Source organism: Fictibacillus nanhaiensis (assembly GCF_023715445.1).
GTDB lineage: Bacteria > Bacillota > Bacilli > Bacillales > Fictibacillaceae > Fictibacillus > Fictibacillus nanhaiensis_D.
Genome location: NZ_JAMBOD010000008.1, coordinates 1 through 115,343 on the forward strand (window position 1 = coordinate 1; position 115,343 = coordinate 115,343).

A 115,343-nucleotide genomic window follows, 5' to 3' on the forward strand; every position below is an offset into this window, starting at 1 on the left:
CATCTGTCCCAAATGTAGAAAATCGAGTTGATGTATCCATATGATATCCCCCTTCTGGAATAAAAGATGACTTGATTATCACATGAAAGAACATCCAGAAAGAAGGTGTCATTTAATTGACGCTTACCGAATTCTCGTGAGATTATCAGAGAAATCCGTGAGATTATGGCTTTCAGTGGCCATAATCGGGTATTCCACCTTTTGCCTATAGCGAAAATATGCGCCAAACTGGGGGCAACCACTTTTATAAAAAGGAAAGGTGAAGGAATTTGAGTAAAATCGAACTAAAGTCACCGATCATTATTAAAAAATTGGAGGTATTATTGAAGAGAAGTTCAACCACTCATCCTAAAAGACTTCAAATCACGGAAAGCCACCGCAGATATAAGGCTGGATTTAACGGAGAGAAATCCTTGAAATTTTTTTACCGCTATTTACCTAAGAAAGGGTTGCACTTTATTCCAGGAATCCGAATTTTGCATGATGATTACTACTTTCAGATGGATCTTCTCCTCGTTACGCCTCATTTTTTACTCATACTTGAGATAAAAAGTCATGCAGGGCACCTTTATTTCGATGATAAGGTGAAACAGATGATTCGGATACTTGAAGGAAAAAGGGAGTGCTTTGAGGACCCCATTGAACAGGTGAAACGGCAAAGCTATCATTTGGCGAAAATTATGGAGCAATATGAATTTCCTGCCATTCCAATAGAAAGGCTGGTCGTTGTAACTAATTCATCTACCTTTGTTGAATTTTCACCTACTTATAAAGAGGCGTTTGAAAGAGTGATCAAGAGCCCCCAGCTGCAGTACAAGTTCGCTGAATATCAGCAAAACTATCAGGATGCGGTACTGCAGAATAAGGAAATGAGGAAGTTCATTAAACTGTTGTTTAAATTACATGACGTATATGATCCGGATGTTTGCGAGCTATTCCAAATAAATAAAAATGAATTGACAAAGGGTGTGTTTTGCCCAAAATGTGATCAACTTTCTATCATGCAATACACAAGAGCAAATTGGTGGTGCGCCAATTGTGAGCATAAAACAAAAACAGCTCATGTGGAAGCACTCATCGATTATGCACTACTGTTTTCGCCAACGATCACAAACCAGGAATGCAAAGACTTCTTATACCTTCCCTCCAGAAGCATCACGACCCACTTGCTTAAAGCACTTAACCTGCCGTATAAAGGATCTACAAAATCCCGCTGCTACAACTTATTGCCGCTATTGGACTCCAAATAAAAAGACAGCCCCGAAACAGGAGCTGCCCTTACAAAATGATTAATCAATTTTCATTTTTAATGAATATGGCGTTAATGTTGCTCTGCCGAAGCCATCGGTTACTTTGATGTAATATTTTCCGCCCTTGATGTTGTAGTTTAAGACTTCTGCATCACCGAGTGCATACGTGTCAGATGTTGCGACAAGCTTACCTTTGCTGTCGTAAAGGCTGATGACACCGTCGATCATTTCATTGCTAAACGTGATCTGGCCAGTGTGCGATTTATCAAAGCTAAACGTATACCAGTCAGTGTCTCCGTTTGCTACACCAGCGTTCAGATATCCTTTACTCTCCCACTCTTTCGTGGAGTTGCGTTTCAGTGCGATCGGCTTGGATGGAACGTTGTTTTTCACAACGGAACCCGCATCTTCGTCCTTCGTGTTGACCGGTTTTACTGTTAGTTCATACTCGTTCAAGTTCGGACTTGGGAAATCCCATATCCATTGGTCAGCGATTACGAAATAGCCTTTTCCTGCTTTCGCCTGGAAGGAACCTTGCTCAGGCTCGTTGTCCCAGCCTTTGTCATACACGCGTGCAGAGCCGTATTCTTCTGGATCGAGGATTCGGTTGCCGTTCGTGTCTTCCAGAACAGCGACTAATCCATCGATCGGCTTCAATAGATCTTTCGAATATTTTTCCTGCATCTGTTTGGAAGGAGCGATCGGCTTATAGTGAACGCCGTAGAGTCCGTTTGTTTTTGCTTTTACATAATACGCGTCATAGTCGGCGTTCATCGCGTAGTTACCGCGAACCGTCTCAGCAGGCATGTCTTTTACAGGTGTGTTTTCGATATCGTTGTTTGGCTCGTGCTTATCTTCCGGATTTTCAACCAAAACTTTTGAAGTAAAGCTGTACTTGTCAAAGCTCGGCTGATAGTTCGGGTGCATCACACGGATAAAATATTCTTCGCCAGACTGAAGACCTGCGACAAATTTATCTTTCGTCTCGATGTCGAAGAATCCCCAAGTAATGTTCGTTGCAACAGGTACAAGCGTTGTATACCCGCCTTCGAACTCCATGATCTTCATAATTTCCATCGCCGGAACGGCTTCTGAAGCACTTAAGTCAAATTCTAAGATGGCACTTTCTTCGACGTTAAGCTTGTAGAAATCTTCGTCGCCGCTGTATTGGAAGTATCCTTCTGCACCTGCTTCAGGATCATACTCAAGAGCAGCTTCACGGATACGCTCAAGCATTGCCTTTTCTTCTTCCATCCAGTCGTCTTCACCATACATTGAATCGTGGTGGTTCTTTTTGTAATCATTACGCTTAGCGACGTACTCTTCAACATCCATGTCGCCTTCCATGTACTCCTCCTCGAGATGTTCACCCATCGGGAAGCCGTCTTCATCTTCAGAGACAGACTTTGCATCGATCGAAAGCGAATAAGGTACATGAGAATAAGGATACTCGCGTTGAGCAGATCCATCTTCCAGCAAGCTCATTGGGAAGAAGAAACCTGGTGTGTGGTTATCTACCTCGACAACATACTCCATGCCAGGCATTGCTTCAAACGTCAGAACTTCGCCTTCACCGGTCGGCTTCTGGTTCACGATATCCATCTCATGCTCCATCGGAGGCATTTCTTCTGCAGGGATATCTTCTGGCATGTCTTCCGGCCATGGCTCGATCATCTTCAAGCTGATGGTAGAGTCGATTCCAGCAACCCCGCCAAGCTCAACTTTTACGATTTGAGGTTCTTCTGTTTTAAATGAATAGAAATCAGAATCTCCGTCATGACCAGTGAACGTCCAGTCTCCTTCCCCTTCAGAAACAAACGGGAATGCTTCGACCGCTACCGGATTTTCACGTGTATTCGTGTCTTCTAGTAAACGATCAAACTTTTCAACAGAAAGTTTGTATGCCGATTTGCCATCCGCATTGTAGTTTCCATTGACGTCACTTACGCCGATTACAAGCGATCCGTCTTCAGGCACTTCATATAAATGTCCTTCCGACTTGCCTTCAAGCGTTTTGTTCACGTCTTTTTGCAGAGGTTTAATCCCTTTACCTGCCAGATAATACGTAAACTTGTAGTCGTAATCCGCTGATCCTCCTAGAACCGTTTGGATATATTCACCCTTCTTCACTGGGAACTGGATGAACTGTTCCTCGTATGCCTTTTTGATCGTGCCTTCTTTTACCAATTTCTTGGATAGGTCGACTTTTTCAGCCGCTTTTAAAAGGCTTGCTTTACTCTTTGGTACATAAACAGAACTCGGAATCTTGGAAACGTCAAAGCTTAAAGCTTTTACCGGATCAACGAGACCGTTCGCATACTTAGTATCGTAGCCTGCTGGTCCAAGATCTTTCGTTGAATGCTCCAGGATGTATTCGATCTGCTTCGGCTTTAGGTTCGGATTTTTGGATAATAAAAGTGACGCCACACCAGCAACGACTGGAGAGGACATGGACGTTCCGCTCAGCTTATAGAAAGTCGATTTCTTCTCATAATCATAAAGCGGTGCGTATACATCTTCACCTGGTGCTACCACATCGACAGATGGTCCGTATGTAGAGTAGCTGGATAATAGATTGTCTTTGTTTGTTGAACCAACAGAGATCACCCCTTCAAAGGCAGCCGGATAGCTGTTCAGGTTCATCCCTTCGTTACCTGCTGCGGCAACAATGGTCACGTCAGCTGCGATCGCCTTCGCTACCGCATCCTGAATAAGTGGCGACGGGAAGATGCTTCCAAGGCTCATGTTGATGACTTTCGCGTTTTTCTCAACGGCATACATGATGGCATCTGCAATTACATAATCGGAAGCTCCCCATCCACGGTCAAATACATCGATTGGCAGGATCTCCACGTTCGGATTAACCCCGTAACCGCCTACTCCGTTCCCTTTTTCTGATGCAATGATACCCGCAACATGCGTACCATGAAAATCAGGAACACCTTGGTTCATTGGGTTAACTGCATTATAGGACGGCAATAGTTTGTTCTTTAGTTCCGGATGCTTTGAATCGATCCCCGTATCGATCACCGCAACACGTACTTTGTTTTTACCTGCTATTGTCTGAGCCTTGTCCACATTTAATAGTGACAAATGGTAGGACTCACTTACTTTTGGATCAGTTGTACCCAGTTTCACAAGATTTGCAGATGGAGATACGATATCAACTTTCCCCAGCTTGCTGTAATTCTTCATGACATCTTCCAACTTCTTGCCGCTGTTGATCTTTACAACATCGTACTTAAGAGATGTCATTCTTCGCTGAAGAGTCGCACCAGCCTTTTTGTGCTCACCCGTTGTCAGCGTTTTGTTGTACTTTACGAGTAATGTCGTTTTGCTAAGCTGATCTTGTTTCTTAGCCAGATTGTACGGATTTTCCTTTACACGATTTCCTGGTTTAAATAGTTCTGAGACCGGAATAGAACTCTTTTTCACGGAGTAGTTATCCGACTCGGCAAAAACAGGCGCAAAGCTTGAGCCTATCATGGTTACTGACAGCCCCAGTGACGCCAGCGTTTTATGCCATTTGTTCATACCTTCAACCCCTCTAATTAGAAATTTTTGGTACCCCTCGTAAACTAGTATAGCAAATAATGAAACTATTTTACAAAATTTTACAAAAATATATTACTATCATTTTAATTCCAAACCTTTATACAAACGTTTAACGATTATCCTAACAAAACGGACTTTTTTACCAATAAAAAGGTATAATTTTCACCCGTTTAACTAGTTATCGGTATTTCGCGGTTAAGACTTAAGTGGTACAACTGAAGAAATCCAGTGTCACAAAGCTATAGGGGTGTATGGTAAAATGCTGGCCATCAAACAGCCTCGAACCCATAATCTCACAGGAATTGCAGTTATTCTCACGAGAATCATACTTAATCTCACGGATTTTCATCATAATCTCACGAGGATTACAATATACTCGCGAGTCTACAATTCTCGACAAAATTTCTACCAACCTATTACACAAAATCCACTCTTAAACCGATATAAAAAGAGGGTACAACTGGAGAAATCCAGTGCCACAAAGCTATAGGGGCTAATGATTGGATGCGTTCATCGATGCCAGCCAGCTGCCATTACCCTAGTAAACTTATTTTCAAGGAGGAAAGGGAATGAAAAAGAAGAAAATTTGGTACAAAAAGCTCACTTTTAGCTTTTTGGCTGCCACGGTTGTCTTGGCCACGCCAACATATTCGGCTGCTGAAGGCATGAAAGATTTTGTTGCCCAGAAGGATAACGGAAAGGGCAAAGGACACAACGATGATGATAACAACGAGGACGAAAGTGAAGAGCCCGAAGAAGATGATGAAGATGATGAGGAAGATGACGGGAACGGAAAAGGTAAAGACAAAGATAAGAATAAAGTAAATAAAGGTGCTGAAATACAGCTGGAACGGATTGGCGAACGTCTAGATGACATCGAAGAACGTATAACAGAAGCAACTGCCAAGCTTGACAGCATTCTAGGTGGACAAACTACTCCTACTGAAGAGGACCCTTCGAATGAAGAAGAACCACCTGCTGAAGGTGAAGAACCTCCTGTTGAAGAAGATCCAGCAACAGAAGAACCGGTAGAGCAAGAAACGCCTGCAACTGAAGAAGTTTCTGCACAAAACACAGAATCCGAATCAGATGAAGAACCAGCAGAAGAATCCGAAGAAGTAGATTCTGATAACGAAGAGCAGTCTGAAGAAGATGCGGACGAGGACGAAGAAGAAGAATTGGATGAAGAAGAAAAATTCGAAAGTGCCAATGGCGTTCGTGGGAAACTCATTTCTTCTATTAATCAATTAAGTGCTGTTGAGAAACAGATCTCCAACTTAGAAAGCAAAGTAAACAATGCAGAAGCGATCACTGCATTAAACGAACGCGTCGCTTCACTAAAAACACAAGCCGAAGAGCAGTTAACTCGCATCGAAACAGCAAAACCGGAAGAGATCAAAAAAGAAAAGAAAACAAAAGTGTATGTCGAGGATGTTGAAGTTGAGTTCGACCAGGAACCAATTATTATTGCGGGCAGAACCGTCGTACCGCTTCGTGCGATCTTTGAAGCACTTGGCGCTGAAATTGAGTGGGACAACAAGACTCAAACTGTAACAGCAACAAAAGACGATGTCACCATCACTTTAAAAATCGGTGCAAAAACGGCTAAGAAAAACGGTACATCCGTGAATTTGGACCAGGCAGCCATCATTAAAAACGGACGTACGATGGTACCTGTTCGCTTTATTGGAGAATCTTTTGATACGGAAGTCGTCTGGGATCAGGAAACACAAGGAATTTACATTATTGAATAAGTAAAAATTCAAAAGTAAGCCCCCTCAGCATTACGCTTAGGGGGTTATTTTAATTAATGGTTATCGTCGTTTTGATATCCGGCATAATCTTTTCAATCTTTACTTCAACTTTTCCATTCGATCGTTGGTTGGCATTCACATAAAAAAGATTATTGATCGGAGACAGATATTGCTCCCATGCAGAACTATAATCATAGAATTGGAATCTATTTTTTGTGTAGTCTCCGTACTCCACTTTCACTTTATCACTATACTTTTTACCGATTGCTTCAACTTCACCATCTACTAGGAATGAAACAGTAACCGTCATTAAACCCTTTTTCAAAATATCAAACTCAGCCGTTGCATCATGTCCGTATAATTTAACAGGGGCATAGGCAATGACTTCTCCATTCCCGAGATCAAAATATTTGTTAACAGATACCAATTTCTCGATATCAGCCTTTGTCATTCCTTTTGTAAAAGGCTTTAGAAAACTTGTTAGTTCACCTGAAAAAATATAAACGGTTTGATAATTGGCAGACCAATCGACAGCAGCCCCCATCGCTTCCCCTACAAAACGAAGCGGAACAAATGTACGCCCATTCTTCAGTTTAGCTGGCACATCAATCGTCTTTTGTACTCCGTTGATCTGAACATTTTTCGAGTTCAACTTTAAATATACCGTTCCACCTGAGTGTTTAACCGTTACAGCCTGAGCTTTGTTATCCCAGATAACCTCTCCGCCCAGCTTTTCAAAAACACCACGCAGCGGAACCAACACACGATTGTTTTCCATATACGGCTGAACATCAAACGTCAACAAGCTGCCGTGAACTTGCACCTTAATTTTACTTGCAGCATCCGCATTGGCCGGCATTAGTCCAATGAACAAAAGAAAAGCTAGAAGAAATGCAGTAAACTTTTTCAATAAAATCCCCCTTTATTAAATATTCATTTTTATATCGACCTTTATTTAATTGTTTAAATAGTCAGAAGTTGTCTACTAATCCACATAAAAAACCGCTTTCCTCTAGGAGAAAAGCGGCCGGTTTTAAATTAATTCGCGATAAATGCATTCCTTGTTACGGGCTCCCACTCAACGGTGGCACCAAAGGATTCTGAAATAAAACGAAGCGGAATCATCGTTCGGTCATTAATGATTTTGGCTGAAACATCAATCTGTAACAGCTTCCCGTTTTTATATACTTTATTCGAATCTACCATTAACTTAATAACGTCATTTCCTTTTTTAATAATGACGGACCTCGTTTTATTGTCCCAACTCACCTCAGCCCCTAAATCGTCGAACACACCACGCACATGAACAAGCGTTCTACCCTTGATAATGACTGGATCCTGTTCAAAAGTTTGATAGATTCCGTTTACAAAAATAGAATTTTTGTAGTTGTTCGTTACATCAGGATAAACCACTTTCCAAAATTCAGCGGTGATCGTCTTATATCCACTTAAGCCGGGGTGGATGTCTTTTGAATTAGGCAGATAAGCTTTTGGGTTAACCGCAATCGAGTCTTTTGTGGGTACATAAACGGTGGCTTCTCTGTTAGCAGCATCCTGGATCGCCGTATTTAACTGATTTAATATAGGAAGAAACTGTTCTTGCTGTTCAGTCGGTAAGTATGGATAGGCATTGTAATACCCCATCACATATACCTTCGCTTCCGGATTTAGAGTGTGGATTTCTTCTAGGATGTATTCTATGTTGGATTCAACTTGTGTTAAAACTTGTGCAAGAACATCGGGGTCAATGGATAACCCTTCGTCTGTTCGCTTCATTTTTCGGAGCAGGTCGTTTGCTCCGGCATCTAAGGTGATTACGTCAGCTTTTGCAATGTTGCCTCTGATTCCAATCGTATCACCGGTGCCTTTTTTCACGTCATTTAAAATATCTTCAAGCACTCTTTGAGAGGTATAGCCTGAAATTGCGTAAAGCTTGGAAAAAGAGTTTAGGAAGCCAATCTTTTTCAGATCTTCTGCCAGCATATCCGTGTACCCTTTACCCAGTCTCATGTAGGGATTTTGGCCGGCTGCTAGGGAGTCACCGAGAGCTAGGTAGGTTACTTGTTTGGTAGTGGACTCTGCGTTTGCTAAGTTTGGAAAGATAAGTGTTATTACTAAGGTTAGACTAAAGAACAAAGAAACAATCTGTGATTTCTTCTTTCCAATATTCATTTGTTCATCCCCTTATTATATGATCGTTTTTGCTTCCATCCTAAATAAGTGTGTATTCCCTTAACTCTATTATAATACCAATAATATACATTCAGTATAGAAATTGGAGCTGTATTACTCTGGGTATGATCAAGTTATTGTCGAACAATGTGATACACAAAAATATTGAAGGGTTTCACGAGATTAAAGTTAATGTCTGTGAAGCCTTGAAAGCCTCATTACTGTTTTCATAATGAAACGGGCTATCTTCTTCAAGCTCCTCATAATTCTTTCTATACCAATACACATAGAGATGTTTATTATAAGCAGCAAAAACCTCATGGAACAGATTGGTTGCTACTAAATCCGGGATCTCTTCCTCACCATTCCATCCATATGTTTTAATTTCTTCTTTTAATTTGCTATCTATAATACTTTTTAAGACCTTACGCAGATCCTTTGGTGACAATTCAGCATTAAAAAAAGAAATACTCTCCTTAATGTGATCTTCTAACCAATCAATTAAATCATCAAAGGTTTCTATGTCAGCTAAATATAGCCCTTAACTCATTATTACTTTCACTCATTTCGTTTTACATATATTTTACCATGAAATACAAGAACTAATATCTTGCATAAAAAGAAGCTTTGCTAAAAACAAAAGAGAGGTACTTGAATTAACAAGCACCTCTCAAAATGGGAGGAATGCGAATGGCATCCCATATTTACAAAAGTCTCAAAGACTGATGTAGAAAATTGATAAAAAGAGCCCAATTGCTCGGACTCTTTTTGGGTGTGAATTAATAATTATTTTGTTACGTTTACTGAAGTAAATAATGCGTGTGCATTACCTTTTGCATCTTTAATATCAAATCCAGTAGTTGGAGCAATAGTGATTGCTTTAGCATATTCAGCTGAAGTCAATGGACGATCAAATGTTAATGTGATAACATTTGCAGTTCCTCCAGCAGCTTCTGTTACTGCAATTGCAGAAGTAGTGAATGTTGTAACATCTACACCATCTACTAATACTTTAAAGTCAGCAACATTTACTAATGGACCTGCACCATCTGTATCTTCAACAACTGTTGCAGCATCAAGACCTTCACTAAATGTAAGTGTGATAGTGTTATTAGCTGTTAAGCTTGCAGATTGAAGAACAGGAGCAACGTTTTCAACTAATGTTTCTTGAGTGTAGTATGCATCCATTGCTGTTCCATCTTCGCTCTTAACTCCAGAAACTGTTACGTTTCTTACACCATCAGTAATTACAGAGTTGTTTGCAAGCTTAATTTTTACTGTTGCAGCATTTGTAGTGTTCTTTGTAAGTACAACGCTCTCAACTGTTGCACCCTCAATACGGTAGTTAGCTGGGTTTGTTGCTGAAGCACCGTCTAATTTAGTATTGAAGTCAATTTCAATTGTGTTGTTATCTACAACAATGATTCCATTTTCTCCTGATTCATTAGCAGTAGTATCTCTATCATCATCCTTCACAATAAGAGGTTTGATGTTAGAAACTGTATCGTCACCTCTAGTGAATGTAATAGCTTTCACATCAGATGCATTTGATCCATCAGTAACAATACCTTGACCAAGATTTACAGAGTACGCCCCTTTTGCAACTCCAGCAAGGCTAACTTTTACTGCTTTAGCGTTACCAGTTACTGGAGTAACTAATACTTCTCCAGCAGCTACGTTTGTAGAATCAGTTTCAGTTACTAAAGATACATTTGAAGTAACATAGTTACTTACATAAGTACCGCTAATTGTTACTGCATCACCAGCAGATACTTCTTCACTGTACTCTAATACTAAATGCTCAACGCCATTAACTTTTTCAACTTTTGAAGATACTAGTGTTGGTTTTACTGTATCAGCTACAAAGTTTACAAGTTTAGAAACTGTAGTTCCAGCATTACCATTCAAATCAGTGAAGCTAGAAACAGTAACATTTTTAGGGCCATCAGTAGTTGGAGCTAGTAACTCAACTGTGTAAGTTGTTCCTGCTTCATCTACTGTTAAGTTAGCATTTTTACCTACTCCATCAAATACTAGTGAAGTTGATCCTAAAGTAATCGCAGGATTAGAAACTAACTTTTCAGAGAATTTAACTTTGAATTTTGAAAGTGATGTAGATGTAATTTCAGTTACTGTTGGTGCTACAGTTTCGTGTTGTGTTTTAGTTAATGTAACACTTACAGGGTTAGGTGTAATCAAGTTACCTGCATAGTCTGTAGCTCCAGTAAATGTCATTGTAGATGATTCATTAACCGCAAGGTCACTTAGGCTTACTAAAGCATAATTGTTTCCGGCAACGAAAGTTACGTCTCCACCTACTGTTAGATCAGTATCACTGAAAGTTACTGAACCAAGTGAATAGATCGGCTCGGAGAACATTACCTTAGCAGTGTTGATATTAAGGTATTCTACACCACTTACAACAGGACGATTAGTGTCAACATTAGTGAATACGCTTGAATAAGCTGTTAAAGCTTTATCTGTTGTATCAGTTACAGCACTTTTAACTGTAATAGTATATTGACCATTGAAGTAAGAGCTTCCAGATGCTGTGATTGTAAGAGTTTTTCCATCTTCACTTAGAGTTGCAAGAGAAGCATCAGCATTTACTGCTGGAGCAGTTCCAAGTTCAGTAATAGAAATAACACCGTTTTCAAGAGTCCCATCTGCATTAACAACAGTTGATTTCTTGATTGCTTTATTAAATTTAACTTGAATTGTTTTAGCGTTAATCGCACTTACAGATGTAACTTCTGGAGTAGCTGGAGCTTCGTATTTGAACTCTGATCCAGGAACTTTTTCACCGTCTACTGCAATGCTAAGTTCTTCTCCTGCAACTAGCTCTGGAGAGATTTCACTAAGTACTAGAGTAGTAGTGTCTTCGCTAGCAGAAGCGTCTGCAGCTTTAACAGTTACTTTCCCTACTTTGTGAGAAGCTTTTCCTTCTACAGTAAGTTCGTATCCAGCTTCAACAAGAGCATCTACATCTTCTTGTGACCAAGCACCATCAACTGTCACTTCAACAGTTTTAGTGTCAACAGCTTTTACAGCTGTAACTTCTGGGAATACAAATCCAGGGTTATCAATGTTATAGATAATTTGCGCCATTTGTGCACGAGTTACGTTAGCATCTGGAGCGAATTTCCCTGCACCTACTCCATTAACAAGACCAAGGCTAGCTAGGATAGAGATTTCTTCTTCAAACATGTGGCCTTTGATGTCAGAGAAAGATTGTTCGCTTCCTTCTGCACCTTCAAATCCATATGCACGAACTACGATTGCAGCTAATTGACCACGAGTAAGGTTAGCTTCTGGAGCGAATTTACCATTACCGATACCGTTCATGATACCGTGCTCAAGAACAGCTGCTACTGCATCGCGGTACCAAGCTTTGTCTGATACATCAGAGAAATCTTCTTTAAGGTTTTTATCTTCAATACCGAAGATGTTTGTGAAAAGTTGAGCTGCTTGAGCACGAGTCATTTTTGATTCAGGCTCGAAACCTTTTCCAGTTCCTTGCATGTAACCTACTTCAGTTACGTAGTTAACTGCTTCTTCGTACCATGATCCTGCTTTTACATCTGTATAACTTGCTGCTGCACCAGCTACTGGAGCTACTACTGAAGCAACTACTGCTGCTGATAGTCCAGTTGCCATAAACTTACGATAAGACTTAGACGCCATAGCGTTTTTTCCTCCCTTAATATGTAACTATTAATATATGATTTAACTAATCTATGAGTCCCAGGGCCCACAGATCAGTAAATACCAAATTATACAAACAATAACAATAAATAGTATATTTGTGGTAAATTGGTCTGTCAACAAAAATATCTAACACTACTAATATATTATTGTTTTACCAACATTACTCACAAGTGGCAGGTTTTACCTTGTTACGACTATTTTACAATATATTTCATTTTTTGCAATCATTTTTTATACAAAAAATTCTAATTAATAGTATTTATTGTAAATTTAGGTCGAACATTGGAAGTTATATCCCCCAGCCATACGTAATATCGACAGCTTTTTAGAAATCTTTAGCAAAAAAGTAAAAATAAATATATTACAATATTTTCTTGTTATTTTACAAAAACTAATAACCTATTTGTCATATCTGTTACATAACTGTAACCTACCAAAGTCCCAAATTGTGATAGACTAACTTTTGTAGAAAAAAATAGAAAATTCACTAAATACTAGTTTAATAAGTCACATTTTAGGGAAAGGTAGGGTTTTATGGTTAAAAAGTTGGGGGCTTGGATCTTATCTCTTTTGACAGTACTCACTCTTCTTCCAGGACAGGTTAACGCAGGAGAACGTGAGGACTTAGTAGCAACAGCAAAAAAGTACATAGGTATTAAGTACGCTTGGGGTGGTACTTCACCATCGACAGGATTTGATTGTTCAGGTTTCACTTCATATGTATTTAAGCAGTACGATGTAACACTTCCACGAATGACCGTAGATCAATTCAATGGTGGAACAGCAGTTAAGAAAGCGGACTTAGAACAAGGTGATCTAGTTTTCTTTACTACATATAAAGCAGGTGCATCACACGCAGGTATATATGTAGGAAGCGGAAATTTCATTCACGCTTCTTCATCTAAAGGAATTACGATCTCTTCTATTAATGACCCTTACTACTGGGGTTCTCGATACTTAGGTGCACGCCGTTATTTATCTGAAGAAAAAGTAGTACAGCTTGCTGTATTGCCTCAAGGACAATATCACGATGTTTCAGCTGGCTATTGGGCTTACACGCCGATTACGAACTTAAGTAAAAAAGGTGTAATGAGCGGATATGAATTCAGCCAGTTCAAACCAGAAAAATCGGTAACACGAGCTGAAGCTGCTAAGATGGTTGCGAATGCACTGGGTCTTAAATCTTCATCTACAACCAGCAAGTTTAAAGATGTATCTACTTCTTTCTGGGGAGTCAATGCGATCAATGCCGTAAAAGAAGCGGGCATTATCACGGGTTACCCAGACGGAACGTTCAAACCGAACCAAGAAATGACACGTGATGAGATCGCTGCATTAATCGGAAAAACGTTCGTACTTACGGATAAAGGAACTGAAAATTCGTTTCCAGATGTAAAAGAAGGATATTGGGCGTATGACTCGATCCAGCGTTTAAGCGAAAACAACATTGCATCAGGCTTTGATGACAATACGTTTAAGCCGCAGAACGATACGTCTCGAGCTGAATTCTCTACTTTCCTTTACAGAGCACTAACTAAGTTAGCCGTAAAATAAGACGATGTAAGATTGGAAAAAGTTTCATATTAATTGTAAATAATTTGTAAATACAAAGAGCTGCTCTCCCTGGTATAGGAGAACAGCTTTTTTAGTTGCTTTCTTTTATCGTTTTGGAGAAGAATGCGGCCATTTCTGCGCGAGTTACGGGTTTGTTTGGCTGGAAGGTGCCGTCATTGTATCCGGTCGCAATAGATGCAGAAGCGAATTTCTGAATAGCTTCGTATGCGTATAGATCTCTCGTTACGTCTGAGAATTTTTTTGTTGTTCTACTTTGCGTGTTTAATGTAAATGCACGATTTAAAAGTGTGACGACTTCTGCACGGGTGATGGTGTTGGTTGGCTTGAAGCTTCCATCAGGATACCCCGTGACTAGGTTATTTTGTGCCATTACCGCTATATACCCCGATGCAAAGTATTTTTCAGTGACATCAGGGAAAGTAGTTAATCGTGGTGTGCCGTCGAGCTTTAATGCTCTGCCGATCATGGTGATGGCTTCCCCACGCGGGATCGGTTTTTCTGGGTAGAATTTCCCGTCCGGGTACCCTCCCGCTATATTTCTAGCATTTACATCGAAAATATATTCGCTAAACCATTTTGATGTCGGCACATCGGAGAACAGTTGATGTGCTCTTACTTTTATTGCGCTTTTTTGAGATTCGTTTCCTGCTTCATCAACAGCTGAGATTTCATAATTATAATAACCTGGTTTAACCGTATCGTTTAGCTGAAAACTATACAACAGGTTCTTAATTTCTTCTCCATTTCTATAGACGTTGTAACCTAGGATCGGAGAATGATCTTGTGAAGCTGTCCAAGTCAGCGTTACTTTACCACCAGATGATAGTTTATAAGAAATATTTCCCGGCTTTGTCGGAGGTGTCGTATCAGGCAGTTCAGGCGCTTGGATCATTCCAAAACCATAGTTGACGTCACGACCTGCTGCTCCAAGATCTTTTGCCCGCTGCTGGATCTTATTGCGAAGTTCGGCGGTTGTTAATAATGGGAACGCTTCTTTATATAGTGCATAGATCGCTGTAACATAAGGTGTTGCCATAGATGTTCCAGTAAGTGTTTCATACGTGTTGTTCATGTATGTGCTGTAAATATCTACACCTGGCGCAACCAGTTCGAGCTCTGGTCCGGATCCGGAGAACTTAGGATGTTTGTTATATTGGTCCACCGCTCCTACCGCAATGACACTTTCATATTTAGCTGGGTAGTATACGGATTGGTCTTCGTTAAATGTATTGTTTGAATGGTTGCCTGAAGCTGCAATGATGTATAAACCTTTTTTGTAGGCTTCATCGACTGCCAGTTTCAGCGCATACGAACTTTCTTTCCCCGTTAGGCTCAAGTTGACGATGTGTAAACCTTGTTGGGTCGCCCACTCGATTCCGTCAATAATCTGAGAGTACTGACCAAGTCCATCTTCGTCCAGCACCTTAATGCTATAGAGTTTAACGTTTGGAGCTAATCCCCTGATACCGACGTTGTTGTTTTGAGCTGCGATGATGCCTGCCACGTGTGTTCCGTGACCGTTGTCATCTGTGTATGAAGGTGTGTCAGGGACAAATGAAACTCCACCTGAAACGGTTAGATCTTCATGAGTGGTGTCAATTCCGGTGTCGAGGACCCCTACTTTTATGTCTTGCCCTGTGAAATAGCTTTCGGTTCCCAGTTCTTCCGGCTTCGGATAGTTTAATTCATAGATTTTTGGGTCTATGCTTTGCTCTTCCATCTCAACAGGCTTGTCGTGTTCAATAAACTTTATGGATGGGTATTGTGCAAGCCGCTCGGCAGCATCTTTTGTCAGGGAAACGGATAAAGCATGGATGCTTTGGAGTCTGGAGTTGATCGTACCTCCAAGCTGGGTGATTAGGTTTTCATCTGGTTGAGAGTTGAAACCTATTATATAAGATTGTTTAGTTGTATTGGTTTCGTTTTGTTGTGATTCAGCTGCAAATGTATGTTGAATAGAGAAAGAAGATGCAAGCAAGGAAGCAGAAATGAAAACGGCTCCTAACTTGGATGTGAAATTGAGCATATGTATCCCCCTACAGAAGTAAATGAAAGAAAAACAGAAATTGTTTGGAGACTGACCCCATGTACTTACTATCGGGCTAATTGAGGAACAAATCAATAGCATTATTTACGATGTTTTGTCGAAGATGAATAAAAAAAGAAAAATCCACCAGGACAGGACTCTCGTGTCCTGTCCTGGTGGACAAAATTAGCTAATTTGTATTTGTATGGGGTCTGTCCCCTACTTATTTTGTAGGTACTGGAAGTAGTCTTTGATGCCGAGGTGAATCTGGTATGCTGCTTTTTTACGCCATGTGTCAGATGCTAGTTTTGAAGCATCTGATTTGTTATCAATAAAGCCAAGTTCTATTAAAGTACTAGTCATTTTATTTTGGTACCTGATGACATAAAAATTCGCTTCTTTAACACCGCGATCTTTCATGTCTAACTCAGGAATTAATAAACGATTTTGGATATATGTTGCAAGCTTTTTATTATCTACACTTTTTGAATTATCTTCATTATAATAAGTTTCGGTTCCATTAGCTGTCCCATTGAATGCATTAGCATGAATAGAAATAAAAGCTTCTCCACTTGCATTGTTTGCAATAAGCACCCTTTTTTCTAACGAATGGAAGATGTCTGTATCTCTAGTCATCACCACTTTGGCACCGGCTTCTGTTAAATAATCTCTTAAATATTTAGAAGTAATTAACGTGATATCTTTTTCCTTCATGCCATAACCAAGTGCTCCAGGATCAGTACCTCCATGACCGGGATCAACAACAATAATCTTCCCTTTTAAAGGATTTGAAGGATCAGTAGGAACAGTCGGAGTCGAAGGGTACTTTAAATAAGCTCCATGTACGAAACCTTTTAAGCTGCTTGTTCCAACATATGCCCATCCATTTTCTAGCTTGCTGTAAACATTAACTTTCGTTCCATATGCAAACGCACTGATACGAGTTGCACTCGCATCTGGGGCATTTCTCACGTTCAAGGAGTCAGCGATTACCGTTGCTTGAGCTATAGGTTGTAAATCAGCAGGATTCTTACGATATTCCGGATTCAGAGTTCTTGCTACCATTAAGGCAAAGTCTGCGCGCTTTATAAAATCCTTTGGACCGAATTTGCCTCCTGGATAGCCACTTACAACACCTACAGTCGCAAGTTTATTAATGGCTATATAAGATTCAGAGTTCACATTAACATCCGTAAATGTAATACCACTTGTTTCCCAAAAGCTCCAGGCTCTTGTGATAATCAAAGCCATCTGTTCACGTGTAAGTTTGTCACTTACACCAAAATTCCCATTACCATAACCCGCCAAAATTTTAGCATCGCTCATATCCTGTATGTACCCTGAAGCATAGAACGATTTTGGAACATCGACGTATTCCGTTTGTCGATATCCTCCCTGCAAATTAAGGGCTCGGCCAATCATCGTAGCTGCTTCTGCTCGGGTTACATAATCTTCAGGATTGAACTTGCCGTTCGGAGTTCCAGTCACAATATCCCTGTTTACCAAGTACATAATTTCACTGTAGGCACGATGGCTCGTTGGCACATCAGGAAAAGATGCAGCTGAAACCGATTCTGGCGATGATATGCATTGAGTTGCCACCAGTATAAATAAAAGACATGCAGCGACAATTTTCTTGCAAATCATCCAAATTCCCCCTATTTTGTAATATATTTATAGTTTAACAGCACCTGCCAAAGGGGTATATAAATAGTTCGCAATATTTATGAAAAATTTTACAAGTTTTTAGTAGATTATGAAGTTACATGTATATATTTGGCGGCAATTAACTATACTCAAAAACAATATCGGTCAAATTTTGTCTATTTTTAGAGAAAAAAATAAAAAGGACTAAAAACAGTCCTTTTTTCTCATTAATTGATTTTTACGTCTTAACCAATTGCCTTTTCTCTCTCAGTCGACACCCATATTTGTTTTCCTTCTATAAGTGTTTCTTTTTCCGGATGAAAGCGAAGTTCGGATAAGAAACAGAACCTGGTAGCTGGATGAGGATGAGACAATTTGTTTAAATCGATTCCAGTCGCTGAAAATACTTCATGGATACAATCCGAAGCAACCGTTTCAAACCCACTCTCCATTACTTCTTCCATATTTTCTAAACCTGTCATCCTTGAGATGGTTGTACCCATACGATAGTAAGTAAACTTGACTCCAATTTGATTTTCCACAATTATATCCTCCCTAGTACAAATAAACTTCGATTTATGATTCCTAGTGAAAGTTGCCGTATTAAAATACTAATATTATACAACAATTGCAAATATTTTGAATAAGAAATTATAACCAAGTACAACAAACGGCTATGCACCCTCTCTTTTATCGGATGAAAAACTGTATTCTTTAATCGAATGTTTTATTTTAGAAAAATAAAGAAAACTTGACTGACGTCACCTCTCTCGTCAGCCTTAGTTGCACTTGTACTATCTTCCTCAACTTGTTTACTACATCGTAATCATACTATTAACAAGATATACTCTCTTATAATGCAAAAAAAGCTTCGGACATTTCGTCCAAAGCTTTGAAATTACCTTTTGCTTTTATGCCATTGCTCTACTAAATTTCCGAAGATCACATCATCAGAGATGCCCAACTGCTCCACACTTTTATCATAGAGCGGTTTACATGTATCAACTGAGACCGATTGTCGTGAATCAATGTCATAACATGTGCCGTTCTCGAGTTTTAAATCATAAGAACTCTTGTAATAGAGTTTGTCAGTTTTAACCGATCCATAACGGAATACGACAGAGCCCTCTTTTCCATCCAATAAGTTGTTCCCCAAGTGATGGTAGTTCTCTTTATCCAATCCATAAAGATGAAGCAAAGTCGGCATGATATCAACCTGACCGCCAGCTTTATCGATCTCTTTCCCGTCTACACCAGGCACATGCATGAACAGTGGAATACCATCTTTCACTTCAAGTTCACCAAGCTTATCACCTGCTTCATTCGCATAAATGGTTGAAGGTGTGTTTGCCTGCATGTATCCCGTATCATGATCACCATAGAACACGACCACTGAATTTTCCCACAGTCCTTCTTTTTTCAGCTTATCGACGAATGTTCCTACCGCTTGATCGACATAGTGTACAGATTGCAGATAATTTCTTAAGTTCGCATCACCTACATCGTCGATCTTCAGCGTTTGATATTTAGCCGGCATCGTATATGGGTAATGTGACGTTAACGCGATTAGGAAGGAATAAAAAGGGTCTTTCATTTCCTTCATTTTATCTGCGGATTGCGTTAAGAATGACTCATCCCCAATCGCCCATCCAACTTGTTCGCCTTCTTTAAAATCTTCTATACTATGAAACTCGTTGAATCCAAGGTTCGGGTATACAATATAGCGATTCCAGAAACCTGGTTTGTAAGCGTGGAATGCCGCTGTGTCATATCCATTTTCTTTAAAAATGTAGGGCAGCGAATCGTATTCGTTACGCGGGAATCGAACATATGCCGATCCTGTTGCTAACGGGTATAGTGATGTATTTGCTGCGAACTCTGCATCAGACGTTCTTCCGCTCGCTGTTTGATGGTGAATGTCATTAAAATAAAGAGATTCTTTTTTGAGTTTATTTAGGTTAGGCGTTATTTCCTGGCCGTTAACCTTTTTATCGATGACAAAGCTTTGATAGGCCTCAAGCTGAACCATGATTAGATTTTTGTCTTTTGCTTTCCCTTCATAGCCTGTTTGGATAGTAGGGACATTATTTTTTTCGTCAAACCATTCTTTCGCGTCTTTTCGGTCTTTCGCGCTGACTTCTTTCTTATTCAATACATATTCATCTAGATATTTATACGTATCAAACCCGTGGAACCCTAACAAACCAGTCACTTCATAAACACGCATGCTCGATAGCGTTTTATCAAACAGGTATGCCCCGCCTTTTTGAACAAAGTCATGAAGTGGATAGAAGAACAGCCATGCACCGGCAGCTCCTGCCAGTAATCCCGTTGCTAACCGCAAAGCTGGGTTTGCATTCTTTTTGATTAGGAGCTTTTTAAAGAAAATGATCAGCATGACCGTGAATAAAAACACATCGGCAAATAAGAGGAAATCTTTCCAGCTAAACAGATCGCCTACCGAGCTCCCAAGAGAACTTATTTGTTTTATTTGTAATAAGACAGCACTCGAAATCAAATCTTCGAAATATCTGAAATAAATGGCATCTGCTAAGATAATAAAGGAAAGTATGAAATCTAAGATCAGCAATGAAATCAGTTGCTGCCTAAACTTCAAGAAAATTGTCCAAAATGAAGCTAATATGATCGTGCCGAATGAGACAAGCAGAATGCCCTCCCTTAGCGGTGAAAATGAAGCATCGTGTATTAAAAAGTTAAACAAACGTTTAAACATCTCGATTATGCCATATTGAGAAAATAAGGTTTCCGACTGATTAGAAAACCATGTTAACTTCCAGCCGATGAGGATTACAAATGCACTATAGATCAGAAGAGATAGACTTAGTGCTTGGATTTGTTTTTTCATTTTAGCCTCCTACTGCTAAAATACTTTTATTACATAATTATTAACATTATGTAAATGCTACTATTTTTGAACTCAAAATTCAATGATATCCAACATATTCCCTATTTTTCCAAAATTCTATCCATAAAATGTTTAGTTATTTGTACCTTTTTATGGGGAATGTATGGTGAGTAAAACTCTCTGTATAGTAAGATTAAACAAGACAGATAACAAGGAGAACGACTACCCGATGAAAAGAATCCTTTTATTTTTAGTGGCTGTATTTTTAATGGGAATCGGCTACGCTGCTTATGAAAATAGAAATGCAGGTAAAATAGGGCAGCAGAACCAAGATTCACCCGTGACCTTGAAAATGGCTAAAGCAAAAAGTGAAGTGAGGATTTCAGATGTCCCTTTGATTCTGCAGAAGCCAGAACTCGATCGAGGATGTGAAGTTACGTCTCTTGCGATGCTGCTTCAATATGCAGGAGTTGAAGTGGATAAGATGGAACTCGCTGAAAAAGTTAAAAAAGATAGAACTCCATATAGAAACGACAACGGAACATATTATTACGGTAATCCGAACGACGGTTTTGTCGGCGATATCTATACGTTTAATAAGATGGGTTATGGTGTGTATCATGGACCAATTGCTGAGTTGGCTGAAGAATATTTACCTGGAAAGATCCGTGATATAAGTGGTGGTTCTTTCGAAGAAGCTGTCTTGAAGCCACTGTCTGATGGGAAGCCGGTGTGGATTATCATCAATGCTAAATATCAGAAGCTTCCTGAATCTGAATTCCGTACATGGAATACACCTAGTGGACAAGTACAGATTACATGGACCGAGCACTCTGTCGTTGTAACTGGATATGATGAAGATTATGTATATTTCAACGATCCGCTTGGAGTGGCGAAGAAAGCTGAACGTACCGGATTCGAAGCCGCTTGGGTGCAAATGGGGGCGCAGGCGATCACTTATAAGTAAGGGGGGGGACAGACCCCCTACAAATACAAATCGCTGATTTGTATTTGTGGAGTGGACACCTATTCATAATATCCATTAAACTGGCTGATTTTCAGTCAGTTTTTTTAAATTATGGGATCCTATAGTTACTTTTTTACCAATTATATGTTTTTCCCAAAATATTGAAACTGTTTAAATCCATGCGTCGTCTTACATATGAATTAGAAACTAAAGGGGGAGAAAGATGTTAAAAAAATATTTTGCACTAATCCTTACATTCGTTTTTATGATCAGTATGTTTTCATCAACGGTTTCCACGGCTGCCACTGAACCGATGAAGGTCTATATGAATGGCGGAGAGATTTATTTTAAAACACCGCCAATCCTGAAAAATGACAGAACGTTCGTGGAGATGAGACCGATTTTTTCACAAGCTGGCATTAAGCTAACATGGAATCAGAAAACACAAACCGTAACAGGAAAAAAAGAGGGTACGACGATTAAACTGAAAATTGGCAGTAAATCAGCTTATATTAATGGTAAAGCGATTCAGTTAGAAGCTGCTCCTTTTATTAAAGAAAATTACACGTTCGTTCCGCTCCGGTTTGTAGCTGAAGCAACCGGATATACGGTTGGATACCACCCTTCTTTCAACTTGATTCATATCCATGAAGGAAAAGAATTTGTTGAAGATCGAGCTTTTAAGGAAGAACAATTAACGAAGGAAATGCTTACTACTTTAAGAGAAGGTAGGTTTCCCGATTTTCCAGCCGGGCTGAATGATGGAATAGGCGGTCTTTTAGATGTAGCTGGAACCCCTAAGATTATTATTCGTGAGACACCAGAAGAAGGTTTGACCCATCAGTGGATGTATGGGGATTACTGGTTTGATTTTGGACGGTATGATCATCGTTTCTATGCGATCCATGTTAAACCTACGCGAACAACCATAACACTGGATGAGGTTCTAAATTCACTTGGACCAGCCGAAAACAAGTATTCATATGACGGTAAACACGGTTATACCATACACGCTTATTATGAAGGGATCTATATGTATGAATTTTTAACAGATCCGGATGGTAAAATCGAGTCCATCACTTTGAGACTCTGGATCTCCGATGAAAATATTTAATTATGATAATAAAAAACCAGCAGCCGGAGTACTAAACATTCCGAAAGCTGGTTTTTTTAATATGTCTGTTGCGATAGATCAGACTTGCAAGTAGGATGGCGGCAGCTCCCCCGCTAATGTCAATCATGACATCTTCCAGGTGAGGTGTGCGGTTTTCAGTAAAGTTTTGATGGGTTTCATCAAACGCTGCATAACTTGAAACGAGCATTAAAGCGATGATCGCTGCTTTCATCGTTTGGTAACCGTTCAGTCGCATTGCCCGAAAAGCAAAGAATCCCAATGCAAAAAACACGGTAAAATGGGCTCCTTTACGAATAAAAAATTCTACAAAGCTCGCGGCTCCCCTCGCCTCTACACTAACTTCGGAACCGGCGTAATTCAGTTTCACATCGCCAAAATTTTCTTCGACTTTTTCCAGATCCACGTATTTTCCGATCTCAGGCCGAACATCCTGTTTCTGGTACGGCTGAGACGAGGAATAAAATACGCCTATAACAATCAATAGAACAGGAATCCATTGATAGAATTTATACAATCTCAAAACAAAAACTCCTTTAGTGTCTCGTAATTTTTCATTATACAGCATAACTAAATCTAACTGAATCTTACCTGAAAAATTACATTAAATAAGGCGTCAGCCATGTTCACTGACAACCCTATAACAGCTACCTAATTCACATTATGCAGATCGACCAGTTCATAAGTAAGCTGTGTCTTGTTCTCTTTCCATGTCACTTCGATGACTTTCGCTTTTCCGGCCGGCTGGGATCTTTGTGTTTTTTGTACGGTTTGAAGACTGTTTAAAATATACAGGTGATACCCTTCAAGCTCCAATTTGAATGTGTTTCCGTCCAATCGTTTTTCAGCACCGTTCGTTAAAATACATGTGTGCATTGTAAAAGGCATGTTCATGTTTAAACACTCCCCGCTTCTATTTCTTATTTCTATTTTAAAAGAAGCTGAATCGTTCGTCTAATATTTGTTAAAAATAAAAAAGCCTGCAGTGAAGTGATGGCTTCAGCTACAAGCTTTCGTGCATTTATCGAGCCGTTTTTCTAAATTTGAACACAAACCCGATGATGAATGAAAGAATCATCGTAATGAAAAGAGCAATTGAGATTGTAGTAACCCCGGCGTTCATGTGTAATGCATGGTACACTTGTGCACAGATGCCAAATGGAACAGCAAAGAACAGGAACAACATGCCGAAGATCGCATTCTTCGTATTATACAAAGATGTCTTATGTGCGATGTCCAGAACTTTAAGACTTAAGATCCAAAAAGCGCTCGTAATCGCCCAGAATAGGAGTATGGAAGAAATAAATGAAGTTGAGGTCAGGCCCATAATCCGATCAGTGACCAAATTAATATTCCCCCATACCATCACTGTTTGATACAATCCTAATGCAAAAAGTACTGCTAAAAAAATAAACGCAAATCCAAACCCTGATGCAATATGTTTCATCCCCAAATATACTCTCCTTCCCCAATTCCGATAAAACGAAACCTAATTTTCAAATTATTTTACAATATTTTTTAGAAAATTAAAACCCCTAAAAAGCACATTTGTGAAATTTTACATAATAAAACATGGGGACAGACCCCGTACAAATACAAATCGGGTCCTTTTGTACATCCAGGAAGGACATTTGGGTAATGAAAAAGATAACCCGCAAAGTGGTTATCCTTACTTTTTAAATACTTTTACACCGGTATTTAAAATCTTATCCAAGTTATTCTTTAACAGAGCCGACTTTTTTGTGATCCCTTTTTCAAATTGCTCAATTGTCGTGCTGTCACCCTTACTTTTCAATGGTTCAACGTTTATAATATCCTCTAATTGCTTACGAACAGGTTGATCATGGTCTTGAGTTTCAGTAACGTTTCCCTCTTCTAACTTTCTCATGAAGATAAACGTATCCATATCCCTGTAGTTGAGCTCGATTTCAATGCCAATCTGATCGTTAACGTATAAGAAGGTTGTCTTCCAGCTCCCATCAGTTGCAACCGGTTCAGAAAATCCATAATCGTTAACAAGGTAGGAAAAACTCTCTTCCGTTATTGATGAGAATAAATTCAAGGTAACACCTCCGTATTAAGTAGATATCGTTTATTTATTATCGTAATGATTTCTTTATAGTTTACATTGTTACTTTACTTAAAGATAATACTTATACTTCGCTCTGTATACGTTTACTCCTTCTTTAAGAGAAAAATGAGTAAATAAAACCACCTGGGAAGGAACACGACTGTATGCCGTGTCCTTTCCAGGTGGACGAAATGAGTGGTTTTGTATTTGTATGGGGTCAGACCCCCTGTCCTATTCTTTTGTGATACGGCCTTCGGTTTGAGGGTCGACGGTTTTTAATGTTTCGATATGCTTGATCAACGCATCTAGATCTGTGATATCAACCTGTTTGTTAGCACCATCTAACAATACCGTGTACCCATCTCCGCCGCCTGCCATGAAGTTGTTTACAGTTACACTGTACGTCGCATTTGGATCAATCTTTGTTGTTCCATCAGCAAGGAATACGTCTTTTACTTGACCTTCAAATTTACCAGGCTCTACTTCTTTAGACGTGTACGTCACTTTCAATCCAGCGATTTGAAGGATCTTTTCTCGTCCTGTTACCCATTGCTGGTTCAATAATTCAATCACTTGCGCACCGGTAAGGTCCATGGTTACGAGGTCATTCCCGAATGGCTGTACCGTAAATGCGTCTTCCCACGTAATGTCGCCAGCATCGATAGCTGATCGGATTCCGCCAGGATTCATGAACGCAAACTCAGTTCCTGTTTGAGCGATCATGGAGTCAGCGATCAGATTTCCCATCGGAACTTCACCGTGTTCGTTTGCATCATCACTGATTCCGTTCGGTGCTTGCCCGATCACTTTGTTCAACTGATCTTTTACTTTATCGTAAGCTCCTTTAACCATCGCTTCGATTTCAGCATCTGGCTTCATTCCCTCATGGAACGTCGTGATCACTTCAGCTGACTTTTTAACGATGTCCCCCGTCTTTTTGTTGATTAATAGGTCAATATCAGAAAAAGCTGTACCTGAAGCGTAAGATTGTACGATTAACTTATTATCAACCGTTGTGTTCGTAAATGCATGGTTATGACCCGCATATAATACGTCCACTTCATCATCCGCATTTTTAGCGATATCAATTAATTCCCCAACTGCATTCTTCCCGTCAGCGTCAGAGTACGCAGGGTTGTGCGCTAAAACTACGATAGATTCAATGCCTTTGTCCTTTAGCTCAGCTGCATACTTGTTGATCGCTTCTGTCTCATCGGTAAATGAGATGCCTTTTACTCCACTCGGGATTACGATATCAGGCGTATCCGAGTAAACAACGCCGATGAATCCAACCTTAACGCCGTCAACCTCTTGAACCACGTAAGGCTCCAGGATCGGTCGCTTCGTTTTTTCATCCACAACATTTGCTGCAACATACGGGAAGTCAGCTCCGCCAAAATCACCTGTTGCTTCATGTTCGCCTCCAAAGATCAGGCGTTTCATTTCATCGACACCTTCGTCAAACTCATGGTTTCCAAGCGTACCGACATCAAATCCAAGTGCGTTAAAGATTTCAATCGTAGGCTCGTCCTGAAGAAGTGCTGATGCAGGCGCACTCGCACCGACAGCGTCACCCGCGTGGACCATCAATGTATTCTCAGGGTTTTCCGCTTCATGTTTCCTTAAATAAGCACTTAAGTATGCTGCTCCACCAGCTGGTTTTCCGCCAACCATCTTCGTTGTGTTAATTTGCCCGTGGAAGTCGTTGATTCCTAATAGCTGTATAGAAACGAGCGAACTTTTCAGCAATTTATGTATTACCGCTGCCCCTTCAGCTCGAATCGTTGCATCTTTAGGAGCAATAGTCGTTGCTGTTTTTCCATTGATCAATCCGTGTTCAACAGCGATGTTTACAAACTCTTTCGCCCAAGGGCTTACTTGATTCATATCTTTATAGTCAGGCGTTTCAGTAGGATCCACTTTTCCTTCCAGGTGGTATTCGTACGCTCTTACAAGCATGACGATCATTTCTTCGCGTGAAAGTGTCTTGGAAGGATCCAGCTTCGTTTCCGTCGTCCCTTTTACAAGGCCCGCCGCATAAGCTTTTGCGACATCATCCGCTGCCCATGCTGGCAGATCTGTAAATGGTGTCTTTTCTTCAGTTGCCGGCAGTTTTAAAGCACGGTTGATCATCACGATGAATTGCACCCGCGTTAGTTCAAGCTCTGGCCCAAATTTATTGTCACCAATGCCATTTACTAGTTTTTCATTGGCTAATTCATGAATCATAGCATTCGCCCAATAATTTTCTTTCACATCTGTAAATTTAATAGGTTCCTCAGCGTTCACGACATCTTTCCACGTAATAGGTGCAGCTAGTACCGAAAGAGCCATCGTGGTGGCTAACACCGTACGGCTCATTTTTGAAAAAGGTTTATTCGACATATCCATCCCCCATATTACAAATTTTTTTAATCACCACTATAATTATAATTATATATTTTCAGAATAATAATGTAAGAGATATTGTGTAAAAATTTTATTAATTTAGTAGAATTATGTAATTTTTTTGTTTCTTATAGATAAAGAGTTTGTAAAATAAATCACCTTTGCTATCTGTAGATATATGGTAGAATCGTCGTTAAGGCAGTAAAAATAAGTCGTATATTATCTTTATATACCAACTTTTAGAAGAATGAGAGAAATGCATGGTTTTTGTAATCTCGTCTTTTTATTTATGTTCTTACCTATTGTTCTAGCAGCCTACTTTTTGCTGCCGAAAATGTTTTTTCAACGATGTATGATTTCGATCTTTCTGAGAAAAAAGAACGTGAAGAACAAGAGAAAAAAGATCAAAAGAATGAAAAAGATGAAGTTGTATATAAATAGAGTGGAAGCCCTGCCTAATTGACGGGGCTTTATTTATTTTGGTTGAAAGGAGTTTTGTGTGGAGAGGAACTCTTGAATGATGGGGAGATCCGGTATGTTAATGTTGGATGGCAGTTTGCTTAGAGGGAAAAATTGAAGAGCTTTCACCTCGTGTTCATCTACTTTTAGCTCACCCTCATAATCTCGGCATATATAGGTTGCAACAACGTTGTATACTTCATCACCATGCGGATATTGGTAATAAAATTCTTCTCCGGAAAAAATATTGAAAAGCGTTAGGCGCTTGGCTGTCAGTCCCGTCTCTTCTTGAAGTTCCCGTTTTGCAGCGTCCTCCAGCTGTTCTCCAGGTTCAATAGCCCCGCCAGATAATCCCCACATCTCGTTGTCGGTTCTTAGCTGCATCAACAGTTCGTTTTTGTCGTTCAACAAAAGTACATTAGCACCGACCATGATGATCGGTCGTGTTCCGATTAATTCCCTTAATTCGCTGATGTATCCCATATTTTGCTCCTTTTTTATAAAATGACTTTTTTAGTTTCTCTATTGGGGTGGTGAACTCCTTTATTGGGTTATGGTTCATAGAAGGTTCACTTTGGTTCATAGGGCTGAGATTTCGATTCATAGGAAATCGTTTGGTTCATAGGACTTTCATAGAGATTTGTTTTTGGTGCATAGAGCATAGTTTTTGGTTCATAGAAATAGGCATAACTGGTTTTTTTGAGTCTTTTCGGACTGGTGTATGTTTATGGGGTTCGTTTACGATGGAAATAATGAAATAATGACGAACTGAAGGTGAAACGATGAATAAACGTTGGCTATTATTCGGTGTAGCATATGTTTTGTGGATGTGCATTTTTTCAAAACCAGCTTTAGCTGAAGAATTCCCCCGTCAAAAACTGATCTCAAGCAAGTTTTTTAATGAATCTCAGATGATCATTGTGGAAGCGAACGGCTGGGATACGAAATATGCAAAATTAACTACATATGAAAAAGTGAACGGTGTCTGGCAAAAGGCTTTAAGTGACATGCCAGCTACCATAGGGTATAACGGGTTCACCAAAGTGATGAAGGAAGGCGGCGGTGCTTCTCCAACTGGCATCTACAACATGGGGACCGGCTTTGGGTGGGCATCAAAACCAGCCAATGCCACGTATTCGTACCGAGTAACGACGGTATATGATTATTGGGTGGACGATGTTTCTTCTGTGGATTATAACAAGTGGATTTATTATACGGGGAACCCGAGTACACGCTGGAAATCGTTTGAGCGAATGAATCATCCCTTGTACAAATATGGGGCAGTGATTAAGTACAATGAAAATCCGATCGTTCCTGGTAAAGGCAGCGCAATTTTCCTGCATATGTGGAAAAGTTCAACATCAGCGACTGCCGGTTGTGTAGCCGTTTCTGAAGCGAATATGAAAACATTATTGAGCTGGTTGGACACAAAGAAAAAGCCTCTAATCGTAATGGGACCGACTTCTGAAATCGACGGCTACTTGTATGCACGTAGTGAAAAGCTTCAAGAAGTCGGAGTCTCCGTGAATGGTATTAAACAAACGTTTGATCAGCCAGCCGTTTTAATTGACGACCGTACACTTGCACCGTTCCGTGGCGTTGGTGAAGCATTAGGCGCAACCATAAAGTGGGACGCGGCCAATTACAAAGTATATGCCGAATTGAACGGGACAACTGTAGAATTAAAATACCTTTCTAATATTGCAAAAGTGAATGGCAAAGATGTCACATTGGATACAGCACCTATCATCATAAAAGATAGAATGGTCGTGCCCGTTCGATTCTTTGCAGAAGCGTTCGGAGCAGATGTAAAGTGGGATGGAAGCAAGAACATGGTGATAATTAATAAGTAATAATAAAGCTTATATAGAGGTTTGTATATAATGACGAAAAACCTCCACGACGGCGAAAGTGTCCGCCTGACGTGGAGGTTTTTACTTGTTTTGTATTTGTGTGGGGTCAGACCCCCTACTTTTGTACTATAAAACCCTAAACGTATCTGGACGCTCAGTTGATTTGCCGAAGTAATGCAGAATCGCTTCTACAATTCGTCGGCTTGCGTCCCCGTCACCATAAGGGTTAGAAGCTCTAGACATTTCTTCATATGCTGCATCGTCTGTCAGGAGTTCCTTAGCAAGTCCATAAATGGTCTCTTCATCTGTTCCAGCAAGCTTTAATGTACCTGCTTCGATTCCTTCTGGACGTTCAGTCGTGTCACGCAATACAAGAACCGGAACGCCGAGTGATGGTGCTTCTTCTTGAACACCGCCACTATCTGTTAGAATGATGTGCGCCCGTGATGCGAAGTTATGGAAATCCACAACGCCTAGAGGCTCAATCAAATGGATACGGCTGTCGCCTTTCAAAATTTCATCTGCTACTTCACGTACAGCTGGGTTGAGATGCACGGGATATACCACCTGTACGTCGTCATGTTCATTCACTAAGCGTTTAATCGCGCGGAACATGTTACGCATCGGGTCACCTAAGTTTTCACGACGGTGTGCCGTTAAAAGAATCAGTCTGTCATTCCCGAGTTTTTCTAACACTTCATGCGAATAATCATCTTTTACAGTTGTTTTTAACGCATCGATCGCCGTGTTCCCTGTCACATAAATGCTGTCACCGGACTTATTTTCGTTAAGCAGGTTCTTCGCAGCAGTATCAGTTGGCGCAAAGTTCAAGTCTGAGATGACACCCGTCAACTGGCGGTTCATTTCTTCAGGATACGGAGAATATTTATTCCATGTACGAAGTCCCGCTTCAACGTGTCCAACCGCAATCTTGTTATAAAGTGCAGCGAGGCTCGCTACAAAAGTCGTCGTCGTGTCACCATGAACAAGGACAACGTCAGGTTCTTCTTTTTTCATGATTTCATCTAGCCCTTGAAGTGCACGAGTCGTTACATCAATCAGTGATTGGCGGTCCTTCATGATGTTCAAATCATGATCTGGCGTTACTCCGAAAATCTCCAACACTTGATCCAACATTTCTCGGTGCTGGGCCGTTACCGTTACTACAGATTCAATCTGCTCATTATATTTTTCTAACTCCAGTACAAGCGGCGCCATTTTAATCGCTTCTGGCCGGGTACCGAAGATTGTCATTACTTTTACTTTTTCAGCCATTCCAATATCTCTCCTTTAATCAGGACATGTGTATACATTATGGGCGAAACACCCTTATTTCATGCTAGCGTTTCATATCTTATACGTCAATTTTTTATTAAAATGAATTGTTTATAAAAGGATTAGATGGTAAAATAATATAGTTTTCTAAAATAATAACAATGGAGGATTTTAATGAGAAAAACCCTATTATATTCTCTTCTTGCCTTGGTTCTCATCGGTGCAAGTGTCGGCGGATATGTTTACTACATAATAAATGTAAAAACGTATAATACAGCAGATAAGAAAGTAGCCGAAATAACAGAGGAACAATACAAGCTTGATTTACCAGGCGATCATTCTCCCACAGATGGACCTGTTCCACCTTCTGATGATACTCCGGCAGACAGCCATGATTCACGAAATCAAGAATCATCTGCTTCTTCCACTGGAAACGGAACAGAGAGTGAAACCACAGCAACTCAAACCAAAGCTTCACCTAACTTTCATAATCATTCGCAGCCAAAACCTAAAAAGGTAACCGTACAGCAAATAAAAAATAATTATCGTCCTGTATTCGAATCGCTGCAATCACAAGCAAACAGCAGACTTTCATCATTGATCGGACATGCAGAGTCGGAATATCATACAAAAAAAGCGAATGGCGAAAAAGTCAGAGTCGGCTATTTTGTTTCAAAGTATAAATCAGCTGGTGAAAACCTTGAAGCCAATACGGATCAAGCATTTAATATCATCTACTCAGCTTTACAACAGGACTTGAAAAAGAATGGCTTCAAAGCAAAAGAGGCATCCGAATTCAAAACGAAGTACGAGAATGAAAAAGATGCTTTAAGAGATTCCTTGTTCTCAAAAGTTAAAGAAAGATTATAAGAAAAAGAGGTATTACTTCATTGTAATGCCTCTTTTTCACGAAAAAAAATCTGCCCAGGTATCCTGGCAGATCTGATTCTTTTTATTTAAATACATTATAGATATAATCGGCCCATACTTTATGACCTTCTTCGTTTGGCACTAAGTTCGTCACGTACTGGTTGATCTCCTCTGATTCCACACTCGGCCAAGCTTCCCAATGGTTCACAAAAGGAATTCCCTGCTCTTTCGCATACGTTTCCAAACTGCTTACTTGAGTCGCATATTTTTGCGGCTGATAGATCGGATTCGATGGCTGAAGCAAGATAACCGCTTCGGGATTCGTTTCTTTTACCTTCGCGATCATCTGATCTAATACGTATAATGTATCATTAATGCTGATTCCATTATTATCATTCATTAACACAGGTTCAATTAAAATTACATCCGATTTCTTTTGAACAAAATCTGTGTAGACTTGTTGATCTGTTAGTTCCAAACTATTTAACTGGCCAAAACTCGTAGTTTCAACCGTTACATCTTTTCCATACGTTTCATTCATTTTCGCTGTAAAAAGCTTAGCCCAGCTGCCTTCATCTGTTGATGTTAAGGAAGATCCGACTAAAGTTAGCTGTAAGCTTTCTCCTGCTGCTTTTTTCTGCTCATAAAGATCAGCAATCCCAGCAGGTGCATTCTTGAAGTGTTCGGTAGTTTGTTTTTCAGCTGTAGTGTTTTCTGTTTTTGTTTTCTCTTTCGGAGCATCTTTTGCCATTTCAAGTTTTGCAGCATAAGCTGTTTCTTCCAGTTTGTTATTGTAATAAAAATGCCCGCCAACTACACTAAGAACGCAAGCGACCATGACAAACCCGGTTAAAAACCGACGTTTCCCCATTTGTCCCAACCCCTTAAATAATCTATTTCTATCATAAGGGGTAAAATTTTCTATTACAAGAATATTGTTGAAAAATGTAGAAGATTGTTACAATCATTGACTGAATTGACTGGGGTCTGTCCCGGGGACAGACCCCAGTCAATTCTACATCGTTTTTTCCTTCATAGACTTCTGCTTCAACTCAAGCTCAAACCCGATTTCAAACGTGCGGTTCCACGGCAAAAATACGTTGTCTACTACCCCATTATAGTCCTTTTCATAAGATGTTTTCTTCAAGAACGAAGCAACTTCTTCCAAAAACTTCTCTTCCACTCTTTTCGCTAGATCAGGAGCATCATCTTTCACTTCTGCCCGTACTTTTTGCCTTACTACCGTTTGATACACATAGTCCTCAAGCAATCTGAAAAGGATTTGTTCATCTATAAGTTGATTGAAATCAAGACCTTTTACTTTTGCCAAGTGAACCATGGCTGCTTGCGCTACTACTGTTCCGAGTGTGTTTCCTGCTGTATTCCAAGCAGCAAAGCCTGACAATTCACGAACGTCCACTCCGGCCAACAGTTGAGGAATCATCGCAGGATCAGCCCCGTTCGCATAAGCTACATCCGCCACTGCCACAAGATGTCCTTTACCGATGTAATGTTTGATCCGCTGCACCCATTCGCCGATGTTTCGGTCTGCCGTATCGACTGCTCCTAAAAAGATTTGAATCGCAGGATCTCCTTGCTTTTTCCCTGGCACATTGACCGCGAGCAATACATCCGCATCACCAGGAGTTGCTTCTATAAAACTGCTAAACGCAAACACTTGCCCCTTCACACTTTCTGCGATCGGACGGTCTTCGTACAACGCGTTGATGAGCGCACCTTTTTCACCGCTATAAAATGGGTAGAAGATCGGCTTCGCTACACCTTCCAGCTCATAGATCATGCGGGCAACCAGCGAGTTTGCGACCTCATCTGCACCCGGATAAATCGCTACTTTCTCAAAAAGTTCTTTCTCTAAAACTTCCCTCGATAGTTTCTCTTGTTCCAAGATGTTTAGTCCATACTCGGATGTGTCATCCTGTGGAAATACGAGCCGATCCAGCCAGCCTTCCTCGATTCCTTGTAAGAGAGCTTGATTCAGCTGGAAATTCTTCTCCCTCGATTCCTTATAATCTTGTAAAATGGCAGGCGGAATCCGTTCCTCCATTTCTTTTACAAGAAGCTGTGCTTCCTCCAAACTGGTCTTCAAAAAACGATGATACTGATAGGAATACGAATAGATCTCCATTCCATACTCAGACCAATACGGCTTCTCTTCTTCGTTCACATAGTTATTGGAGATTCGCATTGTCGCGCTAAAAGCCATGACAGGCTTTTCAGGATACTTTTTCTTCAATTCTTTTATAGAAGTTAAACGATTGTTTAAAATTTCATACGAATCTGGAGAAATCCTCGACGGAACAAGTCCGCCATAACAAAGCATATCTGTTGAAAGGACAAACCCCTCAACTTCAGGTGCAACTCCCTCCACCCACTCGCGGACCGCGTCAACATCCCCTGGTGTTTTCAAAAACCCAAGAATTTCTTTTGGTGGCACAACCACTTCCCACCCGCCAATCCTGGCAATCTGCCCTGGCAAATCACGTGTAGCCGGCCTCGCATCAACAGGAACAAGCGCTATCTTATTGTTCATTCCTTAAGCTCCTTTTTTATGTAGTGCAAAGAAAAAACGGCATTCCAGAGAAATGTCCGTCCACCCTTTCATTGTTTTTAATCAATGAATTTCTTTTCCTTGCAGCTCTAAATATTTTTGCTCAATATTTTTAAATACTTTTTGTCCAAGTATCGTTAAAAACATGGCTATCGTACTCCCGCCAATCATGATCAGAAGCCCTGAGAACATGACATACAGGACAATCAGCAGTCCAACACCTGCCATGGTAAGCAACCCGTAATGAAAATGCGACAAACATACAAACACACTCTTTTTGATTCCTTCCCACACCCCCACATCATAGTGAGCGTAGACTGGGAAAAGGAAACACGAGATCATTCCGGCAAAAAAGCTGATCACCACTATGAGGAACGCTACTGCACTCATAGATTCATGTTCGATAAAAAATCGATAATCTACATATAAAATGCCAAAAACGAGAAGCAGGATTGCCCCTGCACCTGTTCCTTTCCAAAACTGGGTAAAAAAGTTCTCCTTAAAGGTCTGAAAAAGCGGGACATCTCCATTTTTTATCACGAGCTGTCTGGTTACAGAAAACATCGCCATTGTAGATGGAACTAACCCGAATACGACTAATCCTAGCAGTGAAAACAGCACCCAATAGAATTGGATCAACACGAGTCGCACTAGCCATTCGCACAGCACATTCACTTTTCCCATTACACCGTTCATGAAGATTCCCCCTTTCTCTTAACCTTTTACCGCACTGGAGTAAGCACTTTTTATGAAGTAGCTTTGGAATGCGATAAATACGATCAAAATCGGTATCAAAGCAATGATTGCCCCCGCTGCAATTAAACGCGTGTTTGAAACGAACGTCCCTTTTAGCTCATACAAGCCGACCGTTAATGGATACATGCTCGAGTCCTCGAGGATCAGGAGCGGCCATAGGAAGTTGTTCCATGAGCCAATGAATTTCAAAATCGCCAGTGTGGCTAGCATCGGTTTTACCATCGGAAGCAGGATGTGCCACCAGATCTGCCAAGCGTTAGCGCCGTCAATGATTGCCGATTCATCGATATCTCGAGGAATCGCGATAAACGCTTGCCGCATAAGAAAAATGGCGAACGCACTGACTACGCCAGGCAGGATTACCCCCGAATACGTCCCGATCAAGCCAAGCTTTGAGATGGTCAAGTAAACGGGAATCATCGTGACTTCTCCTGGAATCATCATCGTGGCCAGGATAGTCATGAACACAACGTTCTTTCCTTTAAAATTCATACGAGCCAGCGGAAACGCGGCGAGTGAACAAAAGAATAATGGCAGAAGCACACCCCAAAAGGACAGGACCACTGAGTTCCATAGGTAGAGTGGCAAGTTCAGCGTGTTCCATACGGTGACAAAATTTTCGAATGTTACGGACTCTGGAATAAAATTAGGCGGATACGAAAAGATCGTTTCGTTCTGGCCTTTTAGCGAAGTTGATACGGTCCATAAGAACGGCATGATGGTAACCACCGCCAGCAACGTTAAAAGCGTATAGGAGATTCCCCACCTTAGTAAATTCCGTCGATTTTTTAAAGACAGCTTTCTCGATTTTTTGACTTGAATATTCGGCTGCAGTTCCGCGGTTTTCAGTTCCATTTTGTCACCTCCCTATTGTTGTGTGTCGAGTGCCTTCTTATTAATCAGTGTTAAGACGAGGATAATGACGAACAGAATCGTCGAGATTGCACTTGCATACCCCATATCAAGATCGGTAAAGGCTTTTTCAAAAATCATATAAACGAGCGTTGTGGTCGACCCGATCGGTCCACCAGCCGTCATCGTTAACATGAGCGTGAACTCTTTAAATGCAGACATGGTGGAGATGACCGTTACGAAAAAAATGATCGGCTTCAAGCTTGGAAACGTAATGTAAATGTGTTTAGCCCAAAAACCTGCTCCGTCTAGTTCAGCCGCTTCGTACAGATCCTTTGAAACCGCCTGCAAACCGGCGAGGTAAAAAAGCATGTAGTAGCCGAGTCCTTGCCATACGGTTACTATGGCTAAACTCGGCATGGCGGTAAATTTATCAGTGAGCCAGTCAACCGGGTTGATACCAATAGAATGAAGGGCCGCATTAAAAAGCCCATCACTTTTAAACATCCATGTCCAAAGGATTGCCGTTACAACAACGGAAACAAGTGCCGGAAAGTAGAAAATTAACCGGTACACTTTGATTCCCATCAACTGCTGGTTAACGAGTATCGCAAGAAAAACCGGGATAACAATCAAAGCAGGTGTAACGAGAATCCAGTAATAGAAAGTGTTCCAGAGTGCATTCCAGAAATCGTCGTCCTCGAAAGCTCTAGAGAAGTTCTCGATGCCGACCCATTCGATCGGCTGAAAAACATTGTAGTTCGTGAAGCTAAGCCCAAGTGCCGCAATCGCCGGTATGATACTGAACGTGAGCAGCAGGACACCTGTAGGGATCAAAAACAACCAGGCTGTTCTTGCTTTATACATGAAATGCCCCCTTTCTTTCTGCTAAAAAGAGCTAATAATGAAACTTGGCTGACGCCAAGCCGTATGCGTCAGCCTTATTATTCATTATGGAATTGCGTGGATGTGCGTCTATGAACCGTAAAGTGAGGTCTATGAACCGAAGTTCATCTTCTATGCACCTAAGCGATTAGTCTATGCGCTCAAACTACACCTCTATGCGCCAAACGCAGTTCTATGCGCCTAAACTAGGCTTCTATGCACCTAACGAGTGGCTCTATGCACCAACGCTCACTCACACGCCCAACTGCTACTTCAATAACTTATTGATCTCCGTCTCAGCATCTTTCAACGCCTGCTCCGGATCTTTATCTTCGAGCAATACTTTCTGGAACTCTTCTTGAACCGCTTTGTTGATCTGAGAGATGTTCTCTACCGGAGGAAAGAGGTTTGCGCCTTTTTCCAGCTGTTTTGCAGCTAGGTAGCGTCCCTTATCTGCCGGGTCTGTTGCTTCTTTAACATCCGTGTAGAACTCATCCTCTGTTGCTTCAATAACCGATGGAAGAATCGGTACGATTTTACCGAATGCCAATTGGTTTTCCGCGTTCGTTACAAACTTCGCAAACTTGATCGCTGCTTCAGGATGCTTTGTTTTCTCCGCAACGGCAACGTTCATGATTCCTACGTGGATCTTTTCTTCAGATCCTAAGATTGCTGGAGCTGCATCCGATTTTGCATACACTTCAGGCGACAAGTCTTTTACCTGTCTGAACAACTGTGGTCCGATGTTCCACCATGCTAGCTTCTCTTGCGCGAATGCTTCATTATGCTTGTATGTGCCTAAAACCGCTTCTTTCGGAATCAAACCGTCATCGTAACGCTGTTTAAACTCTTTAAAAATTTCAAGTGCTTTCGGGTTGTTGATCGCCGCACTCTTTAAGTCTTCAGAAACAATATCTGCACCGTTCGCTGGCAGATACACGTGGATGTCTTTTACAAGATGTCCGATGGCTCCAGTCTTTTCCTTAATCACTTTCGACATTTCCCACGCTTCTTCCTCTGTTGTTGGAGGATTGTCGTAGCCGGCTTTCTTTAAGAGCTCTTTATTGTAAAGAACAACTCCTGTTGATAGGTACCATGGCAGCGCGTACGTGCCATCTTCAAGCTTTCCTGCATCCCAGATGCCAGCAAAGAAATCGTCCTTAACGTCTTTTGTATCTTTTTCTAGATTCTTAACTGCGCCAAGGGCAGCTAGTTTTTTCAAGTAATCGGTGTTTAAGTTCATGACATCCCCAAGCTGACCGGAAGCCGCTGCCGTAAGCGTTTTCTTTTCAACTTGATCAAACGGAATGTCCTGCCACTTGACTTTAATGTTTGGATTTTCTTTCTCAAAATCTGCGATCATGCCGTTGATGTAATCATCGAAAGTAGGGCTTAATGAAATGGTCCAAAATGTAATTTCTGCTTTTTCATCCTTCGCTCCGCCACTGGACGAGTCATTACAAGCGGTTAGAGCTAAGAGTGAGAAAATCATGACGAATGCCAACACCTTTTTAACGTGCTTCACTTTACATCCCCCTCATTTTTCATAATGACTAGCATGTTTCCAACCCGTAAAAAAGGAATTTTATTTCCTAAAATCTGATAAAGAAGAAAAATTCCTCCACTTTCTTAATTTTAAGATAATACTGACAATTTTGTCAACGGCTGTTTTTACTGTTTTATAGATGCCATTTTCACTAAATTCCACCATTGAAAGCTATTAAAATGGCTTGTATCGAACAGCATCACACCGGAAGATCTTTCCTTGCACATTTCAATCGCTTTTAAAAACTGTTCAGGGTTATTCTCATAGTCTTTTAGATAGAGAGAAGCAACGACCGGTGTCTTACCATTCAGTACCTTTAGGCTTACTTCGATTCCTCCTTCCACACTGTACCAGTCTGCAGGCTTTAGATTCGCAATCGCCTCATCCTTCGTCACATCCGGATAATAGCAGCCAGTCATGATAAAATCGAGTTCATCACCATATCCTGTCACATGATAGGTTACTGACGTCCAATCATAATCCGGTTGGAACGAGTTGCTTCCCCAGTTCACCCCTTCGTGATAATAGAGTGGATGCCACGATCCTACATAAATGCTGAAGAGTAGATTCGGATTTCTTTTCTTTACGATTATCTTTGCTTTTTTCACATATTCCGTGATGTTTCCTGCGCGCCATTCGGCCCATTTATTGAAATGGGTTCCTCTGATTAGCTTTCCTTCTCCTGAAAAAGAGAGGATATCTTCCGGCCAATTCTTTAGTTTCTCTCCCGTAAAATCTTCAAATCTATTTCTGCTGAAATCGCTAAAATCGCCATACACGTTCGGATATCTGCATCGGTCGAGCACAACACCATCCACATCATAGTTTTCTACGACTTCTTTTAAAATAGAAAGCTCGTAATCTTCTACTTCTGGAAGGATTGGGTTCACCCATACCGCATATTCGCTGCTATCTTCCGCAGAAAGAAATTCTCCCTTCTGAAGTTCGGCGTTGTATTGATAAAAGACCGTTTGCCACTCCTTTTTTTCGTAAGCAACACCTTCTCCAGCTGCTTTTTCCCCTTCTGCAAAAACATCCAGATTTGCGAGAACGATAAAGCCTTCTCTATGGCCGAGCTCAAGCATCTCTTGTAAAAAGCTCCTCCCTCTCCATGCATCATACCGCCCGTCTTTTACCGAACTTACATGCGGGGCGATGGAACTCGGGTACGTCACCTGTCCAAAAGGAATCTTCGCATCGATCACGAGTCTTGTAACACCAGCATCTTTTGCGTTTTTCATGAACGTCTTTTGATTTTCTTTTGAAGCTAGATAGTCAGCATTTGCGATGAAATCCACCCACAATATGGTTGTATCTTTCAACTCTCTGCCACCCTTTCTGTAATGAATGTTGATAACACGTTTACAAGTTCGTCTATATGACTGACACTGCCAGGAAGATCATGACCGGAGAACGGATAGAAAAGAATATCTTTTTTAGCCTTTATCAGGTTATAAACACCGTAAATGGTCTGCGGAGGACAGATCAGATCTTTGCCACCTGCAGAAATCTGAACCGGACATGAGATATTTTTAGCTAAATTTTTATTATCAAAGTAAGAGAGTGTTTTAAACACTTGTTTAAGTTTGTCCGGATATTGACGCAAAAATTGTTCGACTTGTGTAAGCGAGCCTTCCATTTTTAACTGGATGGCGAGCGGCAAATCACACATGTTCGGTACATCTGCGATTACGAACGATGGCCGGTCATCCAATCCTGCAACTGCGAGCGCAATACCCCCTCCCATACTTACGCCATAGATCGCGATCCTTTCTTGATCCAGTTCAGGCAGCGTTCCGATCACATCCAACGAACGAACGCCATCCATATAAACGTGACGGTAATAGTAAGTGTGCGGATTCAAAATACCTTGCGTGACCCATGAACCGGTTCCGCCAGCAGGATAGCTGCCATTCGCTGATTCTCCGTGACCTCTCGTGTCGAGTGCAATCACTGCAAAACCCATTAGGAGATATTTTGCGTAGTTGGCAATCGAGCCTTTGTTGCCGCCATAACCGTGTAAAACGAGTAAACATGGCAAGTTTTCTTTTACAGAATCAGGTCTTAAGTAAAAACCGGTTATGTCTGTTCCGTTAAATCCTTTAAATGTCAGCTTTTTTGCTGTGATGTTTGGAATCGGATATGGGAGGTCAGAGAGCCGAACCTTAAGCGGCTGATTCTTAGACTCGAGTTTGGTCTCTTCCCAAAACGTATCAAAATCTGATTCACGGGTACTTTCAGGGACATAATCTTTCCACCGTTCATCTATCACGAAAAAGTCACCTCCTTATACGGCATGAATGACCGGCCATTGAAGTTCAATTCCCTGCTGTGTAAGCATTTTTTGAAAATCTTTTAACAATGGATCATGGTTCCGTACATGTCTTGGAATTGTACTTTTTTTCATGGAATAGCCAGCGAGATAACCGGCAACTTCCCCAATGTTCCATTCGACCGGATGAAGTCGATAGCATCCGTTTGTGATATGAGTCGTTCCGATATTTTTACAAGCAGGAATCAGATTTTGAAACTGAACCGGAATAAAACTGCCAAGCGGAATTTGAAACGGTAAAGACGAAATATCGATATAGTTATCGCCGCCCGTGCTCGGATGAAGGTCGATTCGGTAGCACCCGATTCCAACAGAGTCTTCATATTGGAAGGCCTCTTTATCTCCACGAATTTCTGCACTTAAATGCTGCTCCAGCACGGTAAATTCAGCTTGGATCCGGCGGGATTCCCGAATATATGGATACATCGCAAGTCCGTCTTCTGTTCCGACAACATCAGGCCTCAGTTTTAGACCGGGATAACCTTGCCCGCCATCTGGACGCGGAGCTTCTGTTTGCATCCAATATAAAAGCGATGAACTAAGTTCTTTTGCTTGTTTATAATGTAGTTTGCAATCGTTTTCTTCGATTTCAAAAACAGGTCCTAGCAGATAATCATTTTGTGGCCAGTTAATTAAGCTAATGTCATGAGGAAAGTCGTTGTTGTCAAATTGAGAGGAATCAATCAGTCTTCGGTACTGAAACAGTGAGAATTGGTTAGCGTTTGGCATGAGCGAATACGTGATGGGTTTTAAACTGACAGGCTGAGGAGCTGTCCAGCTTAATAAACGATCCGGCCAAACGTCAGGCTGGTAATCCCGCCAGAAGGAATAGGATTCTGGCTTTTCAATCGTATGATCTTCTCCTTCGCGATAATCAACAGCAAAACAGTGAGTGATTGCCTGCATGTTAAGAGGTTCAGGTTCACCTGCACCCGCATGCGGTTCATCTGTCTGTGCCTGGGATTCGGCTCCTGTCACATACTGAACGTTTGCGAGTGGCAGAACATCGCCGCAATCAGTTGCATCGAGAAAATACGTTCCTTGCAGGACGACTTCTTTTTGTGAAGGCTCATGAAAAAGCGTAGCAGCTTTTATATAATCGCCATCCACCTGAACGGAGGTAATTTTGTGTTCGGTTAATATTGTGAGAAGTCCGTTATGTACGTATGGTGCGAGCATTTCTTCCAAGACGTGAAGGGCTGCTCTTGGTTCATGGGAAATTCGGCTAACGAGTGAGTTGCCTGGGTTAAACAATAAATGACGATGTTCTGGTTTTACTGAATACTTGCTTAAATAATGTTCTCTTACCTTATTCCGGAACGATCGGTAGGTTTGCGTGCAGCCGAACTGCTCAATCCACGGGTGTTCATCGGGTGGTACAGCTTGGCTTGTCAGCTGTCCGCCGATCCATTTCGTTTCTTCGGTCATGATTACTTTATAGCCCATCTTGCAGGCAGATAAAGCCGCCGCACATCCACCTGTGCTTCCACCGATAATCACAATATCCGCTTTTTTTTCAACCCTCATAAGACGCACCCTCCTTTTGAACGTTTTCGCGATATAAAAAGCTTTGATACCCGGCACCAATCACGCCAGCCTCATCGCCAAAATATGCTTTTGAAAAAGAAACGGATTGAACAAGTGATGAAATACCAAGGTTCCGTACACGATTCTGGATATCCGGAATAATCCAGCTATGCTGATCGATGATCCCGCCTCCAAAAACAAGGAGAGAAGGATTAAAAGCGTGAATGATGTTAACGGTTCCGTAGGCAAGAGCGTCGATCGCTTCATCTAAAAGTGATTTAGCGAAAGCCTTCCCTTCGTTAGCCCATTGGAACACATCCCGTGCGGTAATGTTTTCTATCGGTCCGTCGTAGAGCTCAGGTTTTTTAGTAAAGTACTGTTTCATCTGATTGGCGATCCCGGTTCCTGATGCATACGCCTCCAGGCAACCTTTATAGCCGCAATTGCACGCCGGGCCGTTGCGGTCAACCGACATATGACCGAGTTCTGCCGCTCCACCCCATTCTCCGTGCAAAAGCTTTCCTTCCTGAATAACTGCTCCGCCGATCCCTGTTCCGAGCGTCAGGAAAACGACGTTATCATATCCTTTAGCCGCACCAAGATACGATTCAGCAAGTGCCACCACATTCACATCGTTATCGATCCAAACCGGGAGCGCGAATGCCTGTTGGATCTCCTTTTTTAGCGGGATATCGTTCCAGTCTTTAATGTTGGATGTTCCGCTTCTAACGATTCCATTTTTAAAATCAATCTGACCGGCAGTGCCGATTCCGATCCCTTTTACAGTTCGAAACCCTATTTTTTTGGCTTCTCCCAGCAAACTTTGAATCAGCTGCTGCAACTGAAAGATGATGTGTTCTTTCCCTTCTGTCGCTGTAGGGACAACTTGCTTGTAAAGAACGGCACCCTCTATTGTAACAAGCCCCGCAGCAATTTTAGTCCCGCCGATATCAATGCCAATACTGACTTCCTCATTCATACGTCCACACCCCTTAAGACGTTTTTACAACAAGTACTTTGCGATCCATTCGAGACGACGTTCTTCTTTAAAATGATTTGGTTCATGTCCGTAGTCCGTATAGATGTCGATTTCTTTTGTTTTTGATGCCAAGTGATTAAATGCAGCAAACACCGTTTCAGCTGGCGTCACCGTATCCTTTAAGCCGATGCTCATAAGAACAGGACATGTGATATCGGGACAAAAGTTCATCGCATCCACGTAGGAAAAGTTTTTCATGATGTTTTCATAGGAAGTCCGCGTTGGATCGTTGTATTTAAAATACTGAGCCACCTCAACATACGGTCCGCCTAATGCTAGCTCGACTCCTTTTTCAATGTGAGACAAAAAAGGAAAATCAGAGATTGCGAGTTTCACGTCAGGATTAAGTCCTGCTGCAGCCAGTGCGAGACCGCCGCCTTGTGACTCACCCATTACGGCTAACCGGCTAGAGTCAATAAAATCCAGCTTTTTCATCCATGATAGATAGTCCATTATGTCTTTATACACGTGCACGTAATAATAGTTTAGAAGGTCTTCAATTCCGTTCGTCATCCAGCCTGGAAGATAGTTTCCTCTATTGTATAGAGCGTGATCAGGTGAAAATCCCTGCCCCCGAAGCTCAAAGCAAAAGACCGCGACTCCCATCAATGCATATTTTAAAAACTCATGAACCGCTCCCCGCCCGGCGGTATATCCGTGAAAATGAACAACGGCCGGGAACGTTTTTTGTTCATTGTTGGGGACAATCATCCAGCTTCTAATTGGTGTTCCGTCTCGGCATGTAAACGTAACATCTGCCACCTTTACTTGTTTAACCGGATAGTCATCGAGCCAATTTACCTTAACATCAGGCTGGAATGGCACCTTACGTTTCTCCCAAAAATCGTTAAAATCCGGCTGTCTCGTTAAAGCAGGCTTATAGTTTTTCAGATTCATAAGGTTTGCCACCTCAAAGAATTAATACATTTTATCGAGTACTGCCTTTGCTGTTTTTTCAATTGCTTGGATAGATTGCTCTTTTTGTTGTAAAAGGACAACCGTTGTCAAGATATCCAGAAGATGAAGCTGCGCCATCTTCGCTGCGAACGAACCACCTTGAAGTGGTGTTTCTCTTGAAGCGGCGAGCAGGATCTCATCGGCGTACTTCGTGATTGGTGAACGATTATGGTTCGTGAGACAGATTACGAACGCTCCGTTTTCTTTTGCAATACGAACTGCGTCCACGAGATCCTTCGTGCTTCCCGATGTTGAAATGCCAATCACGACATCCTCTTCGGTCGCCAACGCCGCATTCATCGCAATAATGTGGGAATCAACCACACAATCGACATTGAACCCGATTCTCATAAAACGGTACTTCGCATCCGTTGCCGTGATTCCAGATGAGCCTACTCCGAAAAAGTAAATCTTGCGTGCGTTTAACAGTTTTTTCGCGACTTTTTCCAGATTGTTCTGGTCCATCAAACCGAGTGTATCCTGAATAAACCCTGTATTTTGTGACGTGATCTTTTTCGCGATCACATCAATGCTGTCTGTGTCTTCAATTTTTCCGTAGACCGACTCATTCGGATTTACAAGGTTTTGAGCAACGGCGAGCTTAAATTCCTGATATCCTTTATACCCGAGCTTCCGGCAAAAACGGATAACCGTCGTTTCTCCGACATCTGCTTTTTCAGAGAGATCTGTAACCGAATAGTAGACGGCTTCATGAGTATCAGCCGTAATGACGTCAGCGACCTTTTGCTCTGCTTTTGTGAGCGATTTATAGATGCTCGGAATTAAAACGAGTGGACTTGCGGTTTGTAAGGTTGCAATTTTCATTGGATAAGTGCTCCTTTCACTGGCACGACTATATTTTTTAAACGTTACGCCATTTCACCAGCTCAAAGGTTTTATAGCTTGTAGGAAAATGACGGATCACGTAATATTTCGATTTAAAAGAGTAACTTCCTTTACAAAACGTTTTGTAATTAACTGTGGCCTAGTGATGGCTGACCCTACGACGACGGAGAAGGCTCCAAGTTCGAGTGCTTTTTTGGCTTGTGCTGGTGTTGAGATCCTTCCTTCCGCAACAACAGGAACTTTTCCTAGTTTAGAGAGCCGCTTGATCAGTTCAAAATCAGGGTCACAGATTTGCGGGCTATATGACGTGTAGCCGGAAAGGGTGGTTGAAATAAAATCTACTCCAAGTTCTATGGCCATTACACCTTCTTCAAATGTTGAAATATCCGCCATGATGAAAGCCCGTGATTGGCTGCGGATATAGTTCACCATCTCTTCCAAACTTAAGTTTCCAGGTCGTTTACGGGAAGTCGCATCAACGGTAACCACATCCGTCTTCGCTTCTAACAACTCTTGCACTTCTTTCAATGTAGGCGTGATAAAAACGTCGCTGTCTGGATAATCTCGTTTTACGATGCCGATCACCGGGAGCTGAGTTGCTTTTTTTATGGCACAAATGTCTTCTTTACTGTTCGCCCGAATAGCCGCTGCCCCGCCTTGTTCTGCTGCGATCGCCATCTTTGCCATAATGTCTGATCCGTGCAGTGGTTCATCATGGAGCGCCTGGCAAGAGACTATGATCTTACCTTTTATCTGTTGCATCAGTTCTTGCTTACTTATCATGTACACACCTCTTTTAGACAGAAATTATCTTTCTATGATCAAACCATCGTAAGCAACTTCAATATCGTACGGCTGAAAAATCTTGATTAAATCCTCATGCAGAAGACCGATGTTATGGGAAAAGTGAGTGACATATACCTTTGATTGCTCTGTTAAAACATTGCATTGCTGCAGCCTGTTTTTTGTCACGGTAACGGCATTTACGTTCATGTGATTTCGAAACTCCGGCAGGTTGCCGTTCGTGCAATCAAGCAGTGCTATGTCAACTTTACTTTTTTCTAGCCAGTTCCACGTTTCATCCGGAAACCATCCCGTATCATGACCATACAGCAGCGAGGTGGGGCCACTTTTTATATGGAAAAGCAGGCAAGTTTCATGCGGATTGTGATCAGCCAACAATGGAGTCACTTCTGTATCACCGATTTGGTATGTTTGGAATGGCTTCAATAGGTGCAGTTGGACGTGTTCATTTTGTTTTTTTAGCGTTTGTGAGCATTTTGCCAATGCTGTGTCATTTCCGTATATATGGAGCGGATATTGTACGCCATGCGCATAACCCGGGAGTCTCATATTCAAGTCCTCTGGATAAAAGTGATCATGATGTGTGTGGGTGAACAGAAGATGCTGAATCTTGGCAAGGTCCAGGTTGTCACGTAAAACATGGTGCAGCGTATCCGGTGGAAAATCGATCTTGAGCGTATCGTCTAGAATGGCTGACGTTCGTGTTCGGATGTTCTTTCCGCCAAGCGATCGAGCTTTTTGACAGTGAGCACATTTGCAAAATAGTGCTGGAAATCCCTCAGATGCAGCTGTACCTAAAATATGGAGTTTCAAATGTGATCCTCCTTTTTGGAGTGGTAGTGATCTATTCGTTTAGTGCATAGAGAAGCAGTTTTGGTGCATAGACTCGCCATTTCAGTGCATAGACCAAAGTTTTGGAGCTGAATCCTCAATTTAAGCAAGAGAAATATTTCCTCCATTTATTTTATAAATTATGGATATTTCTTTCATTATGAATTATTTTAAACTATTTTGAACATTCTAACAACTGTATGTGTGAAAAAACTCCCCGGCTTTTTGCAGCGGGGAGTCTTCTTTTTATTTATCTTCTCTGACAAGGTCCATGTATTTTTTAATATGGTGCGGGGATTCGGATTCCTCTGCAAACTCCTCTTCAACGATGTACCACCAGTCGAACATCTCCAGGTAAATAAGGTCAAAGATCATGATCCCGTGCGTTTTATCGACCGCCATTTGCAGCGCGCGTCTAAAGGTTTCCGGATCATTGATGTATTGATTCAAATAGAGACTGCCGTAGTTGAACGTAGAATAATTGATCGCATCCATCGCAATTTCTGCTGATCCTTCTACGCTGTGCCAATCAGGTCTGCCTGACGCTACAGCCTCTTCTTTCGTCACATCGACAAAGTAGTTACCCGTCATAATAAAATCAAGCGTTTCAGCGTACCCTTTTTTATGGTAATCAGGGCTTGCCCAATCATATTCCGGATGGTGCGTGCGACTTGCCCAGTTCACACCCTCGCTGTAATAATCCGGGTACCAGCTTCCTACATACGTACTGAAGAACGTCTCAGGTTCTTTTTTGTGAATGAGCTTTTCAGCTTTTTGGAAAAATGACTGAATATTTCCTGCACGCCATTCGATCCACTTTTGGTAAAGCGGTCCTGGAACATTCTTTCTTTCATGGTTTTCAACTTTAATTTCAAAAATATCAGTCGGCCAGTTTTCTACTTTCTTTCCAATATAGGCTTCAAACTTTTCACGGCTTAAATCACTGAAATCAGCATAAATGCTGGAATAACGTGCACGATCGAGAACAATCCCATCTACATCATAATTATCTACTAACTCCTCGATAATACTCAGTTCGTATCTTTGAACATCCTCTCTAATCGGATTTACGAACGTAGAGTGAGACGGTGTATAGTCTTGTCCTTTTACAAATTTAGTTTCCATATCTGTAACAGAAACTTGATCGCCTACTTTTAAATGTTCAAGAATCCATGTGCGCGCCGTTCCATTGCCGGAGATCACATAACCCTTATCAGGAACTTGTACTGGCGGTGCTCCAGTCGTGTTGCGGTCGCTCACTTGTGTAATAACATCATCGATCACCTGAACCTCTACTCCCCATCGATTTGTTGGTGTTTCCTCATATTTTGATGGTGTGTAAAGTACAAGATGATCTTGACCACGAGTCGTATTAATACCTGTCAGTTCTATTGTTGAGCCATCTGCAGCTTTTACTTTTTGTATGGCAGTATAATATGTAGTCTGCCACTCCGGATGATGCATGGCTGGTCCATCTTGATAAGTCGTACTTGCTTCGGAAAACGTATTGATTGCTGCATGAACTTTTATATCGTGTTTTTTCGCTTCGGTAATCACAGTTTGTAAGAGATCATAGTTTTCTGGATAGCCTTGATATTTAGGAATCTTAGATGTGCTAATGTGCGGGGCAATCTCACTGTTGTAGGCTACAAATCCTGTTGAGTTTTTGATGTCTAGGATGATAGTGTCAATGTTCGCGTTTGCTGTTTTCTCAACGATGTTTCGTACTTTTTCTGGTGTATCGAGGTTAAAAAGGTTTGCTGAAAGATCGTACCAGAGAATCCTCGATTTTTTGTCGTCTTGTTCGACGAGTCTTGTTAGCTCTCTGATGCGCTTCTTGTCGTTATCCGTCTTTGCGAGTGTGGTTTGCGTGTTCATGGAAGTGAGTATTAAGGTAAACGCGACCAACATGAAAAATATTCTTTTCATTCCTTATCCTCCCTTTTATCTTAATTACCTAAATATTAGCATAATTTGTATTGATTGAGTGGAGTTTTTCTCCAAAATAGTTCTTACAAATGGAAAAAACCTTCTTTTTGACTAGGGAAAGGAAGATGTAGTTTAAAAGCAGGACTGATGAACTAAGTGGGGCTTTTAGAAGTGAGATTGGTGCATAGAATAGAATGTTTGGTGCATAGACCATATCTGTTAGTGCATAGAAATGGTTATTCGGTGTATAGAATTGTGATTCGTGCATAGGAGACTTTTTTTGGTGCATAGGCAATCTTCTTTAGTGCATAGAGTTCAAGATTCTGTGCATAGACTTTCATACACAACCATTTATGGAAAGATTAATGTAACAGCAGGAGTTTATACTTTATCAGTAGAAATAAAAATAAACAAAAGGAGTGTGATGCAATGAAATGATTATGAAAGAGCGTAAAACACCAGTTATTATTTTAATATTAGAGATGCTTCTAAATCGACTTCACCCCTTAGACCCGAGAAGACATGAGATAGAAGAAGAACTAGCAAAATTCTTATCAGGTCATAAAGGAGAACAGGCTCTGGATTTTTATTTAAATGTTCTTCCTCAAAAAGAATTCTTCATTTTTCACAACCTTCGCCTTCTCCAGAACACTAGCTACTTTCAGCTCGACATACTTATTCTCACCCAGTATTACTTTTTGATAATCGAAGTGAAAAACTTTTCAGGCATCCTCTATTTTGATCAAAACTTCTATCAACTAATTAGGACTATCAATGGTAAAGAAGAAACCTTTCCTGATCCCATTTCACAGGTAAAAAGGCAACAATTCTGCTTTAAAGAATGGTTGAAAGATCATCATTTTACGAACATCCCCGTTGAATCCCTTGTTGTCGTCAGCAATTCCCAAACCCAAATTAAAGTTCCCGCTGGCCGAACTGATATTTACAAGATGGTTACCCACAAAATTCATCTTACTGAAAGGATTCGTTACTATGATCGTAAACATAAGGATGAGCAAATTTCGAAAAAAGACCTTCGTAAACTCTCCAAAATACTTTTAAAGAATCACACCACCCCAACTCCGAATGTGCTCCAAAAATATAAAATTTCAAATGAAGATATTATTAAAGGAGTAGCTTGTCCCAGTTGTGGCGTTATCCCTATGATACGAAGCCATAAGAAATGGGTGTGCACCTCATGTAAATTTGATTCAAAAACAGCACATGTACAGGCTTTGCGAGATTACTTCCTTCTAATTAGTCGAACCATCACTAATAGTCAGTGCCGCGATTTTTTGAAATTAAAGTCTCGCAATACAGCTAGAAATCTCCTTATGGACCTGAACCTTTCTACTTCAGGACAACTAAGGCATACAAAATATCATTTGAAGTTTGATGATATCTTTGATTAATGAATGTGAGTTTCGGTGCATAGAACTGTTATTTCTGCGCATAGAAAAGTGTTTTCAACGCATAGAATTTTGTTTGGTGCATTGACCTAGTTTTTCCGTGCATAGACAATCCACTTTGGTGCATAGACCTAAAGTTTCTGTGCATAGAGACAGGATAAAAGTGCATAGACCAAAAAATAAGCCCCTTGCAAATCAAGGGGCTATATCCTCAATATTATATTTTCACGATTCTCCCAAGTTTTGAGGACTTATATGCAGCAATTCCTACTTCCATCGCCTTCAATCCATCATATCCTGTAATCGATGGCGGCCGCTTTTCCCTAATAGATTTTATAAAATCCTCAACCAGCCCAAAATCCATATCAATTCCGAAGAAAGCATTCTCTACCGGCCTCTCGCCGTCCCTGTTGTAAACACGAACATATTCTTTAAATACGTCTACTGCAACTGTTCCCTTTGTTCCGATGACCTCGATCGTAACATCACCCCAAATGGGATAGGTTGGAGTTCGAGACCAGCTGGCATCATGAGAAGCGATGATGCCGCCATCAAAGGTTAACGTGAGCAAGCCCGCATCATCAATGTCACCCTCGTGAAAAAAGGTATCCACTTCTGCGATGACTTCCTTTACTTCCTGACCGGACAGCCATCTCATGATATCAACCATATGAACGGTATGGTCAAATACCGCTCCACCACCGGAAAGTGCTGGATCTATAAACCATCCGCCAGGGTTTTGACCCCGGTTCGTAGTTCGGAAAGACAGAATCTCTCCAATCGCCCCTGAGTCCACATACCTTTTCAATTGTTGAATCGGTTCTGAAAAACGTACCGGAAAAGCGGTCTGTAACATGACGTCATGTTGTTCACAGACAGCTATCATTTCTTCAGCTTCTTCAACCGAAACTGCGATTGGTTTTTCACAAAGAATATGTTTTCCAGCTTTAGCCGCGGCAACCACCATTTCGCAGTGCTTTGCGTTTTCACTGCAGATGATGACCGCCTCCATATCTTTAGCAAGGAACTTTTCCATGTCGTTAAAAAAAGCACAATTGTACCGAGCCGCTGCCTCTCTACCTCGTTCATCCAGAGTATCGTAAATGGCGGTCAGCTCTACATCAGACAGCTGCTCCAAACTGCTTGCATAACTATATGCATGCATATGAGCAAAACTCATGATTCCCACTTTCATGTGGTTCACCCCCGGACTTCATGTTTGATGTCAAGCTCAAGACAAGTCATGAGTTTTCGAAGTTCCTCATTTAGTGATGAAGTAATTTCAACAGCTCCTTCAAGCCGAAAATCTTTTTCAATCTGCGGTATATTACTCCCCCTAAAAGCCTTAGCATGCTGTGACTCGTACTCTAAAATCCCTTCTCTCCCGCTCCATTCGAGATCTAATTCATTAGAAACATGAGGGGAAGAAAGGTATTCGTAATGTCCTATTGATTTGTTCGAGAAACGTATCGTAAAAATACTGTGAGTGGTCTTTGAAGGTTCATGAGCTATGCTAACTCCAGAAATTCTGGAAATTGGAGAAATAGTTTGTGTAAACATATAAAGATCGCTGATCAGATCGCCTGTTTTAGTTTTTGATGATGTATTTTTGCTACGTTTCATACGAAGCACACCATTTTCCGTCCAGTTTCGTTCTTTTAATAGTTTTGTAAAAGCAATAAACGAAGAATCTTGGGTTAAAGGAAGCACGAGTGATGCACCCCGATTCTCAAGCTGAGGCAATAATTCACTCTTATTTTTCAGCAATTCTACATAATAAGGAGCATGAACATAAAGCGGACAGTTGGCAGCAATTGCTTCCTGTATCGAATCAAACGCTGTGCGTCCATCACTGCTTACTATTTCGTTCCCTGTAACAACAATTAAATTCATCCGTCACACCTCCTGACTAACCAGCAACTTTCTTATTCGGTTAACAGAATCCCGCACCGCTATTTTTGCATCATCAGATCCTTCATACTCCAAAGAAAGCCACGTATTCACGCCATCTCTTTTAAGATTTGATATGATTTCTGCAAGCTCAACTTCCCCGTCACCCGGGATTACACCAATCCAATATTTCTCTCCAAGACCTTTGAACCCGCTATTCGCATCCTCAGCAGTGCGGACTCTGAAATCTTTAAAATGAACATGGGCAATTTCATTCTTCAAGTTTTGATAGGCAGCAAGCGGATTGTCTTCGACCAATAAAAAATTCCCCGTATCAAAAGTAGACTTTACATTTGGACTTCCCACTTCCGATAAAATCTCTTTCACCTGCTCACTTTTTCCGGCAAGCAAACCGTGATTTTCAATCGCCAGTACAATACCTTGCGCCTCTGCATATTTGGCACATTGTTTTAATGAAGAGATGATCCATTCCTTGCCGATTGCGTAGTCCATCTTCGGTTTAAGATCGCCGCAAAAAACCCTGACGCAGCGGGTGTTCAATCGTTTAGCCGTATCTACAGCATCCTTCACTTTTTGAATCTCGTTTTTTCGTTCATCAGCTGTTTCCTTTACAAAATCGTTCGAAACATCATAACAAGACACTTCCAAAGAGGATTGCACCAAGTACTCAATAACTTCTTCTAGTTCCTCCTCTTTGTTTTTCCAATAAAAATCGAGCAGTTCCACACCGTCCAAGTTTAGAGTTTCGGCAAATCGGCAAAAGTCAATCGCATTCCAGTTTTCCTTTTTTACGACAGAATGCAAGCTGTACATACTCACGCTAACCTTCATGAAAATCTCTCCTTTTATAGAAGTACTTCTTTTCCAAGGCTTGCTGATTCATAGGCACCACACAGCATCTTCATCACTTCAAGCCCGTCTTCTACAGGACTTAATGTGGTTGTTTTTCCTAAACAGCTTGAAACAAAGTGGTCGATTTCACTTTGAAAGGCTTCTTCAAATTGAAAGTTGAGGTGGTCGATCTGAGGTGTAATATTAATAATCGTGTCATGTTTTTCAGTGGTCATGGCAAGTTTCGGTTCTAGCTCAAAGCCGCCTTTGTCACCATATAATTTAACAGAAACCTCATCTTGCACGGCATGCATGGTAAAACTCACATCTATATATAAGGATGCGCCGTTTTCAAAACGGATGAGTGCTGTAGCCAGATCTTCTACTGAATTAAGTGAGGCATCATAATCCGATGCTTTGTAAAATGATAGATTTTGAATGTTGGATCGGTTTCCTAACACAGAGTAAGTGTGTCCGCTGACGGAAACAGGCTTTGGTTTGCCCATGAGATACCAGCAGATATCGATCATATGTACACCAAGATCCATGAGCGGACCCCCGCCTGACCTCTCTTTATCTGAGAACCAGCCCCCAGGATTGCCAAGCCGCCTGATGCATGATGCTTTTGCGTAATAGAGCTCCCCGAAATCTCCGTTATCTAAAAAAGATTTTATGAGTTTTGTATTCTTGGCATAGCGCCTTACAAAACCGACTTGCAAAACTTTCCCGCTTGCCTTTACTGCTTCTTCTACTTGGATCCCTTCTTCCAATGTCGTGCATAATGGCTTTTCGACAAGAACATGTTTGCCTGCATTTAGTGCAGCAATCGCAATCTCCGCATGTGTAGCATTCCACGTGCAAATGCTCACCGCTTCAACCTCGGTATCAGTAAGTAGCTCTTGATAAGCTGTATACAGATTTGATACATCATAGCGTTTCCCCGCTGCTTCCAACCGGTTTTTGTTCATATCACAAAAAGCAACTAGCTCAGTTTCAGGATGATTTGCGTAAGGCTTGATATGCAAGTCAGAAATCGAGCCCAGGCCAATAACACCCACTTTCAGCATGTGATATCCCTCCTTTTGTTGTACTTTATTCGTCCACTTTTGGATATTTCCCCCTTTTTTAAAATAAAAAAAGAAAACTTCCTATTGCCGGAAGTTCTCTTCAAACACTTTCTTCACTTTCGGTACAAGGTAATGGCTGCCGCCTCTTCCCTTTACATCCTCAATCATCATCGTGACTAAAAGCGATGGATCCTCTGTGTTATAAGCAACAAACCACCCAAGTTCCATTCCATTTTTGTCGGTTTTGCTCTTTTTCAGCTCGGCTGTTCCAGTCTTCCCGGCAATAGGCAGTTTTGGCATATACGCTTCATGCGCCGTCCCGTTTGAACTTGAAACTACCTTGACCAAGTCATCACGAATAATTTTTGCCGTCTCTGGTGAGATTACGTTTTCCTTCCAGATTGCAGAATCAGCCTTAGCTTGATCCAATCTTGGTGCAACTAAATTGCCATCATTTAAAAACGGTGTATAGGAGAGCCCCACATGAAGCGCGCTCATTTGAATTTTCCCCTGACCGTACCCGCTGTCTGCAAGCTGGATTTCAGTCATCCCCTTTTCTCCAATCGTCGACGCGACAAAAGGATACGAAACCGGAATATCTTCTCCTAAACCAAATTCCTTAAGCCCACTGACAAACTGATCCTGTCCCAAATCGAGTGCTTCTTGAGCAAAGTAAATATTATCGGAGTAGATAAGCGCTTTTTCAAGGTTCACACTTGGTACTGCACTTACACGAGTAACGTGATAATTGCCCCACGACTCACCCTTCTTCCACGTTTTACCTTTTACCTTCATAACGTCATCTGGATTTAGCGTTCCGTTCTCCAAACCGATTGCTGCTGTTAAAGGTTTCAATGTGGACCCTGGTGCATATGTGTATTTGAACCGATTCATCTTAGGGTTCTCAGGATCGTTCGCCCATTTTTTTCTCGTTTCATTGGAGATCCCAAGCGTATACTCGTTCGGGTTGTAGGACGGACTGTTGACAAGAGCCAGTACTTCGCCTGTTTTTGGATGAATGGCGGATGACGTTCCCACATCTCCTTTTAGCTGTGAATAGATAGACTGCTGCACTTCACTGTTTATCGTCGTTTTCACGTCTTCTCCATTTACGACTTCTTTTTCCGCCAATACTGTTTTTTCTTCTTTTTCATTCGTTAAAATTTTGATGATACCGCCTGCCGTTCCACGCAGCTGCTCTTCGTACACTTGCTCAAACCCTGCTTTTCCGACCCAGTCTTGTGCGGTGTACCCCTTACCTTTTAACCTTTTGAGGTCATCCGCATTAACCTGGCCGATAAAGCCGGTAAGATGCGCAGCCGCTTCCTTCAGCGGATAAATACGTGTTTCGCTTTTCGGAGATTTCACACCCTCTAATGCGACGGCATCATGAATCTTAGGGTTATCCGTCTCCATTTTCTTTATTGGCACGCCGAAGTGTGGTTTCACCCAAGGCTGATCTATTTTTTTCTGGATCTCTTCCGGTGTCATCCCTAAAATTTTTGCTAAAGGTTCAATCGTTTTGCTCTCGTCTTCAGGCAATTCTTGCGGAACAATCGTAACTTCATATGCTGCCCCGTTAAATGCTAAAGGATTTCCTTCGCGATCTAAAATCGCACCTCTTTTAGGAGAGATGCTTGACGCTGAAATCCGGTCGCCTTCCTCCATTTCAGGAAAGATGTGCGACGTGTTCCATTGCACTTTCCAGGCTTCAGACTCCTTCGTCTCTTCTAGATTCATCTTCATTTGATGCGTATATTCAATCGGTCCAGCGAGTGTATCCATCTTAACCGAATAAGAAAGACTCGCTTTCTCGCTTTCTCCCTCTTTTTTGTCTTTGGAAGGCTTCATTTCCACCTCTAGATTTTTAGCTTCAATGCCGCCATATATATCGCTGTAGCGTTTTACGAAGTCTTCTTTTGAGATTTTTTTCCTGGACTCTGAATCTAGCATTTCATACATATTCTCAAAATCTTTCTTTTGCCACAAAGCCGTGTATTTCTTCAATGCGTCCTCCGGTTTTGGAGGCTCTGAGCACCCCGTTAAAAGGATGAAACAAAAGCTTGCTAACAACATGATTTTGCAAAGATTTTTCAAAACAGATCTCCTTTCTTTAAACATTTGTTTAAAGTATAACAAAAGGCATGGTAATAAATGTATGATAGTTCCATGATAAAAAAAACACCTTATGAGCAAAAACTGACTCATAGGGTGATTATAAGGATAACATAGATTAATAATTTACGCGCTTCGAACCGAGGTAACGATCCTGCCAATACGCATAATTCAAGTTACTTATCGTTACACCTGTGCTGGATCCTGCATGCACAAACTGGTTGTTTCCAATGTATACACCTGCATGTGATGGACCTGTTGTATATGTTTCAAAGAATACGAGATCGCCAACTGCAGGTTCGGTCACTGTAGTCGTGGCATTCCACATTTGCGCCACCGTTCTTGGAAGTGATACTCCTTCTTTTGTAAAAATATATTGAAGGAAGCCGCTGCAATCAAAGCCTTGCGGAGTCGTGCCTGCCCATACATATGGTGTGCCCATCAGCTCAGCCGCATTCGCAATGACATTAATCGTGATTTGATCCGATGTTTTCGGTGTCTGCCCTTTTTGTTTTTCTACTTCTGTCATTTTATCTAAAACTGTCTTTGTTACAATTCCCGTAACCGGTAATCCGTAAGTCTTCTGGAACTTTTCGACGCTCTCTTCCGTTACTACTCCAAAATAGTCCGTAATCATGGGATATGTAAAGAAACCTAGGTTTTTTAGGCGAGTTTGAAGCTGTTTTACTTCCGGTCCAGTCACCCCGAACTTTAGTTCCTTCACTGTGTTTTGTGGAGGATGTGGAGCTGGTTTTGCCGGTGCTGGTGGTGTTGCCGGTTTTGGCGCTGCAGGAGCAGGTGCCGGTTTCGGTTGAGCAGCTGGAGGCTGTACTGGATTTTTCTTTGCAGCAACTGCTTTCGTAATGCGATCTAATGTCGTCGCATCCGCAACACCAGTCGCTTTTAACTTTTGACTGATCTGGAATTTTCGAACCGCTTCCGTTGTGATCGTTCCATAATAATCAGTCGTTTTATAATATGTAAAAAAGCCGAGAAATTTAAGATCTTGCTGCAGCTTCATGACAGCTTGTCCTGTCGAATGCAGCTTTAATTCTTTTGAAGAAGGTGGTACAACAGATTGAACCGGCTGCTTTTTGGATGGTACCTCTTGAAAAGATTTCTCTAAAAGCTTTTTGTAAGTTTGTTTTCCAACGATTCCATCAACCACAAGTCCACTCGCTTTCTGGAAATCCATGACCGCTTTTTTCGTTACCGGTCCAAAGTAGGTTGTCGTTTGCTGCTCTTTAAAAAATCCTTTCTCTTTTAAAAGGGATTGCAATTGTTTCACGTCATTATGATTGATTCCTTGCTTTAAGGTCAAATCGCCTAAAGCAGCTTCACCAACGAGAGGAACAGCAAAAAAAGCACCAGCAAACGCAGAAGTCATCACTAACCGTTTCACCACTGTGTTATCCATATTTTCCTCCTTCAAAGTCCCGTTTATTACATATATCGGCAATTATGGATATTTATTTAAACTTAATTTCGACATAAAAATAAAAATCTCCTTCTAACCTTAACGTTCCTTTCAAACAAAATCTAATTGAGAATATTAACAGAAAATTTTCATGAATCAGTTATATGGTATACCAAATTATATATTTAACTTAAAATTAATTAAAAATATAGACGTTTACACCTATTTGGTATACAATATGGTTAAGTTGATAGTGATTATCAATTAAAAGGTTGGCTATTTTAATAGGTACAGGGGGAAACGATATGTTCAAATATTTATTCGGCTCAAAAAAAGTGCAAAAACTTGTTGACCGTAAAATGAACATTTTAAAGAACATTATTAAATACTAAGAAATAAATAAACATTAAAGAAACCCGTCTCCTTTAAGAGGCGGGTTTCCTATGAATCTTTTTAAATTCATAACCAATGGATTGATGAGAATAATAAACATTTAATCGTGCATCTTTTTGGCAAAAGCAGCATGGTGCTTTTTGCGAAACTTCTTTAATATGAGGAAGTACTAAAATCTGTAAGGCTTTTCTGACATGATTCTGGCATACCAGCATAAGCAGGATCCTCCCTTACATTTAAGTTGTAGTTACAGGCGTTTTAGGGTGTACGACTTTTCTTCGCTGAACCATTTTTGTAATTTCTTTATCCCAGCTAAGTTCAACATCACCGTTCACAAATGTCTGGCACCCCAGTCGATACCCTTCAGCAAGAAGCTCTTCACCTACTTTTTTTTTCTCAACAGGTTTAATCTTATCTGTATGTTCCAGTCCTTTTTCAATTTTACAAACACATGTCCCACAGTTTCCTCCTCCGCACCGGTTCGGAAGTTCACCATCATACCTTAAAGACATTCTTAAAATATTGGAGTTTTCAGGCACCTCAATTTTTTTATCACTCGTTAAGTAATGAATAGTGGGCATTGATTTGACCTCCTATTTTCTTTTCCGTTCTTTGTATACAATATACCATATTAACAATAGTATGACAATATTAAATTTTCAGATAATTACACCTAGAGTCATTGACTTGCATACTCCTTGCTCTATAATTTAGGTATACAATATACAATTAGACTTATGGAGGTGCTTCATGCTTAAAGTTGGATTGATCGGATACGGGGCGATAGGAAAGGATTTAGCAACTTATTTTGATAGTGACCATGGACTGAATGCAGAAATTACGGGGATTCTCGTTCGATCACCTGAAAAAATATCTATTCCTCCAAACGAAAGATGTGTAATTACAAACGAAGAGGATACATTTTACTCTTTGGGCTTAGATGTAGTTGTAGAAGCAGCTGGACATCAGTCTGTCCAACAGTATGGAGTTATGGCGTTAGCCAAGGGTGCTCATCTTGTCATCGTATCGGTTGGAGCATTAACAGATGACGAGCTGTTTTCTTCATTAAAAGAGGCAGCTGTCGCCTCAAAAAAACAGCTTATTATTCCTTCAGCTGCGATTGCCGGACTTGATCGGATAAATGCGGCTTCAAACCACACGCTTGAAGAAGTTAAACTAGTAAGCCGAAAACCCCCTCGTGCGTGGTATGGCACCTTTGTTGAAGAAAAAGTAGATTTAAAAACGATAAAAAAGCCGTTTTGTGTTTTTGATGGTTATGCCCGGGAATCAGCAAAACTCTTTCCAGAAAGCGTAAATGTTTCAGCAGCATTAAGTCTGGCTGGAATGGGATTCGACCAAACCAAAGTTCAGGTTTTTGTCGATCCTACCATTGAAAAGAACTCACATGAGGTTACCGCTAAGGGACACTTTGGTGAGGTTTCCGTAAAAGTACAAAACACACCGCTGCTGGATAACCCAAAATCAAGTTATATTGTGTCAATGAGTATTGTTAAAGCCTTAAAAAATTTGAGTGCACCTGTTGTGATCGGAGTATAAAAAAGAGCAGAGAAAACAGAATCGTTCTGTTATCTCTGCTCTTTTTCTTTTAATCGATTCAAGAAACCAATGTAAGCTTTCTTGGAGTTTTCGATATGAATTTTTGTTAAGTATTCACCCATCTCAACTTCCTTGTTGCGAACAGCTTTCATGATCTCCAGATGCTCTTTCATCGACTCTTCTTTTCGGCCCGGTGTTTCGTAGCTTGAATTAGCGAAGATTCGAATATAATCCGTTAAACCGGAAAGGATCTCATGCAGCTTTGGACTTTTGGCAGCTGTATGAATGATCTTGTTCGTCTCCAAGTGCAGCTGTGAGATTTCTTCTTCTGTTTTGCCTTCCAAGTTTTGAAGTTTTTCTATCATACCATCAAATTCAGCTTGTGTGCGCTCATCCATTTTCTGTGCAGCGAGCTTTGATGCTAATACCTCAAGCGAAGATAGAATCGTGAAAACCTCAATAACCTCTTCTTCAGATATACGTTCAACGACGACACCTTTGCGCGGCACCGTTTTAACAAAACCTTGTGATTCTAATCTAAAAAGAGCTTCACGAATAGGAGTACGGCTGATGCTGAGTTTTTCGGCAAGCTCTCGTTCTACTAGCCGGTCACCTGCTTTGTACTCTCCGTCAAGGATCATATCTTTTAAATATCTGTATGCGCGTTCTCGGATGGACAATAAATCTTCTTGTGCCCACTTATTTTGCATAATAAAACACTCCACCTGTCGTTTGCTGTTTGGTATACAAATTATAGCTTTAATTTTTTATAAGAGCAATTGATGTCACTTATTAATGTAAAAATATACCTCCATAAAACAAAGAAGCAACAATAACGAGTGCTGGGTGAACCTTTATTTTTTCAAGGAGCAGCAGGCTTCCTAAACCTAGTATCAATAAGTGGAGAACCCCAATTTCACCAAATGCTGTTAAAAAGAACTGAAAAGCCAGTACGCCTAAAAGAATTGCAATCACCGGCTGAACCGACTTGGTCATCCACTTCACCTGTGGTGCTTCTTTAAATCGGTTAACGAATGCGAACAAGATAATAACAGCGATTGCGGATGGAGCAATGGTTGCGATCAGCGCGATAAATAGACCAGGTACTCCGCCGATTTCATATCCGATATATCCTCCCATTTTGGTAGCGATCGGACCTGGGAGTACGTTTGCCATCGCTAATAAATCTCCGAACTCTTTTAGTGTGAGCCACTTATACTGATTAACCACTTCATTTTGAATGAGAGGAATGGTTGATGGTCCTCCTCCATACCCGAGCAGGTTCGAAATAAAAAATGCCCAGAAGATGTCCCAGTAAATCATAACTCTTCCTCCCTGCTTCTCATGATTTGCTTTCGTGTGAATAAAGTTTTGCCGCTCTCTTTATACGTACTCCACACAAAGGCACTCGTTAAAAAGAGAATAATCACAAATCCCGGATGCAGATTTAGAAATTCAATCACACAAAGGGAGAATAGCGACATGCCTATCATCCATTTGCTGGCGAGCCCCTGCCGTCCTTTTTGAAAGAATTGATAAGCCATAACCGCAAGCATCACTCCGACAACTGGTGCTACACCGTTAATCATTCCTTTTACTACAGGGGAGGATTTAAAGGTATACAAAACACCTAACAACCCAAGCATTCCAACAAGCGACGGGACGATATGAGCCATGATTGCCACAAAAGCACCCAGCGGTCCTTTTATCTTAAAACCGACATAAGCCGCCATCTTTGTAGCAATCGGTCCGGGAAGTGTGTTGGCAAGTGCCAGCGATTCCCCGAATTCTTCTTCTGTCATCCACTTATATTTTTTTACTGCTTCATATTCAATGAGCGGAATCGTGGAAGGTCCTCCACCATATCCCGTTACACCTGTTCTAACAAAACCTACGCATAAATCCCAATATGTGCGCAAAAAAACACCTTCTTTCTTGTTGTTAAATAGGAGACAGAATAAACCGAGGGATATTCTCTAAGTTACTAGAAAATATCCCGCGTCCTTTTATACCTTTATATCTGCTTCAACCAATACAGGATGTCCTGTTTCCAATAAAAGATCATGTAATGCTTGCAATGCCGCAGTTCCAACAGCAGTATCCTGCTCGCCGTTCCCGCCTGAGATTCCGACTCCTCCAACCACTTCCCCATTGATTACGATCGGAAACCCTCCTACGAATACAGCAAACTTTCCCCCAAGCATATGCTGTATACCAAACGCTTCATTCCCTGGAAGTGCTGGTCCGTTTGGATAATGATTAAACAGGTGCGTCGATCTTTTATGCCCTGCAGCAGTAAACGCTTTGGCGATCGCGATCTCAGGACCTGTGATGCGCGCTCCGTTCATACGTTCCAGCGCGATAACGTAGCCGCCATCATCTACGATCGCAATCGTTTCCAGCACGTTGATCTCTTCCGCTTTTTGCTTGGCAGCTTCGATCATGATTTTTGCTTCTTCTAACTCTAATTTAATGGCCGTTCTCACTGCTATCTCCCCCTTAACCTCATTGCTAGATTAATAGCCTACGTAAACCGTTTTTGTTTGTGTAAAAAATTCCAGCCCCACTCTGCCTGACTCTCGGAACGTCGATGTACTCGATTTTTTCAATCCCCCAAACGGAGCATTCATCAAGTTGCCGGTTGTTGTCCGGTTCACTTTAACCGTTCCAGCCTGAATATCTTTTATGAAGCCTTCCGCACGTGCGATATTTTGAGTCACGATGGAAGCAGAAAGACCATATTCTACAGAATTAGCGATAGAAATGGCTTCCTCATACGAATCAGCCTCGATGACCGAAACAACCGGTCCAAAAATCTCTTCTTGAGCGATTCTCATGTCTGATGTCACGTTGGAAAAAACGGCTGGACTTACGTAGTAGCCTTTTTCAAAATCAGAAGAAGTGAGATGCTCCCCGCCATATTCAAGGGTCGCTCCCTCCTCGACTCCGATCTGGATATAGTTCAGTACATTTTTTAACTGTTTTTCGTTAGCCAGCGGTCCTAAGAACGCATCTTTATTAAAACCATTACCAATAGTGAGCTCTTTTGTTTTTTGAACTAGTTTTTCTACAAAAGCTTCTTTCACCGACTTCATGACAATCACCCGGCTCGTACCTGTACAAGCCTGCCCAGTGAGCGAAAATCCACCATTAATCGTGAGCTTAACAGCTTCGTCGAGATCCGCATCTTCCATGATGATAAGCGGATTCTTTCCGCCAAGCTCCATCTGCGTTCTCGTTGTCAGAGAGACAGTTCTATGAATGTCTTCACCAGCACGCGTTGATCCGGTAAACGTGACAGCCCTAATCGCCGGGTGGTTAACCAGCACCTTTCCGATTTTAGAAGAAGAACCCGTTACAAAGTTAAGCACGCCTGGCGGAATACCAGCTTCATGTAGAGCTTCTACCAGACGATATGCGACGAGTGGTGTATCTGATGACGGCTTGAAAACGACCGTGTTTCCTGTAATTAATGCCGGTGCAATCTTTCTAGCCGGAATGGATAACGGAAAGTTCCACGGTGTAATAACAGATATCACACCAAGCGGCTCTCTTTCGGTATACACTCTCATTTTAGGATCATCGCTCGGGAACGTCTCACCCGTAAACGTTTGACCCTCCACCGCATAAAAACGCAGCGTATCAGCCGAACGCTTCACTTCTCCTAAACTAGCTTTATATGGCTTTCCTTCCTCGCGTGTTAATTCTTCTGCTATTTGATCCAGGCGGCTTTCAAGAATATCCGCTGCTTTATTTAATAGAGAAGCCCTTTTTGCTGGAGATAACGCAACCCAGTCCGGGAAAGCTTTAGCAGCAGCTTCGATAGCCTGTGTGGCTTCTCCTTTTGTTGACGCTTGAAAGTAACCGACCGCTTGCTCTTTATCAGCTGGATTAAGACTTGCGAATGTTTCACCAGTCCCGGTGTTAACCCACTGGCCATTGATGTAGTTTTCGTATGTCCGTACTTGTGTGGATAACATGTAAAATCTTCCTTTCTCTATCGTAATAAAAATGATGGCAGCTTCCCTCATGATCGAGAAACTGCCTTTTCCAAGGTACGCTATTTTAGTAGATTAAGATTTTACGATTTTACCGGATCCAAGTCCTTCGCAACATAAGTGTTATAAAGTCCGTCCATATACATGCGGCGCATCTTAGCACCCGTTCTTACCACTTCTAGGCAGCGCTGCTGAAGTTCTACTGTATCAGCACAATCGAGTACAATCTTGTATCCGCGCTCACCGTGGATTTCATCGGATACGATGTGCAGATCGAAGAATTCAATCTCTTCGTCGTTAAATCCGTATTTTTCTCTAAGAATTGGTGTTTGCTTACGATAGATATCAGGTACTTGAGACTCTAAGCCGACTACAAGAGCAGCTGTTGCAACAACAAAGTTCTCTCTCATCGCAACCGCGTAACACCAGCTTTGCAATCCTAATGTTGTTGGTGCAATATTATGCGGATCTTCTACTCTTTCACGTGTTGTACCGCACGTTTCAGCAAAACGAATCAATAAATCTGTATGGCGATCCGCTGCAATTTCTTCTTCATACATGTTTTGAAGCGTAAAATCTTTAGCATCTGTATATTTTTCAGGAGTGCTAGCATAAATGTACGCCAGATAATCCGCAAATGGCCCTACATAGTGGTAATGGTTTTCAGCCCACCGTGCAAAATGTTCACGAGATAACTTACCAGTAGCCCAAGCTTCTGTAAAAGGTGCCTTCTGACTGTGATTACCTTTGATCGCTTCTTCTAATTGTTTACGGAACTCATCTTTTGATAACAACTCTGCCATTGTGAATCTCCTCCTTAGAATAGTAACCTTTGGTATGTATGTTATCCTCACACCAAATTGGTATTTTGTATTTGGTATACCAACTTTACCACTATACTACCTTGTGCCTTTTGTGCGTGTCAACCCTTTTGTATGAATTTTCTAACTATTTTTGAGTTACCAGATTAATATAGCCAAGAATGTAGCCAGGAAGAGCCCTGTCAGTACAGGGAAAAAGTTTTTACGAGCTAATTCTAATATCGGAACCCCGCAAAATCCAGCAACTGCAACTAGTGATGACCATGCAATAATGGTTCCCCCGCCTGTCCAGATCGCACCCATCTGGCCGATCGCTGCCAATGTAGTCGGATCAATGCCTGTACCAGTATGAAGAGCTCCAGATAAAGCCCCGGTCAATGGCAGTCCTGAAAAACCTGATCCATCTAAACCTGTGATTATACCAATTATTAAGATACCGAATGCCGTTAGGAACCCGTTTTGCGGAATGGTACTTTGTGCTGCTTGTACAAGATCAAACAAGAACGCTGGCTTTGCAACATCTTCTGCTAAGGAAAGAATCCCTACCGCAAAATCACCTGATCCGAGGAAAAAGAATCCTGCTATCGGTATAACTGGACCCATAGCACGAAACGCAAAAACAAATCCTTCCGTAATATAATCACTAATCTTGTCCAATGCATGCATCCGTGCAAAAGCCGTGCTTGCTAGAACTAACAACACGATCGCTACTCCGCCAACGAAAGCCGCTCCATCGCCGCCTTCAAGTGCAACGGATGTACCGCCTAATTTGGTAGAGAACATATAAAGCATGACGCCAAGCATAGACAAAGGAACTAATGCGGCAAACACTTTCCCCCACATGTTCAGTTCTTTATCAGAAATGTATTTTTCTGTTGCCGCTGATACTTGCGATGCTGTCTCAAGATCGAGTTGCATATTGTATGCGCTTACAGAATCCGATAGATTGCGATTTTCTGCTTCATTCGGTTTCTTGATCTCTTTTCTAATCAATAAATAGGTGATGCTTAATGCTGTAGTACCCGTAAACAAAGACAAAACGAAAGCTTTTGTTGCGACTATATCTGTCGAGACACCTGCTGCTTTAGCAGACAGCATAGGTGCAACCTGCATGATATAGTCTGATGACAGGGCCATCCCTTGCCCTGCCATCGCAACTGCCATTGCTGCTCCCATCGCAGGAAGTCCTGCACGAATAGCAGCAGGTACTAACAGTGCGCAGATTAACGGAATTGCAGGAGTCGGCCAGAAAAAAAGAGAGACAACAAACGTGATTCCGATGAGCACCAGATAGGCAACATGCCCATTCACCATAATCTTTTGTATCGGTGCAATCATCTTTTGGTCTGAACCCAAATCCTTTAATGATTTCAAAAGGGCAACCATGAATGTAATAATGAGAAAAATACTGAATAATTCTTTCGCCGCAACTAAATTGGCATTGAAGACAGCTTTTAATCCGCCCACCATAGATCCTGTATAAACCCACGCAACAAGCATCGTTCCAAGCAATGTCGGCAGCACGACGCCTTTTCGAAACAGCATCGTCGTAATAACGGCCAATGTGACAAATGCATACAACCAATGAGCAAATGTTAACTCCATACGAGCACCTTCTTCCCATTCATTTAATAAAAAGGAAAATCAGATTCTTATCGTTGTTAACTCCAGTATTTCTTTGATTGTTGTTTCTACATTGTTCAGTGCTTCTTCTACAATTTCTTTGCCTATTTCTTCACTAGCTTGAGTAGCGTCCCCAATACAACCATTCGCTGTCATTTCTTCATATTGGTACGGACCTTGAACCGCTTTGTTCTGCCTTAGCTCCTTCCAGATTCCTGGCTGGATATCCCCCTTTTCAAGACGGTTGATTTTTACTAGATGAGGCGCAAGATACAATGCTTCTGATACTTCACGTTCACAGCTGTGTCCGTACAATGGCGACTTTACATATTGTGAGATGGCTGTTTTAGCCGAAGCGGTTGTCTTGGCGTAATAAATCTTTACATCAAGTTCTCTGGAGAGTTCCAGACTTGCTACACTTAACGTGGATTGATTTCCGCCGTGTGCATTTAATAATAAAAATTGTGAGATTCCATGGTGTTTAAGAGATTCGATCATGTCTTTCAAAATTGAAATGAGTGTTGATGGCCGAAGAGAAATCGTTCCTGCAAAATTGAGGTGATGATGGGATACTCCCATGTTGACTGTTGGAGCAACGATTACATTAGGAAAAAGCCTTTCAGCAAGCTTGTTGGCCATTTTTTCAGCGAGAACAGCATCACAGCTCTCAAGCATGTGCGGACCATGCTGTTCATGGGCACCAACTGGAATGATTGCCAGCTTAACCGTTTTTAAAGCTTCTTCTACTTCTGGATAGGCCATTTCCGTCAAGAGATAGGAATTCACTTTAGTTCACTCCTTTCTTGTTAGTTGGATTTAGAGGTTATTTAGCGGTTGCTTTGGAATATTGTATACCTTTCATATTAAAATTTTTATTCTGAATCAGTTCCAGATCATCCTTTACCGTCAGCTGGCAAGTCAAACGGAATCCTTCATCGAGCTTATCACCGAGCATTTTTTCTTCTTTCCAGTTTGGTGGATCTAACTGCTCCGCTCCTTTAGATATCTGTGATACACACTTTGTGCACTTTCCTATTCCGCATCCATAACGCAGTTTCGGAAATTGTTTGATTCCGGCCAATACGACTAGATTACTATTTTCCTTTACCTCTTGTTCAATAATTTCCCCATCTTGAATTAAGCGAACAGTTGGCATTTTGTACACCTCTTCCCTTGTTATTATAGTTTAAAATGTTTTCAATTTTCAGAAACTTAGTTTTGATTATATCATTCGTATTTGGTTTGTAAAACGGAATTTCAGAAAAAATGAATTGATATGACTGGAATAAGGTCTTTTTTACTAAAAATTCAATATATTCAAAATTCGTTTGATTTACTCTTCTGGATTGAGTAGAATGAGGGTGTGTGGTATACAAAATACAATAGTGAGGTGTAGATATGGGAAAGTATATTATTTTGACGAATAAAGATACGTATCAAACGACGATCGAAAGCAAAGGACTTGAGCCGGTAGAAACTTATGACTTTATCTTTTTTGAAGAAATAAAAGCAAGCTACACCATTGCCAAAGTAACAGATGATTCTATTAAAATTCGATTATATGAAAAGTATGAAGGAAAAGAGTTTGTGAACGAAATTAGAGTTAAGTTCTTTGAATCCTTTGAAACGGTAGAGGATGCGAGGGCAGAACTCGATGAGATGGTAGCCGCCTCTGGCTCTGGTCCAGACTCCAAATATACAAAGCTGGTACTCAGAGAATCTACTGCAGTATAAGAAGCAAAAAGCAGTCCCTTGTATGCGGGGACTGCTTTTCTTATGCGATGCGTTGTAACAAAAAAATAAAGCTCATTAATAACAAGAGATAAGAAATCGTAAAAGGCGCGTTCCAATTCGATATCTTGTACGGGCTTTCTTCCACAATGGTCGCCATCAAGCCGATGGTTGCATTGAATGGCCCCATTAAGAACGCTCCTACTGCTCCTCCAAGCATGGATAAAGTCAGCAGCTGGCTGGAAATTTGAAGAGCATTTGGATCGAGCGCTTCAGCCATCAACGCAATCGCAACAGCTGGATGCAATCCCATGAATGCTAGAATGAGAGGAACCAGCGGAAGCAGAACCAAGAACGACTCAACTCCTATTGAATCTTTTACCTGCAGCAATCCGGTGTTGAATACATGATCGGTGTTCGAAAATTTCATCGCTGATATGAAGAATCCCGCAGATAAAAAAATCACAAACTGTCCGCTCATCTTTACAACATGCGTCTGAAAATGTTCTTTTGTCCCTTTTAAAAACAACCTCCCTTTACGAAGAAGGATGCTCCACGATAAAGCTACTGGAATGACGAGCAGCGTCACGATAAAAAGAAAGCTAAACGATGATTTGACCTCGATGATTGAAACGATAACATTAAAGATGATAAGTGCAATCAAAATATGAAACAGCCGGCTTGTCCGATTCGTTTGCTGCGGTACAAATTCTGCAGCAGCGGCAGTTTCTTTATCCGTAACGTATCCTGCTTTTACATTTTTATTATATTCGCGAGTTGCGAGCAGCCAATCCAACCCTATCCCCATCAAGCTAAGCGGAACCAAATACGGCAGCATGGAAACCCAGCTTACTCCGTTCATCTCAATTACGATCCCTACGATAGGCGTAACTGGCGTCCATAATAGAGGCATTGAAAAACCATGCGTGATGGCCCTGCTCATGAACCGATATTCATTAGCCACAGAGTAGTTCGAAAGAGAAGGTTTTATCGCATGATACGTCATGGGCAAGCTTGCTAAATTAATAAAGCTGCTGAAGAAATAAGATAAGCCAGAGGTCATCATGTAAAGCTGCTTCGGGTTTTTTACCTTTTTACTGATAATCTCTTGAATAGAAGAAGCATAGTTCCCCAGACGGATCGGATAAGCGAGAAGCGGAACAACCATAAATAGACACAGGAGATTGAGCATAGGTCCGAAAGACAGGATGTAATCTTTCCACTGTGCTCCGCTTGTCCAAAGCATAGCTAGTCCAACTATTAAAAAGATAGAGCTGATCACCTGGACCGTCTTCCCCACCCGGTTAAAAGAGAGCGCTACGATCAATAAACAAAGAATAGAAACAACCAGATTTAATGCGCTGTTTGGGATAGCAACAGACAGTAAATATAAGATCATACAGCTGATAAATAATAAATGATGCATAGAATCACCACTTGCTGCTTATTTTTCTGAATTATATTACAAAAGGATTGTGATGGGAAGTCTTTGGACCAGAATATGTAAAACCTGCCAGGGGCTAGCAGGTTCAATATTTAATGTCAGCCATCCATTTTTCTACTGCTTCTTGCAGCTTTTGGTTAGCTGATGACAGCCTGTTCTTCTCGTCTGTTAACTGAGTTTCAAGTTGAGATAAAAAATTCCTTCTTTCCTTTGCCATTCTGTTTACTTCGTCAGGGTTCGGACCGCCTTGAATGTTTCGTCTCTTTATAAATTCGATCGGACAAATGATATTGTTCCACTCTTCCTGGCTCAAAGAGACATTGCACCGTTTAATTATTTCTTCGTTTACCGTCCGAAAAGGAATTTCGTTTAATTCGAGCTTTTCTTGTGAACATTTTTTCGCGATGCTACTTGCGATTTGATGAGCCAGACGGAAAGGAACGTTTTTATCTCGCGCTAGTACGTCCGCTAGTTCGGTTATTGTGATACATGAGGTTTTCGCCTGGTTGAGTGCTCGTTGTTTGTCGACCTCCATTGTCCGGATAACAGCATGCATCAGACGGATGACACGGTTCGCTTTTTCATAGCTTCTGTATAAATGCGGCTGCAGATCATCCTCCGTATCAACGATGTCTCCGAATGGTGTGTTGTGAATCATTTGAATCGCTGCCAGTGCTTCGCCTGCTGAAGAGCTGGCAAGAGAACGGGAATGCTCGATGGAAACCGGGTTTCTTTTTTGAGGCATGATACTGCTGATTTGGACGTAAGGATCCGCGACTTTGATGATGTTGTATTCACGGGTCACAAGCTGAAGGAAGTCTTGGATCCATCTTCCGCAGTTCACCATCATCGATAGAACAGCAGTTGCCGATTCTACGAGATAATCAGCGCCAGCAATTGCATCATAGGAGTTTTCAACGAGCTTACTGAAACCTAGAAGGTCACATACTCTTTTTCTATTAATAGGAAAGCTGGTTGTTGATAATGCTGCGGCACCCATTGGCGATCGATTGACCGTTTCATAAGCAGACCAAAGTCTATTAATGTCACGGAGGAATACATCTAAAATGGCTGTTAAGTAATGACCAAATGTTGTAGGCTGCGCTGGCTGAGTGTGGGTATATGCAGTTATTACAGTTTCGGCGTGTTCATTTATCTGTTCTAATAAGGCATCCGCTAGAAGCATCGAACTTTTCATCAGGGTTAAGATATGTTCCCTTAAAGCGAGACGATACATGGCCACTCCCATATCGTTACGGCTCCTAGCAATATGCATCTTTCCGGCCAAATCCGGGCCAATTACCTCACTAATTTTATGCTCCATCATAAAAAAGAGGTCTTCAAACTGCGGATCATATTGCAGGGTTCTATAATCGGTTTTAGCTACTTCTTCCACCCCTTGTAAAATAACCCCTGCTTCTTTTTTATCCAAAATAGCTTGTTCCGCGAGCATAACAACATGTGCTCGATGAATATTAAACATCTGTTTAAATAAGTAGTCCCGCTGATCGTTAAAAACCGGGCGGAGCAGGTGATCGACATATGTTTTGCCTGGAAAAGCAGTACCTTCGCTCTGAACGAAATCCTTGTTCTGCATAAGCTTCCCCCTGACCTGGCTTCATTATTGGAATGTTTTAGTTAATTATTATTTAGTGTATAAAAGGGATAAGGGATTGGGAACTAAAAAAGCAACCTGTATAGGGCTGCTTAAATAGGTTTATTAGTAAGATTGATACTGCTGCTTACCGATTTCATACCAATCGTTCCCTTCACTATCTATAATCACTACAGCAGGGAATTCTTTTACTTCTAATTTATAGATGGCTTCTGGACCTAAATCTTCATAAGCAATCACTTCTGATGACTTTATTGTTCGTGCTATTAAAGCACCTGATCCGCCAATAGCACCAAAGTATACCGCCTTATTTTTCTTGATGGATTCTACAACCTCATCACTGCGATATCCTTTTCCGATCATTCCTTTTAAGCCAAGTTCAAGCAAAGCTGGTGTGTACTTATCCATCCTCCCACTTGTGGTGGGACCAGCTGATCCGATCACCTGACCGGGCTTTGCAGGTGTAGGTCCAACATAATATATAACCTGTCCAGCAATCTGAATAGGCAGTTCTTCACCGTTTTGGAGTGCTTCTGACATTCTCTTATGAGCAGCGTCACGGGCTGTATAAATGGTTCCGCTCAGCAATACCCTGTCACCTGCTTTTAATGTTCTAATTTCTTCATCTGAAATCGGACAGCTCAATTGAATGGCACCCATGTTCTCACTCTCCCTTTCACAACCGGATTTCCTTATGCCGGCTTGCGTGACAATTCAGATTTATCGCAACCGGTAATGCTGCAATGTGACAAGGTTCAATTTCTATTTTTACGTCTAGAGCAGTTGTACTGCCGCCCATTCCCTGTGGTCCGATTCCTAGCTGGTTAATCTTCTCCATCAGTTCCCTTTCCAACTCACTTATTTCTGTCCGTTCATTTCTGTGTCCAATTGGTCTGAATAAAGACTTTTTCGCTAAATAGGCACTTCTTTCAAAGTTGCCTCCAACACCAATGCCTACCACAAGCGGTGGACAGGCATTTGGGCCAGCCACTTTGACTGTATCGAGGATAAAGTTTTTCACACCTTCCACACCATCAGATGGTTTAAGCATTTTTAACGTACTCATATTTTCGCTGCCGCCGCCTTTAGCGGACATATGAATGACCAACTCGTCGCCTTCAACGAGTTCCACGTGAATAATAGAAGGTGTGTTGTAGCCCTTACTTTTTTCTCTCGTAATGGGGTGGTCAACAATTGAATGACGTAAATACCCTTCCTCATATCCTTTTTTGACACCCTCATTGATGGCATCATATAGCTTTCCGCCCGTGATATGACAGTCTTGCCCTAGCTCTACAATAAAAACGGAAACACCAGTATCTTGACACATGGGGACTCTCTCATTTTTTGCAATATCTGCATTGGCAATCAGCTGTTCCAGAATATCTTTTCCTGTTTCAGATCTTTCTTTTTTTAGAGCCGTTTGAAAAGCATTGACCACATCTTGACCTAAGTCAAAGTTTGCTTCCTGACACATCTTTGAAACGTGCTCTACAATAGCTTCATACTTGATGGTTTTCATAAGCTACCTGCTCCTTTTTTCTCCCGCCTCCATCTAATGCTGCAGGAATAAACCGGGCACTTCTGTTATGAATTACAAGATTACCTTCCCATTCCTTTTTTTCCGAAGCTGCATTTTGCAGTTTATGTGCGCCCCTGCTTTCTATACGAATGGAAGCCGCATAAACGGAAGCCCAGGCGGCCCGAATTTTATCCGTTAATCGTATAGAAGAAGTTTCTTCAGCAAGTTGATTTAATTCTTCCTTTGCCTGTAAAAGTGTGTGGGTCGTCCGCTCAATTCCTGCATTCTCCCACATAATGTCTCTGACTTTTGTATAAATCTCTTTTTCTAGCTCTCTATCAACCTCAATATCAGTTGGACTAACGGTCTTTGTATAATTAAATGCGCTGATATCTTTCTTATTTTCTGCAGCAGCATATCCTGTCCGTTTTCCAAATACAAGAGCCTCTGTAATGGACCCGCCGCCAAGACGATTTGCTCCATGCAGTCCTCCTGTACATTCGCCGCAAGCATATAACCCGTTCAAGCTGGTTTTTCCCCACTCATCCACTTTGATTCCACCCATACAATAATGCTGTACGGGACTCATTATCCATTTACCCTCATGACCTTTTTTCACAAGACGAAAAAGGGCTGGACTGTCTTTTTCTAGATCGTTCTCTGATACGTTTGAAAAATCTAAGTAAACCTCGTTTTGCTGAAACATCTCATAACTAAGAACATCCCGGGTTTCCAGTTCTTTTTTGGGGTATCTCTCCATAAACCGTTCATGTTTTTCGTTACGTAAAATGGCACCTTTGCCGAAGATTTTCGTCATAACGTCTATATTTGCAGGTGATTTCAAACGATACGGATAAAATTGCACAAACTCCATATCTATTAATTCAACACCGTGCCGCCAAACCATTCCGATCGCTTCGCCTGTAATGTCTCTCGGATTGTCTGTTGATGTGTAAAGTCCGCCAAATCCTCCTGTTGCTAGAATGGTTGAAGTGGCTATAAACTCGTATATTTCACTATCTTTTTGTGCGATCACGCCATAATTTTGCGTTCCGTCACTGATCAAATCAAACACTGTATAATTCTCAAACAGGGTTATACCTTTTTCAACAGCAGCATTCCTTAACGCTTTCGTTACCGTTTTCCCGATTCCTTTTCCGGCATATACCCTTCTAGGATAAGAATGTCCTGGGGTAGCGACCGTCTTTTCAAACTGAAGCTCTACACCATAAACACTTTCAAGCTCCATGACTCTTTCTGTACATTCTTCTGCGAGCACCTTTGCTAGACGAGGATTGGATAATCCTTTTCCGCCTTTTAAAATGTCCTTATAATAAATGTCACTTGAATCATTTTCAGAAAAAATGGCTGCATACACACCGTCAGAAATCACCGATGATCCTCCGAGTCCTGCTTTTCCTTTTGTAACGAGTGCAACAGACGCACCGTTATCACATGCTGAAATGGCAGCAACTAAGGCAGCGTGTCCACCGCCAACTACGATGACATCAAAATGATAAGATTTATCTGACATAATAATGACCTCCAAACAAGGCTCTACTTTTTCAGCCAGCTCCATAATGCATAACGATTAGCTTCATGATTTAATTCTGCAAGAGCCGTTGTTAATGGGATATCTTTCGGGCATACCTCTACACAGTTTTGTGAATTTCCGCAATTTGAAATTCCTTCATCTCCGATAACCACTTCCAGGCGTTCGTTTTTTGTTAACTTTCCTGTTGGGTGCATATTAAAATACTTTGTTTGAGCCAGAGCCTGAGGGCCAATGAATGGTGAGCCGCTGTTCACGTTAGGACAAGCATCCAGGCAGCAGCCGCAAGTCATACAGGTTGAAAATTTATATGCTTCTTGTTGTTCCCTGGACGAAATTAATGGACCTGATCCCATTGCGTATGTCCCATCGATCGGGATCCATCCTTTTATTTTTTGCAGAGCGTCAAACATCCGCTGACGATCAACGACTAAATCTTTTTCAACAGGGAATGTTTCCATAGGCTCTAGCTGGATGGGCTGCTCGAGCTTCTCCACTAAAGTTGAACAGGCTTGCCTAACTTTTCCGTTAATCCTCATACTGCATGCTCCGCAAACTTCTTCAAGACAGTTATATTCCCAGGCTACAGATCGCACTTTGGTTCCTTCTGCGTTCACAGGGTTTCGCTGTATTTCCATTAAAGCAGAGATGACATTCATGTTAGGGCGATAAGGAATCGCAAACTCTTCCCAGTACGATTCACTGTCCATCTGGTCTTTTCGTTTTACTTTTAGCCGTATTACCTTTTCAGCACTCATACCGTTCTCCTTTCTGCCTTTTTCAGGCTTTTGAAAGTTCTTTGCTCGATGTAACCACATCATACCGTCTCGGTCTTGGTTCCAAATGTTGAATATCTACTGGCTCATAGGAAAGACTTGGTCCGGATGGTGTGTATGTAGCAATCGTTGTTTTCAGCCAATTCTCATCATCTCTTTCTGGAAACTCTGGTTTGTAGTGAGCACCTCTGCTTTCGTTTCGATGCAACGCTCCAACTGTAATGACCCTTGCGAGCTCTAGCATGTGTTTCAGCTGGCGTACAAAAGGAACGGTTCTGTTTTGCCATGAACTTCTATCGTCTATCCCAATATTTTTCATTCGTTCTTGCAATTCTTGAAGCTTTTCATCTGTTTTTTGAAGGCGGTCATTATGTCTAACAACCGTAACGTTATCAACCATCCAATCGCTCATTTCCACATGAAGCTGATAAGGGTTTTCGTGTCCGTCCATGTTAAGAAGCTTTTCATACTCTTCTTCTTGTTTTTTCAATTCAGTTTGATAAATAGAACCAGATAAATACTCACACTTTACTTCTAAGTCGTTCATATATTTAACGGCATTCGGACCTGCAACCATACCGCCATAAATCGCTGACACTAAGGAGTTGGCGCCAAGGCGATTTCCTCCATGGTACTGATACTCACATTCACCACATGCGAAAAGTCCGGGAATATTCGTCATCTGGTCATAATCCACCCAAAGTCCTCCCATAGAATAGTGCATGGCCGGAAAGATCTTCATCGGTAGTTTGCGAGGATCATCACCAACAAATTTTTCATAAATATCCAAAATACCTCCGAGCTTTCTATCCAGTAATTCAGGTGAAAGATGTGATAGGTCTAAATAAACCATGTTTTCACCATTGATTCCTAGCTTCAAATCTACACATACATGGAATATCTCACGAGTTGCGATATCCCTTGGAACCAGGTTCCCATATGCAGGATATTTTTCTTCAAGGAAGTACCATGGTTTCCCGTCTCGGTACACCCATACTCTTCCACCTTCTCCGCGTGCTGATTCCGACATCAATCTCAGCTTGTCATCTCCAGGTATCGCGGTCGGATGGATTTGGATGAACTCTCCATTGGCATAACGAACTCCCTGCTGATAAGCAATACTGTGTGCACTGCCTGTGTTAATAATGGAGTTCGTGCTTTTTCTGAAAATATTACCGATTCCGCCAGTCGCAAGAATCACGGCATCCGATTTAAACGTATGAATCTCCATTGTTTTTAAGTTTTGAGCCGAAATCCCCCGACATCTGCCGTCATCATCGATAACAAGTGAAAGGAACTCCCAGTACTCAAATTTCTCGACTAAGCCTTCTGTTTCGAATCTTCTTACTTGTTCGTCAAGCGCATATAGAATTTGCTGACCTGTAGTAGAACCTGCAAATGCAGTACGCGAATACTTTGCTCCTCCTAATCTTCTAAAATCGATATGTCCCTCTTCAGTCCGGTTGAACTGTACACCCATTCTGGCAAGGAGATAGATGATTTCAGGTGCTGCTTCACACATTGCTTTTACAGGAGGCTGATTCGCCAAAAAGTCTCCTCCATAAATCGTATCTTCAAAATGCTCCCAGACTGAATCCCCTTCTCCCTTTGTGTTTACCGCTCCATTTATGCCCCCTTGCGCACAAACAGAATGGGATCTGCGAACTGGTACAAACGAGAAGAGCTTTACCTTTTTTTTTGCTTCTGCAAGTTTAATCGCGGCCATCAGTCCTGCAAGACCGCCGCCAACTACGATTGATTCTTGATTGTTCAAGATGCATCACCTCCATGGTCTTATATAAATGCGAATAAGCTCGTTACGCCTAGAACACCGAACACCGCAAAAAATAGTAAACAAATTCTTTGGGCAATGCGCTGAGAGGCTGGACCTTTCGTCACTCCCCATGTTATTAAACCCGTACGGATACCATTTGAAAAATGAAAGACTGCACCAACTACTCCGATCACATAAAAAGAAAAGACAAATACATTTTCCAGGTGACTATTCACAAGGTCAAAATTTATTTCCGTTCCATAAAACACGGGTGCTAATCGAAACGACCAGACGTGATAAATAATAAAAACGAGTGTGGTAATTCCCGTAACTCGCTGAAAGAAAAACAGTCTGTTTCTTTCATACTTGTATGTTTGAGTATTTGATTTCGAAATCATAGAAAGATAGATTCCGTATCCTGCATGAAAAATGAGAGGGATAGCAACTAGAAAGATCTCCAGCAACGGCAGAAAAGGAATGCTTTGTATCAGATGAATTTGTTCGTTATATTTTTCTCTGCCGAGTAGAGCCGTTGAATTTGTTAATAGATGCTCTACCATGAAGATTCCTAATGGAACGATACCAGCTAGAGAGTGAAGCCTTGAAAGGACAAAACGTTTTCTAATGTTTTTATTTATTGGTTGTAGATCTGCTGTTAATGAATTGGATCGCACGCTTCATCCCTCGTTTCTTCAGCAAGCCACTCTCTGACCGTTATCCCTTCGAGCTTTAGAATTTTCTCAGCATGTTTTTCTGCATTTTCTAACTTAGATGACGTCATGGATAAGAACTTCTCAATCAATTCTTCACTACTGGCTGGTTTCTCGGGATCGCCTTTTGGATAGTCGGTCGCTTCGGTATAAACCTTGCCATTCAGTAATTCAATTTCTACCTTTGCTCCCCATTTTTCCGGGTACAGATTTTCATAGTATGGATCAACATGAACCTCAATTTTGTTCATTAATTGTTTGATCTCTGGTTTTTTTAGTGTCTCTTCATTAAAGTCATCTAAGGAAGCGCTGCCTTTAATTGCTGCGAGCGCTGAGCAGAACTGGCTGCTGAACTTGGATGCGTATACTGTGTCAGGATTAGGTTTATCGGTGATGTTTAATACGGTTTGATACGTATGGATCTTAATTTTTTGAATGGATGTATGATTGATGTCATGATTCGTCATGATGTCGAGGATGCAATCTACTGCCGGATGAGTATGGCGGCATGATGCGTGTAGTTTAAAACTATTTTCTACTATTTTATAAACATGACCAAGGTCTGTCGTGATCTTTGAAGAATCTACTGATTCTGCCATTGCATGAAAGAAACCGCGTCTTCCTTCAAGAATTTCACTAGCTCCGGTAAAATCCTTTCTTGCGAGAAGTGCCGCCAAAGCTCCATTGTACGCAGCTTTGGCGGTATGAAGTTGTTTTGTCATCGCCCCATCTTCTATAAACTCCCACAATCCAGCAGCTTGGGAGCCGGCGTTCCCTAGCGCATGCGATAACTGTTCATCGTTCAGTTTTACGAGTTTACCAACCGCAGCAGCTGCCCCAAACGTTCCACAAGTAGCGGTATTATGAAAATAGTAATAGTGAGAAGGAGAAACCGCCTCTCCAATTCTGTAGCAAACCTCATAACCTGCCACAACTGCTGTAATGAGTTCTTTACTGCTTAACTCATATGCTTCAGCAACGGCAACGGCTGCAGGTATGACTACTGTGCCGGCATGAATAATAGAAGATTTATGGATATCGTCTAACTCCACGATATGGCTGGCTGCAGCATTTACAAGAATACTGTTTCCAATCGAAGATTTTCCTCCGGTTACAAGAGTCGCTTGTTCCTTTCCTCCCCATTCTTCAACAAGTTCTTTTATCGCTTGAATAGGTTTTGTATCTTTTCCGGCAACGGCAGATCCATACCAGTCGAGAATGCATAGCTTCGTAAACTCAACGACATTTTCAGGTAAATCTTCATAGCGCGTACGGTTAACATAGTGTGCTAACGTTTGAGATAACGTCATTTTACTCCCCCCACTTTTTCTCCAAGTACCGTTTTTAAAACGGAGATCATGTCGTCATATCGGTCGATCACGTGAGCTCCTGATTCATGAAGCGCTTTCATTTTGAGTGAAGGTCTCCCTGCATTTCCGGAGATCATCGCTCCTGCATGACCAAACACCGTTCCTTCTGGCATGGATTCTGTAAATCTGCCTGCCACGTATGAAATAAGAGGTTTTGTAAATCCGCCTTCTTTTAAAAACTGTGCTGCATCTTCTTCAAAAGAAGTTCCTGGTTCTGAAAAGGTAACGACTGCTTTTGTCTCTTCATCCTCTTCAAACAAGGCAAGTAAATCTTTTATAGTCGATCCGATAAAGCTATCTCCTCCTATACCAACAGAAGTAGTAACACCAAATCCGGCCCGCTTCACCATCCAAGACGTTTCTGCTGTCATGCCGCCACTCCTTGAAATAACACCTACATTCCCAGGTACAAAGCAGCGTTCAGGCCGGTCACCGCCGATCGATCCCATCTTCACTTTGTCCTTTGGATTAATCATTCCTACTGTGTTAGGTCCAATAATGACAACATTATTCTTTCGAGCCGTATAAAGCATCTTTACCGAATCGAGCTGTGGGATATTTTCTGTTGTTACAACGATAAGTTTGATTCCATTCTCAATCGCTTCTAAAACAGCATCGAGTGCAAATGCCGGGGGGACAACAACTAAGCTAGCATTCACATTCTGTTTTTTTACCGCTTCCCATACCGTGTCATATACAGGAACACCTAACACATTTTGTCCACCCTTTCCAGGTGTAACACCTGCATAGATGCGTGTACCGTAAGCAAGTGTATGATCAACTACCATCTGTGCTTCACGACCGGTAATCCCTTGAATGACCATCCTCGTGTTCTGATCAATTAGAATTGCCATTTAGTTCACCCCTTCCATCTTTTTAACCATTTCAGCTGCGGCTTGTTCAATCGTTACTTCTTCTCCGTAATACGTAATGCCAGCACCCTCAAATACGCGCTTGCCCTCTTCATCATTTACACCGGCCTCGCGGACAACAATAGGAAACTCATCCAAATTTACCCCTAACTCTTGAACAGCTTTTACAATTCCTTTTGCCATTACATCGATCTGAGTATTGTTTGTAATGTTATGAGCTACAAACAGTCCTTTAACACCTTCTTTTGACAGGATTCCTTTTGTCAGACCATACACTTTTTCTTCTGAAGGATTTCCGCCGGTCTCCGTGTAGTTCGCAGGTTGTGCACCTAAAAAGGTCAGGGCATCAAAACTGAGCAAACTGCCTCCTCCTCCTCCGCACATAAAACCAATGCTGCCTCCATCCATTTCTGTATATCTGGCTGTCCCTCTGTAATCCGCATCATTTACTCGAACCATCGCTTTTTCAAGTTCCGTTAATGGCCGCCATGAACGTTCACTTCCCGATTCCACTTGCCCGGAAAGCTCAGGCTGCCTAAACAGCGCAGAATCATCAACACCCATAACAGAAGCCGCTGCCATTACTTGTTCACCACGTGTCAGTACTAACGGATTAATCTCCAATATGTAACAGTCGTATTTTAAAAAGATGTCATAAAGTCCGCATAAAACGGAGGTGGCTTGAATGAGGGGTTTCCCTGTTACACCAAGTTTGCTCCAGATTTCTTTCGCCTGATAGGAATAGAGTTTGGAGAATGGTTCGACATGATAGATGACTACCTTTTCAGGAGCTTCCTTAACAAGATCTTCAACCTCTACTCCTCCTTCAGTTGTTGCGATGATAACCGGCATCTGTTTTTGGGGATCAATCGTGATGGAAACATACCATTCTTCATCGATCTCAAGCTTTTCTTCTAAAAGGACACTCTTCACTTCATAATTTCTAACTGTCATTTTCAGCAGCTCATCTGTTTTTTCTTGAGCCTCTTGTACAGAGTCTGCAAACTTGATAGCTCCTGCCTTTCCTCTTTTCCCGACAGGAACCAATGCTTTTAACACGCACGGTTTCTCAAGATGTAACGCTTGAATTTCGTCACTTTTATGGATCACCCAATGATTTGGAGCTGGAATACCGTTTTCTTTTAATAATTTCTTACTCGCATTTTCCAACATTCTTCCCATATGAACTTTCCCTCCTATTGTGGATATTGGATCCAATTTATCTTAAAAAGAAACGCGCTATTATCGCGCATCAACTTTTAAGCTTTTTATTAATAGTTGTCCTGTACGTAAAATATGTTCCGCAACAAGGTCGCCCGCTTTCTGCTTATCTTTTTTCATGATAGCCTCTACGATTTGGCGATGCTCTTTGTTCGATGTTTCCGTCTGCCCTTTTAACAGATGCGGAGTCTGCTGAGGAAATCCGCTCCATAATGTACTGATGAACGTGTTTAGTCTGTTCCAATTGCAACGCTTAATTAGGAGCTTGTGAAATTCAATGTTATACAAAACAAAGTCCTCAACATCTTCTGCAGCATCCATATTGTTCACTAATTCATTTAATTGTTTAAGATCCGGTTCTGAAAAATGATCAATACTTTGATAGACGGCCATTTTTTCAAGCTCTGCTCTTAATGTGTAGATCTCCTCAATATCATTGACTTGAATTGATTTTACGATCGCACCCTTATGCGGCTCTAGCTCGATAAGTCCCTCTGATTCCAGTTTTCGAAAAGCTTCTCTGATCGGCATGCGGCTTACACCTAACGTATCAGCGAGTTCAGATTGTTTTAATCGTTCTCCTGGCTTAAAGTCGCCCCTGATAATCGCTTCTCTGATTACATTTGACACTTTTAAATGAAGAGTATCTCTGTTCTCTATTCTTAAATCATACTTTGGCGGCATCCTTTTCTGTTACCTTTCTTTTTTTCTAATTTGTATTTAGGATACAGGATCCAAAATGAAATGTCTATAATATTCAGACTTTTTATAGGAAACCTATCCACTTCCACCATGTTGCTGCTAGAAGAATAGTAAAAATACTCATGATGAGTGTAAGAATGACTCCGGGAATTAAAAATTCTTTTTGTTCGATTTCACCTGAGCTGTGGACAATGATATTAGGAGTTGCTTCAACTACAAGAATATAGCCATGTAAACAAGCTAATGAAGCGGTGATACAAATTAATGCCGGGTCCGCCCCCGCTTTGGCAGCAAGTCCGATAAAGATAGGGATAAGTGTAACGACTGCCGTTGATACATTGGCTACAGCCAGATGCAGGATGTGAGTAATAATCAATACGACAGCTACCGCTATTAACGGCGATGTCAGAAGCTCGATGATCCAACCGGCACTTAAACTTTCGCCGACAAGCATGGCGGCACCTGATTTATTAAAAGCATATCCAAGTGACAGGGTAACTCCCATCAAGAGAACCGTGTCAAAGTTGATTTTCACCAGGTTATTCCATGTGGTGCAACCGATAACAGGAAGAGCCATCAAGATAACACCAATAAGTGCGGGTACACTCGGATGTAACCCATGAAAGGGCTCTGTTAACCACAAACTTACGATGGAAATCAGTATGACTAAGCATCTTTTTTCCTGGCTGTTCATCTTCCCTAAGTTCTCCAATTTTTTTCCCATCTCAGCTTTTAAGTGAGGAAATTCTTTTTCCTTTTCTGTTAATGGAAACTTCTTTATTAGCAGATACCAGGCAACAGGGATGAGTGCCAGCCACAGAGGAAAGGTATACAGAAACCACTGAAGATATGTGATTTTTATTCCAACAAACTCTTTTAATAATTCAACGGTTAAAATATTTCCGATGGCCGCGGTCATCACCGCAGTTCCGCTTATAGTACCCCCAAATGCAACACCTAAGAGGATCATTTTTTTAAGATTGCCATTCCCTCTTTCCCCTATCGTATCGAGCGACATGAGGGCTACTGGCAGAAGCAATGTCGTTCTTACCGCAGCGGCTGGAATAAAGAAGGATTGAATCTGCGGGATGATCATGATGCTTGCTAATAACCCTTTTGCGCTTCCTCCCCACTTTGCCAGAAAAATGTAGGCAACACGTCTGGCAAGTGGCGTATCATTCACCCCTTTTGCCAGCATCATGCCTCCTATTATTAAAAAGACAGCAGGGGATGAGAAGCCGCTGTATACTATTTCAGTTGAAACAACTTGAAAAACAAGCATTAAGACGAGAAGCAACAAGGCAGTTAAACCTAAAGGAATCGGTTCAAATGTCCAGTAAAAAACGCTAAGTACCAGAAAAGCCAGCATAATCTTTGCGGGTTCGGCGTATTCTGCCGGCAAAATTTGATAAACAATAGCTGTTAGAGTCACACCCAGAATTAAAACAAGTACTTTTTTAAAATGACTTTTCGTTACCGCAGATGAGCCCATTACAGGTTCTATTTTCACTTGAGGCTTTGGAGAACTCATACATACTCTCCTTTCAACTCATCAAAGAGAACACAACTTATATATGTTTTTATCTTTTATTCAACGACTTCACAGGCTGGCACAATTCAAAGAAAGGAGTTAGATCATCCAGTTCCTCTAACTTGTAGATTAGATCCACCAGTTCTTTTTTGGCATCAGAGCTGATTATGTCTCCCGTAACATCAAGGAATTTTTCGATAAGCTGGTCATTCGTCATCGGTTTATCCGCACTTCCGATAGCATGTTCAACAAATTCAGTAAACTCTCTGCCGTCCTCTAATTTAATCGTTAATTCTACTTGATCTTCTTTTATCTTGTCGTCCACTTCTAATGTAATCTTTTCACGTAAACTCTTTATTGTTTCATCATTTACACACTCATCCGTAAACTGATCGACACCAGCCTTTCCGTGCATAAATGCCGCGGCTACACAATGATAGACACTGAATTTTCCTTCTAGCCCAGTAGAAAGAACTTGCTTGCTGGTTAATTCTTTTACGAGAGGGTGGCCTTTAATATGAATGGATTCAACTTGTCCGTGTTGGAATTCAAATCTTGACTGTATGGAAATTATCGCATCAATTGCTGGGTGTGTGACGATTCCACTCGCAAATGGTTTATAGCTGTTCTTTTCTACTTCCCACTTTCCACCCCACTTTTCCGTTAGAATATCTATCTTATTTTCCTCTGAGAGAACGTTTATGAATCCCCGTTCTGCTTCTAAGGATTGAAGAGAACTTGTGAATCCCTGCTCCGCCATTAATGCTGCCAGCAAACCGTTCATCGCCGCTTTTCCAGGATGAAATGGTTTAGTCATCGTTCCGAACATTTCTCTTAAACCTACAGGCTCAGTGGCAGCAATTCCGATAGCATAGGACGTTTTTTCGTGATCTAAGTCTAGTAATTTACTAACCGCTACAGCTGCTCCAATCCCACCGACACTTCCTGTAATGTGCCACCCTCTCCAATAGTGAGATGGGTAAACCGCTAATGCTAGTCGCGCTTCTACTTCACATCCGATCACAAAGGCTTCAAGTACCTCTTTACCGCTTTTCCCTTTGTTTTCAGCCAATGCTAGAAGAGCGGGAAATACAGGAGCTGAAGGATGCAGAACCGTTTCAAGAAGGGTGTCATCAAAATCGTATACATGTGAAGACATGCCATTTAACAGCGATGCAAAAAGCATGTCTGTTTTTTCTTTCCTGCCGAAAACAGTGACATGCGGCTGAGTTCCCATCTGTCTCGCAACAGCTAAAAGTTTGTCCATGGACTCATGATTGGCAGCGCCAATGGCGACACCAAGCCAATTTAATAGACTTCGCTTTGCTTCATAACGAGCATTCTCGCTTATATCTTCATACCGTGTTTCAATAATTTGAGTGACTAACGATTTTGTTACCATACTTTTTGTTCTCCTTCCCTATTCAGGAATTGCAATTGAGCTTTTGCTTTTTTATAAACGGGATAATCAACAAGCTTTCCTCCAACTGAAATAGAAGCGATATTTTGTTGTTCTGCTTCTTCAAATGCTTTTACGATTTCAAGTGCTGATTCGACTTCTTGCTGACTGGGTGTATAGGTGTCATGGATGATAGGAATTTGTTTAGGGTGAATAGCTAGTTTTGCGGTGAATCCGAGAGCCCTTGCGCGTTCAGCCTCATTTTTCAACCCGGGTTCATTTTGAAGGTCAGGATAAACGGCATCAACAGGGCTATCAACACCGGCAGCTTTTGAAGCATTAACAATCTGGGATCTAGCAAAAAGAAGCTCCGTACCATGAGGAGTTAATTCACAATTAACATCTAGTGAATAATCAATGGAACCAAAAACGAGACGGTTCACTAGATAATGGGAAGAGGCAATTTCATAGGCAAAGTGAACACCACGTGCCGTTTCGATTAATGCCAGTACTTCAAATGAATCGGGTGTGCGGTTCACATTGTTTAAATAGTAAAGCACTGTTTGACATACTACCTGCATATTCCCTGCATTTTCTGCTTTCGGAACGATCACGCCTGAAACCCCTGCTGTGATGGCAGCTTCTAAATCTTCTTTCCAAAAAGGTGTTGTAATGTCATTGATTCTAATAAACACTGTTTTTTCTGTTTGTCTGCTAAGCAGATGGCTTTTGGCTCTCTCTCTAGCTGTTTCTTTTTCAGAGAGTGCTACAGCATCTTCAAAATCAACAATTACACTATCGGCCTCGCTGTTTAGAGCCTTATCCATTATTTTTTTTGAAGCGGCGGGTACAAATAAATAGGATCGAAAATGATTACTCATAAAAGAAACCTCCGTTTTAAGGATATTGGATCCAACTTTAAACGAAGAACGGGCTTACTCAATTAATTGAGTAAGCTTTTCTCCCGCTCTCATGATATGAAGTTCAACAAGTTGACGTAATTTAACAGGATCTTTTTGATCAAGAGCTTCCAGCATCGCTTTATGTTCTTCATTCGACACCTGCATAGAATGAGGAATTAAGCTTGGAACATGGGCGGGGTACCCTTCAATAAATTGCTTATTGAGCATCTTCACTTTTTTCCAGCTGCATCCTTTTTGCAGCAAAGTATGAAACTCCTGATTATGATTAACGAATAGGTCGAGATTGTTATTACGGATATCTTGATCCATTTTTTCTACGAGATGCTGCAATTCTTCCCTGTCATTCGATGTAAGGAAATTCATTGATTTCTGAACAGTCACCCCTTCAAGAAAGGACCGAAGATAATAGAGCTCTTCAATATCTTCTTTTGAAATCCCGATTACTTGCGCTCCTTTATGCGGAAGCATCTCAACTAACCCTTCTCTCTCGAGGCAACGCAATGCTTCTCGTATAGGCATTCGGCTAACACCCAATTTTGCCGCAAGTTCATCTTGAATGAGCCGTTCTCCAGGCTTAAATGTTTGAGTGAAGATGGCTTCTCTTATTGTTGCAGTTACTTTTTCCTGCAGTGTTGTAAAATCAATAGATTGTTTCATTTTTGTACCTCTCAAGTTTTGTGCTGATTTTGTAGTTTGTTATTTTGCTAGGTATAGGGAAAGCTGCGGGAAAATGACAACAAGGATTAGGGCTAAGATCATAAGTGCAAAGAATGGCATAACACCCTTTACGACCGCGCCTACTTTTTCTCTAGATATACCGCTTACCACGAATAGATTCAGACCTACTGGCGGAGTAATCATTGCTAATTCCATGTTAATCGTCATGATGATCGCAAAATGAATGACGTTAATATCAAACATCACCAAAACAGGCAATAAGATCGGAAGTGTGATCAAGATAATGGCTACTGCTTCTAAGAACATACCCATGATAAAGAACATCACATTGACTCCGAGCATAAAGATCCACTTATTCGTCGTACTTTCCTCAATCCATTGTGCGAATGCTTGTGGAACTTGTTCTGTCGTGAGGAACATACCGAAAATCATAGCAGCCGCAATGACGAGAAAAATCATGGATGTAATATTAATAGATTCCTTTAATACTTCTCTAAATATCGGGAATGAAAGTTCTTTGTAAATAAATATAGATACGATCACGCCATATAGACAGGCAAGAAATGCTGCTTCTGTAGGTGTTACGATACCAGAATAAATTCCGCCAAGAATGATAACTGGAAGCAAGAATCCAGGAATCGCCTTGATTGTCTTTTTCACACGCTGTTCCATACTCTCTTTTGGCAATTTTCCATATTTCTTAATTCTTGCGTGGATAATCGCAGAAACGAGGAGGATTCCACCTAGCATCAGTCCAGGAATTATTCCGGCCGCAAACAGTTTCCCTACCGATTCTTCCGCTACTGAAGCATAGATGATAAGCGGTATGGAAGGAGGAATTAAGATCCCAAGTGTCCCTGCGGCTGCTACTAGACCCATCGCATACTTTTTATCATATCCTGCTTGTACCATTCCTGGAATCATGATGCTTCCAATTGCTGCAGCTGTTGCTGGACTTGATCCGGAAATCGCTGCAAATATCATACACGAAAGAATGGTAACAACCGCTAGCCCTCCAGAAATATGGCCTACCCATGATCTAAGTGATTCAATTAAGTACTTGGATATTCCGCCTTTTGACATGATGATACCCGCAAATACGAATCCAGGAATCGCCATAAGCGTGGCAGAATTCAAAGAGTTAAACATTTTTTGAATAACTGTATAGAGGGTAAAATCGATCATGGAAAGAGCGATCACACTCGATAAACCTAAAGAGATGGCAATGGGAACTCTGATTAAACAAAGAAAGGCAAATGCTAAAAATAAGATTAGTACCGGACTCATGCTCCTACCCCTTTCTTTTTGGTTTCAGATTCTAACTGATCATCAGTTTTGATTAATGTTTCATACATCACTTCTAGTTCACCTGTAATTTCACTTTTGTCTCCTCGAATCGCTTTTGCTGCTTTAACGAAGAAATAAACGCCGAGCAGCCCCATTGCGATTGGTAAAATTAAATAGGTAATCCATAAGGGAATCCCAACATCAATCGTTTTAATACCTTGCTCTTTTGAAAGCGCTATCAATTCAAATGATGAAAAAGTTAAATAGAAGGAATAGATACCTCCTATTACATTACTTATTGCAGCCAAAATTTTTTTGAAAGTGGTAGGAAGCATATCGAAAATTAATTCCACTTGAATATGTCTGTTATCTTTTAGTGCCATACCGAACCCGATAAAAATAGACCAAACAAGTAAAAACTCAAAAATTTCCGTAATCCAAGCTTGTGGTGCATTTAATACATACCTTGTAAACACCCCATACAAACTTACCAGTACCCCTCCAATAAACAGCGTCCCTGCTAGTATTTCTTCGATGCGATCAAGCCATTTAAAGAGTTTCATTACATTCAACTCCTTTTTGATGGATTGTATCCAATCTTATTTTTATACTTAATTTCCAATATACTAAATGTACTCAGAAAAGAAAACAGAAAATTTAAATTTTTATTAATTTTTTAAGTATTCACAATAGTTTATAGTTTTGTTATACTCTCTTTAACAACAAAAGATTAGGACATCTATTTTTCTTGATTGTATCCAAGATCCAAAAATAGTGAAGGAGGTGAAAAGATGGAACTTGAGATAAGAAAAGTTGTGACAATCTGCGAAGAAACGTATATCGAAGGGTTTAAGAAGTCATCTAAACCTGTGCGAATTGCTGCTGCTTTAGCTGTTATTAAAAATCCTTATGCAGGGAAATATGTAGAGGATCTACTGCCTCTCATTAAAACTTACTCTGAAAAACTTGGCGAGATATTGCCGCAAAAGGCAATTGAAGCGTTAGGAATTTCTGGTCAGGAAGTCGAAGCATACGGTAAGGGAGCTTTAGTAGGACTTGACGGAGAAATTGAACATGGGTCTGCCATTATTCATACTCTTACCTTTGGCAATCCGTTTCGCTCTCAATGTGACCAAGCAGAAACTTTGCTTCCATCAGCTGAAAAAAGAGGTGCGGCAGGCAGCAGTCTTGACTTAGCTATCAAACATAAGATGGACCCGAAGATCAGAAGCCATCATATGACTTTTGAAGTAAGAATTCCTGACGCTCCGAGAAATGACGAAATTGTCATAGCCGCAGTTGTCACTTCGAGCGGCCGTGCTCACCCTCGCATCGGCTCTTTGCACAAAGAACTTGAGGGAGTGTTTCCCTCATGAATGAAAACATCGGTTTTATCGGTTTAGGTAAAATGGGTCTTCCAATGGCTATGAATCTTTTGAACAGTGGTTATCACGTTTATGGGTCCGATGTTAATCCCGTCTCTACAAGCGAGCTTCAAAAAGCTGGCGGGAAAACCGGTCATTTTTCAAACTGGGTATCTACCGTTCAAACCATCATTCTGATGCTTCCTTCCTCCACGATAGTCAACCATGTAATAGAAGAGATTCTAGCTACATATGAAACTATGCATTCCAATCAAACAGAACCCTTAACCATTATTGATATGAGTAGTTCTTATCCGCACGACACAAAAACAAACGGCGAAAAACTAAAATTACGAAAGATTGGTTTTATGGATGCTCCTGTCAGCGGGGGTGTTCAAAAAGCTCGGTCTGCCTCTTTAACCATTATGGCAGGAGGAGAAGAAGAGGTTTTCGAAAAATGTAAGCGCTTGCTTCATTCTTTAGGTGAACAAGTCTTTCATCTTGGACCTCTTGGAAGCGGCCACTTACTTAAGGCATTGAATAATTACTTATCTGCCACCCACCTTCTATCTGCATGTGAAGCAGTACAATTAATGGCACAATATGGCGTGCAGCCTGAAAAGGGGATTGAGGTTTTCAACCATAGCACAGGCAGAAGCGGGTCCACAGAATATAAATTTCCATCCTTTATTTTAAACGAGAGGTTTGATTCAGGTTTTAGTCTTGAATTAATGAGAAAAGATGTAGAGATGGCAAAACGTCTTTTTGAAGATTTTAATGCAGAAACTACTCTTCCGCATGTCGTGTATAAACGTTTTGAAGAAGCTAGTAATGTCTTGGAAGCTTTTGCAGATCATACCGAAATCTATCATTATGTAAGTTCTTATCTATTAAAAAGGGGGAATTCTCGTGAAGAAAATGAAGAAATGGTATCTCGCTCTGCTGACACTCGTCCTGGTCTTTAGTCTGGCAGCTTGCAGTTCAGGAGAATCTGGAGGAAGTGGAGATGCTGATGGTGTTCAAGAACTAACCATCAAAATCTCCCATGTTGTTGCTGAAAACACACCTAAACATCAAGGTGCGTTGTCGATGAAAGAATACATTGAAAAAGAATCAGATGGAAAAATCAAGGTTCAGGTGTATCCAAACAGCCAGCTATTCGGTGATAAAGATGAGTACCAAAATCTTGTAGCAAACAACGTTCAATTTATTATTCCAGATATGTCCAAACTAGTAGGAAATGACCCAGGATTTAATATTCCTGCTATGCCTTTTCTATTCAAGGATGACGAAGCAGCTAACGCATTTTGGGACGGGGAAAAAGGTCAAGAAATTTTTAAACGCCTTGAAAAAGATGGTGTTCTTGGACTTTCCATGTGGCCGAATGGAGCCAAACACATTACAAATGAAAAAAAGGCAATCAAAACTCCAGATGATTTGAAAGGTCTGAAAATCCGTACGCAAGGCGGGCAGCTTCTCGAAGCAATATATGGTGACTTAGGTGCTGGATCAACATCCATTCCTTTCGGGGAACTTTATACTGCATTACAGCAAGGAACAGTTGATGGTCAAGAAAACACTTATAGTAACATCGAATCTAAAAAATTTGATGAAGTACAAAAATATATGACCATCATGGGGCACACACGTGTTGACTACGCATTACTTACGAACACAAAATTTTGGGATGGATTGAACGATGAAACAAGAAAAATTATTGAAAAAGGAGTAGAAGAAGGAACAAAAGTAGCGAGAGACTCAGCCATGGATTTAAATGATGATGCTTTAAAAACACTAAAAGATCGCGGTCAAGTTGAAATCCACGAACTATCTGAAAGTGAAATCGATGCTTTCAAGAAAAAGCTTGAGCCTGTTTACAAAGAATGGGCAGAAAAAATCGGAGCAGATATCATTAAAGATGCAGAAAGCAAGAGTGAATAATTAATCCAAAGGACTGACCTAAAATAGGTTCAGTCCTTTTTTGTTGTTAATGATAAAAAAACGGGTTCCAATTCGATCATCATCGAAAACAGAACCCGTTTTATCTTATGAATGAGAATATGTTTTTTGTAATCGGCTGCAAATTTCATCAGCCACTTCTATTGTTGATGACTTCCCGCCGATATCAGGAGTTTTGAATCCTTCATTAGTTACATCTTCTACGACATCGAGCAGTTTTTTGCCAAGCTCTGCTTCCCCAAAATGATCGAGCATCATTTTCGCTGTCCATATTTGTCCGATTGGATTCGCAATTCCTTGGCCATAAATATCTGGTGCAGACCCATGAACAGGTTCAAACATCGATGGGTATTTACCGTTCAGATTAATGTTTGCCGCTGGTGCAATACCAATGCTTCCCATAATAGCCCCGCCAATATCCGTGAGTATGTCGCCAAATAAATTGCTTGCCACGATAACATCAAAGATTTCAGGACGGGTGACAAAAAAAGCTGCTAAAGCATCTATATGATAAGATGAAGTTCGAACATCGGAATACTGTTGTTTTGTTTCATTAAATACATCATCCCAAAACGGCATCGAATGAAAGATTCCATTAGATTTTGTCGCAGATGTTACATGTCCTCTGCGCTGCCGGGCTAATTCAAATGCGTATTTCATTGCCCGCTCTGTTCCCTTTTTAGTAAATACAGCATTTTGGATCGCGATTTCATCTTCTCCTCTATGAATTCTTCCTCCAACCTCACTGTATTCTCCTTCACTGTTTTCCCTGACTACAATTAAATCAAAATCGTTTGGGTTCACTAAAGGTGACCGTAAACCTTTAAAGTACTTGGCTGGTCTTATATTAATGGATTGCTCAAACGATCTTCTAATTTTTATTAAAAGTCCCCATAATGAGATATGATCAGCAACAACATTTGGATTTCCAATGGCACCGAGGAATATCCCATTAAAATTACTAAGTGTTTGAATACCATCTTCAGGCATCATTTTGCCATGCTCTAAGTAATAATCACAGCTCCAGGGAAACTCCGTATAGTTGAACTTCAAACCACCATGAATTTCAGCGATCGTATCCAAAACTTTTAATGATACAGGAACGACTTCCTTTCCGATTCCATCTCCCGGTATTACTGCGATATCATACGTTTTCATAATTTACAGCTCCTTCTTTGGATTGTTTATTATAGTTTTCGTATTTCGCAATTTCTTGTTCATACAGATCTTGTCCATGTGCATCATATGCCACTAAGACGGGAAAGTCTTCTACCTCTAACTTTCTGATCGCCTCAGGACCAAGATCTTCATATGCTACGACTTCTTCGGACTTTACTTTTCGGCTTAAAATAGTAGACAACCCGCCGATGGCTGCAAATGAAATTGCATTGTACTCTTTACAAGCATCTTTCACCATCTGCCTTCTTGGCCCTTTTCCAATCGTTCCTTTTACACCATATTTGTACATAGCAGGCGCATATGGATCCATTCTAAATGCAGTTGTTGGAGCTACAGGACCTATGATCTGACCAGGCTTTGGAGGACATGGACCTGCATAGAAAATAATTTCGCTTTTTAAGTCCACAGGTAAAGACTCTTTTTTTTCAAGAAGCTCTACCATTCGTTTATGGGCAGCATCTCTGGCCATATAAATCCTGCCTGTTAGAAGTACACTGTCACCAACTTTCAGATTCAGAATGTCTTCATCAGATAACGGAGTCTTTAGTCGATATTCTGCCATTTTTTACTTCCTCCTCAAATCACTGCCGTTTTTTTTCGAGCAGCATGACATTGGATATTTACAGCAACCGGAAGCGCTGTAATATGGCATGCGAATGTTTCAATAGGAACCCACATAGCTGTGTTCGTTCCACCAAGTCCCTGTGGCCCAATTCCTGTATGATTGATTTCTTCTAAAAGCTCTTTTTCCAATTCAGCGATATGCGGATCTGGATGATGCACACCAATTTCCCTTAAAACAGCATGTTTCGCTAGTGATGTTACTTTATCAAAACTACCACCAATTCCGACACCAACTACGATTGGCGGGCATGCCTTCCCTCCTGCTTCCTTAATCGTTTGTAAGACGAAGTTTTTAACACCATCAGCGCCTTCTCCCGGCAGCAAGAACTTCATAGCACTCATGTTTTCACTTCCTCCACCTTTAGGCAGCACAGTGATTTTCACAGAATCGCCAGGTACGATATCCATATGTACAACTGCTGGTGTGTTATCATTCGTATTAATACGTAAAAGCGGATCACCGACAACCGATTTTCGAAGGTAGCCCTCTCGATATCCGGTACGCACTCCTTCCTGAATAGAGTCCATTAGGTCGCCTCCCGTAACATGTACGTCTTGACCCAATTCCACAAAAACAACTGCCATTCCCGTGTCGTGGCAATAAGGCATATGGTTCGCTTTCGCTTCTTCTGCATTCTCCACTAACTGCTGCAAAATGGACCTTCCGATCGGAGATGCTTCTGTTCGTTCTGCTTTCTTAAAACCATTTAATACATCATCCGGCAAATAATAACACGCCTCCCAGCAAAGCTTTGCAACAGTTTCCGTCAGTTCTTTAACATGAACGACTCGCAAGATTATCTCTCCCTTTTATGGTTTAATAGGTTTACCAAATTTTCAAGGTCATCATGCGTATGTTCTTTTAATTTCTGAGATGCTTTTTCAGGATTTCTTTCTTTAATCGCTTGATAGATTTCAAAGTGTCCCCTATATATAACGTTTGGTCGATCCTCTCCTTCCAAGTTTAAAAATCGATAATAGTTTGTAAGTGATTTAAGTTCATTTACAAGCTTTTTCAGCCTCATATTGTCACTAAAATCAATAATGAGCTCATGAAATTTTGCGTTTAAACATGCCATCTCTTCCTTCTCGCCATTTTTAATAGCAGTGGCAGATTCAGATAATGTTTTCTCGAGTTGTAAAATTTGATTTTCATCAGCTTTTTGCGCCACTAAAGCAACCGCAGTAGATTCAAGGGATACGCGGCATTCGTAGATTTCGTATACATCTTTTAAAGAAGGTTCATAAACCGAGATTTGAGACTTATCATCCATTATCAATAAGCCTTCATTAATTAACGCTCTAATGGCTTCCCTAACCGGACTGCGGCTGATAGCAAATTCTCTAGCAATCTGCACCTCATATAAACGATCACCCGGTTCATATATCCCACTGAAGATTCGCTCTTTAATGGTTTGTTGCACTTGTTCATAATAAGGTATCGCTTTTTGCAGCATTCCCTGATTCATTTGAAGATCAGTCTCCTATCTGTTGTTAATAAGGAATATGTGAATCTGTTTTTTTAAATAAAATTAGTTGAGATGAGATTGAAGGATGCTTTCTTGGTGGAGGGGATTTTGTGCAGACCATTGGATTTTGGAAGTATTTATGTCGCCTGTCGACAGTCTACATGTTAAATGTATACAAAATATTCTGATTTTTCAATACTTTTTTTAATCTATAAAAAAACTGACTCCTAGCCGCGTCATACTGTGACGCCACTAATAAGTCAGTTTTCGTTTTGGTTTCTTTATTTCTGATTTAAAACTTCGATAAATTCTCTCATATAATCCGGCAGATCCGGCGGACGGCGGCTGGAAACGAGGTGGCCGTCTACTACGACTGGCTCATCGATCCACTCAGCACCTGCATTCTCCATGTCATCTTTGATCCCAGGTGTGCTCGTTACTTTTTTCCCATTTAACACTTTGGCAGAGACCAACACCCAGCCGGCATGACAAATTTGACCGATTGGCTTCTTCTCTTGTTCCATGTGCTGCACCATTTCAAGAACCTCTGGAAAACGGCGTAGCTTGTCCGGCGCCCACCCGCCTGGAACTAAGATCGCATCATAATCAGAAGCATTTACATCACCAAATGCAAAATCCGCTTCAGCAGGAACACCATATTTTCCGATGTACGTTTCTCCTGCCTTTTCACCGGCAAGTTCTACAATCGCGCCTTCTTCACGCAACCGAAGAATCGGATACCATAACTCGAGATCCTCGAAATCGTGATGCACGAGGCTGATTACTTTTTTACATTTTAAACGCATGTTTAACTACACCTCCACTACCTATATTTCCTTTTTAGGGTAACATTAATCTTTATTTGGATGATAGTGTAATGGTAGCATATGTATGAACAGACTGATTGGAATAAGAGGAGTAAAAAAGTGAGTAAAAGAAAAAGAGTGGGAATCGTTTCGTTCGTAGTGGGATTTATTGCATCATTTTTAATTGTTCAGTGGAAATTGTCATAAGGAATAAAACCCGGAATTTCTCCCGGGTTTTACTTAAAAATATAGGATTGTTTGTTTAAACCCGGTGTGAGGATAATTCTTGAAGGTTACACATGAGGTTAATTCTGCTTTAATCCGAAGATTTCACGGTCATGTTCAGCAATCTTAAGGGTGTAATACATTAAATCTTTTTGGCGAGCCATATTATCTTCAATGTTTTTTATCCTTTCTTCGAGGTTATTAACTTTTGTTTTACTTTCGTTAATTTCTGCTAGATTTTCTCTTATTTCTTGAATACTTTGCTGTGTTTGCTGAGTGATTTGCAAAATTTTCTCTAGCATTTCTTTCTCGCTCATTCTTACTCACCTCCTTTCTTCTATTATACCAAAATGTCCATCTTGACTCTCGTTTTTAAAGTTAAACAAATGTTTAAAAACCACACCATTTCTGATGTGGTTTCGGTCTTATTTTTGCCCGTAAACTTTGAACTTTTCAGTCATGAGTTCCATTTCTTCATCATCTAAAATAACCGGTTCGCCGATACATTTCGTTCGGTAAAAGATTTCACAGCAAAACTCGATTTCTTCAGCAATCGTAAAGGCAGTTGCGATGTTGTTCGCGCCTGATAAAAAACCGTGATTAGCGAGCAGCACCGCTTTACGGTCTTCCATCGCGTGGAATGCATTCTCCGCCAATTCTTCCGTTCCAAAACTAGCATACTCTGCACAGCGAACATTTTTTCCAGCATGTGCGACAAGATACGAAACGGCTGGAAGATCCCAGCGTAATGACGAAATGGTCGTCGCGAATGGCGAATGTGTGTGAACGACCGCATTGATGTCGTCTCTTCTTTTATAAAAGATCGAATGCATTGACAGCTCACTTGACGGATTCAAATATCCATCCACCATCTCGCCGTTCAGATTCACAACAACTACATCTTCAGCAGTCATCTGATCATAATTAATGCCGCTTGGACTGATAGCAATCAGCTGTTTCTCACGGTTGAAGATACTGATGTTTCCGCCCGTTCCTTTTGTCAGCCCGCATTTAATCATTTGCTGGCAGAAATGTACGACTTGTTCACGCTCATTTTGTAATAACATCTGGTGCTCCTTTAAACAGTTTTTGCAGATTTTCATCAAATGGTGCTTCAACGATTCCTTTTTCCGTAACAATCGCTGTAACGAATTCGTTTCGCGTTACATCAAATGCAGGGTTGTACACTTTTACGCCTTTTGGTGCTGTGTATACGCCGAATCGGTTCGTCACTTCTTCCTCTTCCCGCTCTTCAATCGGAATCTCTTTTCCTGTTGGCGTTCTAAGGTCGATTGTTGGTGTTGGCGCTGCTACATAAAACGGTATTCCGAAGTTTTTCGCCAAAATGGCGACACCCATCGTACCAATCTTGTTTGCTACATCACCGTTTGCCGCCACTCGGTCACAGCCTACGATAACCGCTTGAACTTTCCCTTGCGACATAACCATCGCTGCCATGTTGTCGGTGATAACCGTAACATCAATTCCAGCACGCTGAAGCTCAAGTGCTGTTAGTGTTGAACCTTGCAGACGCGGTCTTGTTTCGTCTGCGTAAACTTTAATGTCCCAGCCTTTTTCTTTTGCAAGATACATAGGAGATGTTGCTGTTCCGTACTTGGTTGTCGCAAGAGCTCCTGCGTTGCAGTGTGTTAAGATCCCCATTCCGTCTGACAATAACGTTAAAAGGTTTTCACCGATCATACGGTTGATCGCTTCGTCTTCTTTATGAATAGCAATGGCTTCTTGGAGTAAAGCTTCCTTAACTTCAACCACTGACCCAGCCCATGATTTCGCCTTTTCCTCCATCCGCTCTAATGCCCAGAAAAGGTTGACAGCTGTAGGTCTTGAAGTAGCTAGATAATCAGACTTCTCTTTTAAATAAGAGAAAAATGCTTCAAAAGAATCCTCAGGTGCATCCTTCACACCCATGTAAAGACCGTAAGCCGCAGACACGCCAATCGCTGGCGCACCGCGCACTTTCATCGTTACGATCGCGTCCCAAACGCTTTCGATCGTTGTATAGGAATCATATCTCACTTCATTTGGAAGCGTGGTCTGGTCTAGCAAAACCAACGCATCATCTTTCCACTGAATCGGTATTAGTTGATGTGACATTTATATCACCTTTAAGCCTTTCACCATTTTTTCCGCTTCTTTAAACATAGCCACAAAATCTTTGCCTTCTGTAAATTTAGAACGCTGCTTAATGAAACGGATCGCTGCTGTTAAACAAATACGTTCGGCTTCGATACATTTATCTGAATCTGTAATGGATGTGATATCCTTAACCTTCGCGAGTCCAATGATTCTCCGGGCTAACTCCAGTCCCGTGACTGCCGCTGTATCAGCAAGCACCTCACCCAGATACCACTCTTTAAAACATGCCTGTTTTGCAGTTAGTTCCGTCACTTCTTGATCCCATTTGAATAAAAATTTTTCTTTAAATTGATCAACGACGTCTTCAATCGTTTTTTCGATCCATGCAGTAAAATCTTCATTTCCATGTGCGTTGCCGTTCACCCATGCAAAGAAAAGGTTCGCAATCACATTCCCTATGTCATATCCCATCGGTCCGTAAAACGCAAACTCAGGATCAATCACTTTTGTACTCTCTTTTGTTATAAAAATAGATCCTGTATGAAGATCGCCGTGAAGCAGCGCTTGAGCGTTGTTCATGAAACTGAACTTCAGCTTTGCCGTCTCTAATTTTAATTCTTCATCGTCATAAATGGTAGACTGAATCCACTCTTCGTTGCCAGGCGTGAGTTCGTTTCGGTTGTTGTTATCATAAAAGGGCTCCGTGTACACAAGATCTTCAGTAATTTCACAAAGCTCCGTGTTGATGTATTGCTGTACAAGCTGTTTTTTCGTTTTATGCTCCATCACCACATCAGAAGTCAGGAGCAGATTGTTCACCATAAACGTTGTGATATGGTCTGCAAACGCAGGGAACGTTTCATGATTAATAAGCGCTGTTCGCATGATCGTGTAATCTGAGAGGTCCTCCATCGCACAGCAGCTCATCACTTCATCAAACAAGTAGACCGTCGGCACTAATCCAGGTGATAACTTGTCCTGTAGCAACAAGACGTTGGATTCAATACGGATACGGTCCGTTGAGAGTTTAAATTCATCCGAAATCCTTGCCGTGTGTCCCGCTTGCTTAATGATCACCGTATCTCCGTGTTTTTGATCCACCACTCGGAAAACATAGTTTAAGTTGCCGTCCCCAATTTCTTTACACGTAAGCTCAGCATCCTCTTTAAAGATAGTAAGCTTCTCTTTTACATAATCTATGACATCATCCGTGTTCATTAAAAAATAGCTAGAAAAACGTGACATTCAGCTTCCCCCTCTATTCATTCGTTTCTTTAAGTAAGCGCTTACAACATTCATTATCAAGATATAACTAGTAACAATGGAAGTCAATGAGAAATGCGTGTTGAGTATACTTCTTCCCTTTCCAGCCCTAGTTTGTTACTATTTCTAGTATATATTTTTAATCCTTAACTGAATTTACTTGTCTAATAATTAACCAAGTTTACTATAATAAAAGTTTCCTAAAGTACAGCATAAGGAAGTGTCAGCATTATGGCGATATGGAAGCGAAATTTGTGGGTGTTATGGGTCGGCGTCTTCTTCACTTCAGCCAGTTACTCGATGGTCGTTCCCTTCTTACCTCTTTTTCTTCTTCAAATAGGTGTTCATGACCACACCGAAATTTGGTCAGGTCTCATCTTTAGTTCAGCATTTTTTGCAGGTGCCATCGCTTCTCCCTATTGGGGCATGATGGCCGACCGATATGGCAGAAAGCCGATGATTATCCGGGCCGGAGTCTTTCTTTTCATTATCTACACGTTAACCGCATTCGTCACAAATGCGTATGAGCTGTTAGCCTTGCGGGTTGCACAAGGATTGTTAACCGGCTACATTCCAGGAGCAATCGCGCTGATCGGAACAAACACACCGAAAAAGAATGTCGGCTACGCGCTTGCGATGATCTCATCGGCCGGTGCATCGGGCGGGATTATGGGGCCGCTGCTCGGTGGCGGATTAGCTGAATTATTCGGAAACCGCTGGGCGTTTGCGAGCGGAGGTTTTCTTTCTCTTCTATCTACTTTGCTCGTGATTTTCTGGGTAACCGAAGAAAAATTCACACCAAGCAAGGAAAAAGGATCTGTATTAAAAGATATACGGGTCGCAGCCGCAAACAAACCTTTTATGAACGTGCTTTTCTTATCCATCATCACTGCTCTTTCCATCTTAACAATCGAACCAGTCCTTCCACTTCATATCTTAAAGATCAGCGGTTCATCTGATAATACGGCACTCTTGGCAGGAATCGTGTTCTCCTTGCCGGGCATAGCGAGTATCATTTTCGCAGCTTATTGGGGACGGATGTCAGATAAGATCGGTTTTCAAACCGTTCTAATGATCGGCTTGTTGGGCGGGGGAATCGGAACAATCGCTCAAGCTTGGTTTGATGGCGTTTGGGGCTTTTCTTCTGTACGCTTTCTCTATGGCATCTTTTTCTGTGGTGTTTTCCCTGCCTTAAATGGTTTGGTCGTTCAAACCACACCAGACGAATTTAGAGGACGAGCCTTTGGACTCCAACAGACAGCCACTCAGATCGGTGCCATGCTCGGACCGCTTGTTGGCGGAGTTATCGGTGGATTCTTCCCTGTCGAGATTGTGTTCGTGGTAACAGGTGTGATGCTGCTTGTCGCGATGTCGTATGCTTATTCTTTCAAAAACGAGGGCAAAGCATCACTTAAGAAAGCATCTGGCAGTTAACATGTGGTATAAATAAAACAAACCTTTTTAAGGAGTGGGATCCTATGGGAAAATGTACGATTGATCATACTTTAGAAGATGTAAAACAGAAATTAGTGGACCAGTCTTCTTTTATGCCAGATGATTTAGCGGCTAAAGTGAGTGATTCATTGACTCAAGAGGCGGATCAGGAGTTCTTAAACGAAGTCTTTCATCTTCTGAAAAAATACGACCTTGCAGATGAAAAAGAAAGAGAAGAACGGAATAAGAAATTAAGTGATTTATTAAAATAGGAAAACCCGGGCTAATGTCCGGGTTTTTTACTTATTATTTTTCATCAGGCTTTACGGTTTCTAACATTGCCCACAAACTAGGTTCTACGCCTTCCATTTCTGCCTTTGAAGGGATATGGAGCGAAAAGTAAATCAACTCCCCTTCCACCTCCTTTATTATGTTAATCAAGCTTTAGATGCCTCTCTATCATTTTAATTAAAAAATGGTGAATCGTTTCGATTTTTCGTTGACTCTCAAAATGAAAGCGCTTATAATTTTTAGTAATAGAATCATCGAAACGTTTCGATGGCATCGTTATGAGATAACATATTAAACGACTAACTCTCAAAAATCTGGAGGTACTTCATTCATGCTTAAGCAAAAAGTACAACATTTAATTGATGAAATGACATTGGATGAAAAGATTGGCCAGCTCGTACAGTTAGCCACTCCTTTTTTTAAAGGTTCATCCACTCAGGGATTTATTACAGGTCCTATGCAGGAAATGGGAATCACCGATGAAATAGTGCGAAATACGGGTTCCGTGCTTGGAGGGTCTGGAGCGAAAGAAACACGAAATATTCAAGACGCACACTTAAAGGAAAACCGTCTGGGTATCCCTCTGTTAATGATGGCTGATATCGTTCATGGTTTTAAAACGATTTTCCCAGTGCCGCTTGCGATCGGCTGCTCTTGGGACTTGGAATTAGCAGAAAAGAGTGCTGAGATTGCGGCAAAAGAAGCTTCAGTATCCGGGGTTCATGTCACCTTTGCTCCAATGGTCGATTTAGTACGCGATCCACGCTGGGGCCGGGTTATGGAATCCACTGGAGAAGATCCTTACCTGAACAGCGAGTTTGCTCGTGCGTTCGTGCGAGGATTCCAAGGAAAGGACTTACAGAACGATACTGACCGCGTTGCAGCTTGTGTGAAGCATTTTGCTGCTTATGGCTCACCTGAGGGCGGACGCGATTACAATACGGTCAACATGTCAGAACGTCAGCTTCGTGAATCGTATCTGCCTGCTTATAAAGCGGCTCTTGATGAAGGCTGTGAGATGGTGATGACTGCTTTTAACACGGTAGATGGTATTCCGGCGACCGCGAACAAGAAGCTGATGCGCGACCTTCTTCGGGATGAGTGGGGCTTTAATGGTGTCATCATCTCCGACTGGGGTGCGGTAAAAGAACAGCTTCCACACGGTGTTGCTGAAGATGAAAAAGAAGCCGCATTAAAAGCTCTTTCTGCTGGTGTTGATATTGAAATGATGACAACTTGTTATATCGACCATGTAAAAGAGCTTGTAGAGAGCGGTGCATTATCGGAGTCCCTGGTCGATGAGGCGGTTGAACGTATCTTAACGCTCAAAGAGAAACTGGGACTTTTTGAAGATCCTTATCGTGGAGCGGATGAAGAACGTGCAGCGGAAGTGATTTTATGTGATGAACACCGCCAAACGACTCGTGATCTTGCAGCCAAATCATGTGTCCTGTTAAAGAATGAAAATGTACTGCCATTAAAACCCGATCAAAAAATCGCTTTGATCGGCCCGTTCGCACAAAACGGCGATTTGATGGGACCATGGTCTTGGCAAGGTGCTCATGAAGATGTTGTAAAGGTGGATGCTGGAATACGTACAAAACTAGTAGATCCATCCCTACTTACCGTAGCTGTCGGTAGTGATGTTGAAACCGTCACACCTGAACAGTTAAAAGAAGCAGTGGATACAGCGAAAGATGCCGATGTGGTTGTGCTGGCGCTTGGGGAAGCTTCCTTTATGAGCGGTGAAGCAGGATGCCGTGCAGATATCCGCCTGCCGGAACCACAGCTTCGATTAATTCAAGAGATCAAGAAACTTGGGAAGCCGACTGTTGCGGTACTGTTTAACGGCCGCCCGCTCGACTTGCATGGAGTAGTGGAACATGTGGATGCGGTATTGGAAGCATGGTATCCAGGTACAGAAGGTGGAGCAGCGATTGCTGATCTATTGTTTGGTGATGTAAACCCATCTGGCAGATTATCGATGTCTTTCCCATACTCTGTTGGACAAGTGCCTGTTTATTATAATCACTTTAACACGGGGCGGCCTCAGCCAACTCCAGATAACAAAGAACGTTACCTGTCCCATTACCTGGACATTCCAAATGAGCCTCTTTTCCCATTTGGCTTTGGGTTGAGCTATTCGGATTTCAAGTATGAAGATGTAAAATTATCTGGTGAGAAGCTAACAGATGATGGAAAGCTGATTGCTTCTGTAACCGTTATGAACACAGGCGACAGAACCGGCGAAGAACTTGTTCAGTTGTATATTCGCGATATCGCCGGTGATGTGGTTCGTCCGATAAAAGAGTTAAAGGGCTACAAAAAAGTTACACTTGAGCCTGGTGCGTCTGAAGTCGTGACGTTTGAGATTACAGAAGAGATGCTTCGCTATCATCACGAGAACCTGGAATTCAAGAGTGACGCAGGAAAGTTTACGGTTTATGTGGGAAGAAACAGCCACGATGTAACTGGACTGCCTTTTAGACTTGTAAAATAATGAGGAGGGGCTGACTTTATAGGTCATGCCCCTTTTTAATTTTTGTTGGTGCATAGAATGCTTGGTTTGGTGCATAGACTTACCACTTTGGTGCATTGAAACTCGTTTGACGCATTGAGTAGCCACTTTGGCGCATAGAAACTCCAGTTTGGTGCATAGAAACTCCAGTTTGGCGCATAGGATCATCACTTTGACTCATAGACATTGTTTGTTTGTATTCTTCATTCATAAAAATAACCTTGGAAGCCTTTAATCCAGCTTCAAAGGTTATTTTTTACCCAACTATCCTACTAAAACACGTAATTGGTCATTCACTTTCGCGTGTTTTTTACTTTTAACTAGCGTCATTTCATCATATTTCTCAACCTTATAATCATCGCTCGGCAAAATCTTCGTTCCACCACCAAAAGCGATAACATCCTCCGCTTGTGTTAAGCGGAAATCAATACTTCCTTCATTCACTGCCACAATTTCAGCCGTTGAATATTTAATCGTAACGGAGCCGATTGATAGATTCATGGGAAGCATAACACCGTCTTTGCTTTGAAGGAGGATCTTCCTTCCATCAAACAGCTTCTCTTCACCATCAGTAATCGTGAACTCTTTATCGAATCCATCCAGATTCAACAAATGCACAAACCGCTCGCCTTCCCCATTAGATGTGGTGGTCATAAAGATACCGTGGTGCTTGAAGTCATGTGATAACTTAACCGATGCACCTAATCTCTCAAGCGCTTTTTTAAAGAACGGCAAATCACAGCGATATGCGCCAGCCACAACGATTGCGCGTCCGCTGCCAACCACAGACTCAAACCCGCAAACATCATTTGATCCGTACACCCGCAAAATGGGAGTCACTTCTTCCCCAGTTTCAAATCCTTGTGCAAAATAAGATCTGATCTCAGGCTGCTCTGCCGCCCAGTTGTCTCCATAGATTGAGAGATAGTGACGGTGATGACCTCGACTATAACTCTTGTAAGTCACACCGAGAGCATCTGCTAGAATCGTACAGTCCTTCCCTTCCATATCATAAAGAGGGACCTCGCCGTACAGAAGGATTTTCCCGCCATCTTGAAGATAGTTTACTAGCTTCTCCTGAATCCCGCCGTCCATATAGCGGGCGGAAGGCAATGCCAGTACCGGAGTATCGTCCTTCACGAGCGGCTTGTTCTGAACATCAACAGCTGTAAAGCGGTATCCGTTCAAAAGCATCGCACGGCCCATGATCTCCCATGCGCCAGCACCGCGATTCGCTTCGATGTTGGAGAGGATCTCACGCATCGCTTTACTGCCAGGATATCGGTACTCCGTCATATAATAATCCGGGATGAAGGCAAACGACACACCATCACGCTCTTCATCCATCGTAGCTAGCTTTTCTCCAACCGCCATCACACTTTGATTTACGCGGGACATACGCGGGAACGTATAGTTATAATCTCCTTCAGGACCAATTGGCGCGGCAAATCCATGCCGTTCACCGGTTGAGGCGATCCGGTCGTTCCCATCATCAACAAGCGTGTCCAGACGCGCATTCCGGCCGCCGGCAAACAAATAATAGTTGATCAAACGGTTTCCTTGGGCAAGACACATCCGGAGTTTAAAGTCAGCTGCTGATGGATCGTAACGCTCACCAAGTGTTTCGCCAAAGTTTCCGTCGCCACAGTTGAACTCAACAGATGTTAACGGCTGATCCGCGCCATGAACAGCCTCCATTAGTCCATTGATAATATAGAGGTCCTGAAACGTCTTCATGTTGAGATCACCAAAATAGATATCAGAACCGGAGATATAACCGGGTGCTTGTGTATACGATTCATAAAGCTGACTGATGCCAATCGGATAAGTTAACCCACGTCCGCCTCCCGTTCCATGAATATTTACGACAAACGGGATATCCTTTACACCGAACTCTTCGGCATATTCCCTCAATACCGCTATGTATTTAGCAAAACGGTTCCGCATGTAATACCCGAGATCTTTTAAAAGCTGTGCCGCATATTCTTCCTTTGGTGAGCGTAATGCCTGGTTTCGTTCAGGACTCTCCTCTAAAGAGAACGGGTAGCGCACTGAAACGTCATCCCCATATTGATCCTCTAACCAGCGAGAAAAGTCGTTCAACAAGTTATCCGTCAGATCAGGTGTATTGCTCACCCATGACAGCATCCCTACTTCGTTATCGAGCTGAAAGGCGATGATGCTGCCGCCGTTCGTGTGAAGTCTCGGTGTGATCACTTCCATGACTTTTTCATAATACTTGCGAACTTCTTGTAAAAAACCTGGTGCCAGGTAATCAACCGTTGGAGTTGTAGCTTCCTTCCCATCCCAGCCTACAGGGATGATCTCAGGATGTTTCTCGTACACCCAATAAGGGAGCCCTTCGTTTTTCATCTCAGCCATGATGAACGGCCCTGGACGAACGAAGAAATAAAAGCCGTTCTCTGTACAAAGATCGATAAAGCCAGCTAGGTCTGTCTCCGGGCGCGTTTTCCCCGTAAAATCAAACTGACCTTCTACCGGTTCATGCCAAAGCCATGGCACATAAGTCGCCACGGCGTTGCAACCTGTTTCTTTTAGCTTGTCCAATCGATCTTGCCATTCACTTTTATCCACACGATAATAATGGATCTCGCCGCATGTGATCAATACCGGTTTTCCGTCAATGATGATCTGCTTATTTTTTATTTCTATCATTTTACCGAACTCTCTTCTTTCTTTTTCCAGCCTAGAAGATCAGCACCGCGTTTCACATATTTGTTTTTCATAAAAAGCTCCCACACTAAACCAGTTTGATAGTTTTCAATCATCAGCAGCGTTATTCCTTTGTCGATGCCGATGACATGATCGGAGTACCAAGGCGGACTCACATCAAGGTTGTATGAATCCCAAAAACCGTATTCTCCCCAAAGCTTTGGATGATTTTCATAAAAATACTTCATGGCTGTAATCGATTCTTCTGGTGTGAACACGATCGAACCTGCTGCTCCAGTTGGGGCGATCGTACCCTCTAACTCAGGTGTGCACCCTTCATAATAAGGAGGTGCACCTGGTACACGATAACCGGTAGGGCTCGCGCTAGCCGTTAAGCCCCATGAGTTTTCATGATAGGTTTTAAACTCGTCAGATTTTTCTATACAGAAGGCACGATTTGCTAAGGACGCTTTTACCGAGTTCTCAAACCAGTCGATTCCGTCACCGTCTACCATTCCTCTAAAATCAACGAACGCATGTGAATATTGGTGAACGAAAAGCGCGTTTCCTGGCGCATGGATGTATTCGTACTCCTTGTACTTGCCTTTACTGCGCTTAAATCCTTCATAGATCTTCGCAGGAACCGGATGTGTTGGAGATGCCACGCCAAGGACATACATCATCATCTGTTCTGCATACATGTCCCAATGGTGGAAGCCCCCTCTTTCAGGAGTGTAGCCCATATAAAACTGGTTTACCGGCTCATCGTAATAAACGTTCCAGTCCACGCGTGCATAGATTTTTTCAAAGAGTTCTTTGATCTCTCCACCAAAATATTCAGCGGAAGTAACCGCCCCGCACAAGAAGATCGCCGTATCGATGATCGACGCACAGTCGTACCATTCTTCGTTCTTTTTCCCCGTTTGCATGTTTAAGAAGTGGTAAAAGAAGCCGCTCGCGTGTTCCACATTGTTGAGGAACGTCTCAAGTGTCCCTTTCGTACGCTCGTAGCCTTCTTCCTTCGTGATCCAGCCGCGCTCGATTCCGATGATGATTGCAGTTAATCCAAACCCGTTAGACGCGATACTTGCCACTTTTTTGTTTGCTGATTGATCTAGAATCAACCCATATCCAGGACTATTCTTATCGGTATTCGCTTCTTTCCAAAAAAAATCAAAACAGCCTTTTGCTTCTAAATCCAAAAGTTTTTGCGTATCCATCATAATTCCCCTCTCTATTTTTCGAGTGAGTTTTTGTAAATTTACTTCGTAGACAAGTTGATTGAATGCAAGGTGCGAGACTTGAGCTAGAAGCAGTCGGACAGCACGAAAAGCGGTAGCGGCTCGTTGTTTCACGGTACGTGTTCTTTTATTTCTTACACGTTCGCTCAGACTCATTGAGGTTTCGCTCAAAAACGCCGAGTTACGCTCAAGATCCTCTTGTTTTCGCTCAAACTACCTTTCGTTTCGCTCAAAATCTTCCTCTTTCGCTCAAAGAACCTCTTCTTTACATAAAAACGAGTTCAGAACTCAAGGAGCTCACCGCCACCACGCGGAAGGTGAGCAACCTGAAGCGGAAATCGACCACCCACTACTCTTTTTTGTTTGGTTTTTACAAAAAATTGCTGCTTTTAAACTTCTTTGACAAATTGATTGGAGCGGAAGGTGCGAGACTCCTGCGGGATCAGCGGGACAGGAGAGACCCCAAAGGCACAAAGCGCCGAGGAGGCTCACCGCACGCCCCGCGGAAAGCGAGCATCCTGGAGCGGAAATCAACCACCCACATTACTCCCCAGTGATCCCTGACCGATCAACACCTTCAACAAACCATCGCTGCGTTATAAAATAAACGATCAAGAGCGGCAGTATGGACAGGACTGTTCCTGCCATCTTGATGCCTTCGTTCAACTGGTTCTCGCCAAGTCCCATCTCAGCCGGGAACATCTTCTGATACGTGGCAACGAACTTTTGCAGCTGCAGCGGCAAAGTGGTGAGTGCATCCCCAAAATAGATGGCCGCCAAATACGTCTCATTCCAGTACCATACGAACGAAAATAAAAATGAAATAATGATCGCTGGCGTAGCCATCGGCAGTGCGATCGTCAGGAAAATACGGAAGTGACCGGCTCCGTCTAACTGTGCTGCTTCTTCCAGCGCTTTTGGAACGGCTCTAAAAAACTGATAAAAAATCAAGATAAAGATCGCACTGTTCAGCCCCTGGCCAAACATCGCAGGAAACATGAAGGCTTTTAGACTTCCAAGGATATTCAACTCATTAAAAAAAATATAACGAGGGATGAGTGTCACTTGCGGCGGAATGATGAACGTCGCCAGCACCAGGACAAAGATAATCTTTTTTCCTTTAAATTCAAAACGTGCAAGTCCGTAGCCGATCACCGCTGCGACAGCTGTCTGTGCCAAAGCTGGCAGAACGGTCACATAAAGGGTTTCCATTAATGTCGAGAAAAAGTTCAGCACTTGATTGGCTTGCTCATAGTTTCCTGTATAAAACTGAGTAGGAATCCAGTTCACAAGCGGATTCAGGAGATCGTCTAAGCTTTTAAAACTGTAGACGCCCATATAAAGGAGCGGGTACAGATACACAAACCCGATCCCAACAAGCAATCCATAGATCAAAACTTTGTAGAGAAGACCGTCTGTGCCTTGCATGCCGAGAAACATTCTTTTCGTTTTAAAATAATACTTATCAAGCTGCTGGGTCTTTGTTTTAACATAATTCTTATCAAGCTGTGTTTTCGTTTGCATCTTCGCCACTCCTTTCTATGTGTAATTTTTCTTCCCTTTTAATGTCATGACGCCGACCGAAATCGCAAGTGCGAGCGCGATGATAATGAAGTAGATCCAGGATAGTGCAGATGCATAACCGAAACCTGTGTTCACTTTGAACATGTTTTTTTGAATATGATCAATAATCGGATTTAACGAAAAGATGGAATACATCACGATCGTGTAGATCAAGTTAACAATGATCATCGGCACTAAGCTTGGAAGTGTGATCTTCCAGAAAAACTCCCAGTTACTTGCTCCATCGATCTTTGCGGCCTCAAAGATCTGTTTGTCCATTTTTTGCAGGGCAGCAAGGAAAATAAGGATCTGCACCCCTGAATACCAGAGGATGACGATCAAATTCTTAATTAAATACAGCAGGATTCCGTTAAAAAATCCCTCTGGGTTGTCGTTTAATGCTTGATAAATGGCATATTGCTCGATAGAGGGAATCGTCGTGATCCCTTGGTCGATAAGTTCTTTAATCACCGGACCGCTCGCGATGATGACCGGCAGAAAGAAAATCGTCCGGAACATGCCGCGGAACTTGATCTTCTGATTTAAGAGCAGTGCGATTATCAAGGAAAAGACGATGATGATCGGAACAGAAATGACCATCTCCTCTAGATATGTGGTCACTTTTTCAAGAAACGATCCATCTACTACAAAGGCGTATTCATAGTTTCCGAATTTGATAAATTTCGTCTTAATCCCGCTCGTTGTAATTTTCACTTCATGAAAGCTTAAATAAAGAGAATACAGAAGAGGAAACGCGGTAAAGATCAGGAAGCCTATAATCCACGGCGATACAAAAAGCAAGCCAGTGATGCTGTTCTTGTTTCTTAACTTCTTCATCCGCTATTCCCCCTTCTCCACGACGGCAAAATTCTTCGCTTCCACTTCAATCCCGTTGCTGGTGTACGTTTCGTCCGTGTAATTGACGATGATCGCTTTTCCGTTAGAATACGTGACTTCAACCACTCCGGTCTGGAGTACATTTCTGCTTTCGATTCTTTCTCCTTCCACTTCACCAAGGCTTGCTTTTACCTTCTTATACTGGTCAACGATCTCGTCTTTCCAGATCTTGAACTCAGACGTGTAGACATCTTTAGACGGTGTTTTTACCAATAGATGTGACGGCTCGTCTGTTAATAGGAAAGATGGATATGCACCATACTCGATCATACGGAGCACCTGGTCTTTCGGGTCAGAATGAAAATTTGAAAAAGGAGCGTAATAAGGCATGTAGCCTTTTAATACGATCTGCATAAAAGGAACTGTATCCGTCTCATACACGTAGTTGGACGAATACATCGGAATGTCCAGATAGCGGTCCGCTGTGTTCCATAAATACGTGTTTGGTTCGTATAACGCAACATTTCCAAGTTTGGTATTTAAGCTGCCAAACATCTTTTTATATGTCTTAATCGTTTCGTCACGGTATGAAGAAGCCTCTTTGCTGTAGTCCGAGAACAGCGTATAGCCGCTCGTATCAACAGCAAGGTTTGATATGTTGTAATCTTTGTATTCTTCCACGTCTTTTTTCGCGGCCGCTTGCGCTTTTTCAGGCGAAAGATAGAAAACCGTTTTTTCGTTCTCGCTATGTGAGATCGTTTCAGAGCTCGCCTTTTTCGCTACGTCTTTACTCCCTGAAAAACCCGAAGCTCCTTCATATGCTTTTGTATAATCGGTATGGAAATAGATCGGAACATCGTTTTTCTTCAATGCGGCGATGGCGTCCTGTACCTCGCCTTTACTTCCGAGCTTCTCTTCAACCGGGAATCTTGCCGGCAGCGTTCCGGTTAATCCGCCTTCTGACCAGCCTTTATAAACAACGAACATGTTCGCTACTTCATTTTTCAGTTCATTGGTCAGTTCAGGGATACGGCTGATTTTTGTCATTGGAAGAACGGAATCCCATAAAAGGCCTTCTTTGATCTCTCCGCCTAAAAACTCAAGCCGGACACCTGTTTGATCTTTTTGTTTCTTGAGTTGTTTTGTTTCCGCTAAATAATCCTGATATCTTCTCGCCATCCCGACATAGTCTGCATTTTCTTTTTGAAGAAACATATAGCGCAGCTTGATATTGAAAGGATTGGCTGACTTCTGGAAAACGTTGATCCCTTTCATTTTCTTGCTCGTCGGCTGATAGTACTCATGCCTGTAATGGAACTGGGATGAGATCCAGTTAAAATCGGTTGAAACACCAGCAGGGTAAGCGACGATATCGCCGTAAGAGTGCCCTTCTTCAACGACCGTTAAAAAGGCGTTCTGCTTCACACCATGAACTGCACCGAAAACAGGCATCTTAATCTTCTGCACGGGAGAAACCTTTTCGTCACGTTTCTCCGTCTTTTGATAGGCATCGTCAGTTCCGTAGATGGCACCCATAAAAGGAGCATCTGCTGTTTTGGAGCTTTTGTCATATCGAACAAGCGCTCCCGAGCCATCCGGAATAAACATATAGCCGCTGACGTCGTTCTCGTTCACAGCCCCTAAGAAAGGATAGACTTTCATCGAGATGAGTCTCGTATACTTGCTTTCTTTTAGGGACTCTTGCGGAATCGAAACAACTAAACTATCATCATCAAGCTCAACATTCAGCTGAAACTCGATTTTCGCTTGGTTTACATATACCTTAGCGTTAAAACCGTTTTCGGTGATCTCCACTTTTGGACGGGAATCGTTCGAAGTGATGCTTTCCTGCTTCACTTTTCCCCGTCTGTCCGTGTAGTCGATCGTGATTGCGGACTGTGCCATCTGCTCCCACGTTTTGTTTAAACGATACTTGTCAGGATGATCCAGACCAGAATTCCACACATACTTTGTTTTCTTGTCTTGAATCTTGACCGCAAGCGACTCTTCGTTCACGTACAAAACGAGATTTTCGTTCTCAGCCGCTTTTTCAAATCCTATAAACGAAATCTCTTGCTGGATCGGCTCACTCTCTTTTTCAGGTTTCGTGAATGAAGACGCATCATATTTCATGAGATTTTGGCCGTTTTCCTTCACGGCAGGAGGCTGTTCTTTTTTATCGTTCTGCGCCGCCAGTGCCGTGATCGGCAGCAACAGCAGTGTGAGAACAATCAAAAGTTTCTTATACACGCAAAACGACCTCCTTTATGATGGAATAGACAAAGTCATACACTTGATCGATCAATACAAATACGATGAAAACAACAAGCAGCATGATCACCATGCCGAACAGCGTCAGTAAAATGTTTCGGATCGTGTCTGAAACCGTATAATTGTGGATCTCCTTGATCATGAAGAACAGGATGATCAGGCACCACGCATAGATGATTCTGATCGAGAACAAATACACAAATGCTTCATTATACGTAAGCACGTTTGAAATCAGTGTGATCGGTATACTGAAGACGATAAAAGGTGCAAGTGAATAGATCGTGCCGATATAGACATGCTTGAATCGTCCTTCACCGTCATTGATCGTGCTGACTAAATAGTTAATGATAACAAACAGGAAAAGCGGAACGAGAAGCTTCAGAAGCTCGCCCAGCAAACTAGCATCCTCAGATCCATACGGCATAAAGATGAATCCCGTATAGAACCGGCTTACGATATATTCGATGATCAACACGATATAGAGAATCGTGGCAGACGTTACAGATGCATACTGCTTTCGCTTCAAATAATAGAAGCTGTCGATCGGATGCTTGAAGAATTGGAACAAAAAGAGCAGTTCCCCGAGCAGTTTACGGCTTTTAAACGCTCTCCATCTTTCCCTTGGTCCATCCAGAATCTTTCTTTTTCGGTCCCATACCTTGATGCCATAAAAGAGGATAAAGAACGCGATAATGAGGAAGAACACGGTTTCTAAGTTCTCCTGCATCCACGCATGGCGGACTTCCCAGAAAGAATCGGAATAGCCGTACACGTCGTTCGCAAACTGAAATTCTTCCAATGCTCTCCCATAGTCTTGCTGCTTGTAATAGGCCGACCCCATTGCCGAATGCGCGAGGCCAAACGAAGAGTTCAGCTCGAGAACCGATTCCCAGTACTTTTGGCTCTCTACATATCGTCCTTCTTTAAAGAGGGCGATCCCGGCGTGTACTTGTTTGGAAAAGGCGGTGGATTCAAACACCTGAATCAATCCGCGCTCTTTATCGGTCACATACAATCTTCCGTCAGGGTCGATCGCGATTCCGGCAGGCTGTTTAAAAAGTCCGAGCCGGTTCGTGCCATCGTCTTTTCCGCCAAATATGAACAGCAGATTTCCAAAGCTGTCATACTCATGGATCTCACCCGTACTTGCTACGACAAACATGTTGCCGTCACTGTCGACTGCGATATCCTGAAAAGACGTTTCATCCGAAATGTCTGGATAGAGCATGTTCTTTCCGGCTACGTTCAGTTTCTTGATAACTTCGTTCGTCGTTCCTTCTGTTACCGAATAGATCAAACCTTGATCATCGATTGCGATATTATCCGGAGCAGGAGGCGTCTTCATAAACATCCTTGCTTTCTGAGCTTCAGACGTAAAGAGCTTCTGGATGAACGATTTAAAAGAAGCTTCCGTACTGTTCACCCCGTAATAGCCGAGGAACGTTCCGTCATTACTGAGCTGAACGATTCCGTTCGTCGAGCCCTCACTTATGACAAAGATATTGCCCCGCCGGTCGACTGTGACCTTTTGGGGTTTGTAGCTTGAGCTTTTTCCGAAAAGCGGTGAATCAGGTTTTCCGAATTCAGCTTCAAGTTTTCCTTCTTGAGAAAAACGGAACACCTTTTCGTGCTCATAGTCCGCCACAAAAATGGAGCCTTCCTCATCTACATAAACACCCGTTGGCGACTGAAGAGTTCCTTCTCCAATCTCAGCCGTCACTTTACCGGTCTTATCTGCTACAAATACTTTTTTCGCTCCAGAATCGGCGACATAGATGTTCCCTTTTTCATCGAAAAAGATGTCTTCTGGACTTGTGATCTCAGCATCTGGCATCAAAGTTCCGAGCGGTGTATAGGCAGTTTGTGTTTCGATCATTTTGCCATCAGCTGATAATGTCTCTGTCTTATAAGGGACAGAAGCAGAAGCAATCGAATCTACCGGAACCAGTATGAATAACAATATGGCTAAAAATCTTACGCAGTGCTTCATTTCTCCCCCCTCCTAACTTCTTACTTAATGCCTGAGTGTGCCATCGTATTCATGACCTGGCTCTGCAGTATGATGAAAATAATTAAGTTTGGTACGAACATGATGAGTGAAGCGGCTGCCGCCAGCCCCTGTCCGGCAACATTATTGCCAGATACTTGAGAGGTCAGCGTTGACATATAGAACGAGAATGTTTTTAACCCTTCATCGTTTACGTACAGTGATGAACTCTCGATGGTGTTCCAGACAAGCTGGAAGGATAAAATCGCGATCGTGGCAATCGCCGGCTTTACTAAAGGTACGATAATTCTTAAAAAGATCTGATAGTCTGAAGCGCCGTCAAGTCTCGCCGCTTCCAACAGCTCATCCGGGATCTGGTCAATGAACTGCTTTACTAAAAACAGGCCGATCGGCATCGCCAAGAGCGGCAGTATGTGAACGAGAAACGTATTGATCAGACCGAGTTCATCGATTAAAAGATAACGCGGGATCGCGACTGCTGCCGGGACGAACATTAAGGCAAGCGTATTGATCTCAAAGATCGCTTTTTTCATCTTAAAGTTCTTTTTCGATAACGCGTACCCGGCCATCGTGCTGATGATTACGGTAAGCACGACAACGATCAAGGTGATCACGACGCTGTTGAACAGAAAGCGCGACATCGGAACACCGGTATCATTCGTTTTCGTAAACAGATCCACAAAGTTTTGCAATGTCGGTTTATCCACTAAGAAACGAGGCGGATAAGCAAACAGTTCATCGATCGGTTTAAAGGCGTGAAAAAATATATATACGATCGGCAAAGCCATAAATACAGCCAAAGGAATGAGAAATAAGTAGAACTTGAGCTGGCTTTTATGAAACTTTGACGGGTTCATCTTTGTTCCTTGAAAGGCTGACACTAATCATCACTCCTTAAAGATCTAGTCCTTCTCTCCAAACAGCCTCCAGGCTACTTTTGAAAATGCATATACGACGATCAATAATACAACAGAAACGGCTGCTGCATAGCCCATCTCATACCGGATAAAACCGTAATCCTCCAGATGGTTTACCATCAGCTGACCGGCGTATTGCGGGGTCGGGTTCGCGCCGGATAGGGCAACACCGATCGCCCCAGCCTGAAAGGTCCCAACGACTGCCATAACTGCACCGAACAGCATCTGCGGCTTCATTGACGGAATCGTGATGTAGATGATCTCTTGAAAACGGTTGTTGATTCCGTCGATATAGCCTGCTTCGTAGATCTCTGTATTGATGTTCAAAACACCAGAGAGCATGGCGAGAAATCCGACGCCCATGCTTCCCCACAATGTGACAAAGATCATGATTTTCATTAAATATTCAGGAGACTGCAGCCATTGGATCGGTTCAAGCAGCACACCCATCGTTAATAAAAGGCTGTTCAAGTACCCTGTCTCATCCCCGCTAAAAATGATCGTCCAAACAACGGCCATCGCCACACCGGCCGTCATGGACGGTGAATAGATGATAAGCGCGAGGACAGTCCGCATTCTTTTCGGCACTTGGGCAAGTAACCAGGCAAGGATGAAGGAAAGGATATAACCGCCAGGTCCTACGATCAGTGCAAAGGTCAGTGTGTTCGGCAGTACTTTCTGCATGAACACTTCATCTTGTGTGATCAAGCCGACGTAGTTGCTTAATCCGATCAGTGTCGGTTTTTCGATCGCATTGAAATACGTGAAGGACAATAGGATCGCTGCAGCAACGGGAATGATGATAAACGTTGTAAAAAGGATAATGTACGGTGCAAGGAAAACCCAGTGTGTATGATCTCGTTTTTTATTTCTCATCTTCATCGCCCCAACTTTTCACTTGTTCAATGGTCGGAATCGGATAAGGTTTAACCATCTTTCCGTCCTTCATGTAACCGAACTCCTCCATCTTCCGGCTGATCTCCCTGTCGATGGCGATCACGGAATCATCGACCGCCGACCTTGTGTTGATGCCATCGAACACGACTCTGTTCCAGATGTTGCTCAGTTCCCGCTCAATCATATAAGAGCCTGGATTCTTCGGTACTTCGTATAAATACTCCCACTGCTTCAGGATCGTTTCTTTATGCTCGTCAGGCCATGGGAGGTTCTTGAATGCTTCGAGGTTTGACGTGTTCCACATGTATTCCGGTCCGTACAGCATCTGCAGGCTTGTCGCAAACTCGGTTTGTGTTTCCGTGGACAGCCACCATTTCATGAGCTCCCATGAATGCTCTTTGTTTTTTGTTCCTTTAAAGATCATCGCTGATTGCCCAGATCCTGTAGCCCAGCGCTCAACGGTTCCATCTGCCTGTTTCACGCCCGGATGCGGAGCGATATCCCACCAGCCTGCGATCTCAGGAGCTGCTGCGGTTAATTGGATATACGTCGTAAAGTTCGCGATCCCGATCGGAAGTGTTGAATACCTGAAGTGGTTGTAGAAATTCGGCACTTGCAGCGGCATGCTGTAGATCGTGTTCAAGTCCGCCATAAACTGAATGCCTTTTAAAGCTTCTTCACTTCCGATCGCTGTTTTCATGCCATTTTTTCCGTACAGGTCGCCTTGGAACTGGTAGATGTATGGCGCCGTTGTCTGGAACGGCTTGAACCCTGTTGCCCCCGCGATCGGTGTATAATAGTTCATTCCGAACCGCTGAAGCTCCGGCAGAATGCCTGTCACGTCTTCCCACGTATTCGGAACCGGCAGATTCAGTGCCTGCATAATATCTTTTCTATAAAATTGAACGAAGAAATCCTGTGTTTCCGGCATCGCATACACCTTGTCCCCGATCATGAGCGGTAAAAAGGCTCCCGGAGAGAACTGTTCACTCACTTTTTCAAAATCATCGAACTGAT

Annotated in this window: 99 protein-coding genes and 1 riboswitch (1 of these 100 running past the window's edge); of the genes, 16 read left to right on the top strand and 83 right to left on the bottom strand. The window is 41.8% G+C overall.

Annotated elements, in window-relative coordinates:
• The first annotated feature begins 269 nt into the window (after nt 1-269).
• On the top strand, nt 270-1,250 hold the full coding sequence (locus tag M3196_RS17460) for a nuclease-related domain-containing protein (protein ID WP_251323623.1): 981 nt from the start codon (nt 270-272) through the stop codon (nt 1,248-1,250).
• Nucleotides 1,251-1,289: 39 nt separating this feature from the next.
• Here M3196_RS17460 and M3196_RS17465 read toward each other — a convergent pair whose 3' ends face one another.
• A complete protein-coding gene (locus M3196_RS17465; RefSeq protein WP_251323624.1) occupies nt 1,290-4,784 on the bottom strand; it encodes a S8 family serine peptidase in 3,495 nt (1,164 codons plus the stop codon).
• Nucleotides 4,785-5,248: 464 nt separating this feature from the next.
• A riboswitch (cyclic di-GMP riboswitch) is annotated at nt 5,249-5,340 on the top strand.
• Between the two features lie 34 nt (nt 5,341-5,374).
• Here M3196_RS17465 and M3196_RS17470 point away from each other — a divergent pair.
• Entirely contained in the window at nt 5,375-6,559 is a 1,185-nt protein-coding gene (locus M3196_RS17470) for a copper amine oxidase N-terminal domain-containing protein (protein WP_251323625.1), read from the top strand.
• A 49-nt stretch (nt 6,560-6,608) separates the two neighbouring features.
• On the opposite strand, the gene M3196_RS17475 is transcribed toward M3196_RS17470, so the two are convergent.
• The 3 genes from M3196_RS17475 to M3196_RS17485 form a co-directional block, all read right to left on the bottom strand.
• Nucleotides 6,609-7,469 (bottom strand): copper amine oxidase N-terminal domain-containing protein, encoded by an 861-nt coding sequence (locus M3196_RS17475; RefSeq protein WP_251323626.1) that lies wholly within the window; start codon nt 7,467-7,469, stop codon nt 6,609-6,611.
• Nucleotides 7,470-7,597: 128 nt separating this feature from the next.
• The gene (locus tag M3196_RS17480; protein WP_251323627.1) at nt 7,598-8,731 is read right to left on the bottom strand and encodes a stalk domain-containing protein; all 1,134 of its coding nucleotides are present in this window, start codon (nt 8,729-8,731) and stop codon (nt 7,598-7,600) included.
• A 786-nt stretch (nt 8,732-9,517) separates the two neighbouring features.
• Nucleotides 9,518-12,415 carry an S-layer homology domain-containing protein gene (locus tag M3196_RS17485; RefSeq protein ID WP_251323628.1) on the bottom strand — a complete coding sequence of 966 codons (2,898 nt, stop codon included), beginning with the start codon at nt 12,413-12,415 and terminating at the stop codon, nt 9,518-9,520.
• A gap of 558 nt (nt 12,416-12,973) precedes the next feature.
• Here M3196_RS17485 and M3196_RS17490 point away from each other — a divergent pair.
• Entirely contained in the window at nt 12,974-13,993 is a 1,020-nt protein-coding gene (locus M3196_RS17490; protein WP_251323629.1) for a C40 family peptidase, read from the top strand.
• 91 nt (nt 13,994-14,084) lie between these two features.
• Here the strand turns inward: M3196_RS17490 and M3196_RS17495 are convergent, their stop codons facing one another.
• From M3196_RS17495 to M3196_RS17510, 4 genes are all read right to left on the bottom strand, one after another.
• Nucleotides 14,085-16,040, bottom strand: a complete 1,956-nt coding sequence (locus M3196_RS17495) for a S8 family serine peptidase (protein WP_251323630.1) — start codon at nt 16,038-16,040, stop codon at nt 14,085-14,087.
• 219 nt (nt 16,041-16,259) lie between these two features.
• Nucleotides 16,260-17,687, bottom strand: a complete 1,428-nt coding sequence (locus M3196_RS17500) for an N-acetylmuramoyl-L-alanine amidase (protein ID WP_251323631.1) — start codon at nt 17,685-17,687, stop codon at nt 16,260-16,262.
• A 245-nt stretch (nt 17,688-17,932) separates the two neighbouring features.
• A complete protein-coding gene (locus M3196_RS17505; protein ID WP_251323632.1) occupies nt 17,933-18,229 on the bottom strand; it encodes a hypothetical protein in 297 nt (98 codons plus the stop codon).
• 356 nt (nt 18,230-18,585) lie between these two features.
• A complete protein-coding gene (locus tag M3196_RS17510) occupies nt 18,586-20,553 on the bottom strand; it encodes an LTA synthase family protein (protein ID WP_251323633.1) in 1,968 nt (655 codons plus the stop codon).
• A 229-nt stretch (nt 20,554-20,782) separates the two neighbouring features.
• Here M3196_RS17510 and M3196_RS17515 point away from each other — a divergent pair, with 229 nt between their 5' ends.
• Nucleotides 20,783-21,520: a C39 family peptidase gene (locus M3196_RS17515; protein ID WP_251323634.1), complete on the top strand. Its 738-nt coding sequence runs from the start codon at nt 20,783-20,785 to the stop codon at nt 21,518-21,520.
• 223 nt (nt 21,521-21,743) lie between these two features.
• Complete coding sequence (locus M3196_RS17520) at nt 21,744-22,634, top strand: copper amine oxidase N-terminal domain-containing protein (protein WP_251323635.1); 891 nt, start codon at nt 21,744-21,746, stop codon at nt 22,632-22,634.
• 31 nt (nt 22,635-22,665) lie between these two features.
• Here the strand turns inward: M3196_RS17520 and M3196_RS17525 are convergent, their stop codons facing one another.
• The 6 genes from M3196_RS17525 to M3196_RS17550 form a co-directional block, all read right to left on the bottom strand.
• A complete protein-coding gene (locus tag M3196_RS17525; RefSeq protein WP_251323636.1) occupies nt 22,666-23,175 on the bottom strand; it encodes a VanZ family protein in 510 nt (169 codons plus the stop codon).
• 128 nt (nt 23,176-23,303) lie between these two features.
• Nucleotides 23,304-23,546: a DUF2584 family protein gene (locus M3196_RS17530; protein ID WP_251323637.1), complete on the bottom strand. Its 243-nt coding sequence runs from the start codon at nt 23,544-23,546 to the stop codon at nt 23,304-23,306.
• 127 nt (nt 23,547-23,673) lie between these two features.
• Complete coding sequence (locus tag M3196_RS17535) at nt 23,674-24,105, bottom strand: hypothetical protein (RefSeq protein ID WP_251323638.1); 432 nt, start codon at nt 24,103-24,105, stop codon at nt 23,674-23,676.
• Nucleotides 24,106-24,321: 216 nt separating this feature from the next.
• On the bottom strand, nt 24,322-24,714 hold the full coding sequence (locus M3196_RS17540) for a hypothetical protein (protein ID WP_251323639.1): 393 nt from the start codon (nt 24,712-24,714) through the stop codon (nt 24,322-24,324).
• Nucleotides 24,715-24,954: 240 nt separating this feature from the next.
• Nucleotides 24,955-27,108: a 5'-nucleotidase C-terminal domain-containing protein gene (locus tag M3196_RS17545; RefSeq protein ID WP_251323640.1), complete on the bottom strand. Its 2,154-nt coding sequence runs from the start codon at nt 27,106-27,108 to the stop codon at nt 24,955-24,957.
• Between the two features lie 477 nt (nt 27,109-27,585).
• Nucleotides 27,586-28,053 carry an NUDIX hydrolase gene (locus M3196_RS17550; RefSeq protein WP_251323641.1) on the bottom strand — a complete coding sequence of 156 codons (468 nt, stop codon included), beginning with the start codon at nt 28,051-28,053 and terminating at the stop codon, nt 27,586-27,588.
• A gap of 299 nt (nt 28,054-28,352) precedes the next feature.
• On the opposite strand from M3196_RS17550, the gene M3196_RS17555 reads away from it, so the two are divergent.
• The gene (locus tag M3196_RS17555) at nt 28,353-29,423 is read left to right on the top strand and encodes a stalk domain-containing protein (RefSeq protein WP_251323642.1); all 1,071 of its coding nucleotides are present in this window, start codon (nt 28,353-28,355) and stop codon (nt 29,421-29,423) included.
• Nucleotides 29,424-29,549: 126 nt separating this feature from the next.
• Here M3196_RS17555 and wecB read toward each other — a convergent pair whose 3' ends face one another.
• Complete coding sequence (gene wecB / locus M3196_RS17560; protein ID WP_251323643.1) at nt 29,550-30,698, bottom strand: non-hydrolyzing UDP-N-acetylglucosamine 2-epimerase; 1,149 nt, start codon at nt 30,696-30,698, stop codon at nt 29,550-29,552.
• A gap of 174 nt (nt 30,699-30,872) precedes the next feature.
• Between wecB and M3196_RS17565 the strand changes: the two genes are divergently transcribed.
• On the top strand, nt 30,873-31,568 hold the full coding sequence (locus M3196_RS17565; RefSeq protein WP_251323644.1) for a hypothetical protein: 696 nt from the start codon (nt 30,873-30,875) through the stop codon (nt 31,566-31,568).
• A gap of 82 nt (nt 31,569-31,650) precedes the next feature.
• Here M3196_RS17565 and M3196_RS17570 read toward each other — a convergent pair whose 3' ends face one another.
• The 15 genes from M3196_RS17570 to M3196_RS17640 form a co-directional block, all read right to left on the bottom strand.
• A complete protein-coding gene (locus M3196_RS17570; protein WP_251323645.1) occupies nt 31,651-32,439 on the bottom strand; it encodes an SGNH/GDSL hydrolase family protein in 789 nt (262 codons plus the stop codon).
• A 144-nt stretch (nt 32,440-32,583) separates the two neighbouring features.
• Nucleotides 32,584-34,119, bottom strand: a complete 1,536-nt coding sequence (locus M3196_RS17575) for a DUF4127 family protein (RefSeq protein ID WP_251323646.1) — start codon at nt 34,117-34,119, stop codon at nt 32,584-32,586.
• A gap of 81 nt (nt 34,120-34,200) precedes the next feature.
• On the bottom strand, nt 34,201-34,833 hold the full coding sequence (locus tag M3196_RS17580; RefSeq protein ID WP_251323647.1) for a YesL family protein: 633 nt from the start codon (nt 34,831-34,833) through the stop codon (nt 34,201-34,203).
• 18 nt (nt 34,834-34,851) lie between these two features.
• Nucleotides 34,852-35,748 carry a carbohydrate ABC transporter permease gene (locus M3196_RS17585; RefSeq protein WP_251323648.1) on the bottom strand — a complete coding sequence of 299 codons (897 nt, stop codon included), beginning with the start codon at nt 35,746-35,748 and terminating at the stop codon, nt 34,852-34,854.
• Between the two features lie 12 nt (nt 35,749-35,760).
• Nucleotides 35,761-36,612, bottom strand: a complete 852-nt coding sequence (locus tag M3196_RS17590; protein ID WP_251323649.1) for a carbohydrate ABC transporter permease — start codon at nt 36,610-36,612, stop codon at nt 35,761-35,763.
• A 286-nt stretch (nt 36,613-36,898) separates the two neighbouring features.
• Nucleotides 36,899-38,155, bottom strand: a complete 1,257-nt coding sequence (locus tag M3196_RS17595; protein ID WP_251323650.1) for an ABC transporter substrate-binding protein — start codon at nt 38,153-38,155, stop codon at nt 36,899-36,901.
• A gap of 146 nt (nt 38,156-38,301) precedes the next feature.
• Nucleotides 38,302-39,498 (bottom strand): alpha amylase family protein, encoded by a 1,197-nt coding sequence (locus M3196_RS17600; protein WP_251323651.1) that lies wholly within the window; start codon nt 39,496-39,498, stop codon nt 38,302-38,304.
• Nucleotides 39,495-40,448, bottom strand: coding sequence for an acetylxylan esterase (locus tag M3196_RS17605; RefSeq protein ID WP_251323652.1), 954 nt, complete (start codon nt 40,446-40,448; stop codon nt 39,495-39,497). The genes M3196_RS17600 and M3196_RS17605 overlap by 4 nt, the downstream gene beginning before the upstream one ends.
• 15 nt (nt 40,449-40,463) lie before the next feature.
• Nucleotides 40,464-42,035 (bottom strand): FAD-dependent oxidoreductase, encoded by a 1,572-nt coding sequence (locus tag M3196_RS17610; protein ID WP_251323653.1) that lies wholly within the window; start codon nt 42,033-42,035, stop codon nt 40,464-40,466.
• On the bottom strand, nt 42,025-43,014 hold the full coding sequence (locus tag M3196_RS17615) for an ROK family protein (RefSeq protein ID WP_251323654.1): 990 nt from the start codon (nt 43,012-43,014) through the stop codon (nt 42,025-42,027). The genes M3196_RS17610 and M3196_RS17615 overlap by 11 nt, the downstream gene beginning before the upstream one ends.
• A gap of 24 nt (nt 43,015-43,038) precedes the next feature.
• On the bottom strand, nt 43,039-43,971 hold the full coding sequence (locus M3196_RS17620; protein WP_251323655.1) for an acetylxylan esterase: 933 nt from the start codon (nt 43,969-43,971) through the stop codon (nt 43,039-43,041).
• A 21-nt stretch (nt 43,972-43,992) separates the two neighbouring features.
• Complete coding sequence (locus tag M3196_RS17625; protein ID WP_251323656.1) at nt 43,993-44,856, bottom strand: MurR/RpiR family transcriptional regulator; 864 nt, start codon at nt 44,854-44,856, stop codon at nt 43,993-43,995.
• Between the two features lie 96 nt (nt 44,857-44,952).
• Nucleotides 44,953-45,660, bottom strand: a complete 708-nt coding sequence (locus M3196_RS17630; RefSeq protein ID WP_251323657.1) for an N-acetylmannosamine-6-phosphate 2-epimerase — start codon at nt 45,658-45,660, stop codon at nt 44,953-44,955.
• Nucleotides 45,661-45,684: 24 nt separating this feature from the next.
• Entirely contained in the window at nt 45,685-46,494 is an 810-nt protein-coding gene (locus M3196_RS17635; RefSeq protein ID WP_251323658.1) for an MBL fold metallo-hydrolase, read from the bottom strand.
• A 264-nt stretch (nt 46,495-46,758) separates the two neighbouring features.
• Nucleotides 46,759-48,441, bottom strand: a complete 1,683-nt coding sequence (locus M3196_RS17640) for an alpha amylase family protein (protein ID WP_251323659.1) — start codon at nt 48,439-48,441, stop codon at nt 46,759-46,761.
• Between the two features lie 434 nt (nt 48,442-48,875).
• Between M3196_RS17640 and M3196_RS17645 the strand changes: the two genes are divergently transcribed.
• Entirely contained in the window at nt 48,876-49,853 is a 978-nt protein-coding gene (locus M3196_RS17645; protein ID WP_251323660.1) for a nuclease-related domain-containing protein, read from the top strand.
• A gap of 214 nt (nt 49,854-50,067) precedes the next feature.
• Here the strand turns inward: M3196_RS17645 and M3196_RS17650 are convergent, their stop codons facing one another.
• The 8 genes from M3196_RS17650 to M3196_RS17685 all read right to left on the bottom strand — a co-directional run bounded on the left by M3196_RS17650 (nt 50,068) and on the right by M3196_RS17685 (nt 58,165).
• A complete protein-coding gene (locus M3196_RS17650) occupies nt 50,068-51,045 on the bottom strand; it encodes a Gfo/Idh/MocA family protein (protein WP_251323661.1) in 978 nt (325 codons plus the stop codon).
• 5 nt (nt 51,046-51,050) lie between these two features.
• Nucleotides 51,051-51,743: a hypothetical protein gene (locus M3196_RS17655; protein WP_251323662.1), complete on the bottom strand. Its 693-nt coding sequence runs from the start codon at nt 51,741-51,743 to the stop codon at nt 51,051-51,053.
• 3 nt (nt 51,744-51,746) lie between these two features.
• Nucleotides 51,747-52,592 carry a sugar phosphate isomerase/epimerase family protein gene (locus M3196_RS17660; protein ID WP_251323663.1) on the bottom strand — a complete coding sequence of 282 codons (846 nt, stop codon included), beginning with the start codon at nt 52,590-52,592 and terminating at the stop codon, nt 51,747-51,749.
• Between the two features lie 14 nt (nt 52,593-52,606).
• Complete coding sequence (locus M3196_RS17665; RefSeq protein WP_251323664.1) at nt 52,607-53,659, bottom strand: Gfo/Idh/MocA family protein; 1,053 nt, start codon at nt 53,657-53,659, stop codon at nt 52,607-52,609.
• Nucleotides 53,660-53,740: 81 nt separating this feature from the next.
• A complete protein-coding gene (locus tag M3196_RS17670) occupies nt 53,741-55,867 on the bottom strand; it encodes a penicillin-binding transpeptidase domain-containing protein (RefSeq protein WP_338082963.1) in 2,127 nt (708 codons plus the stop codon).
• Nucleotides 55,868-55,892: 25 nt separating this feature from the next.
• Nucleotides 55,893-57,191, bottom strand: coding sequence for a peptidoglycan-binding protein (locus M3196_RS17675; protein ID WP_251323666.1), 1,299 nt, complete (start codon nt 57,189-57,191; stop codon nt 55,893-55,895).
• 425 nt (nt 57,192-57,616) lie between these two features.
• The gene (locus M3196_RS17680; protein WP_251323667.1) at nt 57,617-57,799 is read right to left on the bottom strand and encodes a hypothetical protein; all 183 of its coding nucleotides are present in this window, start codon (nt 57,797-57,799) and stop codon (nt 57,617-57,619) included.
• 21 nt (nt 57,800-57,820) lie between these two features.
• Nucleotides 57,821-58,165, bottom strand: coding sequence for a 2Fe-2S iron-sulfur cluster-binding protein (locus tag M3196_RS17685; RefSeq protein ID WP_251323668.1), 345 nt, complete (start codon nt 58,163-58,165; stop codon nt 57,821-57,823).
• 169 nt (nt 58,166-58,334) lie between these two features.
• On the opposite strand from M3196_RS17685, the gene M3196_RS17690 reads away from it, so the two are divergent.
• Nucleotides 58,335-59,141 carry an aspartate dehydrogenase gene (locus M3196_RS17690; protein ID WP_251323669.1) on the top strand — a complete coding sequence of 269 codons (807 nt, stop codon included), beginning with the start codon at nt 58,335-58,337 and terminating at the stop codon, nt 59,139-59,141.
• Nucleotides 59,142-59,170: 29 nt separating this feature from the next.
• On the opposite strand, the gene M3196_RS17695 is transcribed toward M3196_RS17690, so the two are convergent.
• From M3196_RS17695 to M3196_RS17735, 9 genes are all read right to left on the bottom strand, one after another.
• Nucleotides 59,171-59,851, bottom strand: coding sequence for a GntR family transcriptional regulator (locus M3196_RS17695; RefSeq protein WP_066293187.1), 681 nt, complete (start codon nt 59,849-59,851; stop codon nt 59,171-59,173).
• Between the two features lie 82 nt (nt 59,852-59,933).
• On the bottom strand, nt 59,934-60,464 hold the full coding sequence (locus tag M3196_RS17700; protein WP_251323670.1) for a chromate transporter: 531 nt from the start codon (nt 60,462-60,464) through the stop codon (nt 59,934-59,936).
• The gene (locus tag M3196_RS17705) at nt 60,461-61,060 is read right to left on the bottom strand and encodes a chromate transporter (protein ID WP_251323671.1); all 600 of its coding nucleotides are present in this window, start codon (nt 61,058-61,060) and stop codon (nt 60,461-60,463) included. The genes M3196_RS17700 and M3196_RS17705 overlap by 4 nt, the downstream gene beginning before the upstream one ends.
• Nucleotides 61,061-61,147: 87 nt before the next feature.
• Nucleotides 61,148-61,627: a GlcG/HbpS family heme-binding protein gene (locus tag M3196_RS17710; RefSeq protein WP_251323672.1), complete on the bottom strand. Its 480-nt coding sequence runs from the start codon at nt 61,625-61,627 to the stop codon at nt 61,148-61,150.
• Nucleotides 61,628-61,657: 30 nt separating this feature from the next.
• Nucleotides 61,658-63,121 carry an aldehyde dehydrogenase family protein gene (locus M3196_RS17715; RefSeq protein WP_251323673.1) on the bottom strand — a complete coding sequence of 488 codons (1,464 nt, stop codon included), beginning with the start codon at nt 63,119-63,121 and terminating at the stop codon, nt 61,658-61,660.
• 101 nt (nt 63,122-63,222) lie between these two features.
• Entirely contained in the window at nt 63,223-63,942 is a 720-nt protein-coding gene (locus tag M3196_RS17720) for a TenA family transcriptional regulator (RefSeq protein WP_066293201.1), read from the bottom strand.
• A gap of 156 nt (nt 63,943-64,098) precedes the next feature.
• Complete coding sequence (locus M3196_RS17725; RefSeq protein WP_251323674.1) at nt 64,099-65,565, bottom strand: hypothetical protein; 1,467 nt, start codon at nt 65,563-65,565, stop codon at nt 64,099-64,101.
• A 39-nt stretch (nt 65,566-65,604) separates the two neighbouring features.
• On the bottom strand, nt 65,605-66,369 hold the full coding sequence (locus M3196_RS17730; protein WP_251323675.1) for a creatininase family protein: 765 nt from the start codon (nt 66,367-66,369) through the stop codon (nt 65,605-65,607).
• A gap of 37 nt (nt 66,370-66,406) precedes the next feature.
• On the bottom strand, nt 66,407-66,739 hold the full coding sequence (locus M3196_RS17735) for a 2Fe-2S iron-sulfur cluster-binding protein (RefSeq protein ID WP_251323676.1): 333 nt from the start codon (nt 66,737-66,739) through the stop codon (nt 66,407-66,409).
• 242 nt (nt 66,740-66,981) lie between these two features.
• Between M3196_RS17735 and M3196_RS17740 the strand changes: the two genes are divergently transcribed.
• The gene (locus M3196_RS17740; RefSeq protein ID WP_066293213.1) at nt 66,982-67,317 is read left to right on the top strand and encodes a hypothetical protein; all 336 of its coding nucleotides are present in this window, start codon (nt 66,982-66,984) and stop codon (nt 67,315-67,317) included.
• 40 nt (nt 67,318-67,357) lie between these two features.
• On the opposite strand, the gene M3196_RS17745 is transcribed toward M3196_RS17740, so the two are convergent.
• From M3196_RS17745 to M3196_RS17830, 18 genes are all read right to left on the bottom strand, one after another.
• The gene (locus M3196_RS17745; protein WP_251323677.1) at nt 67,358-68,740 is read right to left on the bottom strand and encodes a hypothetical protein; all 1,383 of its coding nucleotides are present in this window, start codon (nt 68,738-68,740) and stop codon (nt 67,358-67,360) included.
• A 103-nt stretch (nt 68,741-68,843) separates the two neighbouring features.
• Nucleotides 68,844-70,355 (bottom strand): argininosuccinate lyase, encoded by a 1,512-nt coding sequence (gene argH, locus M3196_RS17750; protein WP_251323678.1) that lies wholly within the window; start codon nt 70,353-70,355, stop codon nt 68,844-68,846.
• A 123-nt stretch (nt 70,356-70,478) separates the two neighbouring features.
• Nucleotides 70,479-71,033, bottom strand: coding sequence for a Fe-S-containing hydro-lyase (locus M3196_RS17755; RefSeq protein ID WP_251323679.1), 555 nt, complete (start codon nt 71,031-71,033; stop codon nt 70,479-70,481).
• 16 nt (nt 71,034-71,049) lie between these two features.
• A complete protein-coding gene (locus M3196_RS17760; protein ID WP_251323680.1) occupies nt 71,050-71,895 on the bottom strand; it encodes a fumarate hydratase in 846 nt (281 codons plus the stop codon).
• Nucleotides 71,876-73,429, bottom strand: coding sequence for an FAD-binding protein (locus tag M3196_RS17765; RefSeq protein ID WP_251323681.1), 1,554 nt, complete (start codon nt 73,427-73,429; stop codon nt 71,876-71,878). Before M3196_RS17765 ends, M3196_RS17760 begins: the two co-directional genes overlap by 20 nt.
• Nucleotides 73,430-73,452: 23 nt before the next feature.
• Nucleotides 73,453-74,205 (bottom strand): succinate dehydrogenase iron-sulfur subunit, encoded by a 753-nt coding sequence (sdhB, locus tag M3196_RS17770; protein WP_251323682.1) that lies wholly within the window; start codon nt 74,203-74,205, stop codon nt 73,453-73,455.
• Between the two features lie 22 nt (nt 74,206-74,227).
• Nucleotides 74,228-75,997 (bottom strand): succinate dehydrogenase flavoprotein subunit, encoded by a 1,770-nt coding sequence (sdhA, locus tag M3196_RS17775; RefSeq protein WP_251323683.1) that lies wholly within the window; start codon nt 75,995-75,997, stop codon nt 74,228-74,230.
• A gap of 20 nt (nt 75,998-76,017) precedes the next feature.
• Complete coding sequence (locus M3196_RS17780; RefSeq protein ID WP_251323684.1) at nt 76,018-76,671, bottom strand: succinate dehydrogenase cytochrome b558 subunit; 654 nt, start codon at nt 76,669-76,671, stop codon at nt 76,018-76,020.
• Nucleotides 76,653-78,017 (bottom strand): MmgE/PrpD family protein, encoded by a 1,365-nt coding sequence (locus M3196_RS17785; protein ID WP_251323685.1) that lies wholly within the window; start codon nt 78,015-78,017, stop codon nt 76,653-76,655. The genes M3196_RS17780 and M3196_RS17785 overlap by 19 nt, the downstream gene beginning before the upstream one ends.
• On the bottom strand, nt 78,014-78,931 hold the full coding sequence (locus M3196_RS17790) for a succinate--CoA ligase subunit alpha (RefSeq protein ID WP_251323686.1): 918 nt from the start codon (nt 78,929-78,931) through the stop codon (nt 78,014-78,016). The genes M3196_RS17785 and M3196_RS17790 overlap by 4 nt, the downstream gene beginning before the upstream one ends.
• Nucleotides 78,932-80,131, bottom strand: coding sequence for an ATP-grasp domain-containing protein (locus tag M3196_RS17795; protein WP_251323687.1), 1,200 nt, complete (start codon nt 80,129-80,131; stop codon nt 78,932-78,934).
• A 60-nt stretch (nt 80,132-80,191) separates the two neighbouring features.
• Nucleotides 80,192-80,854 carry a GntR family transcriptional regulator gene (locus M3196_RS17800; RefSeq protein WP_251323688.1) on the bottom strand — a complete coding sequence of 221 codons (663 nt, stop codon included), beginning with the start codon at nt 80,852-80,854 and terminating at the stop codon, nt 80,192-80,194.
• An 82-nt stretch (nt 80,855-80,936) separates the two neighbouring features.
• Nucleotides 80,937-82,403, bottom strand: a complete 1,467-nt coding sequence (locus tag M3196_RS17805) for an SLC13 family permease (RefSeq protein ID WP_251323689.1) — start codon at nt 82,401-82,403, stop codon at nt 80,937-80,939.
• Between the two features lie 49 nt (nt 82,404-82,452).
• Nucleotides 82,453-83,805: an MmgE/PrpD family protein gene (locus M3196_RS17810; RefSeq protein ID WP_251323690.1), complete on the bottom strand. Its 1,353-nt coding sequence runs from the start codon at nt 83,803-83,805 to the stop codon at nt 82,453-82,455.
• Nucleotides 83,799-84,683, bottom strand: coding sequence for an HpcH/HpaI aldolase/citrate lyase family protein (locus M3196_RS17815; RefSeq protein ID WP_251323691.1), 885 nt, complete (start codon nt 84,681-84,683; stop codon nt 83,799-83,801). The genes M3196_RS17810 and M3196_RS17815 overlap by 7 nt, the downstream gene beginning before the upstream one ends.
• A gap of 54 nt (nt 84,684-84,737) precedes the next feature.
• Nucleotides 84,738-85,382: a GntR family transcriptional regulator gene (locus tag M3196_RS17820; protein ID WP_251323692.1), complete on the bottom strand. Its 645-nt coding sequence runs from the start codon at nt 85,380-85,382 to the stop codon at nt 84,738-84,740.
• A 39-nt stretch (nt 85,383-85,421) separates the two neighbouring features.
• Nucleotides 85,422-86,690, bottom strand: a complete 1,269-nt coding sequence (locus tag M3196_RS17825; protein ID WP_251323693.1) for a TRAP transporter large permease — start codon at nt 86,688-86,690, stop codon at nt 85,422-85,424.
• The gene (locus M3196_RS17830; protein ID WP_251323694.1) at nt 86,687-87,253 is read right to left on the bottom strand and encodes a TRAP transporter small permease; all 567 of its coding nucleotides are present in this window, start codon (nt 87,251-87,253) and stop codon (nt 86,687-86,689) included. The genes M3196_RS17825 and M3196_RS17830 overlap by 4 nt, the downstream gene beginning before the upstream one ends.
• A gap of 228 nt (nt 87,254-87,481) precedes the next feature.
• Between M3196_RS17830 and M3196_RS17835 the strand changes: the two genes are divergently transcribed.
• Genes M3196_RS17835 through M3196_RS17845 form a run of 3 tightly spaced genes read left to right on the top strand, consistent with a single transcriptional unit; the run spans nt 87,482 to nt 89,995 of the window.
• Complete coding sequence (locus tag M3196_RS17835; protein WP_251323695.1) at nt 87,482-88,066, top strand: amino acid synthesis family protein; 585 nt, start codon at nt 87,482-87,484, stop codon at nt 88,064-88,066.
• Nucleotides 88,063-89,019, top strand: coding sequence for an NAD(P)-dependent oxidoreductase (locus M3196_RS17840; protein WP_251323696.1), 957 nt, complete (start codon nt 88,063-88,065; stop codon nt 89,017-89,019). Before M3196_RS17835 ends, M3196_RS17840 begins: the two co-directional genes overlap by 4 nt.
• On the top strand, nt 88,973-89,995 hold the full coding sequence (locus M3196_RS17845; protein ID WP_251323763.1) for a DctP family TRAP transporter solute-binding subunit: 1,023 nt from the start codon (nt 88,973-88,975) through the stop codon (nt 89,993-89,995). Before M3196_RS17840 ends, M3196_RS17845 begins: the two co-directional genes overlap by 47 nt.
• Before the next feature lie 105 nt (nt 89,996-90,100).
• On the opposite strand, the gene M3196_RS17850 is transcribed toward M3196_RS17845, so the two are convergent.
• The 9 genes from M3196_RS17850 to mtnK form a co-directional block, all read right to left on the bottom strand.
• Nucleotides 90,101-91,171, bottom strand: coding sequence for a tartrate dehydrogenase (locus tag M3196_RS17850; RefSeq protein ID WP_251323697.1), 1,071 nt, complete (start codon nt 91,169-91,171; stop codon nt 90,101-90,103).
• Nucleotides 91,158-91,754, bottom strand: a complete 597-nt coding sequence (locus M3196_RS17855; RefSeq protein ID WP_251323698.1) for a FumA C-terminus/TtdB family hydratase beta subunit — start codon at nt 91,752-91,754, stop codon at nt 91,158-91,160. Before M3196_RS17855 ends, M3196_RS17850 begins: the two co-directional genes overlap by 14 nt.
• 14 nt (nt 91,755-91,768) lie before the next feature.
• Nucleotides 91,769-92,611 (bottom strand): fumarate hydratase, encoded by an 843-nt coding sequence (locus tag M3196_RS17860; RefSeq protein WP_251323699.1) that lies wholly within the window; start codon nt 92,609-92,611, stop codon nt 91,769-91,771.
• Between the two features lie 2 nt (nt 92,612-92,613).
• Entirely contained in the window at nt 92,614-93,285 is a 672-nt protein-coding gene (locus M3196_RS17865) for a GntR family transcriptional regulator (RefSeq protein WP_251323700.1), read from the bottom strand.
• A 281-nt stretch (nt 93,286-93,566) separates the two neighbouring features.
• Nucleotides 93,567-94,091, bottom strand: coding sequence for a type 1 glutamine amidotransferase domain-containing protein (locus tag M3196_RS17870; RefSeq protein ID WP_251323701.1), 525 nt, complete (start codon nt 94,089-94,091; stop codon nt 93,567-93,569).
• A gap of 305 nt (nt 94,092-94,396) precedes the next feature.
• Nucleotides 94,397-94,633 carry a hypothetical protein gene (locus tag M3196_RS17875; RefSeq protein WP_251323702.1) on the bottom strand — a complete coding sequence of 79 codons (237 nt, stop codon included), beginning with the start codon at nt 94,631-94,633 and terminating at the stop codon, nt 94,397-94,399.
• A gap of 108 nt (nt 94,634-94,741) precedes the next feature.
• A complete protein-coding gene (locus M3196_RS17880) occupies nt 94,742-95,383 on the bottom strand; it encodes an L-fuculose-phosphate aldolase (RefSeq protein ID WP_251323703.1) in 642 nt (213 codons plus the stop codon).
• Nucleotides 95,367-96,431, bottom strand: coding sequence for an S-methyl-5-thioribose-1-phosphate isomerase (gene mtnA / locus M3196_RS17885; RefSeq protein ID WP_251323704.1), 1,065 nt, complete (start codon nt 96,429-96,431; stop codon nt 95,367-95,369). The genes M3196_RS17880 and mtnA overlap by 17 nt, the downstream gene beginning before the upstream one ends.
• A complete protein-coding gene (gene mtnK, locus M3196_RS17890; protein WP_251323705.1) occupies nt 96,432-97,658 on the bottom strand; it encodes an S-methyl-5-thioribose kinase in 1,227 nt (408 codons plus the stop codon).
• A gap of 249 nt (nt 97,659-97,907) precedes the next feature.
• On the opposite strand from mtnK, the gene M3196_RS17895 reads away from it, so the two are divergent.
• From M3196_RS17895 to M3196_RS17905, 3 genes are all read left to right on the top strand, one after another.
• Entirely contained in the window at nt 97,908-99,110 is a 1,203-nt protein-coding gene (locus tag M3196_RS17895; RefSeq protein WP_251323706.1) for an MFS transporter, read from the top strand.
• A gap of 44 nt (nt 99,111-99,154) precedes the next feature.
• Nucleotides 99,155-99,382, top strand: a complete 228-nt coding sequence (locus M3196_RS17900; RefSeq protein WP_251323707.1) for a group-specific protein — start codon at nt 99,155-99,157, stop codon at nt 99,380-99,382.
• A gap of 350 nt (nt 99,383-99,732) precedes the next feature.
• Nucleotides 99,733-101,901, top strand: coding sequence for a glycoside hydrolase family 3 N-terminal domain-containing protein (locus M3196_RS17905; RefSeq protein WP_251323708.1), 2,169 nt, complete (start codon nt 99,733-99,735; stop codon nt 101,899-101,901).
• A gap of 282 nt (nt 101,902-102,183) precedes the next feature.
• Here M3196_RS17905 and M3196_RS17910 read toward each other — a convergent pair whose 3' ends face one another.
• The 9 genes from M3196_RS17910 to M3196_RS17950 form a co-directional block, all read right to left on the bottom strand.
• Entirely contained in the window at nt 102,184-104,595 is a 2,412-nt protein-coding gene (locus M3196_RS17910; protein WP_251323709.1) for a beta-galactosidase, read from the bottom strand.
• Nucleotides 104,592-105,815, bottom strand: a complete 1,224-nt coding sequence (locus M3196_RS17915) for a glucoamylase family protein (RefSeq protein WP_251323710.1) — start codon at nt 105,813-105,815, stop codon at nt 104,592-104,594. Before M3196_RS17915 ends, M3196_RS17910 begins: the two co-directional genes overlap by 4 nt.
• 561 nt (nt 105,816-106,376) lie before the next feature.
• Nucleotides 106,377-107,357: a carbohydrate ABC transporter permease gene (locus tag M3196_RS17920; protein WP_251323711.1), complete on the bottom strand. Its 981-nt coding sequence runs from the start codon at nt 107,355-107,357 to the stop codon at nt 106,377-106,379.
• A gap of 15 nt (nt 107,358-107,372) precedes the next feature.
• Nucleotides 107,373-108,233 carry a carbohydrate ABC transporter permease gene (locus M3196_RS17925; protein ID WP_251323712.1) on the bottom strand — a complete coding sequence of 287 codons (861 nt, stop codon included), beginning with the start codon at nt 108,231-108,233 and terminating at the stop codon, nt 107,373-107,375.
• A 3-nt stretch (nt 108,234-108,236) separates the two neighbouring features.
• Nucleotides 108,237-110,483: a DUF5696 domain-containing protein gene (locus M3196_RS17930; protein ID WP_251323713.1), complete on the bottom strand. Its 2,247-nt coding sequence runs from the start codon at nt 110,481-110,483 to the stop codon at nt 108,237-108,239.
• Complete coding sequence (locus M3196_RS17935; protein ID WP_251323714.1) at nt 110,476-112,494, bottom strand: YIP1 family protein; 2,019 nt, start codon at nt 112,492-112,494, stop codon at nt 110,476-110,478. Before M3196_RS17935 ends, M3196_RS17930 begins: the two co-directional genes overlap by 8 nt.
• Before the next feature lie 20 nt (nt 112,495-112,514).
• A complete protein-coding gene (locus M3196_RS17940; RefSeq protein WP_251323715.1) occupies nt 112,515-113,393 on the bottom strand; it encodes a carbohydrate ABC transporter permease in 879 nt (292 codons plus the stop codon).
• A 21-nt stretch (nt 113,394-113,414) separates the two neighbouring features.
• Nucleotides 113,415-114,305 carry a carbohydrate ABC transporter permease gene (locus tag M3196_RS17945; RefSeq protein WP_251323716.1) on the bottom strand — a complete coding sequence of 297 codons (891 nt, stop codon included), beginning with the start codon at nt 114,303-114,305 and terminating at the stop codon, nt 113,415-113,417.
• Nucleotides 114,295-115,343: the 3' end of an extracellular solute-binding protein gene (locus M3196_RS17950; RefSeq protein WP_251323717.1), read on the bottom strand. Its footprint extends 1,897 nt past the window's final position; only the last 1,049 of its 2,946 coding nucleotides appear in the window; the start codon falls outside the window, past its right edge; its stop codon occupies nt 114,295-114,297. Before M3196_RS17950 ends, M3196_RS17945 begins: the two co-directional genes overlap by 11 nt.

What these genes read in the sequence shown, in the direction of transcription:
- M3196_RS17465 (WP_251323624.1), bottom strand. Translation starts at nt 4,784, where the DNA reads ATGAACAAATGGCATAAAACGCTGGCGTCACTGGGGCTGTCAGTAACC.
- M3196_RS17470 (WP_251323625.1), top strand. Translation starts at nt 5,375, where the DNA reads ATGAAAAAGAAGAAAATTTGGTACAAAAAGCTCACTTTTAGCTTTTTG.
- M3196_RS17480 (WP_251323627.1), bottom strand. Translation starts at nt 8,731, where the DNA reads ATGAATATTGGAAAGAAGAAATCACAGATTGTTTCTTTGTTCTTTAGT.
- M3196_RS17485 (WP_251323628.1), bottom strand. Translation starts at nt 12,415, where the DNA reads ATGGCGTCTAAGTCTTATCGTAAGTTTATGGCAACTGGACTATCAGCA.
- M3196_RS17490 (WP_251323629.1), top strand. Translation starts at nt 12,974, where the DNA reads ATGGTTAAAAAGTTGGGGGCTTGGATCTTATCTCTTTTGACAGTACTC.
- M3196_RS17495 (WP_251323630.1), bottom strand. Translation starts at nt 16,040, where the DNA reads ATGCTCAATTTCACATCCAAGTTAGGAGCCGTTTTCATTTCTGCTTCC.
- M3196_RS17500 (WP_251323631.1), bottom strand. Translation starts at nt 17,687, where the DNA reads ATGATTTGCAAGAAAATTGTCGCTGCATGTCTTTTATTTATACTGGTG.
- M3196_RS17510 (WP_251323633.1), bottom strand. Translation starts at nt 20,553, where the DNA reads ATGAAAAAACAAATCCAAGCACTAAGTCTATCTCTTCTGATCTATAGT.
- M3196_RS17515 (WP_251323634.1), top strand. Translation starts at nt 20,783, where the DNA reads ATGAAAAGAATCCTTTTATTTTTAGTGGCTGTATTTTTAATGGGAATC.
- M3196_RS17520 (WP_251323635.1), top strand. Translation starts at nt 21,744, where the DNA reads ATGTTAAAAAAATATTTTGCACTAATCCTTACATTCGTTTTTATGATC.
- M3196_RS17530 (WP_251323637.1), bottom strand. Translation starts at nt 23,546, where the DNA reads ATGAACATGCCTTTTACAATGCACACATGTATTTTAACGAACGGTGCT.
- M3196_RS17545 (WP_251323640.1), bottom strand. Translation starts at nt 27,108, where the DNA reads ATGTCGAATAAACCTTTTTCAAAAATGAGCCGTACGGTGTTAGCCACC.
- M3196_RS17550 (WP_251323641.1), bottom strand. Translation starts at nt 28,053, where the DNA reads ATGGGATACATCAGCGAATTAAGGGAATTAATCGGAACACGACCGATC.
- M3196_RS17555 (WP_251323642.1), top strand. Translation starts at nt 28,353, where the DNA reads ATGAATAAACGTTGGCTATTATTCGGTGTAGCATATGTTTTGTGGATG.
- wecB (WP_251323643.1), bottom strand. Translation starts at nt 30,698, where the DNA reads ATGGCTGAAAAAGTAAAAGTAATGACAATCTTCGGTACCCGGCCAGAA.
- M3196_RS17565 (WP_251323644.1), top strand. Translation starts at nt 30,873, where the DNA reads ATGAGAAAAACCCTATTATATTCTCTTCTTGCCTTGGTTCTCATCGGT.
- M3196_RS17570 (WP_251323645.1), bottom strand. Translation starts at nt 32,439, where the DNA reads ATGGGGAAACGTCGGTTTTTAACCGGGTTTGTCATGGTCGCTTGCGTT.
- M3196_RS17575 (WP_251323646.1), bottom strand. Translation starts at nt 34,119, where the DNA reads ATGAACAATAAGATAGCGCTTGTTCCTGTTGATGCGAGGCCGGCTACA.
- M3196_RS17580 (WP_251323647.1), bottom strand. Translation starts at nt 34,833, where the DNA reads ATGAACGGTGTAATGGGAAAAGTGAATGTGCTGTGCGAATGGCTAGTG.
- M3196_RS17585 (WP_251323648.1), bottom strand. Translation starts at nt 35,748, where the DNA reads ATGGAACTGAAAACCGCGGAACTGCAGCCGAATATTCAAGTCAAAAAA.
- M3196_RS17590 (WP_251323649.1), bottom strand. Translation starts at nt 36,612, where the DNA reads ATGTATAAAGCAAGAACAGCCTGGTTGTTTTTGATCCCTACAGGTGTC.
- M3196_RS17610 (WP_251323653.1), bottom strand. Translation starts at nt 42,035, where the DNA reads ATGAGGGTTGAAAAAAAAGCGGATATTGTGATTATCGGTGGAAGCACA.
- M3196_RS17615 (WP_251323654.1), bottom strand. Translation starts at nt 43,014, where the DNA reads ATGAATGAGGAAGTCAGTATTGGCATTGATATCGGCGGGACTAAAATT.
- M3196_RS17620 (WP_251323655.1), bottom strand. Translation starts at nt 43,971, where the DNA reads ATGAATCTGAAAAACTATAAGCCTGCTTTAACGAGACAGCCGGATTTT.
- M3196_RS17625 (WP_251323656.1), bottom strand. Translation starts at nt 44,856, where the DNA reads ATGAAAATTGCAACCTTACAAACCGCAAGTCCACTCGTTTTAATTCCG.
- M3196_RS17630 (WP_251323657.1), bottom strand. Translation starts at nt 45,660, where the DNA reads ATGATAAGTAAGCAAGAACTGATGCAACAGATAAAAGGTAAGATCATA.
- M3196_RS17640 (WP_251323659.1), bottom strand. Translation starts at nt 48,441, where the DNA reads ATGAAAAGAATATTTTTCATGTTGGTCGCGTTTACCTTAATACTCACT.
- M3196_RS17645 (WP_251323660.1), top strand. Translation starts at nt 48,876, where the DNA reads ATGATTATGAAAGAGCGTAAAACACCAGTTATTATTTTAATATTAGAG.
- M3196_RS17650 (WP_251323661.1), bottom strand. Translation starts at nt 51,045, where the DNA reads ATGAAAGTGGGAATCATGAGTTTTGCTCATATGCATGCATATAGTTAT.
- M3196_RS17655 (WP_251323662.1), bottom strand. Translation starts at nt 51,743, where the DNA reads ATGAATTTAATTGTTGTTACAGGGAACGAAATAGTAAGCAGTGATGGA.
- M3196_RS17660 (WP_251323663.1), bottom strand. Translation starts at nt 52,592, where the DNA reads ATGAAGGTTAGCGTGAGTATGTACAGCTTGCATTCTGTCGTAAAAAAG.
- M3196_RS17665 (WP_251323664.1), bottom strand. Translation starts at nt 53,659, where the DNA reads ATGCTGAAAGTGGGTGTTATTGGCCTGGGCTCGATTTCTGACTTGCAT.
- M3196_RS17670 (WP_338082963.1), bottom strand. Translation starts at nt 55,867, where the DNA reads ATGAGTCAGTTTTTGCTCATAAGGTGTTTTTTTTATCATGGAACTATC.
- M3196_RS17675 (WP_251323666.1), bottom strand. Translation starts at nt 57,191, where the DNA reads ATGGATAACACAGTGGTGAAACGGTTAGTGATGACTTCTGCGTTTGCT.
- M3196_RS17680 (WP_251323667.1), bottom strand. Translation starts at nt 57,799, where the DNA reads ATGCTGGTATGCCAGAATCATGTCAGAAAAGCCTTACAGATTTTAGTA.
- M3196_RS17685 (WP_251323668.1), bottom strand. Translation starts at nt 58,165, where the DNA reads ATGCCCACTATTCATTACTTAACGAGTGATAAAAAAATTGAGGTGCCT.
- M3196_RS17690 (WP_251323669.1), top strand. Translation starts at nt 58,335, where the DNA reads ATGCTTAAAGTTGGATTGATCGGATACGGGGCGATAGGAAAGGATTTA.
- M3196_RS17695 (WP_066293187.1), bottom strand. Translation starts at nt 59,851, where the DNA reads ATGCAAAATAAGTGGGCACAAGAAGATTTATTGTCCATCCGAGAACGC.
- M3196_RS17700 (WP_251323670.1), bottom strand. Translation starts at nt 60,464, where the DNA reads ATGATTTACTGGGACATCTTCTGGGCATTTTTTATTTCGAACCTGCTC.
- M3196_RS17715 (WP_251323673.1), bottom strand. Translation starts at nt 63,121, where the DNA reads ATGTTATCCACACAAGTACGGACATACGAAAACTACATCAATGGCCAG.
- M3196_RS17720 (WP_066293201.1), bottom strand. Translation starts at nt 63,942, where the DNA reads ATGGCAGAGTTGTTATCAAAAGATGAGTTCCGTAAACAATTAGAAGAA.
- M3196_RS17725 (WP_251323674.1), bottom strand. Translation starts at nt 65,565, where the DNA reads ATGGAGTTAACATTTGCTCATTGGTTGTATGCATTTGTCACATTGGCC.
- M3196_RS17735 (WP_251323676.1), bottom strand. Translation starts at nt 66,739, where the DNA reads ATGCCAACTGTTCGCTTAATTCAAGATGGGGAAATTATTGAACAAGAG.
- M3196_RS17740 (WP_066293213.1), top strand. Translation starts at nt 66,982, where the DNA reads ATGGGAAAGTATATTATTTTGACGAATAAAGATACGTATCAAACGACG.
- M3196_RS17745 (WP_251323677.1), bottom strand. Translation starts at nt 68,740, where the DNA reads ATGCATCATTTATTATTTATCAGCTGTATGATCTTATATTTACTGTCT.
- argH (WP_251323678.1), bottom strand. Translation starts at nt 70,355, where the DNA reads ATGCAGAACAAGGATTTCGTTCAGAGCGAAGGTACTGCTTTTCCAGGC.
- M3196_RS17755 (WP_251323679.1), bottom strand. Translation starts at nt 71,033, where the DNA reads ATGGGTGCCATTCAATTGAGCTGTCCGATTTCAGATGAAGAAATTAGA.
- M3196_RS17760 (WP_251323680.1), bottom strand. Translation starts at nt 71,895, where the DNA reads ATGAAAACCATCAAGTATGAAGCTATTGTAGAGCACGTTTCAAAGATG.
- M3196_RS17765 (WP_251323681.1), bottom strand. Translation starts at nt 73,429, where the DNA reads ATGTCAGATAAATCTTATCATTTTGATGTCATCGTAGTTGGCGGTGGA.
- sdhB (WP_251323682.1), bottom strand. Translation starts at nt 74,205, where the DNA reads ATGAGTGCTGAAAAGGTAATACGGCTAAAAGTAAAACGAAAAGACCAG.
- M3196_RS17785 (WP_251323685.1), bottom strand. Translation starts at nt 78,017, where the DNA reads ATGACGTTATCTCAAACGTTAGCACACTATGTTAACCGTACGCGCTAT.
- M3196_RS17790 (WP_251323686.1), bottom strand. Translation starts at nt 78,931, where the DNA reads ATGGCAATTCTAATTGATCAGAACACGAGGATGGTCATTCAAGGGATT.
- M3196_RS17795 (WP_251323687.1), bottom strand. Translation starts at nt 80,131, where the DNA reads ATGGGAAGAATGTTGGAAAATGCGAGTAAGAAATTATTAAAAGAAAAC.
- M3196_RS17800 (WP_251323688.1), bottom strand. Translation starts at nt 80,854, where the DNA reads ATGCCGCCAAAGTATGATTTAAGAATAGAGAACAGAGATACTCTTCAT.
- M3196_RS17805 (WP_251323689.1), bottom strand. Translation starts at nt 82,403, where the DNA reads ATGAGTTCTCCAAAGCCTCAAGTGAAAATAGAACCTGTAATGGGCTCA.
- M3196_RS17810 (WP_251323690.1), bottom strand. Translation starts at nt 83,805, where the DNA reads ATGGTAACAAAATCGTTAGTCACTCAAATTATTGAAACACGGTATGAA.
- M3196_RS17815 (WP_251323691.1), bottom strand. Translation starts at nt 84,683, where the DNA reads ATGAGTAATCATTTTCGATCCTATTTATTTGTACCCGCCGCTTCAAAA.
- M3196_RS17820 (WP_251323692.1), bottom strand. Translation starts at nt 85,382, where the DNA reads ATGAAACAATCTATTGATTTTACAACACTGCAGGAAAAAGTAACTGCA.
- M3196_RS17825 (WP_251323693.1), bottom strand. Translation starts at nt 86,690, where the DNA reads ATGAGTCCGGTACTAATCTTATTTTTAGCATTTGCCTTTCTTTGTTTA.
- M3196_RS17830 (WP_251323694.1), bottom strand. Translation starts at nt 87,253, where the DNA reads ATGAAACTCTTTAAATGGCTTGATCGCATCGAAGAAATACTAGCAGGG.
- M3196_RS17835 (WP_251323695.1), top strand. Translation starts at nt 87,482, where the DNA reads ATGGAACTTGAGATAAGAAAAGTTGTGACAATCTGCGAAGAAACGTAT.
- M3196_RS17840 (WP_251323696.1), top strand. Translation starts at nt 88,063, where the DNA reads ATGAATGAAAACATCGGTTTTATCGGTTTAGGTAAAATGGGTCTTCCA.
- M3196_RS17845 (WP_251323763.1), top strand. Translation starts at nt 88,973, where the DNA reads ATGAAGAAATGGTATCTCGCTCTGCTGACACTCGTCCTGGTCTTTAGT.
- M3196_RS17850 (WP_251323697.1), bottom strand. Translation starts at nt 91,171, where the DNA reads ATGAAAACGTATGATATCGCAGTAATACCGGGAGATGGAATCGGAAAG.
- M3196_RS17855 (WP_251323698.1), bottom strand. Translation starts at nt 91,754, where the DNA reads ATGGCAGAATATCGACTAAAGACTCCGTTATCTGATGAAGACATTCTG.
- M3196_RS17865 (WP_251323700.1), bottom strand. Translation starts at nt 93,285, where the DNA reads ATGAATCAGGGAATGCTGCAAAAAGCGATACCTTATTATGAACAAGTG.
- M3196_RS17870 (WP_251323701.1), bottom strand. Translation starts at nt 94,091, where the DNA reads ATGCGTTTAAAATGTAAAAAAGTAATCAGCCTCGTGCATCACGATTTC.
- M3196_RS17875 (WP_251323702.1), bottom strand. Translation starts at nt 94,633, where the DNA reads ATGAGCGAGAAAGAAATGCTAGAGAAAATTTTGCAAATCACTCAGCAA.
- M3196_RS17880 (WP_251323703.1), bottom strand. Translation starts at nt 95,383, where the DNA reads ATGTTATTACAAAATGAGCGTGAACAAGTCGTACATTTCTGCCAGCAA.
- mtnA (WP_251323704.1), bottom strand. Translation starts at nt 96,431, where the DNA reads ATGTCACATCAACTAATACCGATTCAGTGGAAAGATGATGCGTTGGTT.
- mtnK (WP_251323705.1), bottom strand. Translation starts at nt 97,658, where the DNA reads ATGTCACGTTTTTCTAGCTATTTTTTAATGAACACGGATGATGTCATA.
- M3196_RS17895 (WP_251323706.1), top strand. Translation starts at nt 97,908, where the DNA reads ATGGCGATATGGAAGCGAAATTTGTGGGTGTTATGGGTCGGCGTCTTC.
- M3196_RS17900 (WP_251323707.1), top strand. Translation starts at nt 99,155, where the DNA reads ATGGGAAAATGTACGATTGATCATACTTTAGAAGATGTAAAACAGAAA.
- M3196_RS17905 (WP_251323708.1), top strand. Translation starts at nt 99,733, where the DNA reads ATGCTTAAGCAAAAAGTACAACATTTAATTGATGAAATGACATTGGAT.
- M3196_RS17910 (WP_251323709.1), bottom strand. Translation starts at nt 104,595, where the DNA reads ATGATAGAAATAAAAAATAAGCAGATCATCATTGACGGAAAACCGGTA.
- M3196_RS17915 (WP_251323710.1), bottom strand. Translation starts at nt 105,815, where the DNA reads ATGATGGATACGCAAAAACTTTTGGATTTAGAAGCAAAAGGCTGTTTT.
- M3196_RS17920 (WP_251323711.1), bottom strand. Translation starts at nt 107,357, where the DNA reads ATGCAAACGAAAACACAGCTTGATAAGAATTATGTTAAAACAAAGACC.
- M3196_RS17925 (WP_251323712.1), bottom strand. Translation starts at nt 108,233, where the DNA reads ATGAAGAAGTTAAGAAACAAGAACAGCATCACTGGCTTGCTTTTTGTA.
- M3196_RS17935 (WP_251323714.1), bottom strand. Translation starts at nt 112,494, where the DNA reads ATGAAGCACTGCGTAAGATTTTTAGCCATATTGTTATTCATACTGGTT.
- M3196_RS17945 (WP_251323716.1), bottom strand. Translation starts at nt 114,305, where the DNA reads ATGAGAAATAAAAAACGAGATCATACACACTGGGTTTTCCTTGCACCG.